Genomic DNA, 114,115 nt, shown 5'->3' with positions numbered 1-114,115 from the left:
CATGTGCTCGACGCCGACCCGCGCCGCGTCAAACGCGTCCGCATCGTGCAGAGCCCGAAGGGCGAGCGGCAGCGCCGCCGCGCGGCGCGCACCGAGCAGGCCTGACATCGTCGCATCATGCCGGTCGACGATCCGTTCAAGCACGCCGTCCTCGGTTCCGGCGTCTTCTATCAAGATCCGCGCGCGGCTTTGGCCTGGCTCCAGGCAGCGTTCGGCTTCGAGCCTAGCATGATGGTGAGCGACGCCGACGGACGGCTGGTCCATGCCGAAATGCGGTTCGGCGACGGCTATATCATCGTCGATTCAGAATGGGCCGCGCACATCGCCAGCCCCGCCTCGGTCGGCGGCAAGAACACCCAGTCGGTCTATATCCGTCTCAAGGACGACATCGACGTCCATTGCGAAAAAGCGCGCGCGGCCGGTGCTGAAATCGTCGAGGAGCCCGCCGATCATTTCTACGGCGAGCGGCAATACCGCGCCCGCGATCCCGAAGGTCATATCTGGACCTTCACCCAGACCTTGCGTGTGGTATCACGAGAAGAAGCCGAGCGGCTGAGCGGTCTGAGGATCGAGGGTTGGCATCGATAGCGCGACCGTGAACTAGGCTGCGATCATCCGTGTTTGGAGCAGGCGGCGCGGCCTGTTAAATCTCTGGCTGCCTGATTCGTGCGACTTGGGAAGCTATATGAAGCGCTTTGCCGGCCGGATTATTCTGCTATGGGGGTGGCGGCGGGCGCTGGTGGCGTTTGCCGCCGGAGCGCTGGCCGTCCTCGCTCAGGCGCCCTACGATTTCTTCGCCGTCTGCTTCGTCTCGTTTCCGGTGCTTGTCTGGCTGCTCGACGGCGCCACCGCTGAAGCCTCCGACGGCTGGCTGCGCCGCCTTCGGCCGGCCTTCGCCATCGGCTGGTGGTTCGGCTTCGGCTATTTCCTCGCCGGTCTGTGGTGGATCGGACAAGCACTTCTGGTCGAGGCCGACAGCTTTGCCTGGGCCTTGCCCTTCGCCGTGGTCGGCATCCCCTTGGCGCTCGCCTTCTTCTATGGCTTTGCCACGGTCGTGGCGCGGCTCTTCTGGAGCAGCGACATCGGCCGCATCGCCGCACTCGCCTTCGGCTTCGGCCTCGCCGAATGGCTGCGCGACTTCCTCTTCACCGGCTTTCCGTGGAACGCCGTCGGCTACGCCGCGATGCCGGTGCCGCTCCTGATGCAGAGCGTTTCGGTGACCGGCATGATCGGCATGAACGCGCTCGCGGTCTTCGTCTTTTCGCTTCCCGCGCTTGTTGCCGCGCGCCGGCATCTGAGACTAGGCCTTGCCCTGTTGGTCATCCTTGTCGCGGCCCATGTCGGCTTCGGCTATTTCAGGCTTGCAAGGCCGGCCGAGCCGGCCACCCGCTCGATCGACGTCCGCATCGTCCAGCCCGCCGTCGACCTCAGCGAGAAATGGGATGCCTCGGTGCGCGACCGCATCTTCGCCACGCTGATGGGGATATCGGGAAAGGCGCCGGAGCAGGGCCACGCCAAGCCGCAACTGATCCTGTGGCCGGAAACATCCGTGCCGTTCCTGTTCACGGAGCGTCCCGACGCGCTGACGGCGCTGGGCGACATGCTGGGCGACGGGCAGATGCTGATTGCCGGCGTCGTGCGCGAGGAGGGCGGCGCAGGGAACGCCGGCAGCCGTTATTACAATTCCGTGGTGGCGATCAACGACAAGGGCGAGATCGTCGATGCCGTCGACAAGGTGCATCTGGTGCCGTTCGGCGAATATCTGCCTTTTGCCGGTCTGTTCGAGCGTTTCGGTATAGGCCAGCTCGTCGCCGGGCCGATGAACTTCGCCGCCGGCAACGAGCGGCACCCAATCGCGGTGCCGAACGGCCTCAGCGCGGTTCCCTTCATCTGCTACGAGGTCATCTTTCCCGACCTTGTCGCGGTTGACGCCGCGTCATCTGAACTTATTGTGAACGTCACCAACGACGCCTGGTTTGGCGACACGCCAGGCCCGTACCAGCACTTCAGGCAGGCGCAGATTCGCGCGGTAGAGAACGGATTGCCTTTGTTGCGCGCGGCCAACAACGGCATCTCCGCCGTCGTCGATTCGCGTGGGCGCATTGTCGATGCCCTGGCGGTCGACGCGCGCGGCGCCATCGATGCGCATGTGCCGGTTTCCGGGCGCGTCCTGCTGTCCGCCGATCAGCGGCGCATTAACGGATTGCTGATCATGTTGCTGTTTGCCCTGATCGCCGTCACATTGAACGTAAGGCAGCGGCTACGGGTGAATTGACAGTCGGCACATTAGAAACTCATACTGTAACGCCTAAAATTTTCTCGAAGTCGGCTGGAGGGGACTGTTGGGGCAGGTGGCTCCGGCTTCGTTTGGGCGGGAAAAATAGAAAAAAGCCGGAAAAATTCGGCGAGGAAAAAATGACAGAAGAAAACAAGAAGAAGCCGAATCCGATCGATATTCATGTCGGGAGTCGCATTCGGCTGCGTCGCAATATGCTTGGAATGAGCCAGGAAAAGCTTGGTGAAAATCTCGGCATCACGTTTCAACAGATCCAGAAGTACGAAAAGGGGACGAACAGGGTCGGCGCCAGCCGTCTGCAGGCGATAGCCTCCATCCTGAGCGTGCCCGTCGCCTTCTTCTTCGAGGATGCTCCGGGTCAGGAGGCCGGGGCCGGCAATCGGGGATTCGCCGAGGATGCCTCGATGGCGTTCGCCATCGAATTCTGCGGCAGTCCGGAGGGACTTCAACTCAATCGTGCCTTCGTCAAGATTCCCGACGTCAAGGTGCGGCGCAGGATCATCGATCTTGTGAAGTCCCTTTCGCCGGACGAAGCCGAGTAATTCCGGGCTCATGCCTCCGGCGGCAGCCCTGCCGGTGGCACAAGCCGCTTGTGCCGACATTCATGCCAGATCCGACGCGCCGCTTGACGAGGGGCGCCCGGCACCGCTAACACGTGGCGCGCCAAAATCGGCAGACTGCCGATCTTTTCAAGAGGGGACACCCGTGACGCGGCAGAATTATCTCTTCACTTCGGAATCCGTCTCCGAGGGCCATCCCGACAAAGTCTGTGACCGTATCTCCGACGAGATCGTCGATCTCGTCTATCGCGAAGCCAGGAAGACGGGCATGGACCCGTGGAAGGTGCGCGTCGCCTGCGAGACGCTGGCCACCACCAACCGCGTCATCATCGCCGGCGAGGTCAGGGTTCCCGAAACGCTCCTGAAGAAGGACAAGGCCGGCGACATCCTCATGGATGCGGCGGGCCACCCGGTCGTCAATCCGGCAAAGTTCAAGTCTGTTGCCCGCAAGGCGATCCGCGAGATCGGCTACGAGCAGGCGGGCTTCCACTGGAAGACGGCCAAGATCGAGGTGCTGCTGCACGGCCAGTCGCCGGATATCGGCCAGGGCGTCGACAATGCCGCCGACCGCCAGGGCGAGGAAGGTGCCGGCGACCAGGGCATTATGTTCGGCTACGCCTGCCGAGAGACGCCGGACCTGATGCCGGCGCCGATCTACTACAGCCACAAGATCCTCGAATTGCTTGCCGCCGCGCGCCATGAAGGCAATGGCGAGGCCGGCAAGCTCGGCCCGGATGCCAAGAGCCAGGTCACCGTGCGCTATGCCAACGGCAAGGCGGCGGAAGTGACGCAGATCGTGCTTTCCACCCAGCATCTCGATTCGAGCTGGGATTCCAAGAAGGTCCGCAAGGTCGTCGAGCCTTACATCCGCGAGGCGCTTGGCGACCTCAAGATCGCCGACGACTGCAACTGGTACATCAACCCGACCGGCAAGTTCGTGATCGGCGGGCCCGACGGCGATGCCGGCCTCACCGGCCGCAAGATCATCGTCGATACCTATGGCGGCGCGGCGCCCCATGGCGGTGGCGCTTTCTCCGGCAAGGACACCACCAAGGTCGACCGTTCGGCTGCCTATGCGGCGCGCTATCTCGCCAAGAATGTGGTGGCGGCCAGGCTCGCCGACCGCTGCACCATCCAGCTCTCCTACGCCATCGGCGTCGCCCAGCCGCTGTCGGTCTATGTCGACCTGCACGGCACCGGCAAGGTCGAGGAGGCAAAACTTGAGCAGGCGCTGCGCCAGGTGATGGACCTGTCGCCGTCTGGCATCCGCCGTCATCTCGACCTCAACAGGCCGATCTACGCGAAAACCTCGTCCTATGGCCATTTCGGCCGCAAGGCCGGCCGAGACGGTTCCTTCTCTTGGGAGAAGACCGACCTCGCCAAGGCCCTCAAGGACGCGGTTGCCGACGCGATTGCCGCCTGACGGCGTCGCCAAGCCCATCCATGGAGCCAAACGACAGGCCGAGCCGCGCGACCGAAGGATTTTTCGGCCGCCGGCACGGCAAGGCCATTCGCCCGCAGCAGGCCGCGGCGCTTGAACGCGGCCTGCGCGCCTACCGGATCGACCTGACGGCGGAGGCGCCCGCGGACCTTGGAACGCTGTTCAAGGCGCAGGTTTCAGCCTTTCAGCTCGAGATCGGCTTCGGCGGCGGCGAGCATCTCCTGCATCGCGCGACAGAGGCTCCGGCGACCGGCTTCATCGGCGTCGAGCCATTCGTCAACGGCATGGCCAAGATGATGGCGGCACTCGACAAGCGTCCGCTCGCCAATCTGAGAGTCTATGACGACGATGCTACGCGCCTGCTCGACTGGCTGCCGCCGGCCTCGCTCGACGGCATCGACCTCCTTTATCCGGATCCCTGGCCGAAGAAGAAGCACTGGAAGCGCCGCTTCGTCGGCCCGGTCAATCTCGACCGGTTCGCGCGGGTGCTGAAGGTGGGCGGCAGATTCCGCTTCGCCTCCGACATCGACAGCTATGTGAACTGGACGCTGCTTGCCTGCCGCGCCCAAGGCGGCTTCGCCTGGCAGGCGAGCGAGGCGGCCGACTGGCACCAGCCCTATGCGGGCTGGCCCGGCACGCGCTACGAGGCCAAGGCCCTCCGCGAGGGACGGCGGCCTGCCTATCTGACCTTTATCCGGACGTAGGTTGAGGCCGGAGCTTGAGGCCCGCATGGCTTGAAGCGCGTCGCGCTATCTAAAGCGTTGGCCGGTCCGATGCCGCCTATATGACGTGGATGCATGGAATTCACGAACCAAACTGGTTCCATCACATTCAAAGTGAACCAGAATGGAGACAGACCATGACCGCCTTCACTGTACGCCTTCCCGACGAGACGGTGGCCAAACTCGACCACCTGGCTGAGAAAGTCGATCGCTCCCGCTCTTATGTCGCAGCTCAGGCGATAGAGGATTATGTCGCCAGGGAGGAATGGCAGCTTGCTGAAATCGAGGCCGGCGTGAGCGAAGCCGATCGAGGTGAGTTTGCGAGCGAGAAGGAATTGGCCGAGGTCATCGCGAAGTACGTTAAGTCAGGCCTCGGGCGATGAAGCGTATCCGGTGGACCCAGCGCGCTTTGCGGCGACTCGATCAGATCGGTGCTTATATCGAAAAGGAAAATCCTGGAGCAGCAGCGCGAGTCGTTGCCCGAATTGTCTCCTCGGCCGATAGTCTCGCCGAACAACCCGCTATGGGGCGAGTTGGCCGCATAAAAGGCACGCGAGAGAGCTGATATTCCATACATAATTCCCTACCGGTGGTCAGCGGCGAGATCGAGATACTTACGGTGATGCACGCAGCCCAGCAATGGCCGCGCCAGCTATAGGCACCGCCAAGCTCCTTGCCTGCAGGCTTGAAACGCCGGCCGGGATCGTCTATATCAACCTCAAATTCTTGGTCGGTATGACGAAGAGTGGGTCCACCCGGTCCCGCTCTTTTTTATTACCTGCCGGGCGGAGCGACAAAGCGAAGGGATCCGATGACCGCAACGGCAAGCGAAGCCGACGACCGTATCATCCGCGAAAGCGGTATCGATGCGCGCATTGCGCTGATCGTGCAGCCGATGCTCAAGGCCATCGGCTTCCGCCTCGTGCGGGTGCAGCTGACCGGCCAGAACGGGCTGACGCTGCAGATCATGGCCGAACGCGAGGACGGCACCATGACCGTCGAGGATTGCGAAGAGGTCAGCCGCGCGGTGTCGCCGGCGCTCGATGTCGAAGATCCGATCGAAAAGGCGTATCATCTCGAAGTGTCGTCGCCGGGCATCGACCGGCCGCTGGTGCGCAAATCGGATTTCGCCACCTGGACCGGTCATCTGGTCAAGCTCGAGACATCGGTCCTCGTCGCCGACCGCAAGCGCTTCAAGGGCAAGATCGCCGAGGCGGACGCCGACGGCATACTGCTTGAGCGCGACAAGGCGGCCTATGGCGAAGAGCCGGCGGTACGCGTGCCTTATGATGCGATCGCCGAGGCGCGGCTCGTGCTGACCGACGATCTCATTCGCGAGGCCCTGTCGAAGGACAACAGGGCCCGCAAGGAAGCAAAGAAACGCCGGGGCGAAGCGGAAGACGCCGCCGCCGGCGAAGGAAACGAAACCAAATAGGAAAGTTGATTGCGCTTTCGGGCCGTTTTGCCCGGAGCGAAGTCGGGAGAAAGACAATGGTTGTAAGCGCCAACAGGCTCGAACTGCTGCAGATCGCCGACGCGGTCGCGCGTGAAAAGTCGATCGACAAGCAGATCGTCATCGCCGCCATGGCCGACGCGATCCAGAAGGCCGCGCGTTCGCGTTACGGTCAGGAAACCAACATCCGCGCCGACATCAACCCCAATACGGGCGAGATGAAGCTGCAGCGCCTCATGGAAGTGGTCGAGAAGGTCGAGGATTACGCGACGCAGATCGCGCTTTCCACGGCGCGCGAGCGCAACCCCGATGCCCAGCTCGGCGATTTCATCGCCGAACAGCTGCCGCCGATGGATTTCGGCCGCATCGCCGCCCAGTCGGCCAAGCAGGTCATCGTCCAGAAGGTGCGCGAGGCCGAGCGCGACCGTCAGTACGACGAATACAAGGACCGTATCGGCGAGATCGTCAACGGCACCGTCAAGCGCGTCGAATACGGCAACGTCATCGTCGACCTCGGCCGTGGCGAGGCGATCATCCGCCGCGACGAGCTGATCCCGCGCGAGAACTACAAATATGGCGACCGCGTCCGCGCCTATGTCTACGACGTGCGCCGTGAGCAGCGCGGCCCTCAGATCTTCCTGTCGCGCACCCATCCGCAGTTCATGGCCAAGCTCTTCACCATGGAAGTGCCGGAAATCTACGACGGGATCATCGAGATCAAGTCGGTCGCCCGCGATCCGGGTTCGCGCGCCAAGATCGCCGTCATCTCGCGCGATTCCTCGATCGATCCGGTCGGCGCCTGCGTCGGCATGCGCGGCAGCCGCGTCCAGGCGGTGGTCGGCGAATTGCAGGGCGAGAAAATCGACATCATTCCGTGGTCGCCTTCGGCCGCCTCGTTCATCGTCAACGCGCTGCAGCCGGCGGAAGTCGCCAAGGTGGTGCTGGACGAGGATGCCGAGCGCATCGAGGTGGTGGTGCCGGACGACCAGCTGTCGCTGGCCATCGGCCGCCGCGGCCAGAACGTGCGTCTTGCCTCGCAGCTCACTGGCTGGGACATCGACATCCTGACCGAACAGGAAGAGAGCGAGCGCCGCCAGAAGGAATTCGTCGAGCGTTCGGCCCTCTTCATGGAAGCCCTCGATGTCGACGAGATGGTCGGCCAGGTGCTTGCTTCGGAAGGCTTCACCAGCGTCGAGGAAGTCGCCTATGTCGACTCGGGCGAGATCTCTTCGATCGACGGCTTCGACGAGGATACCGCGTCGGAAATCCAGTCGCGCGCCCGCGAATATCTGGAGAAGATCGAGGCCGAGCACGATGAGAAGCGCAAGGCGCTCGGCGTCAAGGACGAGCTGCGCGAGATTCCCGGCATCACCACGGCCATGATGGTGACGCTCGGCGAGGACGGCGTGAAGACGATCGAGGACTTCGCCGGCTACGCGGCCGATGACCTGATCGGCTGGAAGGAGCGCAAGGACGGCGAGACCAAGGTCTATCCCGGCGTGCTTGCCGATCACGGCGTCTCGCGCGCCGATGCCGAGCAGATGGTGCTGGCCGCTCGCAAGAAAGCCGGCTGGATTACCGAGGAGGAACTGACCGCTGAGGAAGCCGCGGCCGGCGAAACCGTCGGTGCGTGAGGTGAACGCGCATCGCAAAGCCCGTGGACGAGATGAACGATCGCACCTGCATCGTCACGCGCAGGCAGGCCGAAGCGGATGAACTGATCCGCTTTGTCGTCGGCCCGGATTCGGTCGTCGTTCCGGACATCAAGAGAAATCTGCCTGGCCGCGGTTGCTGGGTCACCGCTGATCGCCTACATATCGACAAGGCAGCGGCGAAGAACCTGTTTGCCCGCGCCTTCAAGGCGCAGGTCACCGTTCCCGCCGGTCTCGGCGACATGGTCGACGGGCTGCTTTCCAGATCCGCCCTGGGCATGTTGGGTCTTGCTCGCAAGGCCGGAGCGGTCGTTCTAGGCGCCGCCAAGGTGGAGGCTGCGGTGCGCGACGGGCAGGCGCTTCTCGTGCTGCACGCGACCGAGGCCTCTAACGACGGTGTGCGCAAGATCAGTCAGGCGCGGCGGGCAACCGTTCATCTCGGCGGCCCCGCCATCCCTGCCTACAAACTTTTCCCCGAAGCCGAGTTGAGCTTGGCATTGGGGGGTACAAATGTGATACATGCTGCCGTCCTCGCGCAGGATGCGGGTAAGGCGGTTCAGAAGCGCATGGTTGCGCTCGACCGTTATCGGGGCGGAACCCCGGACGATTTGGCAATGCTTGCGGCCGTTGCTGACGAAGATGATGCCGCAGAGGATATGGAATGAGCGATACGAAATCGGGCGACGACAAGACGTTGAGCGTTACTCCGAAGAAGACCTTGACGCTGAAGCGCCCTGGCCTCGAGCAGGGCACCGTGCGCCAGAATTTCTCGCACGGCCGCACCAAGTCGGTCGTGGTCGAGACCAAGAAGCGCAAGTTCTCGCTGCACGGCGACAAGCCGGAGCCGGTGGCGCCGTCCGTCTTCACGCCGAAGGTCGCAGCTCCGGCCGCACCCGCCGTGCAGGAAGCGCCGAAGGCGCTGCCCCCGCAGCCGGAACGCTCCGGCATGGTGCTGAACGAATTGTCGCGTGGCGAGATGGAAGCGCGCCGCAGGGCGCTCGAAGGCTCCAAGGCCCGTGAGATCGAGGACCGCCAGCGCGCCCAGGAAGAGGCCAAGCGCCGCGCCGAGGAAGAAGAGCGCCGCAAGCGCGAGCGTGAGGAATCCGCACGCCGTCAGGCCGAGGAAGAGGCCCGCCTCCAGGCTGAGGCCGAGTCGCGCCGTCGTGCCGAGGAAGAGGCCCGCCGCCGTGCCCCGGTGGCCGCCGATGTCGCCACGGCCGACGACGACGAGGAGGTCAAGCCGAGGCGTGCCGGCGGTGGCGGTGGTGCCGGTGCGCCGGCCCGACGCCTCGCCACGCCCGAAGTGGCGCGTCCGGCCAAGCCCACCAAGGGCGAGGAGGACCGCCGCCGCGGCAAGCTGACGCTGAATTCGGCGCTTTCCGACGAGGAAGCGCGCGGCCGCTCGCTGTCGTCGATGCGCCGCCGCCAGGAAAAGTTCAAGCGCGCGATGCACAACGAGCCGCGCGAGAAAGTGATGCGCGAAGTGATCCTGCCGGAAACCATCACCATCCAGGAGCTGGCGCAGCGCATGTCCGAGCGCGCCGTGGACGTGGTCAAGTTCTTCATGAAGCAGGGCCAGATGATGAAGCCGGGCGACGTGATCGACGCCGACACGGCTGAGCTGGTCGCTTCCGAATTCGGCCATACGGTCCGCCGCGTTGCCGAATCCGACATCGAGGAAGGCCTGTTCAACATCGCCGACCGTCCGGAAGACCTGGTGTCGCGTCCGCCTGTCGTGACCATCATGGGCCATGTCGACCACGGCAAGACCTCGCTGCTCGATGCAATCCGCAACGCCAATGTCGTCTCCGGCGAGGCCGGCGGCATCACCCAGCACATCGGCGCCTACCAGGTCGAGAAGAACGGTCAGAAGATCACCTTCATCGACACGCCTGGCCACGCCGCCTTCACGGCCATGCGCGCCCGCGGCGCCCAGGTCACCGACATCGCCGTGCTGGTGGTGGCGGCCGACGACAGCGTGATGCCGCAGACGATCGAATCGATCAACCACGCCAAGGCAGCCGGTGTGCCGATCATCGTGGCGATCAACAAGATCGACAAGCGCGACGCCGATCCGCAGAAGGTGCGGGCGGAACTCTTGCGCCATGAAGTGTTCGTCGAATCGATGGGCGGCGAGGTGCTGGACGTCGAAGTGTCGGCGACCAAGGGCACCAACATCGACAAGCTACTCGAGGCGATCCTGCTGCAGGCCGAAATCCTCGACCTCAAGGCCAATCCGGACCGTACCGCCGAAGGCGCGGTCATCGAGGCCAAGCTCGACAGGGGTCGCGGTCCGGTCGCCACGGTTCTGGTGCAGACCGGCACGCTGATGCCCGGCGACATCCTCGTCGCCGGCAACGAATGGGGCCGTGTCCGCGCGCTCGTCAACGATCGCAGCGAACATGTGCCCGAAGCGCCGCCGGCAATGCCGGTCGAGGTGCTCGGCCTCCAGGGCACGCCGCAGGCGGGCGACCGCTTCGCCGTCGTCAACAACGAGGCGCGTGCGCGTGAGATCACCGAGTACCGCCAGCGCCTGGCGCGCGAGAAGGCGGTGGCCAAGCATGCCGGCCAGCGCGGCTCGCTCGAGCAGATGATGTCGCAGTTGCAGACGAGCGGGCTGAAGGAATTCCCGCTGGTCATCAAGGGCGACGTGCAGGGCTCGATCGAGGCGATCAATGCCGCGCTCGAAAAGCTCGGCAACGACGAGGTGCGCGCCCGCATCGTCCATTCGGGCGCCGGCGGCATCACCGAAACCGACGTCTCGCTCGCCGAGACCTCGGGGGCGGCGATCATCGGCTTCAACGTCCGCGCCAATGCGCAGGCGCGCACGGCCGCGGCCGCCGCGGGCATCGAGATCCGCTACTATTCGATCATCTACAATCTCGTCGATGACGTGAAGGCGGCGCTTTCCGGCATGCTCTCGCCGGAGCGGCGCGAGACCTTCATCGGCAATGCCGAGATCCTCGAGATCTTCGACATCTCGAAGGTCGGCAAGATCGCCGGCTGCCGTGTCACCGAAGGCAAGGTCGAGCGTGGCGCGGGCGTGCGCCTGATCCGCGACAACGTCGTTGTCCACGAAGGCACGCTGAAGACGCTCAAGCGCTTCAAGGACGAGGTCTCGGAAGTGCCGGGCGGCCAGGAATGCGGCATGGCCTTCCAGAACTACGAAGATATGCGTGTCGGCGACGTCATCGAGTGCTTCCGCGTCGAGATGGTGAGCAGGACGCTCTAAATTCGGATATACTTGCCGGGATGACCGGGCGGCGGCCGAAAGGCTGCCGCTCGAAATCCTTATTTTGTATTTGAGACATGTGGCGCGGTCCCATCCCGCGCTTCACGATTTCAGGACTGAAGAAAATGCCCCGTTCGACAACATCAGGCCCCTCCCAGCGCATGCTGCGCGTCGGCGAGCAAGTGCGCCATGCGCTGTCCGAAACGCTGCAGCGCGGCGAGATCATCGATCCGGTGATCGAGAACACCGTCGTCTCGGTGTCCGAGGTGCGCATGTCGCCCGATCTCAAGATCGCCACCGCTTTCGTTTCGCCGCTTGGCGTCGGCGACGCCGACGCCGTGGTCGGTGCGCTCAACAAGCACGCCAGATTCGTCCGCGGCCGCATCACAGGCGCGCTCAGGCAGATGAAGTACATGCCGGAGCTCCGCTTCCGGCTCGATACTTCCTTCGACAATTTCGCCAGGATCAACGAGTTGCTGAAATCGCCCGAAGTTGCGCGCGATCTCGGCCCCGATGACCGGAACGGCGACGAGAACAAAGACGACAAGGACGAGGAATAAGTGGCGCGTCGCGGCAAGAAGAAGGGCCGGCCGGTTTCCGGCTGGGTGGTGCTGGACAAGCCGGTCGGCATGGGCTCGACCGAGGCTGTCTCCAAGATCAAATGGCTGTTCCAGGCGGAGAAGGCCGGCCATGCCGGCACGCTCGATCCGTTGGCATCCGGCATGCTGCCCATCGCGCTCGGCGAGGCGACCAAGACCGTGCTTTACGTGCAGGACGGCGCCAAGATCTACCGCTTCACCGTCGCCTGGGGCGAGGAACGCTCGACCGACGACCTCGAAGGCCCGGTGACGAACAGCTCCGACCGGCGCCCGGCCGAGGCCGAGGTGAGGGCGCTGCTGCCAAAATACACCGGCATCATCATGCAGACGCCGCCGCAATTCTCGGCCATCAAGATCGCCGGCGAGCGTGCCTACGACCTCGCTCGCGACGGCGAGACGGTCGACATCCCCGCCCGCGAGATCGAGATCGGACGCCTCGATCTCGTCGAGCACAGCGGCGAGCGCAGCGTCTTCGAGGTCGAATGCGGCAAGGGCACCTATGTGCGCTCACTGGCGCGCGACATGGGCCGCGATCTCGGCTGCTTCGGCCACATCGCCGAGCTGCGCCGCGTCGAGGTCGAGCCGTTCACGGCGGACGATTTCGTCACCGTCGCCGAGCTCGAAGCGGCCCGCTTCGGCGGGAACGGCGAGAATTCGGATGAGGCCGAGGCGCCGGTCGATTTCAGCGCCATCGACGCGCTGCTGGTCGATACCGCCGTTGCGCTCGACTGCTTGCCGCAGGTGGCGGTCAGCGACGACGCTGCGACCAGGATCCGCCTCGGCAACCCCGTCATCATTCGCGGCCGCGATGCGCCGGTCGAGGCCGAGGAGGCGTGCGCCACCGCGCGCGGCAAGCTCATTGCCATCGGCGCCATCGAGCAGGGCATGTTCAAGCCCAAACGGGTCTTTGCCGGGTAACGGCGCTCGGATAGTTTCGGTCGCTGCGATTCCAGGAAAAGTGTGTAACGGTCTTCCATCCGGAATTGCGTGAAAACAGATGGTTAGAGCAGTTCGGGACCGCTGAACTGCTCTTACGTTTGCGCCGGAGAAACCCATGGCAAAGGGTGATAGCGTCGGGAAACGCGCGCCGCTGAAGATCCGCCGGCCGCCGGTTGGTGCTTCGCCCGGCACGCTGATCGCCGATCCGGCGGCGCGGCGCAGCGAGCTCAGGCTGACGCTGATCTCGCCCGAAAAATTCAAGACCATCGACAATGCCAGCATCGACGAGCTCAACACCCATTACGACCGCTGGCCGGTCGTCTGGCTGGACTGCACGGGGCTTGCCAACATCCAGCTGATCGAGGAGATCGGGCGGATCTTCAACCTGCACCCGCTGGCGCTGGAGGATGTCGTCAACAGCGGCCAGCGGCCGAAGGTGGATTTCTTCGAGGATCACGCCTTCGTCGTCATGCGCATGATCGACGATGTCACCGCCCATCGCTACGAGCAGATTGCCGTATTCTTCGGCAGGAATTTCGTCGTCACATTCCAGGAGCGCGAGGGCGACCCGTTCGATCCCGTGCGCAAGCGCATCGCGGCGGCCATGCCCAACCGCCTGCGCTCGCGCGGCGCCGACTATCTCGCCTACGCGCTGATCGATGCCATCGCCGACAGCTATTTCCCGCCGATCGAGGCGGCGAGCGAACTGGTCGACGGCATCGAGGACCAGATGCTCAACACGCCGCACAAGCATCAGATGCGGCAGCTGCACGAGTTGCGGCGCGCCGCCAACGTGCTGAAAGGCGCGCTGTGGCCGATGCGCGATACGCTGGCGACGCTGATCCGCAACGATGTGACCTTCGTGAAGGCCGAGACCAAGATCTTCTTCAACGACACGCTCGACCATTCGCTGCGGCTGATCGAGCTGGTCGAGAACCAGCGCGACATGCTGACCGGACTGATCGAGATGCATCTGTCGCTGACCCAGGCGCGCACCAACGACGTCATTTCCTATCTGACGATCGTCTCGGTGATCTTCATGCCGCTCACTTTTCTGGTCGGCGTCTGGGGCATGAACTTCGAGCCGGAAAGCTCGCCCTGGAACATGCCTGAGCTGAAAACCTATTACGGCTATCCGGCGGCCCTGTTGTTCATGGCAATTATTGCCGTCGGACTGATCGCTTTCTTCAAATGGAAGAAGTGGCTATAGCCTCCCGCAAACCTTTGTTTTGGCGGCAGGACCTGCGACAAGCCGGCTTGACATTTGGGCTGGTGTTTTGCCGGGAATTGCACTATATGCGCCGCAGCTTCGCGCCTTGACGCGTTGCTTGCACCGGCCCCCGCTGGACGACATCCCGGCCGTGGGCGTCCCGTTTCCTCGAACAGATAAGGAAAAACACGATGTCGATTACTGCCGAGCGCAAGAAGGAATTGATGGCCGAATTCGCGACCGCCAAGGGCGATACCGGTTCCCCGGAAGTCCAGGTTGCCATCCTTTCCGAGCGCATCAAGAACCTGACGGAGCACTTCAAGGACCACAAGAAGGACAACCATTCCCGCCGTGGTCTGCTTGCTCTCGTTTCCCAGCGCCGCAGCCTGCTTGATTACCTCAAGCGCAAGGACGACGCGCGCTACCAGACGCTAATCGACAAGCTCGGTCTGCGTCGCTGACGAATTGACCGGCGGGCTCTCTCCGGAGGGCCCGCCGGTCGCGCATTGGCGCATCGGATGGTCCGGTGCCCCGGTGCCGAAGAAGGAAATTTGAATTCGCGCGCGGCGCCTTCCGGAAACAGGGTTTCCGGCGTCATGCGCAAGGCCGGCCGAGCGGTCGGCCAGACCCGGTTCCGGAAGTGCAGAGGGCCATTCGGAACCGCCCATGGACGGTCATGGGGCAGGATTGCAGGATGCTCGCTCGGCAGTATGCCGGACCTGCCGAGCTTCCCGTTGTCTTGCCCGTGGCTGCCCGAAGGAAGCCAGGAAGGGATGCCCGCGACCGTGGAGACGGCGCGGTCCTTTCCGCATATGAAGGACAAGAAATGTTCAATCATCACAAAGTGGAAATCGAGTGGGGCGGCCGTCCGCTCATCCTGGAAACCGGCAAGATTGCCCGCCAGGCTGACGGCGCGGTGCTCGCCACCTACGGCGAGACCGTGGTTCTCGCCACCGTCGTTTCGATGAAGGAGCCGAAGCCCGGCCTCGATTTCTTCCCGCTCACCGTCAACTACCAGGAAAAGACCTATGCCGCCGGCAAGATCCCGGGCGGCTATTTCAAGCGCGAGGGCCGTCCGAGCGAGAAGGAAACCCTGGTTTCCCGCCTGATCGACCGCCCGATCCGCCCGCTTTTCGCCGACGGCTACAAGAACGACACGCAGATCGTCGTCACCGTCGTCCAGCACGATCTTGAAAACGATCCGGACATCCTGTCGATCGTCGCCACCTCGGCCGCGCTGACGCTCTCCGGCGTGCCGTTCATGGGCCCGATCGGCGCCGCCCGCGTCGGCTACATCAACGGCGAATATGTGCTCAACCCGCATATCGACGAGATGGAGGAATCCAAGCTCGACCTCGTCGTCGCCGGCACCGCCGACGCCGTGCTGATGGTCGAATCCGAGGCCAAGGAGCTCAGCGAGGACCTGATGCTCGGCGCCGTCATGTTCGGCCACAAGAGCTTCCAGCCGGTGATCGACGCGATCATCAAGCTGGCCGAGGTCGCCGCCAAGGATCCGCGCGACTTCACCGCGCCGGATTATTCCGAGCTCGAAGGCGAGATGCTGAAGATCGTCGGCGACGAGCTTCGCGAAGCCTACAAGATCACCGAGAAGCAGGCCCGCTATGCCGCTGTCGACGCCGTCAAGGCGAAGGTCAAGGCCGCATTCGCACCGGCCGAAGGCGAGGAGCCGAAATATTCCTCCGAGCAGATCGCAACCGTCTTCAAGGAACTCCAGGCCAAGGTCGTGCGCTGGAACATCCTCGACACCGGCTCGCGCATCGACGGCCGTGACCTCAAGACCGTGCGCAAGATCATCTCCGAGGTCGGTGTGCTGCCGCGCACCCATGGCTCGGCGCTGTTTACCCGCGGGGAGACGCAGGCTCTGGTCGTGGCCACGCTCGGCACCGGCGAGGATGAGCAGTTCGTCGATTCGCTCACCGGTATGTACAAGGAGAAGTTCCTTCTCCACTACAACTTCCCGCCCTATTCGGTTGGTGAAACCGGCCGCATGGGCTCGCCGGGCCGCCGCGAAATCGGCCACGGCAAGCTTGCCTGGCGCGCGATCCACCCGATGCTGCCTTCGGCGGACCAGTTCCCCTACACGCTGCGCGTCGTCTCGGAGATCACCGAGTCCAACGGCTCGTCCTCGATGGCGACCGTCTGCGGTACTTCGCTGGCGCTGATGGATGCCGGCGTGCCGATCGCCAAGCCGGTGGCCGGCATCGCCATGGGCCTGATCAAGGAAGGCGAGCGCTTCGCGGTGCTCTCCGACATCCTCGGCGACGAGGACCATCTCGGCGACATGGACTTCAAGGTCGCCGGCACCGCCAACGGCGTCACCTCGCTGCAGATGGACATCAAGATCGATGGCATCACCGAGGAGATCATGGGCATCGCGCTCGGCCAGGCCAAGGAAGGCCGCCTGCACATCCTCGGCGAGATGGCGCACGCCATCTCTTCTTCGCGCGCCGAGCTCGGCGAGTTCGCCCCGCGCATCGAGGTCATGCACATCCCGACCGACAAGATCCGCGACGTGATCGGCTCCGGCGGCAAGGTGATCCGCGAGATCGTCGAGAAGACCGGCGCCAAGATCAACATCGAGGACGACGGCACGGTCAAGATCGCTTCGTCCAACGCCAAGGAGATCGAGGCGGCGCGCAAGTGGATCCATACCATCGTTGCCGAGCCGGAAGTCGGCGAGATCTACGAGGGCACCGTCGTCAAGACGGCCGACTTCGGCGCCTTCGTCAACTTCTTCGGCCCACGCGACGGTCTCGTGCACATCTCGCAGCTCGCCAATGAGCGCGTCGCCAAGACCTCGGACGTCGTCAAGGAAGGCGACAAGGTCTGGGTCAAGCTGATGGGCTTCGACGAGCGCGGCAAGGTTCGCCTGTCGATGAAGGTCGTCGACCAGGCGACCGGCAAGGAGATCGTCCAGGAGAAGAAGAAGCCGGAAGGCGAGGAAGACGCCGCCTGATTGGCCTGATCGGATAGCTGAAACGGGCGCGCCGCGAGGTCGCGCCCGTTTTTGTTTGGAGAGTTATGCGAATGGCCGCGGAGCCGCTGAAAACGCTGTTTCATCCGTTCGAGGCCGAGGCGCTGCCTTTGCAGCGAAAGAACGCCCGCGTCCTGTTCCTGGGCGCTGAGCCTGGTTTCCATTTGCCCGGCGGCTTCGATGCGGCGCTGCATCTCGTGCAAGGCTTTCGGCCGCATTTTCGCGCCCTGCAGGCAGCCGGCAACACCGTCACGCCTAGGGCGGAAGGTTCAGGCTATGACGCAGCCCTCGTGCTTGCCGGCCGGCATCGCGGCCAGAACGAGCTGCGCATCGCCGAAGCCCTTGAGCGTACCCTGCCGGGCGGGTTGATCGTCGTTGCCGGCGGCAAGGACGACGGCATCGACAGCCTCCGCAAACGGATTAACGCGCTGGTGCCGCTCGAGGCCAGCCTGCCGAAACATCACGGCGTCGCCTTCTGGTTCCGCCGGGCCGGCGCCGAGGCAGGGCAGGCGCTTCGTGCTGCCAATCCCGATCTGGTCGTCGAAGGTCGCTTCCGCACCGCGCCGGGCATGTTTTCGTTCGACCGGATCGATACCGGCTCCAAGCTGCTCGCCGCGAACCTGCCCAATGATCTCAGTGGCAACGTCGCCGATTTCTGCGCCGGCTGGGGCTATCTGGCGGCGGAAGTGGCGGTGCGCTCGACGAGGCTCTCCGGCCTCGATCTCTACGAAGCCGATTTCGAAGCCCTGGAGGCGGCCAGGCTCAATGTCCGTGCCCCCATGGAGCCGCGCTTCTTCTGGACGGACCTGCTGACCGAGACGGTCGAGAGGCGCTACGACGCGATCGTCATGAACCCGCCCTTTCATAGCGGCCGGGCGGCGGAGCCCGGTATCGGCGCCGGCATCATCCGTGTCGCGTCGAAGGCGCTGAAGCCCGGAGGGCGGCTGTTCATGGTCGCCAATCGGCAGCTGCCTTACGAACAGGTGCTGGCGGCTGCCTTTTCCAGCCATGCCGAGATAGCCCGCGACGGCATGTTCAAGGTGCTTTCGGCTCGTCGCTGAGGCGATTATTGCAGGCTGACGAGGCGTGCCGGCTCGCGCGTGGCGTGGACTGGGCTTGCCTGGCCGAGCTCGATCTTGAGCGGCGCCGGCCGGCCGAACAGATAGCCTTGCACCACTTCGCAGCCGGCCGCTCGGAGCAGCGTTGCCTGGCTCTCGGTCTCGACGCCTTCGGCGATGATGCCAACGCCGAGCGCCCGCGACAGGCCGACGATCGTGGACACCACCGCGCCCGAGCTGGAATCGGTATCGATACGGCTGACAAAGGAGCGGTCGATCTTGAGCTTGCCGAACGAGAAATCGATCAGATAGCTCAGATTGGAATAGCCGGTGCCGAAATCGTCGACAGCCACCGAGATGCCCATGTCGGCGAGCTGCCGCAGTATGACGGCCGCGCGATTACGGTCCTGCATCATCGCCGTCTCGGTGACTTCGAGCTCCAGCCGCGACGGCTTGATGCCGGTCGATGCCATGGCCTCGCGCACGATGCCGACGAAGTCCTTGGTCATGAACTGGACCGGCGAGATGTTGACGGCGACGAAGCAATCCTCCGGCAGATATTGGGCGTCGCTGCAGGCCTTGCGCAGCACCCATTCGCCGATCGGATTGATCATGCCGGTTTCCTCGGCGATCGGAATGAATTCCATCGGCGCGATCATACCGCGTTCCGGGTGCTTCCAGCGGATCAATGCCTCGTAACCGATCACGCGGCCGCTCGGCAGATCGAATTGCGGCTGGTAGTGGAGATGGAAGTCGCCGCGGTCGAAGGCGGTTTTCAGCTCGGATTCGATCCATTGCCGGTAGTCCGCCACCCGTCCCATATCGGCATGGAAGACCGACCAGTTGCCGATGCCGCTTGCGCGCGCATTCTGCAGCGCCAGATTCGAGCGGCGCATGACGAGCACCGGGTCGACGCCGTCCTTCGGCATCGCCACGATGCCGACCGACATACTGACGGACTGCAGGTGCGTCTGGAGCTGGTAGGGCTCCGTCATCTGGTTGATCAGCGTTTCGAGGAACCGTTCAAGCGATCCCCGGATCTCGCGGTCCGGCAGGAGCACGGCGAATTCGCCGGCGCCGATGCGCCCGATCACCGCATCCTGCGGCATGCTCTCCCTCAGCCTTCTGGTGAAGGCGCGGATCAGCTCGTCGCCATGGCTGTAGCCAATGGCGTCGTTGATCTGCTTGAAGCGGTCGATGTCTATATCGATCAGGTAGACCGGTTCGCCGGTCTCGACCGTTTCCGCTGCAGCCGCGGCGACCTTTCCGACAATCGCCTGGCGCGACAGCGCGCCGGTCAGCTTGTCGAAATGCGTTTCCTTGAAGACGTAGTCGGCCGATTCATCGACGCCCGCGAAGAAGGAGAGCGCGGCGCCACCGGCTGAAAGGGCGCAGAGCGCGGCGACGACACCCCCTACCGTTTCCGCCGGCAAGCCGCCCAGACCGCCGCCGAGACCGAGCTGGAGGCCCCAGAGTCCGAGGATAAAACTGCCCATGCCCGAGCTGGCGACGGTGATCAGCCGGAACAGCGGTGTTCGCTTCGGGTTGCTGACTGCACGCATGCAAGGTCCCTGTACTACAGGACCTCCTAGCGGAAATCTCCTTAAAATGGGTTTCCGCCGATGCGCTCAATTTTACTGGAAAGAGCTTTTTCGTTAGCGAATTATTCGCGGCCGCCGTCGTTCTGCTTCAGCTCATCGAGCGTCGGCATGGAGACGATGTGGTAGCCGCTATCGACATAGTGGATCTCGCCGGTGACCCCCGAAGACAGATCGGAGAGCAGGTAGAGCGCCGAGCCACCGACCTCGTCGATGGTCACCGTGCGCCGCAGCGGCGAATTGCGCTGCTGATAGGAAAACATATGGCGTGCGTCGGAAACGCCGGAGCCGGCGAGCGTCCGCACCGGACCTGCCGAGATGCCGTTCACCCGGATGCCGCGCGGGCCGTAGTCGTTGGCGAGATAGCGCACGCTGGCCTCTAGCCCGGCCTTGGCGACACCCATGACATTGTAGTTCGGCATGACACGCACCGACCCGGCATAGGTCAGGGTGATCATCGAGCCGCCATTCGTCATCAGCGCGGCGGCATTGCGGGCGACCTCGGTGAAGGAATAGCAGGAGATCACCATGGTGCGGACGAAGTTGTCGCGGCTGGTGTCGGCGTAGAGGCCCTTGAGCTCGTTCTTGTCGGAAAAGCCGATGGCGTGGACCACGAAATCCAGTCCGCCCCAGGCCTCGCGGAGTGTTTCGAAGGTGGCGGTGACAGAGGCGCTGTCCTCGACGTCGCACGGCACGACCAGCGAGGCGCCAAGCTTCTCGGCAAGCGGCTTGACCCGCCGGCCGAAGGCATCGCCCTGGTAGGTGAAGGCCAGTTCCGCTCCATGCTCGGACAATTTTTTGGCGATGCCCCAGGCGATCGAATGATCGTTGGCAACCCCCATGACAAGCCCGCGCTTGCCCTTCATCAGCCCGTCCATGTCCGGCAATCCTTATGCGGAAAAGCGCTGGAAAATCAGCGTTGCGTTGGTGCCACCGAAGCCGAAGGAATTGGACAAAACGGTGTCGATCCTGGCGTTGTCGATGCGCTTGCGCACGATCGGCATGCCCTCGAACTCCGGATCGAGCTCCTCGATATGGGCGCTCTCGCCGATGAAGCCGCCCTGCATCATCAGGATCGAGTAGATTGATTCCTGGACACCGGCGGCGCCCAGCGAATGGCCGGTGAGGGACTTCGTCGAGGTGATGAACGGCATCTTGTCGCCGAACACCTCGCGGATGGCACCCATTTCCTTGGAATCGCCGACCGGCGTCGAAGTGCCGTGGGTGTTGATGTAGTCGACCGGCGAAGACACTGTGGCAAGCGCCTGCCGCATGCAGCGCACCGCGCCTTCTCCCGAAGGAGCGACCATGTCGTAGCCGTCGGAGGTCGCGCCGTAGCCGACGATCTCGGCATAGATCTTGGCGCCGCGCGCCTTGGCGTGCTCCAGCTCCTCCAGCACCAGCACGCCCGCGCCGCCGGCGATGACGAAGCCGTCGCGGTTCACGTCATAGGCGCGGGAAGCGGTCGATGCCTTGTCATTGAATTTCGACGACATGGCGCCCATGGCATCGAACAGGTCCGACATCGTCCAGTCGAGATCCTCATGGCCGCCGGCAAACATCATATCCTGCTTACCCCACTGGATCAGCTCGTAGGCGTTGCCGATGCAATGCGCCGAGGTCGAGCAGGCCGACGAGATCGAGTAGTTGACGCCGTGGATCTTGAACCAGGTGGCCAAAGTGGCCGAAGCCGTCGACGACATCGCCTTCGGCACGGCGAACGGGCCGATGCGCTTCGGGCTGCCGTTCTTGAGCGTGGTTTCGGCGGCTTCGACGATGGTCCTGGTCGACGGCCCGCCGGAGCCCATGACAATGCCGGTCCGCTCATTGGTGATGTCGCTTTCGCCGAGGCCGGCATCCGCGATCGCCTGATCCATGGCGACATGGTTCCAGGCAGCGCCCTGGCTCAGGAAGCGCATGGCGCGGCGGTCGATCATCGGCGACGGGTCGAGCGTCGGCGCACCCCACACCTGGCAGCGGAAGCCGTGCTCGGCGAAGGAATTGGAAAAGCTGATGCCGGACTTGGCATCGTAAAGCGAGGCCTGCACTTCATTGGCGTTGTTGCCGATCGACGACACAATGCCGAGGCCTGTCACTACGACACGTCTCATTCGCAACTCCTTCCGGCGTATTCCGGCGGAAACCTAGTCGGTTTTCGCCTTCGATCATACGCAAAATAAACTACTGCGGCGTCCTTGCGCATCTGTCGGACACGGAGCCGTGGCGAAAAACGATCAGGCGGCCGACTGCTTGGACAGGCCGACTTTCAGATCCGTTGCCGCGTATATGGGTTCGCCGTCCGCCTTGAGCCAGCCATCGGCGATGCCGAGCACAAGGCGGCCGCGCATCACGCGCTTGAAGTCGACGCCGTATTCGACCTTCTTGACCGACGGCGTCACCATGCCTTTGAACTTCACCTCACCGGTCGACAGCGCCATGCCCTTGCCCGGCTCGCCGAGCCAGCCGAGGTAGAAGCCGGTCAACTGCCACATGGCGTCGAGGCCGAGGCAGCCCGGCATGATCGGGTTGCCGATGAAATGACAGGCGAAGAACCATAGATCCGGCTTGATGTCGAATTCGGCGCGGATGAAGCCCTTGTCGAAGGCGCCGCCGGTCTCGCGGATCTCGGTGATCCGGTCGAACATCAGCATCGGCGGATAGGGCAGCTGGGCGTTTCCGGGTCCGAACAGCTCGCCGCGGGCGCAGGCAAGCAGTTCCTCGTAATCGTAGCTGGACTTTTGACCCGCCATTAACTCCGTCCCCGTTCTCGTTCCGGGCGGCAGGGCGCCCATGTCCTTGGTTTCCTAACACACTCTGTTTGCGCCCGGAAACCGGCGTTTGCGCTTAACCCGTGCGCCTGCCTGGGTCAATGCGCGCTATTGATCGCATTTGGGCGACAGAATATATGTCGGGAGGTGTCCAGTTTTTGGCATTGACGTCTTTTTGCCGCTCTGGACCTGTTTAGGGGGCTGAGCCACGAGCTTCGACGGGATAGATGGATTCGGGCTGCCGGAAGGAAAATGTTGCTGTGGACAAGCGGGTTCGCGAAGCCGGCCTGAGGCCGACGCGTCAGCGCATCGCGCTGGCCGATCTGCTTTTCGCCAAGGGCGACCGGCATCTCTCGGCCGAGGAGCTGCACGAAGAGGCGATTGCCGCCGGCGTGCCGGTTTCGCTGGCGACCGTCTACAATGCGCTGCATCAGTTCACCCAGGCCGGCCTGCTGCGCATCCTCGCGGTCGAAGGGTCGAAGACCTATTTCGACACCAACACCTCCGATCATCACCACTTCTACGTCGAGGGCGAGAACCGCATCTTCGATATCGCCAGCGGCCCGGTGAGCGTCTCCAACCTGCCGGAGCCCCCGGAAGGCATGGAAATCGCCAACGTCGACATCGTGGTGAGGCTGCGCCCGAAGCGCCGCGGCTGATCCGCCCGCGATGAGACCTGTCGATCTGGCAGTCCGGCTTGAATGGGGCGCAGCCGCGGTGGCGGCCATGCTCTTTTACAAGATGATCGGCATCTCCTGGTGGCTGTTTGCGCTGCTCATCCTGGCGCCGGACCTGTCGATGCTCGGATACCTCGCCGGCCCGCGGATCGGTGCGGTGGCCTACAACGCCCTGCACATCCTGATAGCCCCGATCGCGCTTGCGCTTGTAGGCATCCTGTTTGCCGGTCCGGTCACGACAGCGGTGGCGCTGATCTGGATCGCCCACATAGCCATCGACCGCTCCCTAGGCTACGGTCTGAAACTGCCCACAGGTTTTCAGGACACGCATCTCGGTCGCATCGGACGCGACCGGGCCAGGATCAATTCTTGAACTTTTCGCCGGGATAGGCGCCCCAGACCTGGGACTGGGCCATCCAGCCGGTATGGCCCTCGAAGGTCATTTCGCACCACTGGCCGTCGCATTTCTTGATCGAGCCTATCACTCCTGGCTCGACGATGGCGACGACGCCCGCATCCTTGTCGGGCTCGTCGAGCAGATTGATTCGGCCGCCCTTGCCGCGCTGCCAGGGCGCGACGATTGCCGTGCGGCGGCCCGAAAGCAGCGACTGGTTGATCCAGCCCTCTGATCCGTCGGCATCGCGCACGCGGCGCCAGGTGTCGAATTCCTGGATCACTTCCATCGGCAGCCCGGCCTTCATGTACATCCAGTTGACCGAATAATTGGCGCCGGGGCCGACGCGCGCGTTGACCCGGGCCGGTTTAAGGCTGACGAAACGCGGCAGCGGTAGCCCGCTCGGCCCGAGCGTCACCGTTTGTGCGGGCGCTGCCGCGCTCTGCGCGGATGCCTGTGGCACGCAAAGCAAAGCGCCGAGGACGGCTGCGCTGAAAGCCAGGCGAAGCGACGCGAAACCAGACACCTTCATTCCTTTCGGCGCCGGTCCGTCGGGATGAGCGCCCCTTTTTCTTTGTCTTCGGCGGCACTGCTTGTTACAGGAGTGGGCTGATGCCGCGACTGGCTATAAGTTTCGCCTGTCTTGGTTAAAGAGGTCTCAACGAGATCGGTTTCGAGGAAGCTTCGGGGATACAATGGCAGGCAAAAAACGGCCCCTCGTCGTCATCACGCGCAAGCTGCCCGATCCGGTCGAGACACGCATGCGCGAGCTGTTCGATGCGCGTCTCAACGTCGAGGACCGGCCGATGACCCAGCCTGAGCTGGTCGCGGCGGTCAAGGAAGCCGACGTTCTCGTCCCGACCATCACCGACCATATCGATGCCGCGCTGATCGCCCAGGCCGGCGAGAACCTGAAGCTGATCGCCAATTTCGGCAATGGCGTCGACAAGATCGACGTCGCGGCGGCGGCCAAGAAGGGAATCACCGTCACCAACACGCCGAATGTGCTCACCGAAGACACCGCCGACATGACCATGGCGCTGATGCTTGCCGTGCCGCGGCGGCTCACCGAAGGCGCCAATGTGCTCACCGGCGAGAAGAAATGGGCCGGCTGGTCGCCGACCTGGATGCTCGGCCGCCGCATCTGGGGCAAGCGGCTCGGCATCGTCGGCATGGGCCGCATCGGCACGGCGGTCGCCAGGCGTGCCAAGGCGTTTGGCCTCTCCATCCACTACCACAATCGCCATCGCGTGCTGCCGGCGGTCGAGGACGAGCTGGAAGCGACCTACTGGGAAAGCCTCGACCAGATGCTCGCCCGCATGGACATCATCTCGGTCAACTGCCCGTCGACGCCGGCGACCTTCCATCTCTTGTCCGCCCGGCGCCTGGCGCTGATGCAGCCCACGGCTTACATCGTCAACACCGCGCGCGGCGACATCATCGATGAGGAATCGCTGGTCAAGCTGATCCAGGACGGCAAGATCGCCGGCGCCGGCCTCGACGTCTACGAGCATGAGCCGGCGCTGAACAGCAAGCTGTTGCGGCTCGCCCACAAGGGCAAGGTCGTTCTTCTGCCCCATATGGGCTCGGCCACGCTCGAAGGCCGCATCGACATGGGCGAGAAGGTGATCATCAACATTCGCGCCTTCTTCGACGGCCACCGCCCGCCGGACCGCGTGCTGCCGCTCAGGACCTGACGCATGTCGCCCAAAAGTGTCCAGCGGTTTTGGGAAAACGACATGCGTGAATACAAAGACTTAAAGCGGTTGATCAGGCGGCGACGGTAAGAGTGCCGTCTTCGGCGACGTTCACGCTGGTTCCGCGATAGCTGTCGAACGCGCCGCGCCCAAGCCGCACCGCCACCGGCGTCTCCCAGCCCATTTCCCGGGCGACGATCAGCCCGAGCAGCAGGATGGCGTCCGGTTCGTGCAACACGAGTGCGGCCGGCGCGCGGCCGTTGTGGACCAGCTCCATCAGCACGGCCGAAGCCGATGACGAGCCGATCGTGCCCGGCAGGAACAGCACGCGGCCGGAAATCGCCTCGCCATGCTGCGGATGGCGCACGTCGGCGATGCGGCCGCTCTGAGGGTCGACGCCGCCCCAGAAGCTGATCGGCGCCGTCAGCACCAGCGCTTCGCCTTTACCGGCCTTGCCCGGCACCAGGATTTCGGCGGCGGCGCTCATGCGGCGATATCCGTGAAGCGCGGCTTGCCGGCGACCGCGCTTTCGACGCAGTCGGCGAGCGAGGCGTAGAGCACCGCATAGCCGGTGTTGCCGGGGGCGTAATGCGCGAATTTGCCCGAATTGGTCATCAGCACGCCGCCTGCCAGCTCCGGCATGATCGGCGTCACCACCACGCAGGTGTCGGCGACGATGACGACGCCGCTTGCTTCGAGCCGCTTCCGCCGCCCGTCCTGTTCCAGCAAGCCAAGCACATGACGGCCGGTGCAGGCATAGATCGGCACGGCAAGCCGTCTTCCGGCGATCAGCCGCTCCAGCATGTCGAATTCGGCTGAGGACAGATGCGGGCTGCCGATCGCCACCGCATCGATCGTCTCGGCCGTTGCGGCGGTCGACAGGTCGGCGCGCGCCTTCGCCACCATCTGCGGCGTGACACGGACCACCGCCCCCGGTCCCGGCTCCGCCAGGATAGTTTCGACCTCGGAAGCCTCGGGCGTCACTCCGGCAATGTGGAAGAGCCCGACCGCGCCGGACGATGCCGCCGCAGCGCCGAAGGCCTTCAGCGCGTCCTCGCCAGGATAATTGGTAATGCCCGTGACCACACCGACCGCATCGCCGACCTCGCGGCCATAGAGGCTGCCCAGCACCGGCCAGGCGATCTCGGAAGCGAGGAAGGAAGGCGAAAGGCCGGAGACGTCGAATATCAGCCGCGCTCTGCGGTTCTCCGGGCGATGCAGGCCATAATCCGGCGCCCGGCCGGTGATGGCGCAGGCAATGTCGAGGAAATCGCCATAACGGTTCGTGCGCGCGCCCAGCACCGAATTGCAGAACACCACGGCATTGGATTCGCCCCAGGCGACATCGCTGCCCTTCGCTGGTCTGTGCCCGGCCTGATAGGGCGCGCAGGTCCAGCTCTGCTCGCAGCCGAGCTCGCGATAGGCCTCCATCATCCGCCGCGCCATGCCGCGCTGCGGCTCCTCCAGGCGGATGCGCGAGCAGCCCATCAGGTCGAGCGCTCCGACATTGAGCGTCGCGCGCACCGTGACTCTGGCGCCGCCCTCGACCAGCCGCTCGGCGAACAGCGTGCCGGAATCGCCGTGATAGAGCGCGCCGTCGATATGCGCCGAGGCGATTGGGATAAGCCGCGGAGCACCGAGCAGCCGCGCACTCTCGGCGACGATGCGCATTGCCATGGCGGCGCCGTCGCTGCCGGCGGCGATCGCTTGTTCTTGCGGGCTGAGCACGAGGCTCAAGACAGCACCTTGCGCATGGTGATCGAGGTCGGCCGGTCGTAACCCTCATGCGCCGTGCGCCCTGCCTCGCGAAAGCCGAGCCGGGCGAAGGCGGCATGGTTCGCTGTCAGCTCGATGCGCGTCTGCAGCTCGATGGCCTGCTTGCCGCGCCGGCGAGCAAGATCCTCGACGGCCTGCATCAGCCGCCCGCCTATGCCCCGACCCTGAAGGCCGGGCTCGACGGCAAGCTTGCCGACATAGAAATCCCTCTCCCTCTCCAGCGCGAAGATGCAGCCGACGATCGGGCCGTTCTCCACTGCCAGGAACCCCGTCTCCTGCCCCGCCTTGCGCCTGAGGCTTTCCGGTGTCAGCAGATGCGCCGAGGACGGCGGGTCGATGACGCCGTCCATATAGGCGAAGGCGCGCAGGATCAGCGCCAGCAATTCGTCCCATTGCGCGAAGTCCGGCGGAAGTTCGGTGACAAGGGTTGTTGCCAACTGGTCCATCGGTTCAGACTGCCTTGTAGCGGACGGTGTCGAAGCGGGCGGTGAGTCCGTCATAAAGCAGCAGCCGGCCGACCAGCGGCTCGCCGATGCCGGCGATCAGCTTGATCGTCTCCATCGCCTCCAGCGTGCCGATGACGCCCGTCAGCGCGCCGACGATGCCGGCAACGGCGCAGGACGGCACCAGCCCTTCGGGCGGCGCTTCCGGGAAAAGGTCGCGGTAGCTTGGATTGCGCTTGCCGTCGGCGCCGGTCTCATATGGCTTCAGCACCGTCACCGAGCCGTCGAAGCGGCCGACGGCTGCGGTGACCAGAGGCTTCTTTTCCTGGGCGCATGCATCGGCCAGCGCATAGCGTGTCGCGAAATTGTCGGAGCCGTCGACGATGACATCGTAGCCAGCGACGAGGGCAGGGGCGTTTTGCGCCGTCAGCCGTAGGCGATGCAGTTCAACCGCGACATTGGGGTTGATGCGCATGATCGCCGCCGAGGCGCTGTCGGTCTTTGCCATGCCGATCGTGTCGCTGCCATGGATCACCTGCCGCTGCAGGTTGGACAGCGAGACATCGTCGTCGTCGACGATGCCGAGCGTGCCGACGCCGGCGGCAGCAAGATATTCCAGCACCGGAGCGCCGAGCCCGCCGGCGCCGATCACCAGCACCCGCGCCCGCTTCAGCTTCTGCTGGCCGGCGCCGCCGATTTCGGGCAGCACGATGTGGCGGGCATAGCGTTCGAGCTCTTCGTCGTTGAGGGCGGCATTCGTCATGGGCGGACCTTATAGCTGGTGCAGAGCCTTGTCATGTACGGGCAAGGCAAAGCCTTGTCCCGCAGGAAAGTACGGGCAAGGCGAAGCCTTGTCCCGAAGGGCAGGCGCTGGCGCCCGTTGCCTCCTTCAAGTGTTTAGCCGGTTGGTCCGACGCTCCCGTGGTCGACCGTCAGGAACTGGGCGCGTCCGGCTAGGCTGGAAAACAGCGCCGCATCGGTGCCGGTCATGAAGGCCTGGCAGTTCAGTTCCTCGAGGATGGAGAACAGCGCCGCGCGCCGTCCGCTGTCCAGGTGCGCGGCGATCTCGTCGAGCAGCAGGATCGGCGTCAGCCCCGACATCTCGCCGGTCAGCCTCGCATGCGACAGCACGATGCCGACCAGAAGCGCCTTCTGCTCGCCGGTCGAGCAGAGTTCGGCCGGCATCGACTTCGGCCGGTGGCGGACCACGAGGTCCGACCGGTGCGGACCATCCAGCGTGCGGCCCGCGGCGCGGTCGCGCTCGCGGCCATCGGCAAGTGCCGCGCGGAACCGCTCCTCGACATCGACCGCCGGCGTGACGGCGATCTCGCTCTCCAATTCGCCGGAGAGGCTGATGTCGGCCTGCGGGAACGGGCCGCTGCCGGGCAACCTGTCGATCATGGCGGCGAGCAGGCGCACCAGTTCCGCCCGCGCCGCGGCGATCGCCACTCCGGTTTCGGCCATTTGGGTCTCGATCGCATCGAACCAGCCGCTGTCTCGCGAGCCTTCCGTAAGCAAACGGTTACGGCCGCGCATCGCCTTTTCATAATCCAGCGCCCGCTGCCCATGGCCGGGGTCGATCGCCAGCACAAGCCGGTCGAGAAAGCGGCGGCGGTCGGCGGCCGGTCCTGGAAACAGCCCGTCCATTGCCGGCGTCAGCCAGACAACCCTCAGCCATTCCAGCATATCCTCGGCCGACTTCGCCGGCGCGCCGTTGATGCGCACGCGTCTGCCGCCTTCTCCCGCACCGTCGCCGCCGGAGATGCCGGTGCCGATTTCGACCTGGCCTTCCGGCCCCTCGATCCGGGCATGCAAGGCAAAGCCGCCATCGCCGCCCTCGCGCGCCACGTCGGCATAGGGTGCGCGGCGCAGCCCGCGTCCCGGCGTCAGCAGCGAGATGGCTTCAAGCAGATTGGTCTTGCCGGCGCCATTGTCGCCTGACAGCACCACGGCACCAGGTTGGAGCTCAAGCAAAAGCCCCGCATAGTTGCGGAAATTGGTAAGTGTTAACTTACTTATATAGCTTTGCTGCCGAAGCTGTTTGCTATCCTCGGTCACGGCGACATGTGAGGCCCGCTAGAGCAATTCCAGGAAAAGTGCATAGCGGTTTTCCGTCCGGAATTGCGTCAACAAAGAGACAAAGCCTACACCCGCATCGGCATCAGTACGTAGAGCGCGGTCTCGTCGGCCATGTCGTGGATGAGCGTCGGCGATCCGGCATCCGCCAGCATGAACTTCGCCTCCGAGCCGGTGAGCTGGGCCGCGACATCGAGCAGATATTTGGCGTTGAAGCCGATCTCGATCGGGTCGGACGAGTAGTCGGCCGCCAGCTCCTCGGTGGCGCTGCCTGAATCCGGATTGTTGACGGCGAGCGTGAGCTGGCCGTCATTGATCGACATTTTCACCGCCCGGCCGCGCTCGGACGAAATCGTCGAGACGCGGTCGACGGCGGCGGCGAAGCTCTGGCGGTCGATGATCAGCTTCTTGTCGTTGCCGGTCGGGATCACCCGCTGATAGTCGGGGAAGGTGCCGTCGATCAGCTTCGAGGTCAGGATGACACTGCCGATGGTGAAGCGGATCTTAGTGTCGGACAGTTCGGTGGTCACCGCCACGTCCGGGTCGTCGACCAGCTTTTGCAGCTCACTCACCGTCTTGCGCGGAATGATGATGCCCGGCATGCCTTCGGAGCCTGCCGGCGCGTCGATCTCGGCGCGCGCCAGGCGGTGCCCGTCGGTGGCGACCGAGCGCAGTTTCAGCTTGCCGCCTACTTCCACCGTGTGCAGGAAAATGCCGTTGAGATAGTAGCGCGTCTCTTCAGTTGAGATCGCGAACTGGGTCTTCTCGATCAGTCCTTTGAGCGCCACCGAGTCGAGCCGGAAGATGTGTGAGAACGAACCGGCCGAAAGCTCCGGGAAATCGGACTGCGGCAGGCACTGCAGGCGGAAGCTGGAGCGGCCCGACGTGACCGTCATCGCATTGCCGTCCTCGTCGGTCTTCAGCATCACCTCGGCGCCGTCGGCGAGCTTGCGCACGATGTCGTAGAGCAGATGTGCCGGGACCGTCGTGGCGCCGCCGCGCTCGACCTTGGCGGGCGTGGCCTCCGTCACTTCGAGGTCGAGGTCGGTCGCTTTCATCTCGAGGCTGCCGCCTTCAGCGCTGAGCAGCACATTCGACAGGATCGGTATAGTGTTGCGCCGCTCCACCACGCGGTGAACGTGGTTGAGGGACTTCAGGAGGTTGGACCGTTCCAGGATAACACGCATGACGAAACAGGCTCGCTTCAATGAATGAGCGGGTCACCGGGGAGCGGCATCCCGCGTAGCTCCGAAAAGCTCAGAATCTGTGTAAGCTGACAGTAAAAAGCCTGCAAGCGCAAGCCCGTGGCACCGGTTCCGGCCGGTTGCGCGGGCTTTCTGGGGATAAAGCCGGCGAAGCGCCCGGCCCGGTATACACGACCCGGAAAACCAAGACTTAAAGCGCGTCGCTCGAATCCGTTCCGACGCGACGCGCTTTGGCGTTGCCGGATTGCTCAGGCCTGCTCGTTGATCAGCCTCCTGAGCAGCTCGAGTTCCTGCGCCAGCGTGTTGTCGGCACCGGAAAGGTCCTCGATCTTGCGCACGGCGTGCAGCACCGTCGTGTGGTCGCGGCCGCCGAAACGCCGCCCGATTTCCGGCAGCGAGCGCGGCGTCATCACCTTCGACAGATACATCGCCACCTGCCGCGGCTTGACGATGGTGCGCGTGCGCCGATTGGAGAGCAGCTCCGTCTTCGATACGTTGTAGTGGCGCGCCACGATGCGCTGGATGTCCTCGATGCGCACTCGCTTCGGCTCGCCCGAGCGGTAGATGTGGCCGAGGATCTCATCGATGCGGTCGATGGTGATCTGCGGCTCGAAGGACTGGCGGAACAGAAGCTGGTTGAAGGCGCCTTCGAGTTCGCGCCCGCTGCCCGTCACCGTGCGGGCGACGTGATCGAGGATCTCGTCTGAGATCTCGAGCGAGGCATCGTCGATCTTGGCGGTGGCAAGGCGCAGCTTCAGCATGCCGAGGCGCATGGCGAAGTCCGGCGCCGACATTTCGAGCGCCACGCCGCCATTGAGGCGCGAGCGCACGCGCGGCTCCAGCGATTCCAATTCCGACGGCGGCCTGTCGGCGGCCACCACCACCTGCTTGGCGCTGTCGAGCAGCATGTTGATCAGGTGGCAGAACTCATGCTGGATCGACTTGCCCTGCAGGAATTGCATGTCGTCGATGATCAGCAGGTCGATGTCGCGCAGCTGCTCCTTGAGGGTGAGCGCATTGTTGTCGCGGATCGCAGTGGCGAAGCGCCACATGAAATATTCCGCCGTCAGATAGACGACGCGTGACTTCGGATTGTGGCGCAGCGATTCCGCCGCGATCGCCTGCAAAAGATGCGTCTTGCCCAGCCCGACGGTCGCGTGAAGGAAGAGCGGGTTGAAGCGCACCGCGCTCGACTGCGATTCCGCCACCGCCTTGGCCGCCGCGAAGGCCACCCGGTTCGAGGGCCCTTCGATGAAGGAGGCGAAAGTGTAGCGCGGGTCGAGCGGCGACCCCAGCACATTGTGCCGGAATTCGGTCTCCACCGGCGCGCCCTGGCGAGGCGCGGGCGTACGTTCCACGCGGGCGGCGCTCGCGGTGCCGGCGGAGAGCGCGGTCTGCGTCTGCTTGGTCATCTTGCGCGCCGGCGCGATCTCCGGCTCGACATTGTTGCGGCCTTGGCGCGTCGCGGTCCGCACGACGATCTCGATCTTGAGAAGATCGGGATCCTCATGCCTCCACAGTTCGGCGATAAGATCGAGATAGTGGCCGTTGATCCACGAGCGCAGGAAGGCCGTGGGCACCGAGATACGAACAATGCCGCGCGAAGCCTCGGCAACCTTCATGCGGCCGAACCAGCTCGAATAGACCTCGGCTCCCAGACGCGCCTTCAGCTGGGCCTTGACCCGCTCGAACTTCTGTTCAGCGACGCTGGATGCCGTCATATCGTCCCCTCCGACGAAAGTTGTAGGGAATGGGAGTTCGCTCGCTATCTCCCGTTCGATGCCGCTCTGCATGTTCGCGTTCCTTGTCTTCTCGTACCCTTTTTTCGCCGGGAGTGCGCCTCCTGCACCCTGGGTCCAGCGACGTTTTTCGCTGCGCCTCCATCGCCGCCGCCGGCGATATCGTAGCAACGATGCGCAAGGGACCAATGCCGGCTCTCGCAAGCCGGCTTGAACACGTCAGGGCAATACAACATCCTCCGGCGAAAACGCCGGCGCGACGTTGACCTGCTATGTTACAATTACGCCAGTCCCCTACCCACCGAAGAGACAAACCAAGCCACGCGCGGAATTGCTCCACGTCATGAATTCCGCCACTTTTTGCTGGCCGATTCAGGCTGGGTCAAGGGCGAGTGCCCGTCCCTTCGATGGATGGACATTACCGAAATCGCTGTGGATAGGGCAAGGCCACGTCTAACCGATTTTTAACGAATCTGGTTAGCGGAGACGTGTTCGAAGTGGGTATCGCCGGTGCGTGTTTTGACAAAGCCATTGTGATTCAAACCCTTTTCCGGCGAATATGAAAAAGGCCGCCCGTTACGAAATTTTCTGAAATAATTCTCTTGACAGCTACTTGTCCCCCGCCGCTCCCCGGCGAGTTGAACAAGCTGTGGATGACCGTCTGTAAGCTTTTGAAAAGTATACGGAATTTGTGGCAGGCTAATTTAAGACATTGCCCGCATCCGGTAGGCGCCGATATCAGCGGTTATGTATATGCCGGCAAAACATTCGCAACTTTGAAATCCGGTCCGGGCATCGTTATCCGGGCGTTCTTTTTAAGTACTTGCCGGCAAACGAAAAAACCCGGCCTGTGCGGCCGGGTTCAAAGATAACGGTTCCAAATGGAAGTCGGTCAGGCCGACAGCACCTTGACCCGCTGGGCGAGGCGCGAGACCTTGCGGGACGCCGTGTTCTTGTGAATGACGCCCTTGGTGGCAGCGCGCATCAATTCCGGCTCCGCGACCTTGAAGGCTTCCAGCGCCGCGGCCTTGTCTCCGGCGGCAAGCGCCTCTTCGACCTTGCGGACATAGGTGCGGACGCGCGACCGGCGGTTCTTGTTGATCGCCGCGCGGCGGGCGATCTTGCGCGTTGCCTTTTTGGCCGAAGACGTATTGGCCATGATGCCTCTCTTCTGATCTGGTGGGCGCCAGCGGGGTGCCGCAGGGCGCAAAAAACAAACGGGCAGCCACAAGGCCGCCTCGGTTGGTGCGGCTTATAGTTCAGCTTTTCCGGCGCGTCAACGCTGCTTCGCGGTGTTTTTGCCGGCGTCACTCCTTTCCGCGCGACGCGCTTCAGCGGTTAGCGAAGTTCGGCTTCCGCTTCTCGACGAAGGCGGCCATGCCTTCCTTCTGGTCGTCGAGCGCGAACAGCGAATGAAACAGGCGGCGCTCGAAGCGCAGCCCTTCGGCAAGCGTCGTCTCATAAGAGCGGTTGACTGCTTCCTTGGTCATCATCACCGACGGCAGTGAAAACTCGGCGATCTTCGCCGCCGCCTTCAGCGCTTCCTCGACCAGTTCGCCGGCCGGCACCACCCGCGACACCAGTCCGCAGCGCTCGGCCTCGGCGGCGTCCATCATCCGTCCTGTCAGGCACATGTCCATCGCTTTCGACTTGCCGACGAAACGGGTCAGCCGCTGCGATCCGCCCATGCCCGGCATGACGCCGAGCGTAATTTCGGGTTGGCCGAATCTGGCATTGTCGGCAGCGATGATGAAATCGCACATCATGGCGAGCTCGCAGCCGCCGCCGAGCGCGTAGCCGGCCACCGCCGCGATGATGGGCTTGCGTGCGCGGGTGAATTCTTCCCAGCCGACGAAGAAGTCCTGTGTGTAGGCGTCCACAAAGGAAACGGCCTGCATTTCCTTGATGTCGGCGCCGGCCGCGAAGGCTTTTTCAGAGCCTGTGAGAACCATTGCGCCGATGTTGTTGTCGGCGCCGAATTCATTCACCGCCGCCACGATCTCGGCCAGCACTTGCGAATTCAGTGCATTGAGCGCCTTCGGCCGGTTCAGCGTGATCAGCCCGACCTTGCCACGCGTCTCCACGAGAATGGTTTCATAGGTCATGGCATCGTCTCCTCGCTTCGATTGACGAGACCGGTCTAGCTCACCGCTGACAGGTCCGGCAATAGAAGGTCGAGCGGCCGCTTTGCACGATGCGCTTGATATGGCCGCTGCAGCCCGGTTTCGGGCAGGGCTCTCCCTCGCGGTCGTAGACCGCGAAGGAATGCTGGAAATAGCCAAGCGACCCGTCCGCCTGGACATAGTCGCGCAACGAGGATCCGCCTGCGGCGATCGCATCGGCGATGACCGAGCGGATCGCCTCGGCCAGGCGTTCGCATTGCTCTTTTGTCTTCTTGCCGGAACCGGCGAGCGTGCCTGCTGCGCGCAGCGGCGACAGGCCGGCGCGCCAAAGCGCCTCCGACACATATATATTGCCGAGCCCGGCGATCACCCGCTGGTCGAGCAGGGCAGCCTTGAGCGGCGACCTGCGGCCTTCGAGCAGAGAGGCGAGCAGCGGACCGTCAAGCGCATTGCCGGTAGGCTCGATGCCGAGCCCCGCCAGCATCGGATGTGTGTCCGGCGCCCCTTCGGCAAACAGCATGAAGCCGAAACGGCGCGGGTCGTTGAAGATGACGCGCGACCGCTCGCCCTTCGGCGAGTGAACATCGAAGACGACATGGTCGTGCGCGCCGTTCTTCGAGCGCTCGTGATGGAAGCTGCCGGGGATGTCGCCGCTCCCGGCGGTTTCGATCCGGAACGATCCCGACATGCCGAGATGACAGATCAGCACCGGGCCGTCCTCGATATGCATTGTCAGATATTTGGCGCGCCGGCCAAGCGCCGTCACGATCTTGCCGGTCAGCCGCTCCGAAAAGCGCTCGGGAAAGGGAAAGCGAAGGTCGGGCCTGCGCGCCTCGACCTTGACCAGCCGCGCTCCCTCCAGAACCGGCTGCAGTCCGCGCCGGACGGTTTCGACTTCAGGCAGTTCGGGCATGGCCGCCTATCGTTGCGAGGAAGGATGTCCCGTGACGGCCGGGCGCCAGGCCAAGATGATCCGCGACGGTTTCGCCGATGTCGGCGAAGGTCGGCCTCAGCCCGATGCCGCCGCCCTCCAGCCCCGGCGCGATGCCGATCACCGGGACGCGTTCGCGCGTATGGTCGGTGCCGCGCCAGGTCGGATCATTGCCGTGGTCGGCTGTGAGGATGAGCAGGTCGCCCGGCCTGATGCGCGACAGCGCCTCCGGCAGCCGGCGGTCGAAGGCCTCGAGCGCTCCGGCATAGCCGGCGACGTCACGCCGGTGGCCGAAGTCGGTGTCGAAATCGACGAAATTGGCAAAGATCAGATCGCCGTCGCCGGTGTCGTTCATGGCGCCGAGCGCCTTGTCGAACATCGCCATGTTGCCGCCTGCCTTGCGCACTTCCGAGATGCCGCGATGGGCGAAGATATCGCCGATCTTGCCGACGGCGATGACCTTGCTGCCGCGCTCCGTAAGCCGGTCGAGGAGGGTCGGCTCCGGCGGCGGCACGGCATAGTCGCGGCGGTTGTGCGTGCGCTGGAAGCTGGCCGGCGTCTCGCCTATGAAGGGCCGCGCGATCACCCGCCCGATCTTGAGCGGATCGACCAGCCGGCGCACCGTCAGGCAGAGCTCGTACAGTCTTTCCAGGCCGAAATGCGTCTCGTGCGCGGCGATCTGCAGCACGGAATCGACCGATGTATAGCAGATCGGCTTGCCGGTGCGGATGTGCTCCTCGCCGAAGCGCTCGATGATCCCGGTTCCGGGCGCATGGCAATTGCCGAGGATGCCAGGCACCTTGCCTTCGCGGATGATCGCCTCGGTCAGCTCGGCCGGGAAGGCCGGCACGGTATCGGGAAAATAACCCCAGTCGAAACGCACCGGCAGGCCGGCGATTTCCCAGTGGCCAGACGGCGTGTCCTTGCCGCTCGAGACCTCCTGGGCGGCGCCATGGAAGGACGAGGCAAGCAACGGCATGTCGACGTCGAGCTTCAGCCCGGTCGCCGTCCGTGCCGCCCGCGCAAGCCCGAGCGACACCATATTGGGCACCGCGAGCGGTCCCTGACGCAAGCCTTGACGATCCGCGCGGCCCTCGGCGCAGGCCCGTGCGATATGCCCGAACGTGTCGGCGCCGGCATCGCCGTAGCGCTCGGCGTCGGCCGCTCCGCCGATGCCGAAGGAATCGAGAACGAACAGGAAAGCCCGCGCCATAGGGTGCCATCGTTGCCAGTCTGAGCAGCCAGACATAAGGTTCCCCGGCGGCGTTGGCAAATCGGAAACCAAACCGCACACGGCTTGGCGCCATAGTCCGGCGATCGGGCGCGGCGTCGGCGGGAGTGCGGCAAGGATGGGCAAGAGCGCAAGATCTGCGACAGGCCGGGCTTTGAGGGCGTGCGCGGCCGCTCTCGCGATGTTTTCTGCCGCCTCGCCGGCGCGCGCCGACTGGCGCGACGACATCGGCACGTTTCGCATAGGCATCCTCGCCGAACCCGGAGACGCCAATACCGTTCCCGGCCTGGCGCGCCTGACGGATGCTTACACGAACGCGCTCGGCATGAAGGTGGAGTTCGTGGTTGCCCGCGACTATGCGGCGCTGATCGAGGCGCAGGCGAGCGGCCGCGTCCAGTATGCGGTCTATTCGGCGCTCGCCTATGCCGCTGCCTCCGAGCGCTGCGGCTGTGTCGAGCCTCTGGTGGCGCCTGTCGATGCCGATGGGGCCGTCGGCATCCGTTCCGTGCTGGTGACGCGCGACGGCAAGGTGCCGGACCTCGCGTCCATGGCCGCGCATCGGATCGCGATCGCGCCCGCCGACAATGTCGGCGGTTCGCTGCTGCCGCTGACCGGGCTCGCCGGCGAAGGCGTGAAGATCGCGCAAGATTCACCTTTCCTGGCGCGCGCCCCTTCGGCCACCGCGGCCGAGGCGATGCTCGGCCACGGCGAAGCCGATGGCCTGTTCGGCTGGGACCCCGTTGGCGCCGATGGCCAGCCCACCGATACCGGCGGTACGATCATGCGGCTCGAGGCCGCCGGCATGCCTAAGACATCGCTTCGGGTGTTATGGACCTCGAGTCCGCTGCGATATGGCCCTCATGCGGTTCGCAGCGATCTCGATGCCGAAGCCAAGCGCCGGCTGACTGTTTTCCTGACCAATCTCAAGTCGCTGACGCCGGACGTCTACGACCTTCTGGAATCGAGGCATTCCGGTGGGTTCGAGCTCGCCGTAGCCAAAGACTACGTGACGGCCCTGGCCGTCGTGCGATGGCAATCGGCCGGCAAGGAATAGCTTTCAGCAGTCGCTGCAAGGGACCGTGGGGCCGCGGCGAGGCCTCAAATAATAGGTTTCGCCCATCGATATGTTGTTGAAGGCCGAGGTCAATCCAAGCGTCTTCGAATTGTCGGCCGACCAGGCGATGATCGGCTTATAGGCGAGATCGCTTTCCACCCGGACGAGGAAAGTGCCGCGGATATTCAGCGTCGACGGCACGGTGGTGGTGCTGCCCGTCGCCGCGTCGGCGCTGTAGGTGGTGCCCACAAGCTTGCGCGACCAGGCCACCTGCACCTTGGGCGTTGTCTCGTCGGTGATCTGGATCCCGGTAATGATGATCGACGGCGCGGAGCGGTTGTAGGGCTGCAGCGTCGAAGTACCGATCTTCATGATCGCATCGAGATCGGCTTTCTTGACCGTCGTCTGCTGTGTGACGAGATCCGCCACCATGCTGCCGATGCGGCTGACCTTCTTGCTGGTCTCGATTGCCTGCGAGGCTTCCATCGTGATGAAATACAGGATGAGGAGCACCGGCACGATGAACGCGAACTCGATTGCCGCGACGCCGCGACGGTCGCTGCAAAACCGCTTTGCCCCCGCCACAATGGCCGAAAATCCCCGGTGTGCCCCCGCACGATACATATCTTACCCCCAACGCCGCCGTGGTCTCAGCCGGCTGCAATCTCAGTCGTCGAATGGTTCGTTCTGCCAGGTCACCGATGCGAAATGCAGCGTCTTGCTGTCGTTCAGATTGGCCATCTGCTTGGCCAGGAAATCGGTCATCACCGGCCATTTGTAGAAGACCCGCAGCATGTTCTTCGATTCCGCCAGGCCGGGAGATACTCCGAACGTCGTCGAGTTCGTGCCTTGCGTCAGCACGATGTCGCCGTTCACGATCTTGAAGCCGGCCGTGGCGGCGTCGGCAAAGGTCGGATATTCGCGCAGGTCCACCAGCAGGTTGTCGGAGCAGTTGCTCGTGACGATGATCGACATCTTCGTGCAGATCAGCTGCTTGATCGAGTCTTGCGTGACATCTGCCTTCTTGAGCTGCCCGGTCCTGAGCTGGCGCGCGACATCGTCGGTGATGTTGGCCATCACTTCCTGGCCGGCGAATGAGATGCAGCTTTCAAGGATGGCGAAGACGAGCAGCGCGAACGGCATGGCCAGCAGCGCGAATTCCATGGCGGTGCTGCCGCGCTTGTCGCTGAAAAAGCCATGCCGGGGCTTTGCCCTGCTCTTGATGCCGTTCCCGGGTGCCGGATCCCTGCTCATGTCCCGTTCCTGCCGATCCCTTGCAATGTCGGCGCCGATATAGCCAAAACCCCATTGAGGTCCGGTTTGGATGAGCGTTAAATTCGCCGGGTGACCTTTAACCTGCCATTAACGTCGCCAAGCGTTGCCGGTGGCAGCCTCAGTGGCTGATGTTCATTTCGGCTTCGGAAGTTTTCTCGGCCTCGCTCTTGTACGAGCTTTCGCAATAGGGCGTGCATGACATGGTCTGAACTTCGGCGCGCCTGTAGATGCGCACCGAAGACGCGGCTTGCCGGACGACCGTCACCTGCTCGTCGATGATCGGGCTGCCGTCCGAGTCAAGCACGACCAGGTTGGTGACGCCGAACCCCTTGCCGGTGAGAACGACCGTCGAGGCATCCTGCACGGAGGCGTCGGCGATTGCCGGATTGCCGACGACGATCGTGTCGGCGGGGCGCGACAGTTTCACGATCTTCGCCTGGTTCATGGTAACCTCGATGCCCGCGCCGGCCTTGGCTGGCACGACGAAAGCGGCGACTGCCAGCAGCACGGCGGCTGGAAATGGCGATCTCGACAAGGTCATTGAGGCGCTCCGGGCGGACTGTTCAACGGAACATGAACGAGATTGGTGAACCAACGGTTAAGCGCGGGCTGGCCGCGATAAGGATTGGCCCGCTCCAGGGCTATGCCCCGCGGCATGCGCTGTTTTAGTAATATAGCGGGTACGCCGGATCTCCGCCTTTTTTCCTCACCGCCGCTCCGCTTTTCGAAGCTTAGGCCACGGTTAACCACGCAACGGGTTCGGCTCCGGAAAGGAATCGGTAAGGGTATTTATTAAGCCGATTGAAAGGGCTTCTCCCTAGATTCTGGGCATCCGATCAACCGCGAAGAGAAGTTGACGGAAGTGCTGTAACACGTGGAGTAGGAGCTCTCGAATGTCTAATCTCATCGCACGTTTCGTAAAGGACGAATCCGGCGCGACTGCCATCGAGTACGGTCTGATCGCCGCTCTCATCGCGCTCGCCATCATGGTCGGCGCCAGCCAGCTCGGTGGCGCCCTGAACGCCAAGTTCGTCGCCATCGCCGGCGCCGTTAACACTGGCACGGCTCCGTGATAGACTGAAAACATCATTGTCTAGGAAAGAGGGCCGCCCTTTGGCGGCCCTTCTTACATGATGCGGGCGATTAGGAGTGGTCCCGTCTCATCAATCGTTAATCGGATATGCCTAGGGTGCAGGCCGAGAGTTTTCCACGGGCGCCGCGTCGATGCTTGAAGCTGTGATCTTCGTCGTCTTTCCTTTCTGCATGCTGTTCGCCGCGATCTCGGACACGCTTTCGATGACCATCGCCAACCGGGTGCCGGTGCTGCTCCTGGCGACGTTTGCTCTGGTAGCTCCGTTGACCGGAATGGACTGGGCGACCTATGGCTGGCATTTCGCGGCCGGTGCCATGGTGCTGGCGGTGACGTTCGGTCTGTTTGCGCTCGGCGGCATGGGCGGGGGCGATGCCAAGCTTCTGGCGGCAACGGCCGTCTGGATGGGGCTGAACATCAACCTCGTCGCCTATCTGGTGACCTCGACATTGATCGGTGGTCTGCTGACGATTGCCATTCTGGTCTACCGGAAATCGCCGCTTGCGGCTTATACCGGTCACAACCGCTTCCTGCGCCATTTCGCCGACGAGCGGGTAGGTGTTCCTTATGGCGTCGCGCTTGGGCTCGGCGGGCTCATCACCTTTCCGGATTCGCCTCTGATGCTCTGGGCATTGGACAGGCTCACCGCCTAGCAGGTTTCTTCAACGAAAAGCGGATTCCCCGAGGCGGCATGGCCGCCTTTTTCGTTAACGGCAAGCGGTTCCTTCCAATTTGAGTAAACCTTAAATTAATCACGATCGTAAGCATTACATTAACCTTGTTTTGACGATTGCAGCTGCAAAGTCCGGCCTGGCGAGGTGGTTTGCCTTGAGGCGAAGGGTTCGGACGAAATGCCAGCATCCCGATTGATTATTCTGGGCGTGGCGGTGGCAGCGGCGGGTGGCGCGGGTTATGTCGCGAAGAACATGGTCACGGCGCCGCCAGCCCAGGTCGCGGCCGACGCGCCCAAGGAGCCGGCGATAGCGCTACAGGACGTGCTGGTCCTGTCCGGCGATGTTGCGATGGGCAGCCAGCTCGGCAACAACATCAGCTGGGAGCAGTGGCCGTCTAACGGCGTCAACGCCAATTTCATCACCCGTGCCGCCGAGCCCGACGCGGTGGAAAAGCTCAAAGGCTCGGTGGCGCGCGTGGCCATGTATACCGGGGAGCCGCTGCGGCGCTCCAAGCTGGTCGGCGAAGGGCAGAGCTTCATGTCGTCGATCCTGCCGACCGGCATGCGCGCCGTGGCGACGGCGATATCGGCTGACACGTCGGCCGGCGGCTTCATCCTGCCCAATGATTTCGTCGACGTCATCATGACCCGCCGCGGAGACACCGGCAACGGCGGCAGCGGCTTCAACACCGAGACCATCCTCAAGAACATCCGCGTCCTGGCTATCGACCAGACCATCCAGGAGGACGAGCAGGGCAAGAAGACCAGGGTCGGCCAGACCGCGACGCTGGAGCTGACGCCGCAGCAGGCGGAGATCATCACCGTGGCGCAGCAGATGGCGGACCGCCTGACGCTGGCGCTACGCCCGATCACGGACACGAACGAGAAGAACCTGGGCGAGGCCGACTATCTCGTGAACGGCAACGGCCGGCGCGGCACGGTGCGATTGATCAAGTCGGGCGAAGTTTCCGAAGTGGGAGCAAGGAAATGAGGCTAAACGGTAAACTGCCCGCCATGGCGGCAGCGGCAATCGGCCTGTTCCTGCTCAGCACCAACGCGCCCGGCCTTGTCGAAGCGAACGCCGCGAACCGGGCGGCTGGCGTGACGGCCTCGGTCGCCACGCAGCGCGTCAAGCTCGGTCTGAACAAGTCGGTGGTCATCGACTTGCCGAACGACGCCTACGACATCCTGGTCGCCAATCCCGCGGTCGCCGATGCGGTTACGCGCACGGCGCGCCGCATCTATCTGTTCGGCAAGGCGGTCGGCGAGACCAACATCTTCGTCTTCGGCCCCAACGGCGAACAGATCGCCAGCCTCGACCTGGCAGTGGAACGCGACGTGGCGGGCCTGGAAGACTATCTCAAGCGCTTCCTTCCGACATCGGAGATCAAGGTCGAGCTGCTGAACGACAACGTGATCCTCACCGGCAATGTGGACACGCCGCTCGACGCCAAGCGCGCCGTCGACCTCGCGACCATCTTCGTCTCGGGCGGTGAAGCCACGACCGGCCAATATTCGCAGACCGCCGCCGGCGGATCGGTCAATGGCGGCGTCGACATCAACAACCCCGACCAGGAGCGCCGGGTCTCCAAGATCGTCAATCTCTTGCAGATCATCGGCGACGATCAGGTGACACTGAAGGTGACGGTCGCCGAAGTCAGCCGCTCGGTGATGAAGCAGCTCGGCGTCAACATGATCGGCAGCGGCGGCAGCAACGGTATTTCCTGGGGCGCGATCAGCGACAATTTCACCGGCCTCGGCAAGCAGCTGTCCAATTCAGGCTTCAATGTCGGGACCTCCTCGATCCAGGCCTATATCAATGCCATGGAATCGGCCGGCGTCATGAAGACGCTGGCGGAGCCCACGCTCACCGCTGTGTCCGGCGAGAAGGCGACCTTCAAGGTCGGCGGCGAATACAACATGGTGACGGGCGTCTCCTCCAACGTCTCCAATGACAACCAGACTGGTCTGAAGACCTTCTCGGTCGAAAAGATCGAATACGGCATCGGGCTCGAGTTCCAACCGGTTGTGCTCTCACCCGGCCGCATCAGCCTGAAAGTCAGGACCGCCGTCTCCGAGCCGACGACCGAGGGCTCGGCGTCCTTCTCTAGCGGCGTCACGAGCCCCGGGATGAACGCTTTGTCGTTACGCAAGCGCCTGGCCGATACGACGGTGGAACTGCCTTCCGGTGGTTCGATGATGATCGCAGGCCTCGTGCGTGACGACGTCAGGCAGGCTGTCAACGGATTGCCCGGGCTCACCAAGATACCCGTGCTCGGCGCGCTCTTCCGCAGTCGCGATTTCGTGCGCAATGAGAGCGAGCTCGTCATCATCATCACGCCCTATCTGGCACGGCCGGTGGCGCGCAACGACCTGGCCAAGCCGGACGACAATTTCAACCCGCCGAGCGACGGCGCCGGCATGTTCCTTGGCCGCGTCAATCGCGTCTACGGCACCATGCAGACCGACAGGCCGCCGGGCCGCTATCACGGCGTCGTCGGCTTCATCTACAAGTGAACGGGAAAGCGGACATGTCTCAGTCAGCATCGAAGGCCATGACGATCGCGGCGACCGGATCGGGTCGTGAAGGCATCCGTCGGTCCGCTCCGGCCCTGGCGATCGCGCTTGCGACGTCACTCGCCGGCTGCTCCAGTTGGCACCGTGATAGTGTCACCGTGGGCGCAATCCCGGACGACTACCGCACAACCCATCCGATCGTCATTGCCGAGAAGAACCAGAAGATCGACCTTCCGGTCGGCGCCGGCGATCGCGGCATGACGGGAGCGCAGCGCGACACGCTGCTCGGCTTCCTCGACGGTTACGACAAGAGCGCCGCGCCGACGCTGACCATCGCGGCTCCGGTCGGATCCGCCAACCAGCTTGCCGCCCAGGCGGCCAGCCGCGATTTTGCCAGACTTGCCATGGCTGCCGGCGTGAAGCGCAACCGGATCGTCATGACATCCTACGAGTCTGCCATTCCGGAGGCCTCGGCGCCGGTGCGCGTGGCCTTTGTCGCGGTGAGGGCCCAGACCGACAAATGCGGGCGGTGGCCCGAGGATCTGGTGCAGACATCGGAAAACCGGCACTACGCCGATTTCGGCTGCTCCTATCAGAACAACCTTGCGGCGCAGGTGGCCAATCCCAACGACCTGCTCGGACCGCGCAAGCAGTCCGACATCGACGCCGAGAACCGCGGCGCGGTGATCGACAAGTACCGAGCAAGGGGTATCTCCGACGAGTTCCTTGGCAATTCGGAAGTGACGTACTGAGCCGCGCCAGACGGCGGAAAGAGCATGACGATGAGCAATCTTGCCTACGACACGCCCGAGGACATCGGCGACGCCTCCCAGCAGGACATTGCCGCCATGCAGGCGCTGCGCCCGGTGCCGCGCATCTCGATCCAGGCCTTTTGCGAGACCGAGGGTGTCGCCAATCCCATCGAGCGCGCCGGCGAGGATCGCCGCATGGCCAAGGCCCATCTCAAGGTCCATATGGGTGGCATCGCCACCGCGATCGAATTCTACCAGTCGGCGCCGACGCCCAACCTGATCCTGCTGGAATCGCGCAGCGAGCCGAAACAGCTACTCGAGCAACTTACGCACCTGGCGGAATATTGCGATCCGTCCTCGAAGGTGGTGGTCATCGGCCATTACAACGATGTCGGGCTTTATCGCGAGCTCATCCGCTCCGGCATTTCCGAATATGTCATCGCGCCAGTGTCGATGACCGACATCGTCAGCGTCGTGTCGTCGATCTTTGTCGATCCCGAATCCGATCCGATCGGTCGCTCCATCGCCTTCATCGGCGCCAAGGGCGGCGTCGGCTCCTCGACCATCGCTCACAACGTCGCCTGGGCGATGTCGTCGCTGTTCAAGTCCGAAGTCGTCGTCGCCGATCTCGATCTCGCCTTCGGCACCGCCAACATCAACTTCGACCAGGATCCGGCGCAAGGCATCGCCGAGGCGGTGTTTTCGCCCGAGCGCGTCGACGAAGTCTACCTCGACCGCCTGCTTGCGCAGTGCGCCGAGCATCTCTCGCTGCTCGCCGCACCCTCCACGCTCGAACGCGTCTACGATTTCGACCCCGACGCCTTCTCGCAGGTCATCGAAACGGCGCAGCGCAGCGCGCCTCTGCTTGTGCTCGACGTCCCTCACCTCTGGAGCGGGTGGACGAAGAGCACGCTGATCAAGGCCGATGAGATCGTCATCACCGCAACGCCCGAACTCGCTAATCTGCGCAACACCAAGAACATGGTGGACATGCTGAAGCGCCTGCGGCCCAACGATCCGCCGCCGAAGCTCATCATCAACCAGGCGGGGGTGCCGAAACGGCCGGAGATCGCAGCCTCGGACTTTTCCGAGCCGCTCGGCATCACACCCATGGCGGTGATCAATTTCGAGCCGCTGCTGTTCGGCAATGCGGCCAACAACGGCCGCATGCTTGGCGAGATGGACACCAAGAGCCCGGTCGTCGCCACCATCAACGAGATCGCCCATGTGCTGACCGGGCGCAGCGAAATCAAGGCAAAGAAGAAGGCAGGCCTGAGCTCCATCCTCGGCAAGCTTTCGCGCAACAAGAAGTGACGCTTATCGAGCGGCATCGGATAGTCGATCATGTTTGGTAGAAGAGGCATCGACGACGGCAACCGGGCACCGCCCGAATTCCGTCCGCCAGCACCCGCTCCGGCTGCTCCCGGCGCCACCGGGACGATAGCGCCTGAGCGGCCGGCCGCGCCGGCGCCAAGCATGACCGCCGCGCCGCCACTGCGCCGTCCTGTCGAGGCGCCGCCGATGGCGCCGCCCGAACCGCCAAGGAGGGGCCAGCGCGAGCGCAGCGAGACCTACTACGACACCAAGAGCCAGGTGTTTTCCGCGCTGATCGACACGATCGACCTGTCGCAGCTCGCCAAGCTCGATCCCGAAAGCGCACGCGAGGAAATCCGCGACATCGTCAACGACATCATCGCGATCAAGAACTTCGCGATGTCGATTTCCGAGCAGGAGGAATTGCTCGAGGACATCTGCAACGACGTTTTGGGCTACGGGCCGCTGGAGCCGCTGCTCGCGCGAGACGATATCGCCGACATCATGGTCAACGGCTCCAAGAACGTCTACATCGAGGTCAACGGCAAAGTCGAACAGACCAGCATCCGCTTTCGCGACAACCAGCAGCTTCTCAACATTTGCCAGCGCATCGTCAGCCAGGTCGGCCGCCGCGTCGATGAATCGAGCCCGATCTGCGACGCGCGTCTTCCCGACGGCTCGCGCGTCAACGTGATCGCGCCGCCGCTTTCGCTCGACGGCACCGCGCTCACCATCCGCAAGTTCAAGAAGGACAAACTGACGCTCGACCAGCTGGTCAAGTTCGGCGCCATCTCGCCGCAAGGCGCGGAAATCCTCAAGATCATCGGCCGCGTCCGCTGCAATGTCGTGATCTCGGGCGGTACCGGCTCGGGCAAGACGACGCTGCTCAACTGCCTGACCAACTACATCGATCGCGAGGAGCGCGTCATCACCTGCGAGGACTCGGCCGAGCTGCAGCTGCAACAGCCGCACGTGGTCCGCCTCGAAACCAGGCCGCCCAATCTCGAGGGCGAAGGCGAGGTGACCATGCGCGACCTGGTCAAGAACTGCCTGCGCATGCGGCCTGAGCGGATCATCGTCGGCGAGGTGCGCGGACCGGAAGTGTTCGACCTCCTGCAGGCGATGAACACTGGCCACGACGGCTCGATGGGCACGATCCACTCCAACAGCCCGCGCGAGTGCCTGAACCGTATCGAATCGATGATCGCCATGGGCGGCTACACTCTGCCGCAGAAGACAGTGCGCGAAATCGTCGTCGGCTCGGTCGACGTGATCATCCAGGCCGCCCGCCTGCGCGACGGCTCGCGCCGCATCACCCACATCACCGAGGTGATCGGCATGGAAGGTGACGTCATCATCACCCAGGATATCGTCCTCTACAATATCAAGGGCGAAGACGCGAACGGCCGTCTGATCGGCGAGCATGTCTCAACCGGTATCGGCCGACCGCATTTCTGGGATCGTGCCCGCTACTACGGCGAGGAGCAGCGTCTCGCCAATGCGCTCGAGGCTATGGAGAAACGCGCTGACTAGAGCAATTCCGGGAAAAGTGCGTAGCGGTTTTCCGTCCGGAATTGCGTAAAAACAAATACTTAGAGCGGGTCAGCGATTTTATAAAAAGCTGAACCGCGCTAGTGCATCTGGAGGTGTAAGGGCCCCGGTCGATGTTTGGAATTGATACCACGGTTTTGGCCTTCGTCGTGCTTGCCGGCCTCAGCGCCGGCGCAATGGCCTATGCTTTCCTGTTCAGGCGCATCGACAACGAAAGACAGGCCGGCAAGCGGCTTGAGACGATCAAGACGGCCGAGACCGACCGGTCGGTGGTGAAGGCTTCGCGCGACCGGGCCGCGGAAGCGGTCAAGCGGCGAAAAACCCTTCAGGATTCGCTCAAGCAGCTCGACGAAAAACAGAAATCCAACGATCGCAACCTCAAGAAACCGCCGCTGAAGGCGCAGATTCGCCAGGCCGGCATGACGGTTTCCATCGAGCGCTTCTACATTTACTCGGTGATCTGCGGCGTCGTGGTCACGATCCTCGCCTATCTCGCGGGAGCGCCCCTGCTGATCCTGCCCGGCGCGCTGCTCGCCGGAGCCTTCGGCCTGCCGCGCTGGTTCGTGTCGTTCCGCCGCGCGCGCCGGGTGAAGGCTTTCCTGGAAGAATTCCCGAACGCCCTCGACATCATCGTGCGCGCGGTCAAGTCCGGCCTGCCGCTGAACGATGCGATCCGCCTGATCGCCAATGAATCTCCCGAGCCCGTCCGCTCCGAGTTTCGCCGCATCGTCGATTCCCAGCAGATGGGCCTGTCGATCCCGGACGCCACGCTGCGCATGACCGAGACCATGCCGTGCACCGAGGCAGGCTTCTTCGGCATCGTCATTCAGATCCAGTCGCAGGCCGGCGGCAATCTCTCCGAGGCGCTGGGCAACCTGTCGCGCGTGCTGCGCGACCGCAAGAAGATGAAGGCCAAGGTTCAGGCGCTGTCGATGGAAGCGAAGGCGTCCGCCGTCATCATCGGCGCCTTGCCCTTCGTCGTCGCCTTTCTCGTCTATCTTACCAGCCCGACCTACATCATGCCGCTGTTCACCACGAGCGTCGGCAATCTGATCCTCGGCTGTTCCGGCGTCTGGATGTCGATCGGCATCCTGGTGATGCGCAAGATGATGAATTTCGAAGTGTAGGGGCCAGGCTCCAATGACAGACCAGGTCGTCAAGACCCTTACCGATCCGTCCTTCCTGATCGCGCTGCTGGTCGGCATCGCGGTTTTTGCAACCGTCTTCACGCTCATGCCGGCGCTTGGCGGCAATCAGCTCAAGGCGCGCATGAAAAGTGTGGCGCTCGAGCGCGACGAACTGCGCGCCAAGCAGCGTGCGCGCCTCGCCAACGAAGCCGACCGCCGCCGCAAGGGCCTGCGCGAGGAGCAGTCGATCGGCATGCGCAACATCGTCGACCGGCTGGATCTGAGGCGCGCGCTGGCCGACGAAGGCACGCTGCAGAAGCTCAAGGTGGCGGGTTTCCGCGGCCAGAATCCGCTGACGCGCTTTCTGTTCTTTCGCCTGATCCTGCCCTTCGTCGGATTTGCGCTGGCCGCGGTCTATCTGTTCGTTCTGGGCGGTCTGGCGCAGCAGCCGCCTCTTATCAAGCTGTTCGTCTGCATTGTCGTCGCCTATGGCGGCTTCTATGCGCCGATCCTCTATGTCAACAACCGCGCGACCAAGCGCAAGCAGTCGATCCAGCTGGCGTGGCCGGACGCGCTCGACCTGATGCTGATCTGCGTCGAATCCGGCATGTCGGTGGAAGCGGCGCTTCGCAAGGTCGCCGACGAGATCGGCGCGCAGTCGGTGGCGCTCGCAGAGGAGTTCGTGCTCACCAACGCCGAGCTTTCCTATCTGCAGGACCGCAAGGTCGCCTATGAGAACCTGGCAGGCCGCACGGGCCTGGAATCGGTGAAGGCCGTATCCCAGGCCCTGGTTCAGGCGGAGCGCTACGGCACGCCGGTGGCGCATGCGTTGCGCGTGCTGGCCTCGGAAAGCCGCGACATGCGCATGAACGCGGCCGAGAAGAAGGCTGCCGCACTTCCGCCGAAGCTGACCGTGCCGATGATCCTGTTCTTCCTGCCGGTCCTGTTCGCCATCATCCTGGGGCCGGCCGGCATCCAGGTCAGCCAGCGCGGCGTCTTCGGCGACCAGCACAGTTCCAGCAGCCAGTAGGATGGAGCAATTCCAGGAAAAGTGCGCAGCGGCTTTCCGTCCGGAATTGCGTGAAAACAAATATTGAGAGCGGGTCGGCGATTCTATCAAAGCTGAACCGCTCTAAGTTGGGGTCATGACAAAAGCCGCGTGGCGGCTGCCGCGCGGCTTTTCCTTGTCTGGCATGGTTTTGGCCGTCGCGCGGCCGCGCCGTTCGTCTAGTTCGTCGCGACCTTCGCCTTGCCCTTGTCCTGGTCCTTGAGCTGGCTCCAGGCATTCTGCTGCGCAAGCATCTGGCGCAGATAGGCGATGTTGGCCTGCGCCTGCTCAGGCGAAAGCTCCTGCGAAGCAATCTTCTCGGCCTCGTCGAAGCGGCCCTGCAGACCCACGACCAGCGCCAGGTTCTGCCGCACGCGGCTGTCTGCGTTCGGCTGCTGCGCGGCCGAGCGCATATAGGTTTCCGCCGTGCGCAGGTCCCCTTCGAGTACATACGACATGCCGAGATTGGAGAGGATGGAAGGTTCGTTCGGCTTGAGCTCGAGCGCCTTGCGATAGTCCTGGCGCGCTTCGTCGCGCTGACCCATCTGATCCAGGATGGCGGCTTCCGCCGAGACCAGCCGCCAGTCCGGGTATTCCGGCGTCTGCGCGCGGCGCACGGCATCGAGCGCCGGCTCGAACTGTCCGTTGGCGGCAAGCGCCTTGCCATAGGCGGCGAGCACGTCGCGGTCCTTGGGGTAGGCGATCGCGAGCTTGCGCATCACGGCAAGCGACTGGTCGGCGTCGCCATCCATCTGCAGCGCCGCGGCGAAATTCGTCGCTATCCGCTTGTCGTTTGGGTTCTTGGCGTAGGAATCACCGAGCCTTGTCGTTGCTGTATGCAATTCACTGGCAGACATCGTCTCCAGCGGCCTGTTGTCGGAGCGGGAAATGGAGCCCGTCGTGAATTTGCTGGTGCTGCCGCAGCCCGCCACACTGGCCGCCAGAGCTGCCATGAATGCCGTGGTGATCAGACGCTTGCTCGTGAAGGTCAACGCTTTGATCGGCACCGCGCCGTCTCCATTCCTGTGCGGCCATTAAGCTGGCCGTCTTCCCTCCCACAGAAATATTCTGTTAACCCTAACGGATCGTTAAGAAGCGCCGAACTCGCTGTGCCCGGCCGGAGACCATCGAATGCCCGTCGAAATCGTTGACCAGAAACCGGAAGCCGCCTTGCCAGTTTATCTGGTGGGAAAGGACGGCCTCGACGGCACGGGCCTTCCGCCTCCCGCAATCGCCTGGGCACGGGCCAACGGCTTTTCCGGCGAGGCAGGCCGCACGCTGATCCTGCCAGGCGAGGGTGGCGCGCTCGCCGGCGCGCTTTTCGGCACCGGCGACGGCGAGAGCCAGCTGGCCGTCGGTGCCTTGGCGAGGTCGTTGCCGGAAGGCGATTGGCATTTTGCCCAGGACTTGCCTGCCCCCGATCTTGCGGCGCTGGCGCTTGTGCTGGGCGGCTACGTCTTCACCCGCTATGGCAAGAAACCTGGCAAGGCGTTGCGCTTCGCGCTGCCGGCAGGGGCCGATGGCGCACATGTGCGCCGCATCGCCGAGGGCGTGTTCCTGGCGCGCGACCTTGTCAACACGCCGACCAGCGATATGGGGCCGGGTGACCTGGAGGAGGCCGCGCAGGCATTGGCCGCCGCGCACGGCGCCGACATCTCCGTCGTCAAGGGCGACGACCTCCTGGTGCGGAATTTCCCGATGATCCACGCCGTTGGCCGCGCCTCGACCGGCGCGCCGCGCCTGATCGACATGACATGGGGACAGGGCGATGCGCCGAAGGTGACGCTGGTCGGCAAGGGCGTCTGCTTCGACACCGGCGGCCTCGACATCAAGCCGTCGTCGGGCATGCTGTTGATGAAGAAGGACATGGGCGGCGCCGCCAACGTGCTCGGTCTCGCCTCGATGATCATGGCAGCGAAACTGAATGTCCGGTTGCGCGTCCTGATCCCCGCGGTCGAGAATTCGATCGCCGGCAACGCCTTCCGGCCGGGCGACGTGCTGAGAAGCCGCAAGGGCATCACGGTCGAGATCGGCAACACCGACGCGGAAGGCCGGCTGGTCCTGGCCGACGCGCTGGCGCTTGCCGATGAGGAGCAGCCGGCCTTGCTGATCGACATGGCGACGCTGACGGGTGCGGCCAGGGTGGCGCTTGGCCCCGACCTGCCGCCCTTCTACACGGGCGACGAGGCTCTGGCGGCCGACCTTGCGGCGGCTTCGCTCGCCACCGAGGACCCGTTGTGGCGCATGCCCTTGTGGCGTCCCTACGAGGCAAAACTTTCCTCGAAGATCGCCGACGTCAACAATGTCACGACGGACGGCTTCGCCGGATCGGTCACCGCGGCTCTTTTCCTCAAGCGCTTCGTCGAAAAGACGCCCAACTGGGCGCATCTCGACATCTTCGCCTGGAACCCAAGCGATCGCCCATATGGCCTTACCGGCGGCGAGGCGCAGGGCATTCGCGCGCTGGAGCGGATCATTTCGCAGCGCTTCGGGTGAGATTTGGCCAAAAACTGGCAAAAGGCGCGGCGGACTGAAACGGAAGCGAAACAATTTGCCGTCATGCTCGCGGCATGTCGATCTCGATGCGCCCGAGCCAGGCCTTGCGACTGTGGCAGCAGGTGATGCTGTCGCAGGTGCGCGATGGCGAGCCCGATCTCACCATGCGCCAGACGGCGATCCTGCTCACCATCTACCTCGATCCGCCGCCGCACACGGTGCGCGGGCTGGCAGCCAGGCTCAATGTCACCAAGCCGGTCATCACCCGCGCGCTCGACACGATGGGCGCGCTGAAGCTGGTGTCGCGCCACCGCGACGAACTCGACAAGCGCAATGTGCTGATCAGGCGCACGGTCGAAGGCGCGCTCTTTGTCGAGCGCTTCGGCGATGGTATCGTCGCCAGGGCGCATGAACTGCCCATCTAGAGCATGATCCCGAACCGAAGGACCGCGTCAGCGAAAAGTGGGAACCGGTTTTCGGATAAGATCATGCTCCAACAAAGAATTAGATACTCGATTTGACTGGATTGCCGATTTGACTGCCAGGGATGCCCGCTTTCACGCCTTTCGTTCCGACCTTGCCGATGCCAGGCTGAAAGGCGAGGTCGCTGCCGACCGTTTTGTGCCCGGCCGCCCGGCGCGGATCACGGCTTCCGTCGCCGACCTGCGCAAGGCGCCGCGCCCCGATGCCGGGATCAACACACAGGCCCTGTTCGGCGATGACGTGCTCGTCTTCGAGGATGCGGAAGGCTGGGCCTGGGTGCAGTCCGAGCGCGACGGCTATGTCGGCTATGTCGCCGACAACGTGCTTGGCGCACGTGAGCACGCGCCGACCCACATCGTCTGCGTGCCGCGCACCTTCCTCTATCCTGGCCCCGACCTGCGCTTTCCGATTAGCGGACAATTGTCGATGGGCTCGACGGTGACGGTGACGGGCTCCGCCGAAACGCGCGGCACGCATTACGCGTTGCTGCCTTCCGGCCAGGCGGTGATCGCCCGCCATCTGCGGCCGATTACCGAGCTGGCTCAGGACTATGTCACGGTCGCCGAAAGCTTCCTTGGCACGCCTTATCTCTGGGGTGGCGTCTCCGGTTTCGGCATAGACTGCTCCGGCCTCGTGCAGCTGGCTATGCGCATGACGGGCAAGGATGTGCTGCGCGATTCCGACATGCAGGCGGCGTCGATCGGCGCGCCGTTCGAACCGGGCCCTGAGTTTTCCGGACTCCAGCGCGGCGACCTCGTGTTCTGGAAAGGCCATGTCGCGATCATGACCGACGCGAAAGAGATGATCCACGCCAACGGCCACACCATGCTGGTCTCGCGCGAGGGGCTGAAGGAGGCGGTCGAGCGCATCAGCTACCTCTATGGCGGCCCGACGGGGTTTCGGAGGCCGTAGCGCCCTTACCTCTCCCCTTGTGGGAGAGGTCGGATTGCCCCGATTTGCCCGGTTGGCAATCCGGGTGAGGGGTAAGCAGCGCCAAGCTGGAACACCCCTCATCCGTCTCGGCGCTGCGCGAGGCGACCTTCTCCCACAACAAGGGGAGAAGGGAAATGGTGCATGATCCCCTTTTGTTCCGATTTTTCTTGGCGATTGCTTGCCGTCGCGCTACCTCTTGCGCGTGACTGAGCAGCCGCGCCTTGCCGAACAAAATGCCGCCGTTCTCCTGCCCGAGCCATTCGTCAAATGGTTCGCCGCAAAAGGCTGGTCGCCACGCGTCCACCAACTCGAGCTGCTGGCGAAGGCTCAAGGTAGACAATCGGTGCTGCTGATCGCGCCGACCGGCGCCGGCAAGACGCTGGCCGGCTTCCTGCCGTCGCTTACCGAGCTCGCCAGACGGCCGCGCCGTAAGCCCGGTGAAGCGCATCGCGGCATCCATACGCTCTACATCTCGCCGCTCAAGGCTTTAGCCGTCGATATCGAGCGCAATCTCGGCAAGCCGGTCGAGGAGATCGGCCTGCCGGTCGCCATCGAGACCCGCACCGGCGACACGCCCTCGCACAAGCGCCAGCGGCAGAAGCTGGTGCCACCCGACATCCTACTCACCACGCCCGAGCAGCTGGCCTTGCTGATCGCCTCAAACGACGCGAAGCGTTTCTTCGAGGATCTGCGCTATGTCGTGCTCGACGAATTGCATTCGCTCGTCACCTCGAAGCGCGGGCACCTGCTGGCGCTTGGCTTGGCGCGGCTGCGCGCCTTTGTCCCCGAACTGCAAACCATGGGCCTGTCGGCGACGGTGGCCGAGCCCGACGAACTGCGGCGCTGGCTGGTGGCGCAGAATCCACCCGGCGACATGGCCGGGCTGATCACGGTCGCCGGCGGTGCCAAGCCCGACATCTCCATCCTCGACTCGCGCGAGCGCGTCCCGTGGTCCGGCCATTCGGCCCGCTACGCCATTCCGGAGATCTACGAGGCGATCAGAAAGCACCGCACGACGCTCCTCTTCGTCAACACGCGCAGCCAGGCCGAGCTGCTTTTCCAGGAGCTTTGGCGGGCGAACGAGGATTCTCTTCCCATTGCGTTGCACCACGGCTCGCTCGATGTCGGCCAACGCCGGCGCGTCGAGAAGGCGATGGCCGACAATGCGCTGCGCGCCATCGTCGCCACCTCTACCCTCGATCTCGGCATCGACTGGGGCGATGTCGACCTGGTCGTGCATGTCGGGGCGCCGAAGGGCGCCAGCCGCCTGGCGCAGCGCATCGGCCGCGCCAACCACCGCATGGACGAGCCGTCGAAGGCGATGCTGATCCCGGCCAACCGCTTCGAGGTGCTGGAATGCCGCGCGGCACTCGACGCCAACTATCTTGGCGCGCAGGACACGCCGCCGCTGGTCAAGGGCGCGCTCGACGTGCTGTCGCAGCACGTGCTGGGCGTTGCCTGCGGCGGGCCGTTCGATGCCGATCTCCTGTTCGAGGAGGTGCGAAGCGCTGCCCCTTATGCGGCGCTGGAGCGCGAAACCTTTGACCGCGTCATCGACTTCGTCGCCACCGGCGGCTACGCGCTGAAGAACTACGAGCGCTATGCCCGCATCCGCCAGACCAAGGACGGGCTGTGGCGCGTCTCGCACCCGAGCGTCGCGCAGCAGTACCGGCTCAACGTCGGCACTATCGTCGAGATGCCGGAGCTCAATGTCCGCTATGTGCGGCAGGCACGCGGCATGGCTGGCCGCGGCGGGCCGGTGCTCGGCAAGATAGAGGAGTATTTCGCCGAGACGCTGCGCCCCGGCGACAACTTCCTCTTTGCAGGCAAGGTGCTGCGCTTCGAAGGCATACGCGAGAACGAGTGCGTCGTCTCCAACGGCGCCGGCGCCAACATCATCGTGCCGTCCTATGCCGGCGGCAAGTTCCCGCTGTCGACCTATCTCGCCGAGCAAGTGCGCGGCATGTTGGCCGACAGCGACCGCTGGCGGACCTTGCCGGAGCAGGTCGCCGACTGGCTGCGGCTTCAGAAGGAGAAGTCGGTGCTGCCGAAGCGCGGCGACCTTCTGGTCGAGACCTTTCCGCGCGGCAACCGTCATTACATGGTCGCCTATCCCTTCGAGGGCCGGCTGGCGCACCAGACGCTCGGCATGCTGCTCACGCGCCGGTTGGAACGTGCCCATGCCAGGCCGCTCGGCTTCGTCGCCACCGATTACTCGCTGGCGGTGTGGGCGCTGGACGACATGGCGGCGCTGTTCAAGGCCAAGAAGCCGTCGCTTGGCCAGCTCTTCGACGAGGATATGCTGGGCGACGATCTGGAGGCGTGGCTCAACGACAGCTGGATGCTGAAGCGGACCTTCCGCACCTGCGCCGTCATCGCCGGGCTGATCGAGAAGCGCTATCCCGGCCAGGAAAAGAGCGGCCGCCAGGTGACGGTCTCGGCCGACCTGATCTACGATGTGCTGCGCAGCCATGAGCCCGACCACATCCTGCTGCAGGCGACCCGCACCGATGCCTCGGCCGGACTGCTCGATGTCAGCAGACTTGGGGAGATGCTCTCGCGTGTGCGCGGTCGAATCGTGCATAAGCATCTCGACCAGATTTCGCCGCTGGCGGTGCCGGTGATGCTGGAGATCGGCAAGGAATCGGTCAACGGCGGCGCCAACGACACGCTTCTGATGGAAGCCGCCGACCTGGTCGAAGAGGCGATGGGCCGGGGTTAACGGGCTGGAAGCAATTCCAGGAAAAGTGTGCAGCGGTTTTCCGTCTGGAATTGCGTAAAACAGACTGGCAGCAAGTCCAGGAAAAGTGTGTAGCGGTTTTCCATCCGGAATTGCGTAAAACAGATAAGTACGGAGAGGGGATGAATTTTTCGCTGTCGCGCGCAACACTGATAGCCGAGGCCGATCTGATCGGCATCGCTGGCGAGCGCGCGGTATGCGACCGGCGCGGTGTGCTCTATTTCCCCGATCTGCGGCTGCTCGCGGTCTCCGACCTGCATCTCGAAAAAGGCTCTTCCTTCGCCAGGCGCGGCGCGCTGATCCCGCCCTACGACACCGGAGCCACTTTGCTCCGGTTGCAGGCCGTCATCGCCGATTATCAACCTCAAATCGTCGTCAGCCTGGGTGATTCTTTTCACGACGGCGGCGGCGCCGAACGCATGCATCTAAGCTTCCGTGAGCGGCTGGAGGCGATGATGGCCGGCCGCGACTGGTTCTGGGTCGCCGGCAACCACGATCCTGAGGCGCCCGCCGATCTGCCCGGCGAGACGGTGAAGGAACTCGCCATCGGCTCGCTGGTGTTCCGCCATGAGCCTTCGAAGCTGCGGGTCGAGGGCGAGATCGCCGGCCATCTCCATCCATGCGCGCGCATCGTGCAGCGTGGCCGCTCGGTCAGGCGGCGCTGCTTTGCCGGCGACGGCGGCCGCATGATCATGCCGGCCTTCGGTGCCTATACCGGCTCGCTCAACGTACTCGATCGCGCCTATGCCGGCCTGTTCCGGCTGGAAACGCTGATGGCCTATATGCTGGGCGCCGAGCGCATCTTTGCGATCTCCGGCTCGATGCTGCGGCCTGGCTGAGGCGCTACTCCCTCCCATAGTAAAGCGTGACCGTGTGCTTCGCATCGGCGAAGAACAGCCAGCGCTCGAGCAGCATGCCTGCAAGCTGGGAAAAGGCCGCTAGCGTCGACGCAATAGCCGCGAGGGGCCACTGCAAGACGAACGCTACCAGCAGCAAGACAGCCGGCGCGGCGAAGGCCAGCAGCTGCGTTATCCGCCGCAGTTTCGCGCTGTGCTTGCGTGCGATGCGAAAACCCATCTCCTTGAGCAGGTAATTCTCTTCCGTATGCGGCCATTCGATCGACCGTATCGTGCCGCCGGCAAGACCCGTCGCCGTGTTCGCGGTGGTCGGGATGTCCAGCCGGTCGTTGTAGCGCCAGATCGCGAGCTTCCAGCCCCAGCCGGCTAGCGTGGCAAGCAGCGCGCAGGTCGACACCGCCGCCGAACCGACGGCGAAACCCTGGAGAAGGGCGTTGAGCAGCACGCCGCCTGTCATGCCCGCGAAGATGAGATAGGCCGGCAAAGTATAGGGGCTGTGCCACTGCGCGATCGGCTTCAGCGAGGCGTAGATCATGCCCGTCGCGTAGACGGTTGCGACCGCGCCGGCCGCCGCTAGAAGGCCAGCACCCGCAACCCAGCCGCCGCTTCGGCCGAAGAACACCCAGCCGATGCCGAACAGCCCGGCCGGGATAAAGGTCGCGACCGACGCCACACCTTCGCGCGATAGCCAGGAACTGCGCCATTGCGAGAAGGCGCGCCAGGCACGCTCAGGCCGGCCCAGATGGCCGGTCGAGGAGAGCAGGCCGGCCGCGATCAGACCGAGCGCCAGCATCATGCCGACAAGGCCCAGCCAGAAATCGGGCTGGATGAAACCCAGCCCACCGAGCACGCCGAGCAGCGCCAGCAGGCCGTAGCCGGCCCCGGTGGCAGTAGTGAAGAAGAGAACGGAAAAGGCGGGATGCATGCTGCTAGCTCGAAAGCATGCTGTCGATCCAGCCGAGGAAGCCACCTTCGGCCCGGATCGGCTCCAACGCCGGCGCGTCGACCTTGGCGGCGCGGCCGCTTTGGGCGCGCGGCGGTAGGTATTTGTTGGTCGGCTTGTAGCCAAGCTCCGGCATCAGGTCGACGCCGCCGCGCGCTTCCACCAGTTGCGAGATCGCCGAAGTGGGGTCGCCGAGATCGCCGAAGTGCCGGGCGCTGGTCGGGCAGGCGGCGACGCAGGCCGGCACCCTATCCTCCGCCGCCAGATTGTCGTTGTAGATGCGGTCGACGCAGAGCGTGCATTTCTTCATCACGCCGACATCCGTATCGAACTCGCGCGCGCCGTAAGGGCAGGCCCAGCTGCACAGCTTGCAGCCGATGCATTTATCCTCGTCGACCAGCACGATGCCGTCCGAGGCGCGCTTGTAGGAGGCGCCGGTCGGGCAGACGGTGACGCAGGCCGGCTGCTCGCAGTGGAGACAAGAGCGCGGGAAGTTTACGGTCCGGCCGCCCATTTCGGTCGTGTGCTCATAAGCGTGCACGCGGTTGAACCAGACGCCGTCGACATGCCCGCCATAGGGGTCGGTGTCGGTCAGCGGCGCCATATGGCCGCCGGTGTTCCATTCCTTGCAGGCGGTGACGCAGGCCTGGCAGCCGACGCAGGTGTCGAGGTCGATGACCAGGCCGAGCTTCTTCTCGGTTTGGGCGGGAAGGCAGGTCATTCGGCGGCCTCCCTTTTCATGCGGAATGCGGCGCCGTAGCGAAGCATATCCGGTGACCGCTCGACATTTGGCGGCTGGGCAAAACGCTCGAACTGCGGCTCGGTGAAGCCTGCCTCTTCCGGCGCGCATTTGACGATGCGCACGCGCACGTCGAACCATGCCGCTTGTCCGGTGACGGGATCGGAGTTCGAGTAGCGCTTGCCGTTGGCGCCGGCCGCGGTCTGGTCGCCGATGATGTGGTTGAGCAGGAAGCCGCGATTGCTCTCTGCCGCGTCGTCCTTCAGGCCCCAGCTGCCGCGCCGCTTGCCGATGGCGTTCCAGGTCCAGACCGTCTCCGGGTTCACGTCGTCGATGAGCTTGATCTGGCCTTTCACCCGGCCGTTGATGCTTTCGATCCAAACCCAGTCGTCGTCCGCGAGGCCAAGCTTACCAGCCGTTTCCCGATGCACGAACAGCCGGTTCTGGCTGGTGATCTGCCTCAGCCATGCATTCTGTGACCCCCAGGAATGGTACATGTGCATCGGCCGCTGCGTCAGCGCATGCAGCGGATATTTTTGCAGATCGACGGCCTCGTCCTCGAAGGGCGCGTACCAGAAGGGCAGCGGGTCCATATAGGCCTCGATGCGGCCGCGCTCGGCCTCCGGCGGCTGCAGCTGTCCATGGCCGCGTGCGGCGAGGCGAAAGCGCTGCACCGGCTCGGAATAAAGCTGGAAGACGATTGGCTCAGCCTTCGGGATAAAGCCCATCGCCACTGCGAACTCGAGATAGGCGCGGTTGCCCATCTTGTAGTAGCGCTGATCGGCGGCGAACTCATGGTGCCAGAAGCCGCCATTGTCGATGTAGCGCCGCAGCTGGTCCGGATTGACCTCGCCCCTGCCGATCGAGCCGCCGTTCCTGCCGCGCCAGCCGGCGAGCGGGCCGATGCCCGGCGTGCGCTCGTGGTTGACGATGTAGTCGGCATAGTCGCGGTACGTCGCCGAGCCGTCGTCGTTGACGAAGCCGGGCAGGCCGAGCCGTGCGCCGAGTTCGATCAGCACCGACTGGAACGGCCGCACATCGCGGTCTGGCTGCACGACGGGATGGCGGATGGCGTCGGCCGGCCCGTCAGCGTGGCTGATCGGCCGGTCGAGCAGGCTGATGCAGTCATGCCGCTCGAGATAGGTGGTGTCGGGCAGCACCAAATCGGCGAATGGCACTGTCTCGGAATAATAGGCGTCGGAATAGATGATGAAGGGGATCTTGTACGCGCCCGACGGGTCCTTGTCGGTCAGCATGGTGATGGTCTCGACCGTGTTCATGGACGAGTTCCAGGCCATGTTCGACATGTACATCATCAGCGTGTCGATCGGGTAAGGATCGCCGGCCCAGGCATTGCGGATGACGCTGTGCATCAGCCCATGCGCGGCCAAAGGCGCTTCCCAGGAATAGGCCTTGTCGATGCGGGCCGGCCGGCCGGCCTCGTCGACGAGCAGGTCGCCGGGCCCTGAGACGAAGCCGAGCGGCATGCCTTCCAGAGGCGTCATAGGCTGCAAGTTCTTGCCGGCGGGCTTCGGTCCCGGCGGCGCGCAACGCGGATAGGGCGGCTTGAAGCGGAAGCCGCCGGGCACGTCCACGGTGCCAAGCAGCACCTGCAGCAGATGGATGGCGCGGCAGGTATGGAAACCGTTGGAATGGGCAGAGATGCCACGCATGGCGTGCATCGAGACAGGCCGGCCCTTGATCGTCTTGTGACGGCGACCGGCCCAATCTGTCCAGGCGACCGGCAATTCGATCGTCTGCTCGAAGGCGACATGCGCCAGTTCCGCCGCGATCCGGCGGATCGTATCTGCGGCGACACCGCAGCGCTCTGCCACCGCATCGGGTGAATAGCTGTCGTCCAGGTACCGGTCGGCGATCAGCTGGAACACCGGCATGCAGCGGCGGCCATTGACCATATAGCTGCCCGTCAGCGCCGGCTTTGCTTCGGGGTCGGCTGCGTTGACAGCGGCTTTCGCCACCCTGTCCCAAGCCAGCAGGTTGCCGGCATCATTGCGCACGAACAGTCCGTCATCGGCGGACCCGGGCTCCTGCATGACCAACACCGGCGCGTTCGTATAGCGCAGCAGATAATCGAGATCGACGCGGCCGGCCTTGAGCAGCTCATGGATGAGGGCGAGCACGAACAGGCCGTCCGTGCCCGGACGGATGCCGATCCAGTCGTCGGCAATCGCATTGTAGCCGGTGCGGCACGGGTTGATCGAAACCACCTTGGCGCCGCGTGCCTTGAGCTTGCCCAACCCGATCTTGATCGGGTTGGAATCATGATCCTCGGCGACGCCGAACAGCATGAAGTACTTCGTGTTGTCCCAATCAGGCTCGCCGAACTCCCAGAACGAGCCGCCGATCGTGTAGAGGCCGCCGGCCGCCATGTTGACCGAGCAGAAGCCGCCATGGGCGGCGAAGTTCGGCGTGCCGAACCGGCTCGCCCACCAGCCGGTCAGCGATTGCGACTGGTCGCGTCCGGTGAAGAAGGCGAGCTTTTTCGGGTCGGTACGGCGGATCGCCGACAGCCGCTCGGTGGCGAGGGCAAGCGCTTCCTCCCACTCGATCTCGCGGAACTCGCCGGAGCCGCGCGGCCCGGTGCGCTTCAGCGGCTTCTTCAGCCGCGCCGGGCTGTAGTGCTGCATGATCCCGGCGCTGCCCTTGCCGCAGATCACACCCCGGTTCACCGGGTGGTCTCTGTTGCCGTTGATGTAGCGCACCTTGCCGTCTTTGATGTGGACGTCGATGCCGCAGCGGCAGGCGCACATGTAGCAGGTGGTCTTGGCGATGCGGTCGGAAACGCTTGGCGAGGTGTCGACGCCGTCGCCCTCGTCAGGCGCTTGGCTATCGGCCAGCGGCCGCTGCGAGGGTGCGGAATTGGCGCCGCGCGGCGCGCCTCTGCTCATGATCCGCGAGCGCTCGTGCCGCTCGCTGCCTTGGCCTTCGTCTTCGGCCCTGGCCCGCGCATGTAGTGGAGCTCGGGATGGTAGCGCTCGCCGGCAAGCTGCCGCTTCAGCCGGCGTCCCCAATGCGCGAAAATGGATTTGAAGCGCCCGATCATTTCCAATCTCGGCGGCAGAGCAGTCAATTTTTTCCAACTTCCGGCAAAAACTTAGAACAAAGCTATTGATCTGTCTAACAAGCGGCTCTTGTAATTCCGATCGATTTTGCTTCTTAGTTGGCCATGACCCTCGATCAGCTGCGCATATTCGTCGCCGTCGCCGAGCACGGCCACATGACCAAGGCGGCCGAGCTGCTCGGCATCTCGCAGTCCGCCGCCTCGGCCGCCATCCGCGCGCTCGAGAGCCAGCATGGCGTGCGCCTGTTCAACCGGGTCGGGCGCAACATCGAGCTGGCGCAGACCGGCCACCGCTTCCTGCCAGAGGCCAAGGCGGTCCTGGAGCGCGCCGCTGCTGCCCACAATGTGCTGGAGCATGTCTCGCAGACCGTCACCGGCAGCCTGTCGATATCGGCGAGCCAGACCATCGCCAGCTATTGGCTGCCGCGCCGTCTGGCCTCCTTCCACGAAGCCTATCCGGCGGTGCGCCTCAGCGTCACCATCGGCAACACACGGCAGGTGGAAACCAATGTGCTGGACGGCCGGGCCGATTTCGGGCTGGTCGAGGGCCGCACCGAGTCCGACATCCTGCGGCGCGCCGCGGTCGACGAGGATCGCATGATGCTGGTGGTGGCGCGTTCGCATCCCGAGATTCCGACGACATTGGCGGGAAACCTCGACATCCGGGCACTGCGGTGGATCATCAGGGAAGGCGGGTCGGGCACGCGCGAGGCGCTGGAGGATTTTGCGCGTAGCGAAGGGGTTTCGCCGGCGGAACTGCAGATATTCCTCGTCCTGCCTAGCAACGAGGCGGTGCGTCAGGCCGTGGAGGCCGGTGCCGGCGCCACCATCATCTCCGAGCTCGTCGTCGCGCGTTCCCTGGCGGAAGGCAGCCTCAGGTCCGTGCCGGTCGATCTGCCGAAGCGCGATTTCGCCATGATCACCCACCGCGACCGCCAGGCGAGCCTCGCCCAGATGGCGCTCAAGGCGCATCTCACAGGGAAGGCGGACGCGTCGTCAACGGACAAGGGCTGAGAAGTCGCCTCACGCGAATTTGCGCCGCGCATCGAGCGCCAGGCCGAGCCCGACCGAGCCGAACATGTCGCCTTCGATGACGGAGGCCTGCGGCACCAGTGAGAGGATCCGACGCTTTGCCAGCGGGATCGCCGTCGAACCGCCGGTGAGGAACACCGCGGTGATGGCGGAAGCGGGAACGCCGGCGTCGGCGATCGTCTGCTTGACCGTCGCGGTCACCCGGTCGATGTCGCCGCCGATCGTCTCCTCCAAACCCGCGCGTGTGATCGCGGCGGCGAAGCGTGCGCCGGTCAGCGATACTTTCACCTCGGCCGCAGACTTGTCGGTCAGTGCGATCTTGGCCCGCTCGACCAAGCCTGCCATCGCATGTCCATAGCGATGCTCGACGATGTGGATGAAGCGGTCGACCAGGTCGGCGCGCTCGGCCTCGAAGCGGATCTGCTTCAGATCCGACATCGCCTTGGTGGTGTAGATGAGGTTGATGCGCTGCCAGGTCGCCAGGTCGATGAAATAGCTCGCCGGCAGATTGCGCTTGCCGTCCTTGGTCGGCGTCAGATAGCCGAGCTCGGGCATGACATGGGCAATACTGAGCAGCCGGTCGAAATCCGTGCCGCCGATGTGGATGCCGCGGTTGGCGAGGATGTCGCCCTTGCGGTCGTCCGCACGGGCGCGCTCCGGCGAGACGCGCACGACCGAGAAGTCGGAGGTGCCGCCGCCCATGTCGACGATCAGCGCCAGCTCTTCCCGCGCGACGGTCTGTTCGTAGTCGAGCGCCGCGGCGATCGGCTCGAACTGGAAGGCGATATGCTCGAAGCCTTGCGCGCGCGCCGCCTTCTCGAGCTCGCCCTGAGCTTTCGCATCCGCCTCGGTATCGTCGTCGACGAACTGCACGGGACGGCCGAGCACGACGCGTTCGACCGGGCCGCTGGCATCCTCTTCCAGCCGCTTCTTCAAATGGCTGATGAAAAACCCGATGATGTCGGTGAAGCCGATCAGGCGCGCCTTGATGCGCGTCTTCTCATTAGCGAGCGAGCTGCCGAGCACGCTTTTCAGCGAACGCATCAGCCGACCCTCGACGCTGTCGGCGTAGTCGGCGATTGCGCGGCGGCCGAAATAGGTGTGGCCGTCCTCGAAGTTGAAGAAGACGGCGCTTGGCAAGGTGGGCTGCTCGCCTTCCAGCGCGACCAGTCGCGCCCGGCCGTTGCGGATCACGCCCACGGTGGAATTGGACGTGCCGAAATCGATGCCGCCGAATGCTGGTTGCATCGCAGCCTCCCGTCATTGCTTCGCGGCGAGGAACCGAGGGCGTCGGCAACGCGCCGTCGCCCGGATGGCCGGATTGTCTTGCCGAATCGCGAATTGGTTGTGCGTTGGTTGCCCGTCGGGCGGGAGGCGGCGGTCTACCGCAAGATTGCGGAGAGGGAAACCCTTTTTGACCCTAATCCTTGCGGAAGACGATGCGCCCGAGCCAGCCGGTGAGCATGGCGAGCGACACGGCGAACACGCCGTAGAGGAACGAATAGTCGTGCGCGACGCGGAAGACCGACTGCTCGAAGCCGGACTTGCGGATTTCGAGCTGGGCGGAGCTTTCCTTGACGAACATGCCGCTCTTGAACAGGAAGGCGCGCGCCTTGTGGGTGCCGACCGGAATGTTGGGCGCGAGCCGCACGGTGGCGCGGAACAGGCTCTGCGACAGGAACTGCACGCCGCCGACATTCTCGCTGTAGAGGCCGGTTGCCGTCTTGCGCTCGCGCAACGCCGCGGTGAACTCCTGGATGGTCGTTGGGCTGTCGGTCTCGTCGGCGGGCTTCATGTAGAGGTTCTGCGCGCCGAGCGAGAGCTGCTTGTACTTGGTCGGATCGGCAATGTCCTGCAAAGGCCGCGTCGTGGCGACCGAATAGGACACCGGTACGTTCTCGAACGTCTCCGATTCCAGGTTGATCCAGACGCCGAGCACCCTGTCCTTGCGGCGCACGACCACCGGTCGCGGCGGCCCTTCGAGCACGACCACGACATCGTAGCGTCCCTGCCGCGAGACCAGCGGATCGGGATTTTCCAGCGATCCGAAGATGGTGAGGTCGGCGCCCGAGAAGCCGGCGGTGATCGAGATGGCATCGGTCGACAGGCCGATCTGGATGCCCTCGGCGGCCGGCGGCGTCTGCGCCGTCGCCGACGAAAGCGCGAAGAGCAGCGAAAGCGAAACGGTGGCTGCGAACGCTCTCAATCCCGCCATCAGCTCAGGCCCGCGGCGGAGAGCGAGTAAGGATTGGGCGGGGTCGCGAACAGGTCGATGGCAAGGCGGATGGCGACAGCCAGCACCAGCAGCGCCAAAAGCGCCCGCAGCTGCTCGCCGCGCAGCCTCTGGCCGGCCCTGGCGCCATACTGCGCTCCGGCAACGCCGCCGGCCATCAGCAGGAAGGCGAGGATCACGTCGACCGTCTGGTTGGTCGTTGCATGCACCAGCGTCGTGTAGGCCGAGGTGAAGATGATCTGGAACAGCGAGGTGCCGATAACGACATTGGTCGGCACCTTGAGCAGGTAGATCAGCGCCGGCACCATGATGAAGCCGCCGCCGACGCCCATGATCGACGACAGGAAGCCGATGGCCGCGCCTAGCCCAAGCACCGGGATGACGCTGACGAACAGTTTCGAGGCGCGGAAGCGCATCTTGAACGGCAGCCGGTGGATCCAGTTGTGCTGGCCGGACTTCTTCAAGACGGGTGCGGCGCCGCTGCGCGTGGCGCGCAGCGCATTCACGCTCTCGACCAGCATCAGCCCGCCGACGGTGCCGAGCAGCGCGACGTAGAGCAGCGAGATGAACAGGTCCAGCTGGCCGAGCCGGCGCAACAGCGCAAAGACATAGATGCCGGCGGTCGAGCCGACGATGCCGCCGGCGAGCAGCACGCCGCCGAGCTTGAAGTCGAGCGTGCCGCGCTTCATGTGCGAAAGCGCGCCGGAGAACGAGGAGGCGATGACCTGGTTGGCTCCGGTGGCGACCGCGATCGCCGGCGGGATGTTGTAGAAGATCAGGAGCGGCGTGATGAGAAAGCCGCCGCCGACGCCGAACATGCCCGACAGGAAACCCACCGCCGCGCCCATCGCCAGCAGGACGAAGACGTTGACGGAAATTTCCGCGATCGGGAGATAGATGCCCACCCGTCAGTCTCGATCAAGTTTGCCTGTCGGCGAATACTGCCATTGCGGCAGTCTCGCACCGAAAAGCCAATTTTTTCTTGCGGCGACGCGGTGGCGGGGTCAAAACCCCGCCACCGCGCCGAAACAAAAACCATCTCAATCAGTTAACAGGCAAATCTGTGGCAGGCCGTCGCGGAAGCGACGCGCCTGCCGTTATTTGTGCGCAAGCAGCGCCTTGACGAGCGGTCCGTCGATCTCGCCGGTCGGCTTCATCTTGTTGTCGGTCTGGAAGGCCATGATGGCGTTCTTGGTCTTGTCGCCCATCACGCCGTCGGTGCCGCCGGCATCATAGCCGTTCTTGTTGAGGATGAGCTGGATGTTCTTCACCGCCTTCTTCATGTCGATGCCGGCGGTGGTCTGGGGCGTGCTGTCCCGCCAGGATTCCGGAATATCGGCCGAGTTGGCGGCCGCATTGAGCGGCTTTGCCTTCCACAGTTCCGTGGCGGCGCGGGCGCGCTCGAGCTGCTCGGGCCTCAGCGCATTGGCGATCTCGTCGCGCTTGGCCGCGGCATCCTTGTCGCCGGTCTTGGCGACGAGGGCGAACCATTTGTAGGACTCCTCCAGGTTCTGCTTCATCCCGACGCCCTTGGCCGAAAGGATGCCGAGATTGAACTGGCTGTCCTTGACGCCGAGGTCGGCCGCCTCCTGGAACCAGTGCGCCGCCGATTCATTGTCGGTGACCCCATCTGCCGCCATGGCGAACAGCACTGCCAGATTGTGCATGGCGCTGGCGTTGCCCTGCTCGGCAGCGAGCTGATAGTAGGTTTTGGCCTTCTTGATGTCGCGCGCGACGCCAATGCCCTTCTCGTAAAAATTGCCGATGCGGTATTCGGCGGGCGCGAAGCCCAGTGCTGCTGACTTCTCATACCATTTGGCGGCCGTCGCCATGTCTTCCTTGACGCCGCGCGATTCCGCGTAGCGCGAGCCGATCTCGAACAGCGCTTTCGCATCGCCGCTCGCAGCCGCGTCGCGCAGCGCCACCGGGCCGATTTCGGTCGGGATATCGATCTTGGCCGCCGACGTCGCAGGCTGGTTGTTGGCCGGCGTCACCGTGCCGGTCGTTTCCGTACCTGTGCCGGCCGGCGTCGTGGCCGAAGAAATGCCGGCTGCCGGGGTGCTGGTCGCCGCAGTACCGGCCGCCGATGCGCCGGCCATAGGCTGCGCATCCGCATCGGTGTCAGTGGCCGGTGCGTTCGCGGCTTGGGTGATCGGCTCGGACGGCGTCGCAGAAGCCAGCGGTACCGGCCCGGGCAGGGCCGGTGCGGCAAGAGCCGCTGGAGCAGGCGCCGGTTCGACGGGCGCTGCTGCGGGAAGCTCGGGGCCGGATGGCTGAGCGGCGGCCCGCGGCGCCGGATCGTCCTTGGAGGGCTCGGCCTGCCTAACGATACGGGTCGGTGCGTCTTCGGCCTTCGCGGCATCCGTACCGGCCTTCGGCGCGCCGGCGGTATTGAGCGACGCAGTGGCGATCGGCTGTGCGGAGACGACCGGCGCGGCGTCGTTGCTGGCTACCGGGGCCGGGTCCGCGAAGAAGGCCTTGCCGAGCTGCAGGCCGGCGAGCGCCATCATGATCGCAGCGGCTGCCATCAGGATCGGCTTGCGCCGCGCCTTGAGCAGGTCGCCGATCCTGAGCGCCTTCACCGGGCCGGTCATCGTCGACTGCCGCTTCAGCGCGTCGGCTTCCGCGGCGGCGGCCTGCGCCGCGCGGCGGGCGGCCGCAATGAAATCGGATTTGGCGGCATCGGTCTCGCTGCGCCTGGCCGGCTGGGTGCCGCGCTCGTCGCGTACACGCTTCATGATGGCGTTGAGGTCCGGCGCGCCGGAGCCGGGCTCCAGCGGCCGGTTGGCGGCCTTCGGATCCAGCGGTTCGTCGATGTCGACCGCCGGAACGTCGCCGGCCGGCGACGATCCGGCAAGCGGCGGCGCGTCCGCGTCCTTCTTGCCCTTGAAGGCGCGCGCCAGCCCGCTGAACATCGACTTCTTGCGGCCGGCTTTCTCGTTCTTCTCGCCGATCGCATCCGAGCCGAGCGCGGCCATGGCCGCAGCTGCCGCGGCCTCGGCGGGCGTGCGCGGACCAACTTCGCTCCGGGTGACAGGCTCGCTCCGCGTGCCCGGTTCGTTGCGCAAGATTGAGGCGGCGCGCGGGTCGAGATCGGCGATGTCTCCGGCCAGCGGCAGCGGCTGATCGATATCCATCGACGGTGCGTCCTGCACCGCGATCTTGCCGGCGCGGGCGGCGCGCTTGCCGGGCTGCGGGTCTATGAGTTCGCTGACCGCTTCGCTCGGCTCGGCCTCCAGGGAACCGAGCCGGTCGACGATCTTGAGCAGAGTGTCATGGATCGCCTCGAAGGTCCGCGAGTTGCGCTCGTCGGAACGGCGGGTGAGCGCTTCGAGCGTCTTCAGGTCCTGTGCGAGGCCGCTCACGGCGGCTGCGTTGGAAGCAGCCGTGCTTGAGCTCGACTCGGCCAGCGACCTGACGGCGTTCTCCGCCGCCTCGCGCGCGACGCTCAGGATGGAATCGCGTGTGCCGGCCAGCGACTTCTCGATCTCGTTAAGGCGCGGGCTGATGTCCTCGAATTCGGGCAGCGGCGCGCTCGGCTTAGAAAGATGCGCCGAAAGGGCGGTCACTTGCGACTCCAGGCTGCGGATCAGCGCGGGATCGATGCCGGCGACCTGCGCGGCCGACGACTCCAGCCGGCTGGAAATGTCTTCGAGCCGGCTTTCCAGGCCGCGGATCGCCAGTTCGTTGGCGGGATCGGGCGTGCGCGTCTCGATGCGCTTGGCAAGCGCGGTGAAGCGCGCGTCAATCGCGTCCATGATGCCGGCGCTGTCGTCCTGCTGCATGCGCTGGTCGAGCCTGTCGGCGACTTCGTCTAGCCGCCGCTCGAGGTCGCGGAACAGCATGTTGCCCTGCTCGATGGCATCGCCCTGGCGGCGCTCCAGCAGCGTGGACAGCGCGTCGAAGCGCTGCTCCAGGCCTTGGAAGATGTGGTCGGCGTCGGGCATCGCCGGCGCCCGGTCGATCTTGTCGGTGATCAAAGCGATCTGCCTGCCGAGACGCTCCATCGCCTGTTCCGGTAGGTTGGCGCGCCCGGCGAGCTCGTCCACCCGGCTGGACAGAAGGTTGAGGCGGTCGATGACCTCGGCGCCGGGGCGCGCTTGCGCGACCTCCTCGATCTGCTGCGCCAGCGAGGCGATCCGCTTCTCGATCCGGCCGAAGGTTTCGGGGTCGAAGGCATTGGCCTGGGCCGCCACCGTCGAGGCGACGATGGCGCGCGAGATCTCGTCCAGCCGCTCGTCGATCATGGCCAGCGTCTCGCCGCCGCGCATCGTCTGCTGGCTGGCGAACCGGTCGACCGCGCCGGCAAGCATGCGCACTTTTTCCTCCAGCGAGGCGAGCGACAGTGACTGCGGCAGGTTGTTGACCGCGCTGCTGATCTGTTCGAGCCGGTCGGTGAGCGCCGAAAGATTGGGGCCTTCGGCGCGCTGGCGCTGGTCGGCGTCGACGCGGTCCTCGAAGGCGCTCCAGCGGCGGTCGAAGTCATCCCAGCGGCGATCGACGGCCCGCACGCTTTCCTCTCGCGCCAGCGTGTCGAGCGCCGCCTTGACCTGCTCCAGCTCCAGCCGCAGCAAGTTGACGCTGCGGTCGTCGCTCTTCTCGGCAAGCGTGTGGATGGCGCCGGAAAGCCGTTCGAACTCGAGCCCGAGCTCGGCACTGCTCTTGTCGGCGGGGGCGCCGTGTTGGCTCGCCGCCTGCATGGCGCGATCGATATCCTTGCGCAGCACATCGAATTCACGCTGCAGGCCGGCGGTCATCTGGTGGCGCAGCTCCTCGCGCAGGCCGCGCAATTCGACCGCGATCTTGCCGACCATCGAGACGCCGTCTTCCTGTCCGCGCACCCTGTCGATGTCTCGGGCGATGGCCTGATAGTTGGGGCCGAAGCCGGAAGCGGCGGGCGCCGGGTTTTGCGGTTCCCGGTTCTGCTCCCCCCGGCTCCGCTCTCGCTGCGTGGAGTAGGGGTCCTCGTACCAGCGCGGCTGCCCGTAAGGCTGCGCGGCGCCGTAGCGTGGTTCGGCGGCCGGCCGGCGCGGGTCGAGGCGTTCGGAGGTGTCGGTGCGGGTCCGTTCCAGCCGCTGCTCCAGCGTTTCGAGTGAGCGGTTCAGCTCCTCCAGCGAGGTGTGCGGCCGGCGTTGCCTGCCGGCATTGAGTGTATCGAGATAGGACCGCTTGCTGTTCATCGATGCGCCCGTGTTCAGAATGACCGGCCATGGCCGGTTTCCCAAAGTCCTGCCGGGAACGAAGGCGCCGCGCGGTTCTGCTGCGGAGGAAGACGGGCTTCCCGGGTTTCACCCACGCTTCGAAAGACCGTGAAAAATTCGCTACAGGATAAACACGGATGACCGACATGCGCACATTTCGCCCAACGTGGTAAACAAGGCGTTAACCACGCTTAAGAAGTCGCGCATAAATCCTGAGCCGCCTGCCCAGAGCCGCATCCGACTGCGGCATAAAGTTCCGTTCCGGAAACGCCCTTGCGTCACAGGGCAGCTATCGGTATAGAATTGACGTAAACGTAAAAGGTGCGAAGTCGTGCCTCTTGCGATTGATTTGTTGAAACCACGACTGGAAGCACGCCCCCGCTTCCACTCAGGCGACGCTTGGTCCGGACCGCGGCGCCATCAGGGGAAAGCCAGTGACCATGAAACTTGTTTCGCCCGGCGAAGCCGCGGCCAATAGCAATGACATACCGGCCGAGACCGGCGAGGAATTCGTCCGCATCGGCGAGATGGCCAAGAAATACGGCGTGACCCTGCGCACGCTGCGTTTCTATGAGGACAAGGGTCTCCTCAATCCGAAGCGCGACGGCTCGACCCGTCTTTACACGCGCCGCGACAAGGCCCGGCTGAAGCTGATCCTGCTCGGCCGCAAGGTTGGGTTCTCGCTGCGCGACGTGAAGCAGATGATGGATCTCTACGATCCGACCGGCTCCAACACCAAGCAGTTGCGGCTGGCGCTCGACAAGTCGGAGAAGCAGCTTGCTCGCCTGCAGAAGCAGCGGGCGCTGATCGAGGATGCCATCAACGAACTGAGCAATTCGATGACGATCGTCCGCAAGATGCTCAGCGAGCGGGCCGCGCCGCAGGCAAGCGCCGCAGGCTAATCGCGCTTCACCAATACCGAGCCTTGAAGGGAGCCGCGTGGCCATGCCCGCGGCTCTCTCCTTTTTCGCGAACACGCGCCTGTTCACCAAAATTTTTCCGGGCTGCGACAAGATTGACGTTTACGCAAACGTCAATTTTTGCTATCCGGGCGTCGACATTGGTACGGCCTTCTCGCTCGCCTGGATCGGGAACTGCTGGCCGGCCAGGACCGCAAGGGTGGAGGAAGGCATGACGATCTACAGGGCGCCGGTCCAGGACACGCTGTTCGTGCTCAACGACGTGTTCGGCTATCAGCGCTATTCCAATCTTCCCGGCTTTTCCGACGCGACGCCCGACGTGGTCGAGGCGATCCTCGCCGAAGGCGCGAAGCTTGCCGAGAACGTCATGCATCCGCTGAACCGGGCCGGCGACATGGAAGGCTGCGTGCGCCATGACGACGGCTCGGTGACGACGCCCAAGGGCTTCAAGGACGCCTTCGACCAGTATCGCGAGGGCGGCTGGATGGGCCTCGCGGCACCCGCCGAGTTCGGCGGCCAGGGACTGCCGTACGCGGTGCACCAGGCGGTTTCCGAATACATGGTTTCGGCCAACATGGCGCTGATGATGTATGCCGGCCTGACGCAGGGTGCGATCGCGGCCATAATCACCCATGGCACGGCCGGGCAGAAGGCGACTTGGCTGCCGAGGCTGGTCTCAGGTGTCTGGACCGGCACAATGAACTTGACCGAGCCGCATTGCGGCACCGATCTTGGTCTTCTGCGCACCAAGGCCGTGCCCAACGGCGACGGCACCTACAAGATTTCCGGCCAGAAGATCTTCATCTCCGCCGGCGAGCACGACATGGCGGACAACATCGTCCACCTGGTGCTTGCCCGCGTCGAGGGCGCGCCGGAAGGCGTGAAGGGCATCTCGCTGTTCATCGTGCCGAAGTTCAAGCTCGATGCCTCGGGCAATGTCGGCGAGCGCAACGCGCTCTCCTGCGGCTCGATCGAGGAGAAGATGGGCATCCATGGCAACTCGACCTGCGTCATGAACTATGACGAGGCCGAGGGCACCCTGCTCGGTGAGTTGAACGGTGGCCTGAAAGCCATGTTCACGATGATGAACGAGGCCCGCTTGGGCGTCGGCCTGCAAGGGCTTTCGGTCTCCGAAATCGCCTATCAGAACGCCGTCTCCTACGCCAAGGATCGCCTCCAGGGCCGTTCGCTCTCCGGCGTCAAGGCGCCGGACAAGAAAGCCGACCCGATCATCGTCCATCCCGACATCCGCCGCTCGCTGATGACCATGAAGGCATTCAACGAGGGCGGCCGCGCGCTGGCGCTGTGGACGGCGATCAAGTCGGACGTCGCGCACCGCTCCGGTGACGACAAGGACCGTCGCGCGGCCGACGACTACACCGGGCTGATGACGCCGGTGGTCAAGGGTGTGCTGACCGACAAGGGCTTCGACCACGCGGTGATGGCGCAGCAGGTATTTGGCGGGCACGGCTACATCGAAGAGCATGGCATGAGCCAGTTCGTGCGCGATGCCCGCATCGCCATGATCTATGAGGGCGCCAACGGCATCCAGGCGCTCGACCTCGTCGGCCGCAAGCTGGCGCAGAATGGCGGCCGCGCCGTGCAGGCCTTCTTCAAGGAGGTCGGCGAGTTCTGCGAGGAGAACCGCGCCGACGAGAAGATGGCGCCCTTTACCAAGGCGCTGAAGAAGGGCCTCAACGACCTGCAGGCGGCCACCATGTGGCTGGTGCAGAACGCCATGGCCAAGCCCGACAATGCGGGCGCCGCCTCGACCGACTACATGCATCTCTTCGGCCTGGTCGCGCTGGGCTACATGTGGGGTCAGATGGCCAAATCCGCTCAGACCAAGCTGGCGGAGGGCGCCAACGGCGCTACGTCCTTCTACGACAGCAAGCTGGTGACGGCACGCTTCTTCATGGAGCGGATCATGCCGGAAACGGCGACGCGTCTCGCCCGCATCTCCAGTGGCGCGGATACGCTAATGGCGCTGCCGGCGGAAGCGTTCTAGGTTTGGCGGGCCGGCGGAGCCGGCTCACAATTGTCGGAACGCGGAGGAAATCGTGGCGACAAATCCAGCCGAAGTTCTTGGCCTTCCGAAGCCCGCCTGGGCGGCGGACGAGGTCGGCATGCTCTACGACATGGCGACCCGCTTCATGGCGGAGGAGATCGCGCCGCGCTATGACGAGTTCGAGAAGAACGAGATTTTCGACCGCGAGAGCTGGCTGAAGGCGGGAGCAGCCGGCCTGCTCTGCGCCTCGATGCCGGAAAAATATGGCGGCTCCGGCGGCACCTTCGCGCATGAGAGCGCCATCATCGAGGCGATCGGCCATGTCGGCGTCGACGGCTTCGGCATCGGCCTGCACAATTCGATCGTCGCCCCTTACATCCTGCATTACGGTTCCGAGGAGCAGAAACAGAAGTGGCTGCCGAAACTGGCGACTGGCGAACTGATAGGCGCCATCGCCATGACCGAGCCCGGCGCCGGCTCCGACCTGCAGGGAGTCAAGACCCGGGCCGAGAAGGACGGCAATCACTATAAGATCAACGGCTCCAAGACCTTCATCACCAATGGCCAGCTCGCCAACCTGATCATTGTCGTCACCAAGACCGACCCGGACAAGGGCGCCAAGGGCACCTCGCTGATCGTCGTCGAGACCGACGAGGTCGAAGGTTTCGAGCGCGGCCGCAACCTCGACAAGATAGGGCTGAAGGCCAACGACACCTCCGAGCTGTTCTTCAACGACGTGCGTGTGCCGACCTCGAACCTGCTCGGCCACGAAGAGGGCAAGGGCTTCGTCCAGCTGATGCAGCAATTGCCGCAGGAGCGGCTGCAGATCGGCACCGGCGCCATTGCCATGATCGAGCGGGCGCTGGCGATCACCATCGACTATGTCAAGGAACGCAAGGCTTTCGGCAAGGCGATCATCGACTTCCAGAACACCCAGTTCAAGCTGGCCGAGCTGAAGACCGAGGCCACGATTGGCCGCGTCTTCTACAATGACTGCGTCGCCCGCCACATCGCCGGCGGCCTCGACCCGGTCACCGCCTCGATGGCCAAGTATTGGCTCTCCGACCTGCAGGGCAAGGTCGTCGACGAATGCCTTCAACTGCATGGCGGCTATGGCTACATGAACGAATATCCGATCGCCCGCATGTACCGCGACGCCCGTGTCCAGCGCATCTACGGCGGCACCAACGAGATTATGAAATTGCTGATCGGGCGCTCTCTCTGAGCGCGGCGGCCGGCAAACCCACAGGAGCACGAAAATGGCCGAAGCTTACGTCTATGACGCCGTGCGCACGCCGCGCGGCAGGGGCAAGAAGGATGGCTCGCTGCACGAGGTGCCGGCGGTGCGGCTCGCGGCAAAGACGCTTGAGGCGCTGCGCGACCGCAACGAGCTCGACACCGGCACTGTCGACGACATCATCTTTGGCTGCGTCGATCCCGTCGGCGAGGCGGGCTCCGTCATTCCGCGCGCCGCCGCCTTCGAGGCCGGCTACGACACCAAGGCGCCCGGCATGCAGATTTCGCGCTTCTGCGCTTCGGGCCTGGACGCCATCAATTTCGGCGCCGCCAAGATCGCGCAAGGCGCGGACGAGATCGTGATTGCCGGCGGCGTCGAATCCATGTCGCGCGTCGGCATGGGCATGTCCGGCGGTTCCTGGTTCATGGACCCGTCCGTCGGCCTGCCGGGCTGGTTCGTGCCGCAGGGCATTTCGGCCGACCTCATCGCCACCAAATACGGCTTCAGCCGCGACGACGTCGACGCCTATGCGGTCGAGAGCCAGAAGCGCGCCGCCAAGGCCTGGGAAGAGGGCCGCTTCAAGAAGTCGGTGATCCCGATCAAGGATCAGAACGGCCTCACCATCCTCGACCGTGACGAGCACATGCGGCCCTCGACCGACATGCAGTCGCTCGCCTCGCTCAACCCGTCCTTCGTCATGCCGGGCGAGATGGGCGGCTTCGATGCGGTCGCCGTTCAAAAGCATCCGGAAGTCGAGGAAGTGAACCACGTCCACCACGCCGGCAACTCGTCCGGCATCGTCGATGGCGCCGCCGCAGTCCTGCTCGGCTCGAAGAAGGCCGGCAAGGCGATGGGCCTGAAGCCCCGCGCCCGCATCCGCGCTTTCGCCAATATCGGCTCCGAGCCGGTACTGATGCTGACCGGTCCGGTCGACGTCACCGAGAAGCTCCTGAAGCGCGCCAAGATGAAGCTGTCGGACATCGACCTGTTCGAGCTCAACGAGGCCTTCGCTTCCGTTGTGCTGCGCTACATGCAGGCCTTCGACATTCCGCACGACCAAATCAACGTCAATGGCGGCGCGATCGCCATGGGCCATCCGCTCGGCGCCACCGGCGCCATGATCCTGGGCACGGTGCTGGACGAGCTGGAGCGCCGCGACTTGAACACCGCGCTGGTCACGCTCTGCATTGGCGCCGGCATGGGCACCGCCACCATCATCGAACGCGTCTGACGGGGAGAGAAAAGATGAGCTACACCAATTTCACCCTGGACGTCGACGCCGACGGCATCGCGCTGGTCACCTGGGACATGCCGGTCCGCTCGATGAATGTCTTCACCGAAGAGGCGATGCGCGAGCTCAACGCCATCGTCGACCATGTGGCGAGCGACGCCGCCATCAAGGGTGCGGTGATCACCTCCGGCAAGGATACGTTCTCCGGCGGCGCCGACATCACGATGCTGCAGAAGATGCTCACCACCTTCGCCGTCGAAAAGGAGAAGGATCTCGAGAAGGCAACCAAGGCGCTGTTCGACAACGCCGGCTATATGACCGGCCTGTTCCGAAAGCTGGAGACTTGCGGCAAGCCCTGGGTGTCGGCGATCAACGGCACCTGCATGGGCGGCGCCTTCGAGATGTCGCTCGCCTGCCATGGCCGCGTCGCCGCCGATTCCGACAAGGTGAAGATGGCGCTTCCCGAGGTGAAGATCGGCATCTTCCCGGGCGCCGGCGGCACCCAGCGCGTGCCGCGGCTGACCGACCAGCAGCAGGCGCTGCAGATGCTGACCTCCGGCCAGAACCTTTCGCCGCAAAAGGCGAAGTCGATGGGCCTGATCCATGAGATCGCCGAGCCGAAGAAGCTCATCGAGACCGCCAAGACGATGATCAAAAACGGCCTGAAGCCGATAGCACCGTGGGACGAGAAAGGCTTCAAGCTGCCCGGCGGCCCGATCTATTCGGCGGCCGGCGCCAATCTCTGGCCGCCGGCCATCGCCATCCTGCGCCGCGAGACCTACGGCAACTATCCGGCTGCCGCCGCGATCCTGAAATGTGTCTACGAGGGCCTGCTGGTGCCCTTCGACACCGCGCTCAGGATCGAGCAGCGCTATTTCACCGAGATCATGCAGACCAAGGAAGCGGCGGCGATGATCCGCTCGCTCTTCGTGTCGCTGCAGGAGTTGAACAAGGGCGCGCGCCGCCCGGCCGGCGTGCCGGACACCAAGTTCAAGAAGATCGGCATCCTCGGCGCCGGCTTCATGGGCGCCGGCATCGCCTATGTCACGGCCAAGGCCGGCATTCCGGTGGTGCTGCTCGACCGCGATATGGAGTCGGCCGAGAAGGGCAAAGCGCATTCCGACAGCCTGATGGGCGATCAGGTGAAGAAGGGCCGCGCCAAACCGGAAGAGAAGGACAAGCTGCTCTCGCTGATCACGCCGACGGCGGACTACGCCGATCTTGCCGGCTGCGACCTCGTCGTCGAGGCCGTGTTCGAGGATTCAGCCGTCAAGAAGCTCGCCACCGAAAAGGCGGAAGCGGTGCTGAAGTCCTCGGCGATCTTTGCCTCCAACACTTCGACCATCCCGATCACCTCGCTGGCCAAGAACTCTGCGCGGCCGAAGAATTTTGTCGGCATCCACTTCTTCTCGCCGGTCGACAAGATGATGCTGGTCGAGATCATCCTCGGCAAGAAGACCGGCGACAAGGCGCTCGCCGTTGCGATCGATTTCGTCCGCGCCATCAAGAAGACGCCGATCGTCGTCAACGACACGCGCGGCTTCTACGTCAATCGCTGCGTGCTGCGTTATATGTCGGAAGCCTACAAGATGCTGATCGAAGGCGTCCCGGCGGCGATGATCGAGAACGCCGCCAAGGCCGCCGGCATGCCCGTCGGCCCGCTGGCGCTGACCGATGAGACGGCAATCGACCTTGCCCAGAAGATCATGAAGCAGACCATCAAGGATCTCGGCGAGAAGGCTGTTGACCCGAAGCAGATGGCGCTGATCAACACCATGGTCGACACCCATGGCCGCTTCGGCCGCAAGAACGGCAAGGGCTTTTACGACTATCCCGCCAAGCCGGCGAAGAAGAAGCTGTGGCCGGGTCTCAAGGATCTCTATCCGCAGCTCAAGCCGGAGAAGGTCGACTATGAGGAGCTGAAAGAGCGCCTGCTGGTCACCATCGCGCTCGAGGCGGTGCGGGTCATGGAAGAGGGCATCGTCACCGATCCGCGCGAGGCCGATGTCGGCTCGATCCTCGCCTTCGGCTTCGCTCCCTTCACCGGCGGTGCGCTCTCCTACATCGACGGCATCGGCGCCAAGCGTTTCGTCAAGATCGCCAAGGGCCTGCACAAGAAATACGGGGCCGAGTTCAAGGCGCCTAAGCTTTTGCTCGACATGGCCGAGAAGGGCGAGACCTTCTACCAGCGCTTCGACCCCTACCAGAAGGGCGAGGTGAGGAAGGCGGCCTGACGAACATGCGCAAGAGTGTTACAGCGTCCTTTGCGCGTCCAATGGGACGCGCGGCGTTGTAATGTATGTCTGGGGGCGCCTGGCGCGCATGATGGCCACGGCGCGAAGCCGTGGCCCTTACAGGGTCGGCGATCAGAGTCGGCTCGCCTTTCGCTGCCTGCCGACCGACATCGATTTCAACAGCCATCTCAACAATGCGCGCTACATGATGCTGGCCGACCTCGGCCGCATCGACGTCTTCCTGCGCGTCGGCCTCGTCGCCCTGGCGCGTAAGAATGGCTGGGCGCCGATGATCGGCGGGCTGCAAGTGGCCTATGTACGCGAGATCAGGCTGTGGCGCCGCTTCGAGGTCGTGTCGTCGATCGAGACCTGGGAAGGCACATCGGTGATCGGCAAGCACCGCTTCGTCCTCGAAAATGGCGAGACGGCCGCCCTGATCCTGACTACCGGCGGCGTCTATGACCGCCGCGGTCGCCGTTTCCTCGAGATCGACGAGGTCGTGGCGGCGCTCGGCCGTTCCGCGCAGCCGCGCCCACCGACCGAGGCCGAGCACGCATTCATCGCCTCGCACCGGAATTTGCGAGAACTTGCCAAAAAGCCCTGATTGTTAGCGATACGCCGCTTCGCCGGTGGACAATCACGTGGTCGCGCGCTAGACAGGCTGAGGCATTTTTTCCTGTTTCGAAGGAGCGCGGACTTGCTCTCACACGACCGCGTCTGGGCCGCAATCGACGCTCTTGCCGAGCGCTATTCGTTGTCGGCCTCCGGCCTCGCCAGGCGCGCCGGCCTCGATTCGACAGCCTTCAACAAATCGAAGCGCCAATCCTCCGACGGCCGCCCGCGCTGGCCTTCGACCGAGTCGCTGGCCAAGATCATCGAGGCGACCGGCGCCTCGTTGGAGGAATTCACCGGCCTGGTCGAAGGTCGCGGCTCTGTCGCGCCGCAGCCGCGCACCGCCGTGCCGCTGCTTGGCTTTGCCCAGGCCGGGGCCGGCGGCTTCTTCGACGATGCCGGCTATCCGTCGGGACAGGGTTGGGATCTGGTGGAGCTTCCGACGCGGGCGGCAGAAACGTCCTATGCGCTGAAAGTGCAGGGCGATTCCATGCTGCCGCTCTACCGCAATGGCGATGTGCTGATCGTCGAGCCGGGCGCGCCGACGCGCAAGGGCGACCGCGTCGTCGTCAAGACCACCGCCGGCGAGGTCATGGCCAAGGTGCTCGACCGGCAGTCGGCGAAGTCGATCGTGCTTGTCTCGCTCAATCCCGCTCACCCGGACCGCGACATCCCGATGCGCGATGTCGAATGGGTGGCGCGGATCGTCTGGGCGAGCCAATAGGCCCGGGCCGGTGCGGATCCTCCATCTTGCCCTCGCGCTTGCGGCGGTGCCGGCAATGGCGGCGCTAGTCGTCGCTGGAGGTCGTTCGCTGAAGGGCGGTGAAAGCGTCGTCGCGGTCGACCGGATCGATCTCGCCGACACGCTTGCGGTGCAAGACAGCGACGCGCCGTCCGGGGAGCCGGCGACCTCCGCCATTCTGGCGCCTGCCGCTCCGCAGCCGCCGGTGGTGCATTCGCGGGCGATCGACCCCGACGTGGTGGCGCCGCCTGACCTGCCGGCTGAAGTGTTGGAGCGGGTCGAGCCGCGCGCGCCGCTCAGCGATCTGGCGCTGGCCGGTCCGCCCAAGCCGCCCAAATCTAAGATGCCGGATGGCGGGGACGGCACCAAGCTGTTCCAGCCCATCGCCACCGCCGCCGGCCTGATCAAGGCCAAGGACTACTCTATCGCCGTCTCGGGTATCGAGATCGTTAAAGAGAGCGAGACCTGCAGCGATGAGGGCAAGCCCTGGGACTGCGGTGTTCGCGCCAGGACGGCATTCCGCGCTTTCCTGCGTGGCCGGACCCTGGTCTGCGCGGTGCCGCCGCAAGGCGGGCAGGCTGCCATCGCGGCCAAGTGCTGGGTCGGCAACAAGGATGTCGGCGAGTGGCTGGCGGAAAACGGCTGGGCCCGCGCCGCGCAAGGCGGCCCTTATGTCGAGGCGGGCGAGAAGGCCCGCGCGGCGAAGAAAGGCATTTTCGGCGCGGCTCCGAACCTCGGCGGCCTGCCGGCATTGCCGGCCGCCACCGGCCCGGCGCCCGCCGCGCCGAGTTCCATCCTGCCGGCGGAAGACAGCGCCGTTACGCCGCCAGCTGACCGGCCAGCGCCCGCCCAATGAGCGCGCGCGTCTCGGCGATGCCGTAAAGCGCGGCGAAGGAGCCGAAGCGCGGCCCGCGTTCCTGCCCGATCAGCACCTGGTAGATCATCTGGAAGAAGGCGACCGAAACGCCCGGCCCGCCTTCCGGGCTTTGCTTGGAATGGTCCTGATAGCGCTCGATCCGCCGCGCGACGTTGAGCGCCGCGTTCTGGATCGCCTCGCCGTCCGCGCCTTGCGGCAGCGCGCCGAGCGCTTCCGAGAGCTTGGCCAGCGCCTCGCGCTCCACATCGTCGGCGGCGCGATAGACCTTGGTCGGCTTCACGAAGTCGTCGAAGTAGCGGATGGCATAGCCGGTCAGCCGGTCGAGCTCCGGATGCGTCTTGGGCGTCACGCCGGACGCGTGGCGCGAGATGAAGCCCCACAGCACCGCTTTGTCATGCGCGTTGGAGGCGCTCACCAGATTGAGCAGCAGCGCGAAGGGCACCGGCAGGTCGATCGCCGGCGGATTGCCGTCATGCATGTGCCAGACTGGGTTGCCGAGCCGCTCCTTCCATTCCTGGCGCGGATAGGCAGACAGGAAGGCGTAGTATTCGTCCACCGCCTTCGGGATGACGTCGAAATAGAGCTTCTTGGCCTGCCGCGGCCGCTGGTACATGTAGAGGCCGAGGCTCTCGGTCGGCGCATAGGTCAGCCACTCGTCGATGGTGAGGCCGTTGCCCTTGGACTTCGAAATCTTCTGGCCGTTCTCATCCAGGAACAGCTCGTAGACGAAGTGCTCCGGAGCGCGTCCGCCGAGGATGTTGCAGATGCGGTCGTAGATCACCGCATTGGTCTGGTGGTCCTTGCCGAACATCTCGAAATCGACGCCCAGCGCTGCCCAGCGCATGCCGAAATCCGGCTTCCACTGCAGCTTCACATGGCCGCCGGTGACCGGCAACGTTGTCTCGGTGCCTTCGTCGTCGAAGGTGATGGTGCCGGCCTTGGCGTCGACATGCTTCATCGGCACGTAGAGCACGCGGCCGCTCTTCGGCGAGATCGGCAGGAACGGGCTGTAGGTCGCCTGACGCTCCTCGCCGAGCGTCGGCAGCATCACCGCCATGATCTGGTCATAGCGCTCGGCCGCACGCAGCAGCACTTCGTCGAAGCGGCCGGACTTGTAATATTGGGTCGCGCTGGCGAACTCGTAGTCGAAGCCGAACGTGTCGAGGAAGCGGCAGAGCATCGCGTTGTTGTGGTCGGCAAAGCTCGCATAGTCGCCGCCGAACGGATTGGGCACCGAGGTCAGCGGCTTGTGCAGATAGGGCTCGAGCGCCGCGCGATCCGGCACATTGTCGGGGATCTTGCGCATGCCGTCCATGTCATCGGAGAAGCAGAGCAGCTTGGTCTTGACCTTGTCCTGCGTCAGCACCCGGAAGGCGTGCCGCACCATCGTGGTGCGCGCCACCTCGCCGAAGGTGCCGATATGCGGCAGGCCGGACGGGCCGTAGCCCGTTTCGAACAGGACGGTGTCGGGGAAGTCCTTGTTCTTGTAGCGGGCGATGATCTTCTTGGCTTCCTCGAACGGCCACGCCTTGCTTTCGGCGGCGGCCGCGAGCATCTCGGGATTGAGATCGATAATGTTTGATCCCGTCATGTCACTTTCCAGGTCATGTGCCGGCTAGGTCATGTATCGGCTTGGGCGGCACGGGAAGATTTTCAATCGGTCTCCTAGGCGCGACTGGCCGGAGCGTCAACGTTTTGCGGCGGTTTTCCTTGCGGCGCCACGACGTCACTCCTACGTTGGGGCGCCGATATCGGTGCATGTCGCCAAAAAATTACGCAGCGGTTTTTGGCAAGACGACATGCACGTTTCAAGGAGTTTTGAATGCCCTCGCTGACGCCGCACGAAGCCCTGATCTACCTGATGGTCATCACCTCGGCCTCCGATCGCGACATGACCGATGTCGAGCTTGCACGGATCGGCGACGTCATCCGCTCCTGGCCGGTATTCATCGATTTCAACCAGGACAGGTTGGTTGCGGTCGCTCAGGAGTGCCAGAAGGCGCTGAACGGCAAGGACGGGCTGGAGGGTGTGCTCACCCGCGTCGCCGGCGCACTGCCGGAGCGGCTGCGCGACACGGCTTACGCGGCTGCTTTCGAGGTCGCGGCCGTCGATCTCGAAATGCGCATCGAGGAGGTGAGGGTGCTGCAGCTCATCCGCCTCAAGCTCGACCTCGACACGCTGACCGTCGCCGCGATCGCCCGTGCGGCCAAGGCGCGCCTGCGCACGCTGACGTAAGCCGATGATTGTAATGCGATGCGCCCCGCCACCTGGAAATATGCGTTGTATCTAGCGACGGCCATCTTCCTGGGTAGCGTCCTATACAATTCCTTGTTAGATGACAGGTTTGTTGGGTACCCGAAGAGCCCTGACCCTAGCTCAGGGAGAGTTGTTCCCTATCACGTAAAGGGTGTGTATGTTTATGTAACGGCTGAACAAAGTCAGTTTGTTTACTGGCTTCGGATCGCAGAGGTCGGTTCAGGGGTTTTGTTTTTCGCAGGATGTTTTTTTATCCAAAGATCGTCCAAGGCAAGTGAATTGGGACTGGCCAGTTAATCGATGACCGGCCAACGGCGACCTAGAAAAAACTCACCGGAAAATAGCGCAAATAGAACTCGGCGAAGGTGCCCTTGATCGAGATTTCCTGCAGCGCGTAGTCGAAGGCCGCCGCCAGCGCCGGGTCGCCCGCCCTGGTGGCGATCGCCATCCCCGAGCCCAGATACTCCGGCGCGAGATACGGCCCGCCGGCAAAGCGGCAGCATCCGGCCGCATCGGAGCCGCCCAGCCAGAAGGCGAAGCGCATGCCGTCTCCGAAGGCGGCGTCGATCTTGCCGGCCTTGAGGTCGGCGTAGAGGTCCTCCGGCTTGTCGAAGGGCACGACCTGCACGGTGCTGAAATAGTCGCGCAGCATCTTCTCATGCGCCGAGCCGGCAACGACCCCGACCCGCTTGCTGCGCAGCTTGTCGAGGATCGGCTCGGTGAAGGCCTTGTCCCTCGGCATGATGAAGCGCGCCGGGAATTGCAGGTAGGAACGCGAGAATGCGTATTTCTGGCGGCTTTCCGGTGTCGCCGCGATGCCGGCGATGATCGCCTCGCCTTCGCCCTTCTGCAGCGCGTCGTCGAGCTCGTTCCAGGGCAGCGCCTGGATCTGGCATTTCTCGGCGATGCCGAGTTCCGCGCAGATCGCCCGCGCGAGATCGATGTGGAAACCCGACAGCCGGCCGGCGCCGTCGAGGAAGTTGAAGGGCGGGAAATCGGTGGTGGTGAGGAATCTCAGTCGCGGCAGGGCCGAAAGATCGGGCTTGGGCAGCCGCTCCTTGGCGTCCCACAGCAGCGGCACCTGCGGTTCCGCGGCCTGAGTCGCGCCGGCAAACGGCAACACACCGATCAGCGCCGATATCAGGGCCAGAAATATCCACCGGAATGTCACGATAAGGCTCCGCCCGGTCATGTTCTCGGCTTTTCGTATGAAAACAGCGCAAGCACAATTGTTTTTGATTTCAAACGAGCGAATTAGGCGTATGGTTTAGCACATCTGCAAGTGGTAGCGCGCGCCGGCAACGAGGGAGGTCACCGGCGTCATGAAGAAGCTTGCGATACGGGGTTGATGGCGAAGGGTGGTTCGGGCATCTACCGTCTTTGACGAAAGCAGAAAGCAACATGGGGTAGATGTTGCGATGAGCATGTTCGACAGAACTTTGGAATACATAGACCAGTTGCAGCACGCCAATTCGGCGGCGGCGGTGTGCGAGCGGTTGCTCGCCGTCACCTCGAATTTCGGGCTGACGGCGCTGATGGCCGGGACCGTGCCGCAGCCCGGCACGCCCCGCGGCCAGCAGAAGGATCATGTGCTGCTTTGCGACTGGCCGGGCGAGTGGCTGGAGCGCTACGTGGCGCGCAACTATGTCGACCATGATCCGGTCGTCAGCCACATGAAGCAATTGCAGGCCCCGTTCCAGTGGCGGGAGGCTTCCCAGAACATCGTCATCGACAAGAGCAGCGACGAGGTCATGGGCGATGCCCGCGAGTTCAAGCTGCGCGACGGCCTCGCCTTCCCGTTGGTCACGCTCGACGGCCAGATCGTCATGGTTTCGTTGGGCGGCGAGTCCGTCGATCTGTCCGAGACCGAATTCGGGATGGTCTCGCTGGTGTCCACCTATGCCGTCGGCCGCGCCATGCAGCTTCATACGATGGCCGGCAAGGTTATCGATCACATAGAATTGACGCCGCGTGAGCGCGAATGCCTGCAATGGGCGGCCGTCGGCAAGTCCGAGTGGGAAATCTCGCAAATTCTGGGCATCTCGGAGCACACCTCCGAGAAACACCTCCTTAACGCAAAAAGCAAGCTCGGTGCCGCCAATCGGGTGCAAGCCGTCGCGGAGGCGATTAGACGCGGCTATATTAGCTAGGTCGGCGGTGCCGGCCTAGAAATTCCTGGCTGCGCGATTGCGCAATATTTTCGGGAAAGCCAGCCGTATCTCCTCCCAAGAGACACGGCTAACTCTTTGTTAACCAAAAGCAATCTGGGCGCCACCGGTCGGATACAAGCCGTCGCGGAGGCGATTAGACGTGTCTATATTAGCTAGGTCGGCCGTGCCGGCCTAGAAATTCTTGCCTACGCGATCGCGTAATATTTTCGGGGAAGCCCGGCCGTATCTTCCTCTTAAGCCTAGGAGACGGCTAATGCTTTTTTCCCTTACAACCCAGGAATTGATGGAGCGCCCCGACCTTTGGGAAGCGGTCCATCGCCTGCGCTACAAGATCTTCGTCGAGGAGATGGGGTGGACCGATCTCGATCGCCCGGACGGCCTCGAGATCGACCAGTTCGACCATGAGGAGGCCGAACATCACCTCGTCATCCGCAATGGCGAGCTCGCCGGCTACCAGCGCATGCTGCCGACGACGCGGGCGCATCTTCTGACCGACGTGCTGTCGGATCTTTACGAAGGGACACCCCCGTCGGGACCGCAGGTCTGGGAGCTTACCCGCTATGCGGTGGCGCCGGGCTTTCGCGACGGAAAGCGCGGCGTGTCGACGGTCGGCACCGAGCTGATCGCCGGCTTTGTCGAATGGGGCCTCAAACGCAATGTCAACCAGGTCATCATCGAGTTCGAACCGATGTGGGTGCTGCGGGCGCTGCAGCTGCACTTCCTGGCGACGCCGCTCGGCTACCAGCGCACCTACGGCAACCAGCAGGTTGTGGCGACGCTGCTCACCTTCACCGAGCATACGCTGCAGGTGGTGCGCCAGCGCCGCAACCACTTCGTGCCGGTGATGATGAGGGGCTACCCCGGCCAGCTCGGCCTCAGGCAGGCTTCGTGATGGAGGTTGTCATGGGCTTCCATCCCGAACCAGAACTGCGCGGCCACACGCTGGTCGTCACGGTGTCCTCGCATGACGGTCGGCCGGTGCTGGACAGGCACGCCTATGCGAGCCTCGCCAGGACCTTCCACGAGGCCGTCGTCAATGACGAGGTCCGCGTGGTCGTGCTGCGCGGCCTCGCCGGCTGCTTCTGCCTTGGCGGTGACTTCTCGGAGTTCCTCGACGCCACCAAGCACCAGCAGCTTATCGCCGCCGTCACCGACATGTTCCGCATGCTTGCGACCTTCCCCAAGCCGGTCCTTGCCTGTGTGGACGGGGATGCCGTCGGTGTCGGCTGCACCATCCTGTTCCATTGCGACATGGTGATCGCTTCCAAGGGGAGCACGTTCAGGGTGCCATTCGTCGATTTCGGCCTCGTGCCGGATGCGGCGACCAGCATCCTGGCGCCCCAGAAGCTCGGCTATGCCGGCGCCTTCCGCTTCTTCTGCCTGGGCGATACGCTCGGCGTCGAGGACGCCAAGGCGCTCGGCCTGGTCGGCGAGATCGTCGAAGGGAGCGCCGAGGAGACGGCCCTGGCACGGGCAAGGCAGCTCGCCAAGAAGCCGGTTGCCGCGCTGCTGCAGACACGCGATCTGCTCAAGGGTGATACGGCTGTTTTGTGCGACCGCATCGACCATGAGATATCGTTGTTCCAGCAGGCGCTCCAGGACGACGCCACGCTGAAGCGGCTGCAGCGGATCGCCCGCCTGGCCGCCTAGATCTCCGCATAAAAGTCTCAGCGTCGCGCACCCGAACGGTGTGCGACGCTGTAACGTTGAGACGCCGGGCCGGGGCACCGGGGATCGCTACTTCTCCAGGAACGATGGCCCTTCGCCGATGATCTTCTTGTCTTCCTTGCCCACGGCATCGAGGTCGCGACCGTCATAAGGCAGCGACAACAGGATCCGCTGCATGACGGCGAGTCGCGCGCGGCGCTTGTCGTTGGCGCGCACGACGATCCAGGGCGCGAACTCCTTGTGAGTGCGCTCGAGCATGAGGTCTCGTGCCTTGGTGTAGTCGTCCCATTTGCTGATGCCGGCGATGTCGATGGGCGAGAACTTCCAGTTTTTCAGCGGTGACCAGCGGCGGTCGTGGAACCGTTCAAGCTGCGTTTCCCGGCCGATGTTCAGCCAGAATTTGAAGAAGTGGATTCCCTCGTTGCAGATCATGCGCTCGAAATGCGGCGTCTCGTCGAGGAATTTCTCGTGCTGCTCCGGCGTGCAGAACCCCATGACCGGCTCGACGCCGGCGCGGTTGTACCAGGAGCGGTCGAAGGTGACGAACTCGCCGGAGGTCGGGAAATGGTCGACATAGCGTTGATAATACCATTGCCCGAGCTCCGGCGGAGTCGGCTTGATCAGCGCCACATTGCGCGCCGTGCGCGGGTTCATGTACTGCCGCAGCACGAAGATCGTGCCGCCCTTGCCGGCCGCGTCGCGCCCCTCGAACAGCGCCATCACCCGCTTGCCGGTCGCCTGCAGCCAGGCCTGCGCCTTGACCAGTTCGATCTGCAGGCGCTCGAGCTCCTTGTCGTAGTCTTCGCTGTTCATCTTCTTGTCGTAAGGATAGCCGCCGGCGCTCAGCTTGTTGGCCTCGATCCAGTCCGGAAGCACCGGGTTGTCGATGTCGAACTCGCGTTCCTTGCCGCCGATCCTGATCTTGATCGGTCCTGCGGCAGGCGCCGCTTCGGCTTCTTCCTTGGCTTTTTTCATCGAGACGAACCTTTCCAGCTTGCGGACTCATGCTATGGGAGCCTCTACGGCGTCGCGTCCGTCTGGACGGGAGCGGCGTCGTAGCGTGTTGATTTTGCGCATGAACATTCCGGAAAATCGATTCCGATTTTTCCGGGGTCATGCGCCGGTCCGGTTGGGCGAACTTTTGCCCGCGGAGGGATACGGGGCAGCGCATGGTCGATACAGGCGCAGAGCGGAGAGGCGCGAGGCAAGCCATCGCCGCCCGGCTGCGGCGCAGCCGCCGGCTGCTGGCCGCGGCGATCTTTGCGGTCCTCGCCGTCTATGCTTTCGGCGGCCTCTCGATCTATGTGCCGCTGCTGGCCCTGGCCGCGCTGGTCGCGGCGGCTGCGCTGCCGGCCGATGTCGAACGGCACTCCGGCAACGAGGCGGCGGCGATCGAGGCCAGCGGGCTGCAACGGCTCTCCGGCGAGTATCTTGCCGCGGCCGTTGCCGATCCGCTGATCATCTTCGACCGGACAGCCACCATGGTCCACGCCAATGCGGCCGCTTTCGCCGCCTTCGGCGGGCTGGCGCCCGGTATGTCGCTGTCGCTCAAATTCCGTGCGCCGGAAATGCAGGCCCTGCTTGACGGCATCGTCTCGGGAGCGGTGGCCGCCGACGTGGTCGACTATACCGAGAAGCTGCCGGTCGAGCGGACATACCGGGTGAGCGCGTCCTCGGTCGGCCATGCCACCGAGCTGTATGTGCTGGTCTTCAAGGATCAGAGCGAGGCGCGCCGCATCGACCGCATGCGCGCCGACTTCATCGCCAATGCCAGCCATGAGCTGCGCACGCCGCTCGCCTCGATCGCCGGCTTCATCGAGACATTGCGCGGGCCTGCCCGCAACGACGCGGCGGCGCGCGACCACTTCCTGCAGATCATGCAGAACCAGACCGGCCGCATGGCGCGGCTGATCGACGACCTGTTGTCGCTGTCGCGGCTGGAGATGAAGCCCTATCTGCGGCCAGGGACCGAGATCGATCTCCGATTCACCATAGACAGCGTCATTGACTCGCTCGCGCCGCTGGCCAGCGAGAACGGCGTCGTCATCGAGCGGGACTTCATCGATGGCCCGATTTCCGTACCCGGCGACCGCGACGAGCTCTTCCAGGTTTTCGAGAACCTCCTGGAGAATGCCTGCAAATACGGCCAATCAGGCGGGCGCGTTACCGTGTCGATCGCCCGCGCCGAGGATGGTCAGGACCCGGGCATCGACGTCACCATAAGGGACTATGGCCCAGGCATTGCCGAGGAACACATCCCCCGCATCACGGAGCGATTCTACCGCGTCGATGTGGAAAACAGCCGGACCCAGAAAGGCACCGGTCTTGGCCTTTCGATCGTCAAGCATATATTGACTCGTCATAATGCTAGACTGTCGATCAAGTCGGAAGTCGGCAAGGGCGCGGCGTTCACGGTTCATTTGCCGGCTCGCTGATTCCGTATTGGTTTCCAACCGGCATTTTCTTCTTTCTGTCATCGGGTTCGCGTATCAGCGATAGATTGAGGGAACGCACCAGCCGGCAGAAACCGGGAAGGCATATCCATGCAATCCGTCCACATGATCAGTGCCTATGACGAAGAACTGAAATTCCTGTCGAAGCGCATCGCTGCGATGGGCGGGCATGCCGAGCGCATGGTTGAGCAGGCGGTCGCGGCCCTCGTCAACGCCGATCCGGGCCTCGCCCAAAAGGTCATCCAGGATGATCTCGTCCTCGACGAGGGGCAGCGCGAGATCGACGACAAGGCGATCGTCATCATCGCCAGGCGCCAGCCGATGGCGACGGATCTGCGCGAGATCGTCGGCGCCATCCGCATCTCGGCCGATATCGAACGCGTCGGGGATCTCGGCAAGAATGTCGCCAAGCGCGTCGCGGCGGTCATCGACGGCCGGCAGCCGAACAGCCTGTTCCGCGGCCTCGAGGCGCTGGCCGATCTGGCGCTGACGCAGCTCAAGGAAGTGCTCGATGTCTATGCCTCGCGCTCGGTCGAGAAGATCGGCTTCGTGCGCGACCGCGACGACCAGATCGACGCCATGTACACCTCGCTGTTCCGCGAGCTTTTGACCTACATGATGGAAGATCCGCGCAACATCACGCCCTGCACGCATCTGCTGTTCTGCGCCAAGAACATCGAGCGGATCGGCGACCACGCCACCAACATCGCCGAAACCATCTACTACATCGTCACCGGCGACCAGATGCCGGCCGAACGGCCGAAGAGCGACAAGACCGACCAGGTGGTGGCGCCGGGGACGGTGCCGGCTAAGTGAACGGGCGGCCTCTCGAACAGCTTTGTGATTTAGGCTAAGCTCCTCCAGGTGCAGCGATTTTGTCAGTCGCTGTCTCGGGAGGTTTGCGATGGAACAAGTTCGAAACCTGACCCTGGCCCCCCAGCCGACACCCGGCATCATTGCCTCCAGCGTCTATTCCGCCGGCAAGCGCGTCGCCGACATCGCGATCGAAGATGCCGGGCTATGGGCGTCAAGGCCCGGCCATGTCGTCTGGATCGGCCTGCTCGAGCCGGACCGCAACCTGTTGCTCAGGGTGCAGGCGCAGTTTCACCTGCATGATCTCGCGATCGAGGACGCCGAGCATCCGCATCAGCGGCCGAAGATCGAGCAATATGGCGACGCCTTGTTCATCGTTGCCCGCACCGCCCAGCTGATCGAAGGCCGCGTCACCTTCGGCGAGACGCATCTCTTCGTCGGCACCGGCTATATCGTCAGCGTCAGGCACGGTCCGTCGACCTCCTACGCCCCGGTACGCCAGCATTGGGAAAGCTGCCCGACTTCGTTGGCCAAGGGCGAGGATTTCGTCCTCTATGCCATTCTCGATTTCATCGTCGACAATTACATGCCGGTGCTCGAGCAGATCGAGGACGAGGTCGAGGCGATCGAGGACAAGGTGCTGCTGAAGCCGATGAGCGGTGGCGACATCGAGCGGCTCTACATGCTGCGCCGCGATCTGCTCAGGCTGCGCAACGCGGCGCTGCCGCTGGTCGAGGTCTGCCGGCGGCTGACCAGCGCCGAGCTCCCGCAGATCCATGCCGCCATGCATCCGCTGTTCCGCGACGTGACCGACCATATCCGTACCGTGCAGGAAAAGATCGACAGCCTGCGCGAAGTCCTGGCCTTCGCCTTCGAGGCCAGTCTGCTGGTCGGCCAGAGCCAGGAAACGGCAATCTCCAAGAAGCTGGCCTCATGGGCCGCAATTCTCGCCGTGCCAACCGCATTGGCCGGCATCTACGGCATGAACTTCGACAACATGCCGGAGCTGAAGACGGCGTACGGTTACCCAATTGTACTGCTGGCTATCGCGCTCATCTGCTCGATCCTGTACTGGCGGTTCAGGAAGAACGGGTGGCTGTGAAAAAAGCGAATAGCAAATAGGGAGTAGCCAATAGGGACAAGAGAAGCTTGCGCCGCACTCAGATGCCAGCACCCTGCTATTCGCTATTCGCTATTCGCTATTCGCTATTCGCCATCGCTCAGCGGCTTCTGCGCCGTTCCGCCGCCGGCTGGAACGCCACCCGGGCGTGATATTTGCAGTATGGTCCGGTCTCGGCGGCGTCGTTGCCGCAGAAGCTGAACTCTTCCGACAGCGGATCGCCGTTCGGCCACTTGCAGGTGCGCTCGGTCAGCTCGACGAGCTGCAGGTTGCGCGAGATCGGCACGACAACGTTCTCGACCGGGCGGATGTAGTGGCGCGCCACCGGCTCCGCGTCGAACTGCACCTGCAGCGCGGTCGCGCCGATGGAGGCCGTCACATGACGTGTCGTGCTTGCGGCGCGAGCCACCGATTTCTGCATCGAGGCCCCTTGCGTCGCCTTCTTCTGCCGCGCCGGCGCCGCGGTCGCGCGGCCGCGGCCCGAGAGTTTCAGGCGATGCACCTTGCCGATGACGGCGTTGCGGCTCACCCCGCCGAGCTGTGCTGCGATCTGGCTGGCGCTGAGGCCCTCCGACCACAATTTCCTGAGAAGTTCGACCCGCTCGTCAGTCCAGTTCATGAGACCGCGCTCCTGCTGAGGCGTACGGCAGTCAGAATCCTTTCCCGCCCCGGCTCCCGCCGGGCAAACAACACCACATCTACCGGGTGATTAGATCCGCCGCACGAAATCTAGTTATTTCTCGACTACAATTACCTCATGCGCTGACTCGGTGACAAGAGTCCCCAGGGCAACACGATTCGGTTTTTTCGGTTTTCCCCAACTTGCCTGACCACTTATGGGCCGGCGTGCCGTCGGGGCGTTGCTGCACGCTTCTGCGCGACGTTTTCGTTGACTTCATGGCCGAAAAACATGATAAGCCGCAAAGGCCGCCGCATTGGCGGCTTTTTTGATTTCCGGTTCCGGAGACGCATATAATGAGCGGTTCGGCGCTTTACGAGACCTTTGCTCGCGCACCCCTGGCTTTCGATCGGGGCGAGGGGACCTGGCTGGTCACCGACAATGGCGAGCGATATCTCGATTTCGCCGGCGGCATCGCCGTGAACTCGCTGGGCCACAGCCATCCGCATCTGGTCGCGGCGCTCACCGAGCAGGCCGGCAAGCTGTGGCATGTCTCCAACCTTTACGAGATTCCGGAGCAGCGCCGGCTGGGCGAGCGGCTGGTCGAGGCGACCTTTGCCGACAAGGTGTTCTTCACCAATTCCGGCGCCGAGGCGCTGGAATGCGCCATCAAGACGGCGCGGCGCTACCATTTCGTCAAGGGCCATCCTGAGCGTTTCCGCATCATCACCTTCGAGGGCGCCTTCCACGGCCGCACGCTGGCGACGATCGCCGCCGGCGGCCAGTACAAATATCTCGAAGGCTTCGGTCCCAAGGTCGAGGGCTTCGACCAGGTCGCCTTCGACGATATCGACGCCGCCGAAAAGGCGATCAAGCCGGAGACTGCGGCCATCCTGATCGAGCCGGTGCAGGGCGAGGGCGGCATCCGCCCGGTGCCGACGCAGTCGCTGAAGCGCCTTCGGCAGCTCTGCGACCAGCACGGCCTGCTTCTGATCTTCGACGAGGTCCAGTGCGGCATCGGCCGCACCGGCAAGCTGTTCGCGCATGAATGGGCCGGCGTGACGCCCGACCTGATGGCGATCGCCAAGGGCATAGGCGGCGGCTTCCCGATGGGCGCCTGCCTCGCCACCGACGAGGCCGCGACCGGCATGACGGCGGGCGTGCACGGCACCACCTTCGGCGGCAATCCTCTGGCGATGGCGGTGGGCAATGCCGTGCTCGACGTGGTGCTGGCCGACGGCTTCCTCGAGGACGTACAGCGCAAAGCGCTGCTCCTGAAGCAGGGCCTTGCGTCGGTCGCCGACGAATATCCCGACGTCATCGAAGGTATCAGGGGAACCGGCCTGATGCTTGGGTTGAAATGCGCCATGCCCAACGCCAAGGTGAACATGGCGCTGCGCGATCAGCACCTGCTCGCCGTGCCGGCCGGCGACAATGTCATCCGCCTCCTGCCGCCGCTCACTGTCACCGACGCCGAGATCGGCGAGGCGCTGGATCGCATTCGCGCCGGCGCCAAGGGCCTGACCGACGCCATTGCCGCCGAAGCCGCGAAGTAATTCTGGAATTTGCCGATGAGCGTTCGTCATTTCACCGACCTGTCCGCCGTTTCCGCAGGCGACCTGCGCATCATGCTGGACGACGCGGTGGCGCGAAAAACCAGGCTCAAGGCCGGCGAGCGTTCGAAGCCGCTCGAAGGCAAGGTGCTGGCGATGATCTTCGACAAGCCTTCGACGCGCACGCGCGTTTCCTTCGATGTCGGCATGCGCCAGCTCGGCGGCGAGACCATCATGCTGACCGGCACCGAGATGCAGCTCGGCCGTTCCGAGACCATCGCCGATACCGCCAAGGTGCTGTCGCGCTATGTCGACGCCATCATGATCCGCACCACCTCGCATGACCGGCTGCTGGAGCTCACCGAAAACGCGACCGTGCCGGTCATCAACGGCTTGACCGACGACACCCATCCCTGCCAGCTGATGGCCGACATCATGACCTTTGAGGAGCATCGCGGTCCGGTGGCCGGCAAGACCTTCGCCTGGACCGGCGACGGCAACAATGTGCTGCACTCGCTGCTTGAAGCCTCGGCGCGCTTCCGCTTCAATCTCAACGTCGCGGTGCCGGAGGGCAGCGAGCCGTTCGAGAAATATGTCGACTGGGCAAAGACCAATGGCGGCAAGGTCAAATTCGCCCGCTCGGCAGAGGAGGCCGTCGACCAGGCCGATTGCGTCGTCACCGACAGCTGGGTGTCGATGGGCCAGGAGCATCGCGCCCGCGGCCACAACGTCTTCCTGCCCTACCAGGTCAACGCCGCTCTGATGGCCAGGGCGAAGCCCGACGCGCTGTTCATGCATTGCCTGCCGGCGCATCGCGGCGAGGAGGTCACCGACGAGGTCATCGACGGGCCGCATTCGGTGGTGTTCGACGAGGCCGAGAACCGGCTGCATGCCCAGAAGGCTGTGCTGGCCTGGTGCCTGGGCGCTTGATCGGGGCTGACTTGACCGGGCCCAACTTGATCTGGGCCAACTTGATCCGGGACTATGTGATGCCTATTTGCGGGCCATCACGCAAATCGAACGCGCTTCGACCCATGCCGCCTGGAAAGCGGGATGGACGCGCCCCGGAGTTTTGTCATGCTGGAAACCCGTCTAATGGCTGAGCATCAACCCAAACTCGGTGAATTCGGCTTCGCCGGCGACGACCATGTCGTGCCTTACGAGGTGGCGCCGCTGGATGTGCGCGGCCGCACGGTGCAGCTCGGGCTGATGCTCGACGCCATCCTCAGCCGCCACGACTATCCCGAACCGGTCGCGCGCCTGCTGGCGGAGGCCTGCGTGCTGACGGTGCTCCTCGGCACGTCGCTGAAGTTCGAGGGCAAGTTCATCCTGCAGACCCGCACCGACGGACCGGTCGACATGCTGGTGGCCGATTTCACCACGCCGAATGCGCTGCGCGCCTATGCGCGCTTCGACGCCGGCCGGTTGCAGGCGCTGATTGCCTCAGGCGAGACCTCGCAGGAGAAGCTGCTCGGCACCGGCGTTCTGGCGCTGACCATCGATCAGGGTGCGCACACGCAGCGTTACCAGGGCATCGTCCAACTCGACGGCACATCGCTTGAGGAAGCCGCGCGCATCTATTTCCGGCAGTCGGAGCAGATTCCGACCGATATCAGGATGTCGGTCGCCAAGCTGGTGACGCCGGCTCCCGGCGGCGCCCGCGAGCAATGGCGCGCCGGCGGCATCCTTGCGCAGTTCCTGCCGCAGGCGCCGGAGCGCATGCGCGTGCCCGACATTTCGGGCGGCGACGGCGATCCGCGAGAGGTGACGCACGAGCCGGCCGACAATTCCTGGCAGGAGCTGCTGGCGCTGCTCGGCACCATCGAGCCGACCGAGCTGATCGATCCGACGGTGGGCGCCGAGCGGCTGCTCTACCGGTTGTTCCACGAGCATGGCGTGCGCGTCTTCCGTGGCGTGCCCGTCGCCGACCAATGCTCCTGCTCGCGCCAGAAGATCCGCGGCATCCTCGAAGGCTTTTCGGCCGAGGAGATCGAGCAAAGCACCGAGGATGGCGGCATCCGCGTCGCCTGTGAGTTCTGCTCGACGCAGTACGACTTCGATCCGGCGGAGTTTGCGGCAGAGTGAGATCGTCCTTCTCCCCATTTTACGGGGAGAAGGTGCCCGAAGGGCGGAAGAGGGGCGGCGCCAATTTCTGGTGATGGCCGCACATCCAGCGATCTTCGATCCTAATTCACCGTCCGTCTTGTCCCCGGCATGTCGAGGGAGAAGGCCGGGATGGCGACGTCGAACGTCTCGCCGCGTCCGTTGCGCATCGTGTAGTGGCCAACCATGATGCCGGACGGCGTCGAGAGCGGGCATCCTGACGTGTACTGGTAGCTGTCGCCGGGGTTGAGTTCCGGCTGGTCGCCGACGACGCCGGCGCCGCGCACTTCCTCGACGCGGCCGCGCCCGTCGGTGATGTGCCAGTAGCGCGACAGAAGCTGCACGAACTCGTCCGACCGGTTGTCGATCGTCACCTGATAGCCCCACACATAGCGGTTCTCGGACGGATCGGAACGATCCTCCAGGTAGAACGGCCTGACCTGCACTTCGATGTTGCGCGTGACGGCGCGATACATGGGCCTCTCCGGTTTGCCGGCTTAGGGAACATTTACCGCGCTTCGCGGTTGTTAGACGAAGCGCCGTCCATCCTGCCAGCTTCCAGCGCAGTTGTCGAAAAACAATGTCATTTAAGTGACACATGACAATGTTGGTGTGCACAAACCATGCGGGCGACTCGGGCGCTCTGTCGACTGATGAGACGGCCGCGGGCGGCCCTTCCGGAGTGACCAGAACTCGATGGAACTGACCTTTGCAGCCGCCTTTGCTTCGTCAGCCCTTCTTCTTTCCAATTTTGCCAGCATCCTGCTCGCCTCGTCGCGATTGAAGCCCAGGCGCCTCATTCCCCCGCCCCGAGGCAAGCAGCCGCCGGTCTCGATCATCGTGCCGTCGCGCGGCGTTGAGCCGTTCGCCGAGGAAACGCTCGAGCGCGCCTTCTCGCTCGACTGGCCGCGCTATGAGCTGATCTTCTGCGTCGCCCAGCCGGAAGACCCCGTGGTCAAGTTGATCGATGCCGCAATCGCGCGCTTCCCAAACGTTGCGGCGCGGCTCTTGATCGGCGAGGACAGGATCAGCGCCAATCCCAAGCTCAACAACTGCGTCAAGGGATGGCAGGCGGCACGGCACGACTGGGTGGTCCTTGCCGATTCCAACGTGCTGATGCCCAAGGACTATGTCCAACATCTGATGGCGGCCTGGCGGCCGGAAACAGGCCTCGTCTGCTCGACGCCGATCGGCTCGCGGCCGGACGGCTTCTGGGCCGAAGTCGAGTGTGCCTTCCTCAACACTCTGCAGGCGCGCTGGCAATATGCCGGCGAAGCGCTGGGGCTTGGCTTCGCCCAAGGCAAGAGCATGCTGTGGAACAAGCCGATGCTCGATGAAAATGGCAGCATCCACGCGCTTGCTGCCGAGATCGCAGAGGATGCGGCGGCGACCAAGCTGGTCAACAGCCTGGGGCTGCGTGTCAATCTCGTTGCCTCGCCCTTCGAGCAGCCGCTCGGCCAGCGCACGCTTGCCGAAATCTGGTCGCGCCAGGCGCGTTGGGCGCGGCTGCGCCGCGTCACCTTTCCTCTTTTTTTTGCGCCCGAGATCCTGACCGGCGTGGTCGTGCCGCTGATCTTCGCGCTGATCGCGGCAAAAAGCGCCGGCGTCAGCCTCCCCACCACGGCGCTCGGCGTGCTGGCGATCGCCTATGTGCCGGAATGCCTGCTCGCCTGGTCCAAGGGCTGGTACCTGTCGCTGCGCAGCGTCACCGCGATGATCGTGCGCGACGTAATGCTTCCCGTCATCTGGGCGCGCGGCTGGCTCGGCGGCGCGGTCGAATGGCGCGGCAACGCCATGACCATCCCCACCAAGGCAATGACCGAGCTGGAGGAGAGCATCTGAGCGCTCCAAAGGGACGCGAGCGCCCCGTCTGTCGTCAGCGACCGAGCTCGAGCCGCATGACTATATCTTGGTCATAGTTGCCAAAGCCGCGCCCAAATATGTTGACGCCGCCGGGATGCTTCGCCTTAGCGTCGATGCCGATCCTCATCCGGATCGAGCGATGCTCGGTGATGCCGAGGTCGTTCATCGTGACGTCGGAGATTCTGACGCCGTCGATGAAAGATCCCGACTGGCCGATCCGCCAGCTCTTCAACTTGCCATATTGTGAGCCCGCCAGCTTCCACCAGCTGGGCGTATAGACACCGCGCTTGTCGCCATAGTCGCCCGGCGACGTCCAGGTGCCGACCGCAACGTCGTTTACCCAAAGCGTGAGGTCGGAAGGCCAGTCCATATTGGTGCCGGGCACCTCCGACGAGAGCTCCATCGAGAACTCGATCGACTCTATCCGGGCATTGAGCAACTTGGCGTTGTTCGGAAATTTGTACTCGACGCTGCCCATTCCGAACCAGATGAGCGCCGCCTGGACGCGCGCAGGATCGAGGAAGGAATCAGGGACGTCCAGGAGGCCGATCACGCCATCGGTCGAGCAGAGACCGCAAGGCGGACTGACCTCGACGGATGTGAACAGGCCGAGCGGCATCGCGACTTCGATGATCTTCGCGTCGCGTTGAAGTTCCTCTTCCGCCTCGAACCGCACGATGATCTCATCGAAGCGGGCCGAACAGATCTTTTGATGGCCCTTCCTGGCCTTAACGGCCTCAGTCGCGATCAGGCCTGCTTCCTCGAGTGTCTGTACGTTGATGGCGACCGTCGATTGCGGCAGCTCCAGCCGGCGGGTGATGTCGTTGACGTTGAGCGGGCCTTCGCTGCGCAGGAGCTTTAGGATGCGTATGCGGATCGGTGACGCCAGTCCCTTCAAGATCTCGATGTCGTCCTCCGGATCGATGGTGAGGAAGTTGGGTTTCATAGACGACGGCGACCTGAGCGGGAAAGGAGGCAGTGTTTATATCATAATTTCTGATAGTCAAACGGATGGTCAGCCTTTGATGCCGGCCGAGAGCGTTATCGCCTGGGTCACGCGGCGCTGGAAAATCAGATAGGCCAGCGCAACGGGAAGTCCTGCCAGCACGGCGCCGGCCAGCTCGCGCGCATACTGGACACCGAAGGCGGAGTGCACCTGCGTGACGCCGACCGTGATGTTCATCGTCTCTTCGGAACTCTGCGCCAGGAACGGCCAGAGGAAAGCATTCCATGCGCCGATGAAGGTGATGATGGCCAATGCCGTGGTCACCCCCCAGTTCATAGGCAGGTAAATCTTGAACAGAAGCTGGAAATCGTTGGCGCCGTCCATGATCGCCGCCTCACGGAAGTCGCGCGGGATCGAATCGAAGAACTGCTTGTAGACGATGACGACGACCGGAACGATGAGCTGGGGAAGGATGATGCCGAGCCAGGTGTTGAGGGTGCCGAAATTCGACATCAGCACGAAGTGGGTGACTATCAGCGCCTGGATGGGCACCATGAAGCTCGCCATGATCGTCAGATAGAGCAAACGGCGGCCCGGGAAGCGCAATTGCGATATTGCATAACCGCAGGTGGCAGCCGTGAAGATGACGATTATGGTGACCGCTGCGGAGGTTACCAGCGAATTCAGGTACCAAAGTCCGATCTTCGTGTTCAGGAGAACGTAGGTGTAGGCCTCGAGGGTGAAGGTCTCGGGCCACAAGCGGACTCCGGGTTGAACGACCTCGTATTCCGGCTTGAGCGTGGTCACCGCGGCCCAATAGAGCGGAAAGGCCCAGATGATCGCGAATGCGAACGTCGCCAGCGTTAGAAGCAGTCCCGCGATGTCGAAGGCTCGTAGCTTGCGATGCCGGCCTTCGGCGCCGACGGTTGGCAGTTTGATGCGGCTGCTTTCGACACTCATCACTCGGCGCCCCTGGCGCGCAGTACCTGGTATTGCAGTACCGAGAGCGCGGCGATCAGCACGAACAGGGCAGTGGCAATCGTTGCGGCATAACCGCCATGATTACGCTGGAAGGCCTCGCGGTAGATGTACTGCACCAACACCATTGTCGGCTCGGAACGGCCGCCGACCGAAAACAGATAGACCTGATCGAATATCTTGAGCTGCAGGATGAGCTGGATCGTCGCCACGAGCGCCGTGACGGGCCAGATCAGCGGCCAGGTGATCTTCCAGAACAGCTGCCAGCGATTGGCGCCATCCATAGCCGCGGCGTCGTATATTTCCGGAGATATGTTTCTCAACCCTGCTATGAAGAGCAACACATTGAAGCCGTTGGTCCACCAGATCGTGATCAGCCCTACCATGGGAAGGAACCACGGGATCGTGCGGAAGACAGGCACGCGCTCGCCGTAGAAGAACTCGATCGGGTACTGCGCAATCCCGAACTGAAGGTCGAGGATCCAGCGCCACATCAGGAAGACCACCGAGACCGGCAGGATGTAGGGCAGAAAAAAGGCGGCAAGGACGACGCTTTGCGTCCATCCCTTCAGTCGGTCCACCATCAGCGCGATGAGGAGCCCGATCGCCACGTTCGGCACCACCGTGAGCACGACGAAATAGCCGGTGTTCCAGACTGCCGTCTTGAACAGCCTGTCGCCGAAGAGCCGAACATAGTTCTTGAAGTAGACCCAATCTCCCGCGCCGATCAGCGGCGCGTTCGTGAAGGAGAGCTCGAGCATCTTCAGGGTCGGATATATGAAGAGCACCAAGTAGATGAGCAGGAAGGGCGCAATCAGAATGAAAGCGCTGCGGCGTTCGGCGCGTCTGGTGCTTGCTAGCATCGCACCGGGTCTCCTGTTCGATCCAATCCGTCTCCGAAGGCCGTCCGCCGACAACCTGAGCCGTCGGCGGACTCCTCGGGAGGTTTACTCGGTCTGACCGTCCAGATCGTCGCGCATTTGCTCCATCGCGCCCTGCGGATCGAGCTCGCCGTTGATCGCCGGCATCAGGAAGTTTCCTGCCGCATCATAGACCGGCGAGGCTACACCGGCGAGCTTGGAGCTCGGATCGAACACCGCCGTTTTCGCAAGCGTCGAATAGGTGGCGTTCGGTTGCATCTTCTTGAAATCGTCGCTCGAAGTGACCGGTGAAAAGGCGGGGATGTGCCCCGCGGTTGCCCAGAACAGCGAATGCTCGTTCATCCATTTCACGACCTCCAGCACTGCCTTCAACTTCTCCGGCGAGATCTCCTTGCCTTTGCGATTCGGGATCGCGAAGGAGTGCGAGTCGGCCCAGGTTGCCGGCTGGTCGAAGAAAGTCGGAAGCTGGACAGCTCCCCACTCGAAGCCGAGCTTGTTCTGCTTGGCCAGGTCGGTGAAGGTGGGCACTTCCCAGACACCGTTGATGTGCATGGCGGCCTTGCCCGACGTGAAGAGCGCAATCGAGGCCGGATAGTCGGTCGACTTCGGCGCCAGCCCGTCGGCGACCCATTTGGCGACGACGCTCGTGGCCTTGACTGCCTTGTCGAGATTGTCACCTTCCAGAAACTTACCGTTGTCGGAGAGGAACTTGCCGCTCTGCTGACTAAACAGCGAGTAGAAGATGCGCCACTGCGAGTCGCCGGCAGCGCTGTGGATGGAGACGCCATATTCCGAGCCCCCGGCCTTCAGTTTCTCGAGAGCCGCGTGGAAATTGTCGACGCCGTCCAGGCCCTTCGGCAGGCCGTCTTGGCTGAGGAGACCGGCTGCGGCGAGCTTGTCTTTGTTGTAATAGAGAACGACAGAATGGATATCGAAAGGAATGGCGTATTGCTTGCCGTCCACCTGGGCTGCTTTCCAGTTGGCGGGCGCATAGTTGTCGGCTGAGAAGCCGGCGGCCTTCAACTCCTCGGGGGTGATTTCGCGCAGCGTCCCCGTAGCGACGCCGAGCGGCAGACGCGACAGGTGGTAGGTCATGAGATCCGGCCCCTCGCCGACGGCGGCCGAGGTCTGGACCTTCGTGTAGAACGGCACGCCCCATTCAAGCGTCGTCGCCTGGATCTCTATCGAATCCGCGTGTTCCTTGTTGAACTGATCGATCAGCGACTTCATGCGCACGCCGTCGCCGCCGCTCAGGAAATCCCACCAGACGACCGTCTCCTTCGCTTGCGCGCCGGCAGCGAATGCGATCAGTGCCGCCGTGGCCAGCGCCTTCTTCAGAATTCTCCTCATCATGATCCTCCCTTTTGGCAATCTTTCGCTTGCTTCGAGAAGTCGCCGCAGCGCTCGAATTCCTCCAGACGGTTTGGCAGCGGCAACCGATCCTGCGTGCCGTGCCCACTGTTGTTGCATCAAGACCGACAGGGCGGAGTCCGGACGCTCCTCACGCCCGCTACTCCTCGCGGCATGGCACAACAACGTAGATCGAGATTCTGTCTAGTTCCCTGACCTCAACGATACCTTTGGCTTATAGGACGGTCAACCAATCTTATGGTATGTATCATATTCTATGGTACATACCGCTTGCGCTCTCCCAACCGAGGTCTCAGACGCTCACGCGCACCAGATGATAGGACCTCGGCGGCAAGTTCCCTTTGACCCGCCCGTCAATGACCGAAATCCCATCGCCGATGCGGGGAGAGACGTGGTCCGGGTTGGCGACCGTGTTCGTGGCCTTGAGGTCGGGATGGGCAATCAACACGTGCTCGGCTATGCCCTTCGGCGCGAAACCGGCCATATCGATGTCGATAGCCAAAGCCTCGTCCGGATGGCGGTTGACCATGAAGAACGCCACGGTCCCACCGTCCCGGCTCCGCACTGCGGCAACGTCGAGATAGGGAACATCATCCGCCACCCTGGCATCGTAGGTTGGCACGTCCACGGCCACGTTCAAGGCGTCGCCGCGGCCGTAGAGGGAGGCGTAGTAATAGGGATAGTAGATGGTCTGCTTCCAGACCGGCCCGCCGGTTTGCGTCATGATGGGCGCGATCACGTTCACGAGCTGCGCGATGCAGGCGATCCTCACACGGTCCGACCGGCGGATGAATGTATTGAGCGCGCAGCCGACAAGCAGGACGTCCTCGAAATTATAGGCGTCCTCCAATAGACTGGGCGCCTTGGCCCAATTGACCCCGTCGCCGTCGCTGACGCCTTTCTTTCGGGTGTGATACCAGACGTTCCACTCGTCGAAGGAGATGTAGACGTTGTGCTTGGAGCGCTTCTTCGCCTTCACGTAGTCGATCACGCCGCCGATCGTCTGGATGTAGCGGTCGACCGGAACGGACTTGGCGAGGAAGTTCAGGTAGTCATCGTCCCAGTTGTCCCAGTATTGATGCAGCGAGATGTAGTCTACATTCTCGTAGGCGAGCTCGAGGACCTCGGCCTCCCAGGCGGGGTAGGTGGGCATGTTATGGTTGGAGGAGCCGCAGGCGACGAGCTCGAGGGTCGGGTCGAAGACCTTCATGGCGCGACCGACCTCGTTTGCGACGCGACCATATTCATGGGCCGTGCGATGGTTCATTTGCCACGGCCCGTCCATCTCGTTGCCGAGGCACCAGATCCGAACGTTGTGCGGCTCGGCCGAGCCGTTCTTCCTGCGCAGGTCGCTCCAGTAGCTGCCCCCCGGATGGTTGCAGTATTCGAGCATGGCGAGCGCCTCGGTGAATCCCTTCGAGCCGAGATTGACCGCAAGCATGGGCTCGGTCCCGGCCTTGCGGCACCAACGAATGAACTCATCCGTCCCCATCTCGTTGGTCTCGGTCGTCTTCCAGGCGTAGTCGAGCCGTACGGGCCGCTCATTCTTCGGTCCGATTCCATCCAGCCAGTCGTAGTTGGAAACGAAATTGCCGCCGGGGTAGCGAACCAGCGGCGCCTTCAGGCCGCGCACCAGTTCCAGCACATCGTCGCGGAACCCGTCCTCGTCGGCCGTCGCGTGGCCCGGCTCGTAGATGCCGCCATAGACGGCGCGTCCAAGATGCTCCAGAAAGGCGCTGTAGATGCGATCGTCGATCGTCCCGATCTTGAAATCCCGGTGGACCGCTATACGCGCCTTCATGTCCGTCGCCTACCCTCTATATCATTGAAATTGATATGTACCATGGCATTTGAACATTGGCTGCGGCCAGTGTCAATCGCAGCTTAAGGCGACTTTTGGGGTTTGGAGGTGCGTTCGCTCCGAGCTGTCGAAACGCTGCCCGCAGCATCGTGTCAGACCCGGGAAGTTGCCGGTCTGATCGCCACTATCTGGCGGCCCTCAGCGCCTGTTCGACGTCGTTGAGCAGATCGTCTGTATCCTCCAGGCCGACGGAGAGCCTGAGCGTGCCCGGACCGATGCCGAGCTCGGCGCGCGCCTCGTCGCTGAGATTCTTGTGCGTCGTCGTCGCCGGATGGGTGATCAGGCTCTTGGCGTCGCCGAGATTGTTGGAGATCAGCACGATGTCGAGCGCGTTCTGGAAGGCGAAGGCCGCCTGCTTGCCGCCCTTGACGTCGAGGCAGATCAGCGTCGAGCCGCCCGACATCTGTTTCTTGACGATGTCGGCCTGCGGGTGGTCGGCCCGGCCCGGATAGATCACGCGCGCGATTTCCGGCCGGCCAGCCAGGAAATCGGCGATCTTGCCGGCGCTCTCGGTCTGCTGGCGCACACGCAGCGGCAGCGTCTCCAGGCCCTTGAGCAGCGTCCAGGCGTTGAAGGGCGACAGGCTCGGGCCGGTGTGGCGGAAATAGTCGTGCAGGTTCTCGTCGATCCACTTCTTGTCCGACAGGATGACGCCGCCCAGACAACGGCCCTGTCCGTCGATGTGCTTGGTCGCCGAGTAGACGACGACATGGGCGCCGAGCTGCAAGGGCTTCTGCTGCAGCGGGGTGGCAAAGACATTGTCCACGACCACGCGCGCGCCGATCGAATTGGCTAAAGCGGCGACTGCGGCGATGTCGACCACTTCTAGGGTCGGGTTGGTCGGGCTTTCCAGGAAGAACAGCTTAGTGTTCGGCCTGACCGCCTTTTCCCAATTGGCGATGTCGGTGCCGTCGACCAGCGTCGCCTCGATGCCGTAGCGCGGCGCCAGCGTCTCGACCACCCAGCGGCAGGAGCCGAACAGCGCCCGCGCCGCCACGATATGGTCGCCTGCCTTGACGCTGCAGAGCAGCGCCGCGCTGACCGCCGCCATGCCGGAAGCGGTGGCGCGCGCATCTTCCGCGCCTTCCAGCGCGCACATGCGCTTCTCGAACATGTCAACCGTCGGATTGGCATAGCGCGAATAGATGAAGCCCGGCTCCTCTCCCTTGAAGCGGGCTTCCGCCGCCTGGGCCGTCTCATAGACGTAGCCCTGGGTGAGATACATCGCCTCGGCGGTCTCGCCGAAGCCGGAACGCAGCGTCCCGCCATGCACGAGTGCAGTCTGAGGCTTCCAGTTACGCGTCTTGCTCATCGCCCTAGTCCAACCCTAAGAACCGTCCAAACACAAAAAAACCGGCCGCGATGTCGCAACCGGTCCATACGGCCTTGCAGCCCAACGGTCCTTTAGCGACTTGTTTAACGTGGCTGCAAGCCGACCGGCCAAATCACCACGGGATAAAGCCCCTTTAGACCCGCGCCGCGCTTGCGTCAATTGCCGGCTTGATTAAGAGGTTTGTACCAGGCAGGAACCGCAGACCGTTTGCGGTTTTGCGGCAGGAGCTTGCAAAAGAACCACGCGCTTGCCCGGCCTTCGATCGGAGCCAGACCTTGCGGCAGACAGGCATTCTTCCGGATCAGGACATCGCGGCGCTGTTTCAGTCCGGCGCGCTGAAAACGCCGCGCGCGCTCGACACCAACCAGATCCAGCCGGCCAGCCTCGACCTCAGGCTGGGCGACACAGCCTTCCGCGTGCGCGCCTCCTTCCTGCCCGGTCCCGATCACCTGGTGGCCGACAAGCTCGACCGGCTGAAGCTGCATGAGTTCAGCCTCGCCGAGGGCGCCGTTCTGGAGACGGGCTGCGTCTACATCGTGCCGCTGCTCGAAAGCCTGGCGCTGCCGGCGCAAGTGTCCGCTTCGGCCAATCCGAAGAGCTCGACCGGGCGGCTGGACATTTTCACCCGCGTCATGACTGACCGCGGCCATGAGTTCGACAAGATAGCCGCCGGTTATCACGGCCCGCTCTATCTCGAGGTCAGCCCGCGCACCTTCCCGATCGTCGTGCGCGCCGGCTCGCGCCTGTCGCAGATCCGCTTCCGCATCGGCAATGCGGTGCTGTCAGAGAACGAATTGCGCGACCTCCACCGCGCCGAGATGCTGGTCGCTACCGAGCCGCCCAACATTTCCGGCGGCGGCATCGCGCTCTCCATCGATCTCGACGGCGACAAGGACGGCCTTGTCGGCTATCGCGGCAAGCACCACACCGGCCTTGTCGATGTCGACAAGCGCGCCGCCCAGGATGTCGTCGACTTCTGGGAGCCGCTCTACAAGAGCGGCGCCGGCGAGCTGGTGCTTGATCCGGACGAGTTCTACATCCTGGTCAGCCGTGAGGCGGTGCATGTGCCGCCGCTTTATGCCGCCGAGATGACGCCCTTCGATCCGCTGGTCGGCGAGTTCCGCGTCCACTATGCCGGCTTCTTCGATCCGGGGTTCGGCCATTCCGCCACCGGCGGCAGCGGCAGCCGCGCGGTGCTTGAAGTGCGCAGCCATGAGGTGCCGTTCATCCTCGACCACGGCCAGATCGTCGGACGCCTCGTCTACGAGCATATGCTGAAGCGGCCGCAGGCGCTCTACGGCACCGATCTCGGCTCGAACTACCAGGCGCAGGGGCTGAAGCTCTCCAAGCATTTCAGAGCAGCGCGCTGATTTTTCCGTCGGCGATCCGGGATAGAGCCTCGTCAGCCGCCAAATATGCGCTGCTTCGCGGTGCCGAGACACGCGTTGAAATAGCCGATGAACAGCAGTTCGCGGCCTGCCAATCGCTTCTTGCCCCAAGAAGCAACCGGCTTTTCCGCATCGAGCGAGGTCTTTGATTCCTTCAAGGGGAACAATAGTTTGCCCACGCAAAGAAGGACGTGCGCTCGGGCAGAGTCGATGCCACAGGATTTGGCTCGCTCACTCAGCTTGTCTGCGCGAAGCTCCGACGTCCGCCGGTCGGCTCCGCTCATCAGAAAGGCAGCCTGTTCGCCTGAATATCCTGCTGCCAGGAGCCGGTTTGCCAGCAGCTCGCGGGCTTCCCGAAAGGATTTGGCGCTGCATTGCGTCGCGGCATGGACCACCGACGCCGAGAGTGCGAGCGAGAGCGCAAGTCCCACAGACACAACAAAGGACCGCAGGTAGCTCATTGCCCGAGCCCGCCGTCCGAAGTTTGTGCCTTTCTCCTTGTTCACAGCGCCTTGACCGCCACCTTCACCGGCTTTTCGATCTCGAGCGGGTTGCGCAGCGGCAGCCCAAAGTCCTTGGCTTCGATCTCGAACACGTCGCCCGCTTCCGTCCTGACGCCGTCCGCGAAGGACAGCGTCGCGGTGCCGAACATGTGCACATGCACGTCGCCCGGTTGGCGGAAGGCCGAATATTTGAAATGGTGATGCTCGAGATTGGCGATGGTGTGCGACATGTTCGCCTCGCCCGACAGGAATGGCTTTTCCCACAGCACCTTGCCGCCGCGCCAGATGCGCGATGAGCCCCTGATGTCGGCGGGGAGCTCCCCGATCAGGATCTCCGGCCCGAACGAGGCATTGCGCAGCTTGGAATGCGCGAGGAACAGGTAGTTCACCCGCTCCGTCACGTGATCGGAAAACTCGTTGGAGAGCGTGAAGCCGACGCGAAATGGCGCGCCGTCGTCGCCAATGACATAGATGCCGGCGATCTCCGGCTCCTCGCCTGCGTCCTGCGCGAAGGCGGGCGACATCAGCGCAGCACCCGGGGCCACCGCCATGGTGCCGTTGCCCTTGTAGAACCATTCCGGCTGCACGCCGATCTGGCCCTTCGGCGGCTTGCCGCCTTCCAGTCCCATACGGAACATCTTCATGGAATCGGTGAGCTGCTCTTCGCCGTCGCTGAGCTTCTTGTGCATGGAATCGCGCGTCGCGGCGGAGCCGAGATGCGTAAGGCCGGTGCCGGTGAGGTGGAGATGCGCCGGATCGGGATGGTTGATCGGCGAGACCAAGCGTCCCTTCTTGTAGGCGGCGTCGAGATCGACCGTCTCGCCATAGCCCTTGCGCTCGATCAGCGCTTCCAGGCCGGTGCCGGTGCGCGCCGCCTCCATCGCCAGCGAATAGACGCTGCGCGCGCCGTTGATGATCCGGGTCTTGCCGCCGCTGCGGGCAACGACGCGGATCGTCTCGGCGTCGTCGAGGATCTGGGAAATCAGCATGGTGAACCCTCTCTTTTGCCTTGGCCCGGCTGCCGATGGACAAACCCTGACCGGCGCGGCCCGGAACCGATCCGCGCCACAGTTGAAAATCTTCCTCCGGATTGCGCTCGCGAGCCCGGTCCTTCAGGGGACTTCTTGGCGTCGGCGGGTTGTTGCCGGCAGCTTCGCGATCTGGACCCGTATGCCTCCTGCTTTCCTCGTCTGCGGCGGTTAAGCCTTGTTCTTGTTGTAGACGTCGAAGATCACGGCGCCGAGCAGCACCAGGCCTTTGACCACCTGCTGCCAGTCGACATTGACGCCCATGATCGACATGCCGTTGTTCATCACTCCCATGATGAAGCCGCCGACCACGGCGCCGATCACCTGTCCGACGCCACCCATCGCCGAGGCACCGCCGATGAAGACTGCCGCGATCACGTCGAGCTCGCTGCCGAGACCGGCGGCCGGCACGGCCTGGCCGAGGCGCGCGGCGATGATCAGGCCGCCGAGCGCCGACAGCACGCCCATGTTGATGAAGACCAGCAGCGTCAGCCTTTCGGTGTTGATGCCCGAAAGCTGTGCCGCCTTGGCGTTGCCGCCCATGGCATAGATGCGGCGGCCGATGGTCATGCGTTTGGTGACAAAGACAAACAGCGAGATCAGCACGCCCATGACCAGAAGCACGACCGGCAGGCCCTTGTAGCTCGCGAACTGGAAGACCAAGAACAGCGCCAGCGCGCTGCCCACAACCGTCTTGACGACGAACAGCGGGAAAGGCTCGGCCTCATAGCCGTGCCGCTCGCGCTTGCGCCGGGCTCTCAGCCCGAAATAGGCATAGGCGAGCACCGCGACCACGCCCAGCACCACCGTCGTCATATGCAGCGTAAGCCCGCTGCCGACGATGGTCTTGCCGGCGGCGTTCACCGTCGGCGGGATCAGCGTCAATGGGCCGATCACATCCGGGATGAAGCCGGAGCTCAGCGCCTTGAAGCTGTCCGGAAGCGGGCCGACCGAGGAGCCGCCGCCAAGCAGCGCCTGGCAGATGCCGCGGAAGATCAGCATGCCCGCCAGCGTCACGATGAAGCTCGGTATCCGGTGATAGGCGATCCAGTAGCCCTGCGCCGCGCCGATCAGCGCGCCAACGATCAGGCAGACGATCGAGACCACCAGCGGATTGCTGAATATCCCGAGCGGCCAGATCACCATCATCATCGCGGCCAGGGCCCCGATGAAGCCGGCGACGGAGCCCACGCTGAGGTCGATGTAGCCGGCGACGATCACCAGCAGCATGCCGAGCGCCATCACGATGATGAACGAGTTCTGCTGCACCAGGTTGCTGAGGTTCACCGGTTTGAACAGCGTTCCCGACGTGGTGTACTGGAAGAACAGCATGATGACGATCAGCGCGATGATCAGGCCGTATTCGCGCAAATTCGTCGTCAGGGCCGACACCGCGATGCGCGGCCCATGCTTGACGTCTTCGGCGACGCCGCTTTGCGGTGCGGGGGCGCTGTCTGTGCTCATGATGCTTTTTTTCCTTCTCCCCGGACGATGGCGCGCATGATTTTTTCCTGGCTGGCTTCGCTTGCCGGCATTTCGCCGACCATGCGCCCTTCGTTCATGACGTAGATGCGGTCGGTAATGCCGAGCAATTCCGGCATTTCCGACGAGATGACGATGATCGCCTTCCCTTCGGCGGCGAGGCGGGCGATGATCGTGTAGATTTCGTACTTGGCGCCAACGTCAATGCCGCGCGTCGGCTCGTCGAGGATCAGCACTTCCGGATCGGCGAACAGCCACTTCGACAGCACCACCTTCTGCTGGTTGCCGCCCGAGAGGTTGCCGGTCAGCTGATAGACGCTGGAGGCGCGGATGTTGGTCTTCTTGCGATAGTCGTTGGCCACGCTCATCTCGCGCATGTCGTCGATGACGCCATGGCGCGAAACCCCGGACAGGTTGGCCAATGTCACATTGTGCTTGATGTGGTCGATGAGGTTGAGCCCGAAGGTTTTGCGGTCTTCGGTGACATAGGCAATGCCGCTTGCCACCGCCTTGCTCACCGACGAGAGGTCGATCGGCTTGCCGTGGAGCGACACCTCCCCGGTGATGTGCCGGCCATAGGAACGGCCGAACAGGCTCATCGCGAATTCCGTGCGGCCTGCGCCCATCAGCCCGGCGATGCCGACCACTTCGCCCTTGCGCGCATTGAGGTTGATGTTCTTGATCACCTGCCGCTCGGCGTGGATCGGGTGATAGACCGACCAGTTCTTCACTTCCAGGATCACGTCGCCGATCTGCGGCTCGCGCGGCGGATAGCGGTCGTCGAGCGAGCGGCCGACCATGGAGGTGATGATACGGTCCTCGCTGATATCCTTCCTCGGCAAGGTTTCGATGGTGCGTCCGTCGCGGATGACGGTGACTTTGTCGGCGACCCGGTTCACCTCGTTGAGTTTGTGCGAGATCAGGATCGAGGTCATGCCCTGCCGCTTGAACTCGAGCAGGAGGTCGAGCAGCGCCTGGCTGTCCTTTTCGCTGAGCGAGGCGGTCGGCTCGTCGAGGATCAGCAATTTCACTTCCTTGCTGAGCGCCTTGGCGATCTCGACCAGCTGCTGCTTGCCGACGCCGATATTGGTGATCAGCGTCTTGGGGTCTTCCTTGAGGCCGACCTTCTGGAGCAGGGCGCTGGTGCGCTTCTCGTTGGCGTTCCAGTCGATGACGCCGTAGGTGGCGTGCTCGTTGCCGAGGAAGATGTTTTCCGCGATCGACAGCATTGGCACCAGGGCAAGCTCTTGGTGGATGATGACGATGCCGATATGCTCGCTGTCGTGGATGCCCTTGAAGTGGCATTCCTGGCCGCGAAAGACGATTTCGCCCTCATAGGTGCCGGACGGGTAGACCCCCGACAGCACCTTCATGAGCGTCGATTTGCCGGCGCCGTTCTCGCCGACGATGGCGTGGATCTCACCTTCCTCGACGCTAAGGTTGACGTTCGACAGCGCCTTGACGCCGGGAAACGTCTTGGTGATGTCACGCATCTCCAAAATCGTCGAGGTCATCAGGAATTGAGCTCCCTAGAAGTCGGCAAAAGAGGCCGGTCAGACAATACCGGGGCCGCTCTTGAACGAAAAGGGGTCCTGCGTGCGCAGGACCCCTCGCTTTGCTTGCTGGATTACTTCAGCTCGTCGGCCTTGATGTAGCCGGAGTCGACTACCTGTGCCTGGTAGTTCGACTTGTCGACCTCATGCGGCGTCAAAAGGATCGAGGGAACGACCTTGACGTCGTTGTTGTAGGTCTTGGTGTCGAGGCCGTCAGGCTTGCCGCCGGAAAGCACCTTGTCGACCAGCTGCACGGTGGACTTGGCCAGTTCGCGGGTGTCCTTGAACACCGTCGAATACTGCTCGCCCGAGATGATCAGCTTGACCGAGGCGGTTTCGGCGTCCTGACCGGTCACGATCGGCCAGGGCTGTGCGTCCGTGCCGTAACCGACAGCGCGCAGCGAGGCGGTGATGCCGCGCGACAGGCCGTCATAAGGCGACAGAACGCCATCGACGCGGCTGCCGTCCGAGTAGTTGGCCGAGAGCAGGTTGTCCATGCGGGCCTGGGCGGTGGCAGCGAGCCAGCGCAGCGTGCCGACCTTGTCCATGCCCATCTGGCCGGACTTGATCTTGATCGAGCCGTTGTCGATCAACGGCTGCAGGACAGACATCGCGCCGTTGTAGAAGAAGAAGGCGTTGTTGTCGTCGGGCGAGCCGCCGAACAGCTCGACGTTCCACGGCTTGGTGTTCGGGAAGCGGTCCTTGAGGCCCTTGACCAGGGAATTCGCCTGGATGACGCCGACGCCGAAATTGTCGAAGGTGGTGTAGTAGTCGACATTCGGGGTCTTCTTGATCAGGCGGTCATAGGCGATGGTGACCACGCCGGCATCGTTGGCCTTCTGCAGCGCATCGGCCATGGTGGTGCCGTCGATCGAAGCGATGATCAGCGCCTTCGGGCCCTTGGTGATTTCGTTTTCCAACTGGCTGAGCTGGTTCGGGATGTCGTCCTGCGCGTATTGCAGGTCGACCGTGTAGCCGAGGGCCTCGAGCTGGGACTTGACGGCGTCGCCGTCGTTGATCCAGCGCTGCGAGGTCTTGGTCGGCATCAGCACGCCGACGAGGCCTTTGTCGGCTGCGTGTGCCGAGTAGGTCATGGCAGCGACGCCAAGGGCCGCGACGGCGGCCAGTGTCTTGATGATCTTCACATTACTCTCCCTGGTTGATGGACGCGACACCTCGGGGCTTCGCGGGCCGCGCAGTCGAGCAGGAGCGCGGTCGCGCTTCTGTCGGCTTTATCGATCTCCGGTATCCTCCCAATCGGTCCCGCGACGCTTTTCAATCGATACGATTTCGCTCGTTGCCGATCTCTGCGCCTCGGAACGCGCGAAGGGTGGGTTCCTTTGACATAACTGTCAAATGCGATCTTTGGTGGTTGCTATACCGGAGCTGGTATAGTTTAAGGCGGAACAAAAACTGGTGGAGCGGCTCGAAAATCATGGCGGCGTTGCGCGATCACGAAGCGATTTCAGTAAGTTACGAGAAGCTGCCGGGAGAAGGAAAGACGCTCCTACGCAGCGGCTTGAGCCTGCGCCATATGCGTATGATCACCGCCCTCGACGATCACGGACGGGTGAGCGCCGCCGCCCAGGTCATGAACATCTCCCAACCGGCCGCCTCGCGCATGATCGCCGAGATGGAGGCGGTGCTCGACGTGAAGTTGTGTGAGCGCCTGCCGCGCGGCATCACCCTTACCCCTTACGGTCAGGCGCTCGCCAGGCGCGCCCGCTCGATCCTGCTCGAGATGCGCGAAGCCGACCGCGAGATTTCGGAGCTCAAGGCCGGCAAGGGCGGTTCGGTGTTCCTCGGTGCGGTGACGGCACCGGCGATCGAATTGGCTGTGCCGGCGATTCGCGAGATACGGCGCATCTACCCGCGCATCGAGATCACCATGCAGGTCGAGACGTCGAACGTGCTCGCCCGCGAGCTGATCGCGTCGCGCCACGATTTCATCATCGCCCGCATCCCCGACGATCTCAATCCGCGGCTGTTCGAATCGCGCGTCATCGGCATCGAGAAGGCCTGCCTGATCGTGCGTCGCGGCCATCCGCTTGCCAGCGGCCGGACGGTCGGTCTGGAGGAGACGGCGGCCTATGACTGGGTCTTCCAGTCCGGCGGCTCGCCGCTGCGCCAGGCGATGGAAAGCAATTTCCTCAATCGCAACATCCCGCTCCCCGACCGCATCCTCAACACCTCTTCGCTGCTGCTGACGCTGGTGATGGTGGCGCAATCCGAGGCCATTGCCCCCGTTTCGGTGCAGGTGGCCAGGTTCATCCAGAGCGCCGACGGGCTGGCGGGAGCGATCGACGTCGTGCACACAGAGTTCGACATCGAGGTGAGGCCCTACAGCCTGATCACGGTCAAGAACCGCGTGCTCTCGCCCGCCGCCAAGATGCTGCACGACTTCATCTTACGTGAAGTGGGGTGATGGAACGACAATGGCACCCGCACGTTCAAACCGATCGGCAGCGCGCTGGAGCTTGTTTTCCGGGTGAGGGACGAGCCGCCGATGCTCAATAGCTCGGGAGGTTTCGATGGAACGTCGGTTGTTTCTAACTGGAATGCTTGGCGTTGCGGGGGCGGCGGCACTTGCGGGCCTCGCCGGACCGGGCAAGGCGGTTGCAGGCATCCCCAAGGGCAACGGAATTCTCGATGAATTGGATAAGCCGGATCCGGCCATCTACGAGGAGGATGAGCAGGCCGATCTGCTGCAGCCGGTTCAGTACTATTATCGCCGCCGTCGCTACTACCGCGATCGGTACTACTACCGCCGTCGCCGCCGCCGGCGGGTTTGGAGAAGGGTCTGCCGCCGCTACTGGCGTTATGGCTGGCGTCACGTCCGCTGCTGGCGGCGCCGCGTCTGGGTCACTTTCTGGCTCTAACTGTTAGTTTTACGCAATTCCAGGGAAAGCCTTTGCGGACTTTCCCTGGAATTGCTCCAATTTAGCCCCGCGCCGAATTCTTGCCGGTCAGGATGCGCTCCCAGGCCAGGGCGTCGGCGACGATCTGGTCGAGATCGTCGCGCTGCGGCGTCCAGCCGAACTCTTTGCGGGCAAGCTCGGAATTGGCGACCACGGCGGCGGCATCGCCGGGCCGTCGGTCGCCCATCCTGACATCGAAATCATGGCCGAAGGCACGGCGCACGCTCTCGATCACTTCCAGCACCGAATAACCGTGGCTGTAGCCGCAATTGGCGACGAGGCTGGTGCCGCCCTCGCGCAGCCGCTGGAGCGCAAGCCGGTGCGCCGCCGCGAGATCGCTGACATGGATGTAGTCGCGGATGCAGGTGCCATCCGGCGTCGGGTAGTCCTTGCCGAAGACCTGCATGAACGGCCGCTTGCCAAGCGCGGTCTCGCAGGCGACCTTAATCAGATGCGTAGCGCCGGGCGTCGATTGTCCGGTGCGGCCCCTGGGATCGGCGCCGGCAACGTTGAAGTAGCGCAGCGCCGTGTAGCGGATGTCGTGCGCGATGGCAGCATCGCGCAGCATCCATTCGCTCATCAGCTTGGAGAGGCCGTAGGGCGATTCAGGCGCCAGCCGCGCGTCCTCGCGCACCGGCTCCAGCCCGGCGCCACCATAGACGGCGGCGGTGGAGGAGAAGATGAAATGCGGCACGCCCTCACGCACGGCGGTCTCGATCAGCGTGCGCGTCTTGCAGGTATTGTTCTCGTAGTAGCCGAGCGGGTCGGCGACCGATTCCGGCACCACGATCGATCCGGCGAAGTGGATGATGGCGTCGACCTTGTTTTCCCGGATGATCCGGCCGACCAGCTCGCGGTCGGCGACATCGCCGACGACGAGCTTCGCCTCGGGCGCCACCGCCCATTCGAAGCCGGTGGAAAGCCTGTCGAGCACGACGACGCTTTCGCCGGCGTCGAGAAGCTCCCAGACCATGTGGCTGCCGATATAGCCGGCACCGCCCGTCACCAAAATCGTCATCTTCTACCTCGCTGATCAAGATTTATCGGAAACTGTCTCAACAGCCGCCGTGCTGGAAACCCCGCCCCAAGCCCATTAGCCTCCCTTTTTGTGTTAAGTTCGTAACAGTTCCTCCTGCCTGAGGCATCGTACCGAAACAAAACTGGTTCACACAGCCGGGGAATAGGCCATGATCGGCCGTCGTTAGGAACAGACCCGGGGCGTGGCATTTTGACCGGTTGGGCGCGGTGGACGCGAAATAGGCCAGTGACTATGATCCGGCGCAAAATTGGGAAGCCGACATGAACTACCAGCGGTTCTTCGAAGATGCGATCGACCAGCTCCATGCGGAGCGGCGCTACCGTGTCTTCGCCGACCTCGAGCGCATCGTTGGCAAGTTTCCGCGCGCCATCTGGCGCTCGAACGGCCGCGCCCAGGAA

The 114,115-nt window shown here is 63.9% G+C and carries 103 protein-coding genes, 2 pseudogenes and 1 riboswitch (1 of these 106 cut by a window edge); of the genes and pseudogenes, 60 read left to right on the top strand and 45 right to left on the bottom strand.

The features are described 5' to 3' along the window. From RFN28_RS00525 to RFN28_RS00440, 18 genes and pseudogenes are all read left to right on the top strand, one after another. Window positions 1–105 carry the end of a hemolysin family protein gene (locus RFN28_RS00525; RefSeq protein WP_320285407.1) on the top strand. Its footprint begins 972 nt before the window's first position, so only the last 105 of its 1,077 coding nucleotides appear in the window; the start codon falls outside the window, past its left edge; its stop codon occupies window positions 103–105. A 12-nt stretch (window positions 106–117) separates the two neighbouring features. Next, on the top strand, window positions 118–588 hold the full coding sequence (locus RFN28_RS00520) for a VOC family protein (RefSeq protein ID WP_320285406.1): 471 nt from the start codon (window positions 118–120) through the stop codon (window positions 586–588). A gap of 97 nt (window positions 589–685) precedes the next feature. Continuing rightward, entirely contained in the window at window positions 686–2,275 is a 1,590-nt protein-coding gene (gene lnt, locus RFN28_RS00515) for an apolipoprotein N-acyltransferase (protein WP_320285405.1), read from the top strand. 140 nt (window positions 2,276–2,415) lie between these two features. After that, window positions 2,416–2,838, top strand: a complete 423-nt coding sequence (locus RFN28_RS00510) for a helix-turn-helix domain-containing protein (RefSeq protein ID WP_040973463.1) — start codon at window positions 2,416–2,418, stop codon at window positions 2,836–2,838. A 163-nt stretch (window positions 2,839–3,001) separates the two neighbouring features. After that, entirely contained in the window at window positions 3,002–4,279 is a 1,278-nt protein-coding gene (gene metK, locus RFN28_RS00505; RefSeq protein WP_320285404.1) for a methionine adenosyltransferase, read from the top strand. 20 nt (window positions 4,280–4,299) lie between these two features. After that, window positions 4,300–5,001, top strand: a complete 702-nt coding sequence (gene trmB / locus RFN28_RS00500) for a tRNA (guanine(46)-N(7))-methyltransferase TrmB (protein WP_320285403.1) — start codon at window positions 4,300–4,302, stop codon at window positions 4,999–5,001. 155 nt (window positions 5,002–5,156) lie between these two features. Continuing rightward, entirely contained in the window at window positions 5,157–5,402 is a 246-nt protein-coding gene (locus RFN28_RS00495) for a CopG family ribbon-helix-helix protein (protein WP_320285402.1), read from the top strand. Continuing rightward, window positions 5,399–5,677, top strand: a pseudogene (locus RFN28_RS00490) (type II toxin-antitoxin system RelE/ParE family toxin). Before RFN28_RS00495 ends, RFN28_RS00490 begins: the two are co-directional and overlap by 4 nt. A 153-nt stretch (window positions 5,678–5,830) precedes the next feature. Then, window positions 5,831–6,454, top strand: a complete 624-nt coding sequence (gene rimP, locus RFN28_RS00485; RefSeq protein WP_320285400.1) for a ribosome maturation factor RimP — start codon at window positions 5,831–5,833, stop codon at window positions 6,452–6,454. A 56-nt stretch (window positions 6,455–6,510) separates the two neighbouring features. After that, window positions 6,511–8,106, top strand: coding sequence for a transcription termination factor NusA (nusA, locus tag RFN28_RS00480; RefSeq protein ID WP_320285399.1), 1,596 nt, complete (start codon window positions 6,511–6,513; stop codon window positions 8,104–8,106). A gap of 32 nt (window positions 8,107–8,138) precedes the next feature. Then, window positions 8,139–8,789, top strand: coding sequence for an RNA-binding protein (locus RFN28_RS00475; protein ID WP_320285639.1), 651 nt, complete (start codon window positions 8,139–8,141; stop codon window positions 8,787–8,789). Next, window positions 8,786–11,356, top strand: coding sequence for a translation initiation factor IF-2 (infB, locus tag RFN28_RS00470; RefSeq protein WP_320285398.1), 2,571 nt, complete (start codon window positions 8,786–8,788; stop codon window positions 11,354–11,356). Before RFN28_RS00475 ends, infB begins: the two co-directional genes overlap by 4 nt. 125 nt (window positions 11,357–11,481) lie before the next feature. Then, window positions 11,482–11,916 (top strand): 30S ribosome-binding factor RbfA, encoded by a 435-nt coding sequence (gene rbfA, locus RFN28_RS00465; RefSeq protein ID WP_320285397.1) that lies wholly within the window; start codon window positions 11,482–11,484, stop codon window positions 11,914–11,916. Next, window positions 11,917–12,873, top strand: coding sequence for a tRNA pseudouridine(55) synthase TruB (gene truB, locus RFN28_RS00460; RefSeq protein WP_320285396.1), 957 nt, complete (start codon window positions 11,917–11,919; stop codon window positions 12,871–12,873). It abuts the gene before it with no gap. A gap of 136 nt (window positions 12,874–13,009) precedes the next feature. After that, complete coding sequence (corA, locus tag RFN28_RS00455) at window positions 13,010–14,104, top strand: magnesium/cobalt transporter CorA (RefSeq protein ID WP_320285395.1); 1,095 nt, start codon at window positions 13,010–13,012, stop codon at window positions 14,102–14,104. Between the two features lie 191 nt (window positions 14,105–14,295). After that, window positions 14,296–14,565 carry a 30S ribosomal protein S15 gene (rpsO, locus tag RFN28_RS00450; protein WP_040973454.1) on the top strand — a complete coding sequence of 90 codons (270 nt, stop codon included), beginning with the start codon at window positions 14,296–14,298 and terminating at the stop codon, window positions 14,563–14,565. A 365-nt stretch (window positions 14,566–14,930) separates the two neighbouring features. Continuing rightward, window positions 14,931–17,081 (top strand): polyribonucleotide nucleotidyltransferase, encoded by a 2,151-nt coding sequence (gene pnp, locus RFN28_RS00445; protein WP_320285394.1) that lies wholly within the window; start codon window positions 14,931–14,933, stop codon window positions 17,079–17,081. Between the two features lie 71 nt (window positions 17,082–17,152). Continuing rightward, the gene (locus RFN28_RS00440) at window positions 17,153–18,160 is read left to right on the top strand and encodes a class I SAM-dependent methyltransferase (RefSeq protein ID WP_320285393.1); all 1,008 of its coding nucleotides are present in this window, start codon (window positions 17,153–17,155) and stop codon (window positions 18,158–18,160) included. Window positions 18,161–18,165: 5 nt separating this feature from the next. On the opposite strand, the gene RFN28_RS00435 is transcribed toward RFN28_RS00440, so the two are convergent. From RFN28_RS00435 to fabA, 4 genes are all read right to left on the bottom strand, one after another. Then, window positions 18,166–19,719, bottom strand: a complete 1,554-nt coding sequence (locus tag RFN28_RS00435) for a putative bifunctional diguanylate cyclase/phosphodiesterase (RefSeq protein WP_320285392.1) — start codon at window positions 19,717–19,719, stop codon at window positions 18,166–18,168. 101 nt (window positions 19,720–19,820) lie between these two features. Beyond that, the gene (gene fabI, locus RFN28_RS00430; RefSeq protein WP_320285391.1) at window positions 19,821–20,633 is read right to left on the bottom strand and encodes an enoyl-ACP reductase FabI; all 813 of its coding nucleotides are present in this window, start codon (window positions 20,631–20,633) and stop codon (window positions 19,821–19,823) included. Between the two features lie 12 nt (window positions 20,634–20,645). Next, window positions 20,646–21,866, bottom strand: a complete 1,221-nt coding sequence (gene fabB / locus RFN28_RS00425) for a beta-ketoacyl-ACP synthase I (RefSeq protein ID WP_320285390.1) — start codon at window positions 21,864–21,866, stop codon at window positions 20,646–20,648. 123 nt (window positions 21,867–21,989) lie between these two features. After that, the gene (gene fabA / locus RFN28_RS00420; RefSeq protein WP_040973448.1) at window positions 21,990–22,505 is read right to left on the bottom strand and encodes a 3-hydroxyacyl-[acyl-carrier-protein] dehydratase FabA; all 516 of its coding nucleotides are present in this window, start codon (window positions 22,503–22,505) and stop codon (window positions 21,990–21,992) included. A gap of 245 nt (window positions 22,506–22,750) precedes the next feature. Between fabA and irrA the strand changes: the two genes are divergently transcribed. Then, window positions 22,751–23,182 carry an iron response transcriptional regulator IrrA gene (irrA, locus tag RFN28_RS00415; RefSeq protein ID WP_040973447.1) on the top strand — a complete coding sequence of 144 codons (432 nt, stop codon included), beginning with the start codon at window positions 22,751–22,753 and terminating at the stop codon, window positions 23,180–23,182. Window positions 23,183–23,192: 10 nt separating this feature from the next. Further along, window positions 23,193–23,573: a DUF4260 domain-containing protein gene (locus tag RFN28_RS00410; RefSeq protein ID WP_320285389.1), complete on the top strand. Its 381-nt coding sequence runs from the start codon at window positions 23,193–23,195 to the stop codon at window positions 23,571–23,573. Here RFN28_RS00410 and RFN28_RS00405 read toward each other — a convergent pair. Beyond that, on the bottom strand, window positions 23,563–24,120 hold the full coding sequence (locus RFN28_RS00405; protein WP_320285388.1) for an SH3 domain-containing protein: 558 nt from the start codon (window positions 24,118–24,120) through the stop codon (window positions 23,563–23,565). The two genes, RFN28_RS00410 and RFN28_RS00405, sit on opposite strands and share 11 nt — an antisense overlap. Before the next feature lie 169 nt (window positions 24,121–24,289). On the opposite strand from RFN28_RS00405, the gene RFN28_RS00400 reads away from it, so the two are divergent. Further along, window positions 24,290–25,291: a 2-hydroxyacid dehydrogenase gene (locus RFN28_RS00400; RefSeq protein WP_320285387.1), complete on the top strand. Its 1,002-nt coding sequence runs from the start codon at window positions 24,290–24,292 to the stop codon at window positions 25,289–25,291. 73 nt (window positions 25,292–25,364) lie between these two features. Here the strand turns inward: RFN28_RS00400 and RFN28_RS00395 are convergent, their stop codons facing one another. From RFN28_RS00395 to RFN28_RS00345, 11 genes are all read right to left on the bottom strand, one after another. After that, window positions 25,365–25,778: an aconitase X swivel domain-containing protein gene (locus RFN28_RS00395; protein ID WP_320285386.1), complete on the bottom strand. Its 414-nt coding sequence runs from the start codon at window positions 25,776–25,778 to the stop codon at window positions 25,365–25,367. Beyond that, on the bottom strand, window positions 25,775–27,019 hold the full coding sequence (locus tag RFN28_RS00390) for an aconitase X (RefSeq protein ID WP_320285638.1): 1,245 nt from the start codon (window positions 27,017–27,019) through the stop codon (window positions 25,775–25,777). The genes RFN28_RS00395 and RFN28_RS00390 overlap by 4 nt, the downstream gene beginning before the upstream one ends. A gap of 5 nt (window positions 27,020–27,024) precedes the next feature. Next, window positions 27,025–27,513: a GNAT family N-acetyltransferase gene (locus RFN28_RS00385; RefSeq protein WP_320285385.1), complete on the bottom strand. Its 489-nt coding sequence runs from the start codon at window positions 27,511–27,513 to the stop codon at window positions 27,025–27,027. A 4-nt stretch (window positions 27,514–27,517) separates the two neighbouring features. Then, window positions 27,518–28,273 (bottom strand): molybdopterin-synthase adenylyltransferase MoeB, encoded by a 756-nt coding sequence (locus RFN28_RS00380; RefSeq protein WP_320285384.1) that lies wholly within the window; start codon window positions 28,271–28,273, stop codon window positions 27,518–27,520. Between the two features lie 134 nt (window positions 28,274–28,407). After that, entirely contained in the window at window positions 28,408–29,568 is a 1,161-nt protein-coding gene (gene recF, locus RFN28_RS00375) for a DNA replication/repair protein RecF (protein WP_320285383.1), read from the bottom strand. Between the two features lie 86 nt (window positions 29,569–29,654). Further along, window positions 29,655–30,773 (bottom strand): DNA polymerase III subunit beta, encoded by a 1,119-nt coding sequence (dnaN, locus tag RFN28_RS00370; RefSeq protein WP_320285382.1) that lies wholly within the window; start codon window positions 30,771–30,773, stop codon window positions 29,655–29,657. Window positions 30,774–31,039: 266 nt separating this feature from the next. Then, the gene (dnaA, locus tag RFN28_RS00365) at window positions 31,040–32,512 is read right to left on the bottom strand and encodes a chromosomal replication initiator protein DnaA (RefSeq protein WP_320285381.1); all 1,473 of its coding nucleotides are present in this window, start codon (window positions 32,510–32,512) and stop codon (window positions 31,040–31,042) included. Between the two features lie 910 nt (window positions 32,513–33,422). Continuing rightward, window positions 33,423–33,689 (bottom strand): 30S ribosomal protein S20, encoded by a 267-nt coding sequence (gene rpsT / locus RFN28_RS00360; protein WP_320285380.1) that lies wholly within the window; start codon window positions 33,687–33,689, stop codon window positions 33,423–33,425. A 172-nt stretch (window positions 33,690–33,861) separates the two neighbouring features. Beyond that, complete coding sequence (locus RFN28_RS00355; RefSeq protein ID WP_320285379.1) at window positions 33,862–34,635, bottom strand: enoyl-CoA hydratase; 774 nt, start codon at window positions 34,633–34,635, stop codon at window positions 33,862–33,864. Window positions 34,636–34,675: 40 nt separating this feature from the next. After that, entirely contained in the window at window positions 34,676–35,566 is an 891-nt protein-coding gene (gene mutM, locus RFN28_RS00350) for a bifunctional DNA-formamidopyrimidine glycosylase/DNA-(apurinic or apyrimidinic site) lyase (RefSeq protein ID WP_320285378.1), read from the bottom strand. After that, window positions 35,550–36,797 (bottom strand): phosphopentomutase, encoded by a 1,248-nt coding sequence (locus tag RFN28_RS00345; protein WP_320285377.1) that lies wholly within the window; start codon window positions 36,795–36,797, stop codon window positions 35,550–35,552. The genes mutM and RFN28_RS00345 overlap by 17 nt, the downstream gene beginning before the upstream one ends. A 199-nt stretch (window positions 36,798–36,996) precedes the next feature. Here RFN28_RS00345 and RFN28_RS00340 point away from each other — a divergent pair, with 199 nt between their 5' ends. Beyond that, window positions 36,997–37,869 (top strand): phosphate/phosphite/phosphonate ABC transporter substrate-binding protein, encoded by an 873-nt coding sequence (locus RFN28_RS00340; protein WP_320285376.1) that lies wholly within the window; start codon window positions 36,997–36,999, stop codon window positions 37,867–37,869. 3 nt (window positions 37,870–37,872) lie between these two features. On the opposite strand, the gene RFN28_RS00335 is transcribed toward RFN28_RS00340, so the two are convergent. The 3 genes from RFN28_RS00335 to RFN28_RS00325 all read right to left on the bottom strand — a co-directional run bounded on the left by RFN28_RS00335 (window position 37,873) and on the right by RFN28_RS00325 (window position 39,685). Next, a complete protein-coding gene (locus tag RFN28_RS00335; protein ID WP_320285375.1) occupies window positions 37,873–38,493 on the bottom strand; it encodes a TadE/TadG family type IV pilus assembly protein in 621 nt (206 codons plus the stop codon). A 42-nt stretch (window positions 38,494–38,535) separates the two neighbouring features. Then, entirely contained in the window at window positions 38,536–39,123 is a 588-nt protein-coding gene (locus RFN28_RS00330) for a TadE/TadG family type IV pilus assembly protein (RefSeq protein ID WP_320285374.1), read from the bottom strand. Window positions 39,124–39,262: 139 nt separating this feature from the next. Then, the gene (locus RFN28_RS00325; protein ID WP_320285373.1) at window positions 39,263–39,685 is read right to left on the bottom strand and encodes a pilus assembly protein N-terminal domain-containing protein; all 423 of its coding nucleotides are present in this window, start codon (window positions 39,683–39,685) and stop codon (window positions 39,263–39,265) included. A 352-nt stretch (window positions 39,686–40,037) separates the two neighbouring features. Here RFN28_RS00325 and RFN28_RS00320 point away from each other — a divergent pair, with 352 nt between their 5' ends. The 9 genes from RFN28_RS00320 (at window position 40,038) to RFN28_RS00280 (ending at window position 49,198) form a co-directional block, all read left to right on the top strand. After that, window positions 40,038–40,217, top strand: a complete 180-nt coding sequence (locus RFN28_RS00320) for a Flp family type IVb pilin (protein WP_040973431.1) — start codon at window positions 40,038–40,040, stop codon at window positions 40,215–40,217. Between the two features lie 151 nt (window positions 40,218–40,368). Next, window positions 40,369–40,887 (top strand): A24 family peptidase, encoded by a 519-nt coding sequence (locus RFN28_RS00315; RefSeq protein WP_320285372.1) that lies wholly within the window; start codon window positions 40,369–40,371, stop codon window positions 40,885–40,887. Window positions 40,888–41,085: 198 nt separating this feature from the next. Further along, the gene (cpaB, locus tag RFN28_RS00310; protein ID WP_320285371.1) at window positions 41,086–41,898 is read left to right on the top strand and encodes a Flp pilus assembly protein CpaB; all 813 of its coding nucleotides are present in this window, start codon (window positions 41,086–41,088) and stop codon (window positions 41,896–41,898) included. Next, window positions 41,895–43,424: a type II and III secretion system protein family protein gene (locus tag RFN28_RS00305; protein WP_320285370.1), complete on the top strand. Its 1,530-nt coding sequence runs from the start codon at window positions 41,895–41,897 to the stop codon at window positions 43,422–43,424. The genes cpaB and RFN28_RS00305 overlap by 4 nt, the downstream gene beginning before the upstream one ends. A gap of 14 nt (window positions 43,425–43,438) precedes the next feature. Continuing rightward, window positions 43,439–44,176, top strand: a complete 738-nt coding sequence (locus RFN28_RS00300) for a CpaD family pilus assembly protein (protein WP_320285369.1) — start codon at window positions 43,439–43,441, stop codon at window positions 44,174–44,176. 30 nt (window positions 44,177–44,206) lie between these two features. Further along, the gene (locus RFN28_RS00295; RefSeq protein ID WP_320285637.1) at window positions 44,207–45,490 is read left to right on the top strand and encodes a CpaE/TadZ family protein; all 1,284 of its coding nucleotides are present in this window, start codon (window positions 44,207–44,209) and stop codon (window positions 45,488–45,490) included. Between the two features lie 30 nt (window positions 45,491–45,520). Continuing rightward, on the top strand, window positions 45,521–47,023 hold the full coding sequence (locus RFN28_RS00290) for a TadA family conjugal transfer-associated ATPase (protein ID WP_320285368.1): 1,503 nt from the start codon (window positions 45,521–45,523) through the stop codon (window positions 47,021–47,023). A gap of 131 nt (window positions 47,024–47,154) precedes the next feature. After that, window positions 47,155–48,168: a type II secretion system F family protein gene (locus RFN28_RS00285; protein WP_320285367.1), complete on the top strand. Its 1,014-nt coding sequence runs from the start codon at window positions 47,155–47,157 to the stop codon at window positions 48,166–48,168. Between the two features lie 13 nt (window positions 48,169–48,181). Then, window positions 48,182–49,198 (top strand): type II secretion system F family protein, encoded by a 1,017-nt coding sequence (locus RFN28_RS00280; RefSeq protein WP_320285366.1) that lies wholly within the window; start codon window positions 48,182–48,184, stop codon window positions 49,196–49,198. Window positions 49,199–49,395: 197 nt separating this feature from the next. Here the strand turns inward: RFN28_RS00280 and RFN28_RS00275 are convergent, their stop codons facing one another. Then, entirely contained in the window at window positions 49,396–50,169 is a 774-nt protein-coding gene (locus RFN28_RS00275) for a tetratricopeptide repeat protein (RefSeq protein ID WP_320285636.1), read from the bottom strand. A 178-nt stretch (window positions 50,170–50,347) separates the two neighbouring features. On the opposite strand from RFN28_RS00275, the gene RFN28_RS00270 reads away from it, so the two are divergent. From RFN28_RS00270 to pdeM, 5 genes are all read left to right on the top strand, one after another. Further along, a complete protein-coding gene (locus RFN28_RS00270; RefSeq protein ID WP_320285365.1) occupies window positions 50,348–51,712 on the top strand; it encodes a leucyl aminopeptidase family protein in 1,365 nt (454 codons plus the stop codon). 74 nt (window positions 51,713–51,786) lie between these two features. Next, on the top strand, window positions 51,787–52,137 hold the full coding sequence (locus tag RFN28_RS00265; protein WP_320285364.1) for a MarR family winged helix-turn-helix transcriptional regulator: 351 nt from the start codon (window positions 51,787–51,789) through the stop codon (window positions 52,135–52,137). A 109-nt stretch (window positions 52,138–52,246) separates the two neighbouring features. Continuing rightward, window positions 52,247–53,107 (top strand): C40 family peptidase, encoded by an 861-nt coding sequence (locus RFN28_RS00260; protein ID WP_320285363.1) that lies wholly within the window; start codon window positions 52,247–52,249, stop codon window positions 53,105–53,107. Window positions 53,108–53,330: 223 nt separating this feature from the next. After that, window positions 53,331–55,850 carry a ligase-associated DNA damage response DEXH box helicase gene (locus RFN28_RS00255; RefSeq protein ID WP_320285635.1) on the top strand — a complete coding sequence of 840 codons (2,520 nt, stop codon included), beginning with the start codon at window positions 53,331–53,333 and terminating at the stop codon, window positions 55,848–55,850. A 140-nt stretch (window positions 55,851–55,990) separates the two neighbouring features. Next, window positions 55,991–56,707 carry a ligase-associated DNA damage response endonuclease PdeM gene (gene pdeM, locus RFN28_RS00250; RefSeq protein WP_320285362.1) on the top strand — a complete coding sequence of 239 codons (717 nt, stop codon included), beginning with the start codon at window positions 55,991–55,993 and terminating at the stop codon, window positions 56,705–56,707. Window positions 56,708–56,711: 4 nt separating this feature from the next. Here the strand turns inward: pdeM and RFN28_RS00245 are convergent, their stop codons facing one another. The 4 genes from RFN28_RS00245 to RFN28_RS00230 are packed head-to-tail and all read right to left on the bottom strand — an operon-like array spanning window position 56,712 to window position 61,471. After that, window positions 56,712–57,650, bottom strand: coding sequence for a dimethyl sulfoxide reductase anchor subunit family protein (locus RFN28_RS00245; RefSeq protein ID WP_320285361.1), 939 nt, complete (start codon window positions 57,648–57,650; stop codon window positions 56,712–56,714). A gap of 4 nt (window positions 57,651–57,654) precedes the next feature. Continuing rightward, a complete protein-coding gene (locus RFN28_RS00240; RefSeq protein ID WP_320285360.1) occupies window positions 57,655–58,389 on the bottom strand; it encodes a 4Fe-4S dicluster domain-containing protein in 735 nt (244 codons plus the stop codon). Then, a complete protein-coding gene (locus RFN28_RS00235; RefSeq protein WP_320285359.1) occupies window positions 58,386–61,316 on the bottom strand; it encodes a molybdopterin oxidoreductase family protein in 2,931 nt (976 codons plus the stop codon). Before RFN28_RS00235 ends, RFN28_RS00240 begins: the two co-directional genes overlap by 4 nt. Beyond that, entirely contained in the window at window positions 61,313–61,471 is a 159-nt protein-coding gene (locus tag RFN28_RS00230) for a hypothetical protein (protein ID WP_320285358.1), read from the bottom strand. Before RFN28_RS00230 ends, RFN28_RS00235 begins: the two co-directional genes overlap by 4 nt. Before the next feature lie 123 nt (window positions 61,472–61,594). Here RFN28_RS00230 and RFN28_RS00225 point away from each other — a divergent pair, with 123 nt between their 5' ends. Then, entirely contained in the window at window positions 61,595–62,503 is a 909-nt protein-coding gene (locus RFN28_RS00225; protein ID WP_320285357.1) for a LysR substrate-binding domain-containing protein, read from the top strand. A 9-nt stretch (window positions 62,504–62,512) separates the two neighbouring features. Here RFN28_RS00225 and RFN28_RS00220 read toward each other — a convergent pair whose 3' ends face one another. From RFN28_RS00220 to RFN28_RS00205, 4 genes are all read right to left on the bottom strand, one after another. Then, entirely contained in the window at window positions 62,513–63,769 is a 1,257-nt protein-coding gene (locus RFN28_RS00220; protein ID WP_320285356.1) for an Hsp70 family protein, read from the bottom strand. 172 nt (window positions 63,770–63,941) lie between these two features. After that, window positions 63,942–64,736, bottom strand: a complete 795-nt coding sequence (locus tag RFN28_RS00215) for a TIGR02186 family protein (RefSeq protein WP_320285355.1) — start codon at window positions 64,734–64,736, stop codon at window positions 63,942–63,944. Beyond that, a complete protein-coding gene (locus RFN28_RS00210) occupies window positions 64,736–65,659 on the bottom strand; it encodes a sulfite exporter TauE/SafE family protein (protein WP_320285354.1) in 924 nt (307 codons plus the stop codon). The genes RFN28_RS00215 and RFN28_RS00210 overlap by 1 nt, the downstream gene beginning before the upstream one ends. A gap of 192 nt (window positions 65,660–65,851) precedes the next feature. Beyond that, the gene (locus RFN28_RS00205) at window positions 65,852–69,934 is read right to left on the bottom strand and encodes a peptidoglycan-binding protein (protein ID WP_320285353.1); all 4,083 of its coding nucleotides are present in this window, start codon (window positions 69,932–69,934) and stop codon (window positions 65,852–65,854) included. Between the two features lie 461 nt (window positions 69,935–70,395). Here RFN28_RS00205 and RFN28_RS00200 point away from each other — a divergent pair, with 461 nt between their 5' ends. The 8 genes from RFN28_RS00200 (at window position 70,396) to RFN28_RS00165 (ending at window position 79,795) form a co-directional block, all read left to right on the top strand. Continuing rightward, complete coding sequence (locus RFN28_RS00200; protein WP_320285634.1) at window positions 70,396–70,857, top strand: MerR family transcriptional regulator; 462 nt, start codon at window positions 70,396–70,398, stop codon at window positions 70,855–70,857. A gap of 229 nt (window positions 70,858–71,086) precedes the next feature. Continuing rightward, on the top strand, window positions 71,087–72,883 hold the full coding sequence (locus tag RFN28_RS00195; RefSeq protein WP_320285352.1) for an acyl-CoA dehydrogenase: 1,797 nt from the start codon (window positions 71,087–71,089) through the stop codon (window positions 72,881–72,883). A gap of 52 nt (window positions 72,884–72,935) precedes the next feature. Further along, the gene (locus tag RFN28_RS00190; RefSeq protein ID WP_320285351.1) at window positions 72,936–74,108 is read left to right on the top strand and encodes an acyl-CoA dehydrogenase family protein; all 1,173 of its coding nucleotides are present in this window, start codon (window positions 72,936–72,938) and stop codon (window positions 74,106–74,108) included. Window positions 74,109–74,142: 34 nt separating this feature from the next. Continuing rightward, window positions 74,143–75,351, top strand: coding sequence for an acetyl-CoA C-acetyltransferase (locus RFN28_RS00185; protein ID WP_320285350.1), 1,209 nt, complete (start codon window positions 74,143–74,145; stop codon window positions 75,349–75,351). A gap of 14 nt (window positions 75,352–75,365) precedes the next feature. After that, entirely contained in the window at window positions 75,366–77,585 is a 2,220-nt protein-coding gene (locus RFN28_RS00180) for a 3-hydroxyacyl-CoA dehydrogenase NAD-binding domain-containing protein (RefSeq protein WP_320285349.1), read from the top strand. Between the two features lie 61 nt (window positions 77,586–77,646). Beyond that, window positions 77,647–78,189 carry a thioesterase family protein gene (locus RFN28_RS00175; protein ID WP_320285348.1) on the top strand — a complete coding sequence of 181 codons (543 nt, stop codon included), beginning with the start codon at window positions 77,647–77,649 and terminating at the stop codon, window positions 78,187–78,189. Between the two features lie 93 nt (window positions 78,190–78,282). Further along, window positions 78,283–78,921, top strand: a complete 639-nt coding sequence (locus tag RFN28_RS00170) for a S24 family peptidase (RefSeq protein WP_320285347.1) — start codon at window positions 78,283–78,285, stop codon at window positions 78,919–78,921. Between the two features lie 10 nt (window positions 78,922–78,931). Then, a complete protein-coding gene (locus RFN28_RS00165) occupies window positions 78,932–79,795 on the top strand; it encodes a thermonuclease family protein (protein ID WP_320285346.1) in 864 nt (287 codons plus the stop codon). On the opposite strand, the gene RFN28_RS00160 is transcribed toward RFN28_RS00165, so the two are convergent. Continuing rightward, entirely contained in the window at window positions 79,758–81,407 is a 1,650-nt protein-coding gene (locus RFN28_RS00160) for a lysine--tRNA ligase (RefSeq protein WP_320285345.1), read from the bottom strand. The two genes, RFN28_RS00165 and RFN28_RS00160, sit on opposite strands and share 38 nt — an antisense overlap. A gap of 231 nt (window positions 81,408–81,638) precedes the next feature. Here RFN28_RS00160 and RFN28_RS00155 point away from each other — a divergent pair, with 231 nt between their 5' ends. Next, complete coding sequence (locus tag RFN28_RS00155; protein ID WP_320285344.1) at window positions 81,639–82,052, top strand: tellurite resistance TerB family protein; 414 nt, start codon at window positions 81,639–81,641, stop codon at window positions 82,050–82,052. 340 nt (window positions 82,053–82,392) lie between these two features. On the opposite strand, the gene RFN28_RS00150 is transcribed toward RFN28_RS00155, so the two are convergent. Continuing rightward, complete coding sequence (locus RFN28_RS00150; RefSeq protein ID WP_430676861.1) at window positions 82,393–83,244, bottom strand: ABC transporter substrate-binding protein; 852 nt, start codon at window positions 83,242–83,244, stop codon at window positions 82,393–82,395. A gap of 247 nt (window positions 83,245–83,491) precedes the next feature. Between RFN28_RS00150 and RFN28_RS00145 the strand changes: the two genes are divergently transcribed. The 3 genes from RFN28_RS00145 to RFN28_RS00135 all read left to right on the top strand — a co-directional run bounded on the left by RFN28_RS00145 (window position 83,492) and on the right by RFN28_RS00135 (window position 85,894). Next, the gene (locus tag RFN28_RS00145; RefSeq protein ID WP_320285342.1) at window positions 83,492–84,223 is read left to right on the top strand and encodes a helix-turn-helix transcriptional regulator; all 732 of its coding nucleotides are present in this window, start codon (window positions 83,492–83,494) and stop codon (window positions 84,221–84,223) included. A gap of 274 nt (window positions 84,224–84,497) precedes the next feature. Further along, window positions 84,498–85,136 (top strand): acyl-homoserine-lactone synthase, encoded by a 639-nt coding sequence (locus RFN28_RS00140; protein ID WP_320285341.1) that lies wholly within the window; start codon window positions 84,498–84,500, stop codon window positions 85,134–85,136. 11 nt (window positions 85,137–85,147) lie between these two features. After that, complete coding sequence (locus RFN28_RS00135) at window positions 85,148–85,894, top strand: enoyl-CoA hydratase-related protein (RefSeq protein ID WP_320285340.1); 747 nt, start codon at window positions 85,148–85,150, stop codon at window positions 85,892–85,894. Between the two features lie 87 nt (window positions 85,895–85,981). Here RFN28_RS00135 and ppk2 read toward each other — a convergent pair whose 3' ends face one another. Next, complete coding sequence (gene ppk2, locus RFN28_RS00130) at window positions 85,982–86,887, bottom strand: polyphosphate kinase 2 (protein ID WP_320285339.1); 906 nt, start codon at window positions 86,885–86,887, stop codon at window positions 85,982–85,984. A 194-nt stretch (window positions 86,888–87,081) separates the two neighbouring features. Here ppk2 and RFN28_RS00125 point away from each other — a divergent pair, with 194 nt between their 5' ends. From RFN28_RS00125 to RFN28_RS00115, 3 genes are all read left to right on the top strand, one after another. Beyond that, the gene (locus tag RFN28_RS00125; RefSeq protein WP_320285338.1) at window positions 87,082–88,347 is read left to right on the top strand and encodes an ATP-binding protein; all 1,266 of its coding nucleotides are present in this window, start codon (window positions 87,082–87,084) and stop codon (window positions 88,345–88,347) included. 108 nt (window positions 88,348–88,455) lie between these two features. Then, window positions 88,456–89,181: a phosphate signaling complex protein PhoU gene (phoU, locus tag RFN28_RS00120; protein WP_320285337.1), complete on the top strand. Its 726-nt coding sequence runs from the start codon at window positions 88,456–88,458 to the stop codon at window positions 89,179–89,181. Window positions 89,182–89,269: 88 nt separating this feature from the next. Further along, window positions 89,270–90,280, top strand: a complete 1,011-nt coding sequence (locus tag RFN28_RS00115) for a magnesium and cobalt transport protein CorA (protein ID WP_320285336.1) — start codon at window positions 89,270–89,272, stop codon at window positions 90,278–90,280. A gap of 118 nt (window positions 90,281–90,398) precedes the next feature. Here RFN28_RS00115 and RFN28_RS00110 read toward each other — a convergent pair whose 3' ends face one another. Further along, window positions 90,399–90,917 (bottom strand): GcrA family cell cycle regulator, encoded by a 519-nt coding sequence (locus RFN28_RS00110; protein WP_320285335.1) that lies wholly within the window; start codon window positions 90,915–90,917, stop codon window positions 90,399–90,401. Between the two features lie 356 nt (window positions 90,918–91,273). Between RFN28_RS00110 and RFN28_RS00105 the strand changes: the two genes are divergently transcribed. The 3 genes from RFN28_RS00105 to RFN28_RS00095 all read left to right on the top strand — a co-directional run bounded on the left by RFN28_RS00105 (window position 91,274) and on the right by RFN28_RS00095 (window position 94,555). After that, entirely contained in the window at window positions 91,274–92,473 is a 1,200-nt protein-coding gene (locus tag RFN28_RS00105) for an aspartate aminotransferase family protein (protein WP_320285334.1), read from the top strand. A 15-nt stretch (window positions 92,474–92,488) separates the two neighbouring features. Further along, window positions 92,489–93,400, top strand: a complete 912-nt coding sequence (gene argF / locus RFN28_RS00100; RefSeq protein ID WP_320285333.1) for an ornithine carbamoyltransferase — start codon at window positions 92,489–92,491, stop codon at window positions 93,398–93,400. A 123-nt stretch (window positions 93,401–93,523) separates the two neighbouring features. Beyond that, window positions 93,524–94,555 carry an Hsp33 family molecular chaperone gene (locus RFN28_RS00095; RefSeq protein ID WP_320285332.1) on the top strand — a complete coding sequence of 344 codons (1,032 nt, stop codon included), beginning with the start codon at window positions 93,524–93,526 and terminating at the stop codon, window positions 94,553–94,555. Window positions 94,556–94,656: 101 nt separating this feature from the next. Here the strand turns inward: RFN28_RS00095 and apaG are convergent, their stop codons facing one another. Beyond that, window positions 94,657–95,049 (bottom strand): Co2+/Mg2+ efflux facilitator ApaG/CorD, encoded by a 393-nt coding sequence (apaG, locus tag RFN28_RS00090; RefSeq protein WP_124996092.1) that lies wholly within the window; start codon window positions 95,047–95,049, stop codon window positions 94,657–94,659. Between the two features lie 220 nt (window positions 95,050–95,269). Between apaG and RFN28_RS00085 the strand changes: the two genes are divergently transcribed. Further along, on the top strand, window positions 95,270–96,415 hold the full coding sequence (locus RFN28_RS00085; RefSeq protein ID WP_320285331.1) for a ceramide glucosyltransferase: 1,146 nt from the start codon (window positions 95,270–95,272) through the stop codon (window positions 96,413–96,415). Between the two features lie 34 nt (window positions 96,416–96,449). Here RFN28_RS00085 and RFN28_RS00080 read toward each other — a convergent pair whose 3' ends face one another. From RFN28_RS00080 to RFN28_RS00055, 6 genes are all read right to left on the bottom strand, one after another. Next, window positions 96,450–97,382: an ArsR/SmtB family transcription factor gene (locus RFN28_RS00080; protein ID WP_320285330.1), complete on the bottom strand. Its 933-nt coding sequence runs from the start codon at window positions 97,380–97,382 to the stop codon at window positions 96,450–96,452. Between the two features lie 69 nt (window positions 97,383–97,451). Beyond that, complete coding sequence (locus RFN28_RS00075; protein ID WP_320285329.1) at window positions 97,452–98,342, bottom strand: carbohydrate ABC transporter permease; 891 nt, start codon at window positions 98,340–98,342, stop codon at window positions 97,452–97,454. Further along, window positions 98,342–99,223: a carbohydrate ABC transporter permease gene (locus RFN28_RS00070; protein WP_320285328.1), complete on the bottom strand. Its 882-nt coding sequence runs from the start codon at window positions 99,221–99,223 to the stop codon at window positions 98,342–98,344. The genes RFN28_RS00075 and RFN28_RS00070 overlap by 1 nt, the downstream gene beginning before the upstream one ends. A gap of 84 nt (window positions 99,224–99,307) precedes the next feature. Continuing rightward, window positions 99,308–100,591, bottom strand: coding sequence for an extracellular solute-binding protein (locus RFN28_RS00065; RefSeq protein ID WP_320285633.1), 1,284 nt, complete (start codon window positions 100,589–100,591; stop codon window positions 99,308–99,310). A 313-nt stretch (window positions 100,592–100,904) separates the two neighbouring features. Beyond that, window positions 100,905–102,413: an arabinosylfuranosidase ArfA gene (gene arfA / locus RFN28_RS00060; protein WP_320285327.1), complete on the bottom strand. Its 1,509-nt coding sequence runs from the start codon at window positions 102,411–102,413 to the stop codon at window positions 100,905–100,907. A 184-nt stretch (window positions 102,414–102,597) separates the two neighbouring features. Next, window positions 102,598–103,785 carry an O-succinylhomoserine sulfhydrylase gene (locus tag RFN28_RS00055; RefSeq protein WP_320285326.1) on the bottom strand — a complete coding sequence of 396 codons (1,188 nt, stop codon included), beginning with the start codon at window positions 103,783–103,785 and terminating at the stop codon, window positions 102,598–102,600. Window positions 103,786–103,857: 72 nt separating this feature from the next. Continuing rightward, window positions 103,858–103,935, bottom strand: a riboswitch (SAM riboswitch). A 146-nt stretch (window positions 103,936–104,081) separates the two neighbouring features. On the opposite strand from RFN28_RS00055, the gene RFN28_RS00050 reads away from it, so the two are divergent. Then, window positions 104,082–105,176, top strand: coding sequence for a 2'-deoxycytidine 5'-triphosphate deaminase (locus RFN28_RS00050; protein WP_320285325.1), 1,095 nt, complete (start codon window positions 104,082–104,084; stop codon window positions 105,174–105,176). 32 nt (window positions 105,177–105,208) lie between these two features. On the opposite strand, the gene RFN28_RS00045 is transcribed toward RFN28_RS00050, so the two are convergent. From RFN28_RS00045 to chvE, 5 genes are all read right to left on the bottom strand, one after another. Continuing rightward, on the bottom strand, window positions 105,209–105,655 hold the full coding sequence (locus tag RFN28_RS00045) for a hypothetical protein (protein ID WP_320285324.1): 447 nt from the start codon (window positions 105,653–105,655) through the stop codon (window positions 105,209–105,211). Between the two features lie 41 nt (window positions 105,656–105,696). Beyond that, window positions 105,697–106,686, bottom strand: a complete 990-nt coding sequence (gene araD1, locus RFN28_RS00040; RefSeq protein WP_320285323.1) for an AraD1 family protein — start codon at window positions 106,684–106,686, stop codon at window positions 105,697–105,699. A gap of 210 nt (window positions 106,687–106,896) precedes the next feature. After that, a complete protein-coding gene (gene mmsB, locus RFN28_RS00035; protein ID WP_320285322.1) occupies window positions 106,897–108,189 on the bottom strand; it encodes a multiple monosaccharide ABC transporter permease in 1,293 nt (430 codons plus the stop codon). Next, complete coding sequence (gene mmsA, locus RFN28_RS00030) at window positions 108,186–109,721, bottom strand: multiple monosaccharide ABC transporter ATP-binding protein (RefSeq protein ID WP_320285321.1); 1,536 nt, start codon at window positions 109,719–109,721, stop codon at window positions 108,186–108,188. The genes mmsB and mmsA overlap by 4 nt, the downstream gene beginning before the upstream one ends. Window positions 109,722–109,834: 113 nt before the next feature. Beyond that, entirely contained in the window at window positions 109,835–110,905 is a 1,071-nt protein-coding gene (gene chvE, locus RFN28_RS00025) for a multiple monosaccharide ABC transporter substrate-binding protein (RefSeq protein ID WP_320285320.1), read from the bottom strand. Window positions 110,906–111,195: 290 nt separating this feature from the next. Between chvE and RFN28_RS00020 the strand changes: the two genes are divergently transcribed. Together RFN28_RS00020 and RFN28_RS00015 are read left to right on the top strand one after the other, a co-directional pair. After that, on the top strand, window positions 111,196–112,185 hold the full coding sequence (locus RFN28_RS00020) for a LysR family transcriptional regulator (protein WP_320285319.1): 990 nt from the start codon (window positions 111,196–111,198) through the stop codon (window positions 112,183–112,185). Window positions 112,186–112,291: 106 nt separating this feature from the next. Continuing rightward, a complete protein-coding gene (locus tag RFN28_RS00015; RefSeq protein ID WP_320285318.1) occupies window positions 112,292–112,639 on the top strand; it encodes a protamine-2 (modular protein) in 348 nt (115 codons plus the stop codon). Between the two features lie 61 nt (window positions 112,640–112,700). Here RFN28_RS00015 and galE read toward each other — a convergent pair whose 3' ends face one another. Then, window positions 112,701–113,696 carry a UDP-glucose 4-epimerase GalE gene (gene galE / locus RFN28_RS00010; RefSeq protein ID WP_320285317.1) on the bottom strand — a complete coding sequence of 332 codons (996 nt, stop codon included), beginning with the start codon at window positions 113,694–113,696 and terminating at the stop codon, window positions 112,701–112,703. 281 nt (window positions 113,697–113,977) lie between these two features. On the opposite strand from galE, the pseudogene RFN28_RS00005 reads away from it, so the two are divergent. After that, window positions 113,978–114,115 (top strand): annotated as a pseudogene (locus tag RFN28_RS00005) (5-aminolevulinate synthase); the annotation flags it as partial.

This window comes from Mesorhizobium album (genome assembly GCF_033977205.1).
GTDB classification, from domain to species: domain Bacteria; phylum Pseudomonadota; class Alphaproteobacteria; order Rhizobiales; family Rhizobiaceae; genus Mesorhizobium; species Mesorhizobium album.
The sequence above is the reverse complement of the archived record's forward strand: the minus strand, read 5'-3'. Positions and strand labels throughout refer to the sequence as shown.

Bases quoted from the DNA above. Each gene is read 5' to 3' on its own strand.
- RFN28_RS00520 (WP_320285406.1), top strand. From the start codon at position 118: ATGCCGGTCGACGATCCGTTCAAGCACGCCGTCCTCGGTTCCGGCGTC.
- lnt (WP_320285405.1), top strand. From the start codon at position 686: ATGAAGCGCTTTGCCGGCCGGATTATTCTGCTATGGGGGTGGCGGCGG.
- RFN28_RS00510 (WP_040973463.1), top strand. From the start codon at position 2,416: ATGACAGAAGAAAACAAGAAGAAGCCGAATCCGATCGATATTCATGTC.
- trmB (WP_320285403.1), top strand. From the start codon at position 4,300: ATGGAGCCAAACGACAGGCCGAGCCGCGCGACCGAAGGATTTTTCGGC.
- RFN28_RS00495 (WP_320285402.1), top strand. From the start codon at position 5,157: ATGACCGCCTTCACTGTACGCCTTCCCGACGAGACGGTGGCCAAACTC.
- rimP (WP_320285400.1), top strand. From the start codon at position 5,831: ATGACCGCAACGGCAAGCGAAGCCGACGACCGTATCATCCGCGAAAGC.
- nusA (WP_320285399.1), top strand. From the start codon at position 6,511: ATGGTTGTAAGCGCCAACAGGCTCGAACTGCTGCAGATCGCCGACGCG.
- RFN28_RS00475 (WP_320285639.1), top strand. From the start codon at position 8,139: ATGAACGATCGCACCTGCATCGTCACGCGCAGGCAGGCCGAAGCGGAT.
- infB (WP_320285398.1), top strand. From the start codon at position 8,786: ATGAGCGATACGAAATCGGGCGACGACAAGACGTTGAGCGTTACTCCG.
- rbfA (WP_320285397.1), top strand. From the start codon at position 11,482: ATGCCCCGTTCGACAACATCAGGCCCCTCCCAGCGCATGCTGCGCGTC.
- corA (WP_320285395.1), top strand. From the start codon at position 13,010: ATGGCAAAGGGTGATAGCGTCGGGAAACGCGCGCCGCTGAAGATCCGC.
- rpsO (WP_040973454.1), top strand. From the start codon at position 14,296: ATGTCGATTACTGCCGAGCGCAAGAAGGAATTGATGGCCGAATTCGCG.
- pnp (WP_320285394.1), top strand. From the start codon at position 14,931: ATGTTCAATCATCACAAAGTGGAAATCGAGTGGGGCGGCCGTCCGCTC.
- RFN28_RS00440 (WP_320285393.1), top strand. From the start codon at position 17,153: ATGGCCGCGGAGCCGCTGAAAACGCTGTTTCATCCGTTCGAGGCCGAG.
- RFN28_RS00435 (WP_320285392.1), bottom strand. From the start codon at position 19,719: ATGCGTGCAGTCAGCAACCCGAAGCGAACACCGCTGTTCCGGCTGATC.
- fabI (WP_320285391.1), bottom strand. From the start codon at position 20,633: ATGGACGGGCTGATGAAGGGCAAGCGCGGGCTTGTCATGGGGGTTGCC.
- fabB (WP_320285390.1), bottom strand. From the start codon at position 21,866: ATGAGACGTGTCGTAGTGACAGGCCTCGGCATTGTGTCGTCGATCGGC.
- fabA (WP_040973448.1), bottom strand. From the start codon at position 22,505: ATGGCGGGTCAAAAGTCCAGCTACGATTACGAGGAACTGCTTGCCTGC.
- irrA (WP_040973447.1), top strand. From the start codon at position 22,751: ATGGATTCGGGCTGCCGGAAGGAAAATGTTGCTGTGGACAAGCGGGTT.
- RFN28_RS00410 (WP_320285389.1), top strand. From the start codon at position 23,193: ATGAGACCTGTCGATCTGGCAGTCCGGCTTGAATGGGGCGCAGCCGCG.
- RFN28_RS00400 (WP_320285387.1), top strand. From the start codon at position 24,290: ATGGCAGGCAAAAAACGGCCCCTCGTCGTCATCACGCGCAAGCTGCCC.
- RFN28_RS00395 (WP_320285386.1), bottom strand. From the start codon at position 25,778: ATGAGCGCCGCCGCCGAAATCCTGGTGCCGGGCAAGGCCGGTAAAGGC.
- RFN28_RS00385 (WP_320285385.1), bottom strand. From the start codon at position 27,513: ATGGACCAGTTGGCAACAACCCTTGTCACCGAACTTCCGCCGGACTTC.
- RFN28_RS00380 (WP_320285384.1), bottom strand. From the start codon at position 28,273: ATGACGAATGCCGCCCTCAACGACGAAGAGCTCGAACGCTATGCCCGC.
- dnaN (WP_320285382.1), bottom strand. From the start codon at position 30,773: ATGCGTGTTATCCTGGAACGGTCCAACCTCCTGAAGTCCCTCAACCAC.
- dnaA (WP_320285381.1), bottom strand. From the start codon at position 32,512: ATGACGGCATCCAGCGTCGCTGAACAGAAGTTCGAGCGGGTCAAGGCC.
- rpsT (WP_320285380.1), bottom strand. From the start codon at position 33,689: ATGGCCAATACGTCTTCGGCCAAAAAGGCAACGCGCAAGATCGCCCGC.
- RFN28_RS00355 (WP_320285379.1), bottom strand. From the start codon at position 34,635: ATGACCTATGAAACCATTCTCGTGGAGACGCGTGGCAAGGTCGGGCTG.
- mutM (WP_320285378.1), bottom strand. From the start codon at position 35,566: ATGCCCGAACTGCCTGAAGTCGAAACCGTCCGGCGCGGACTGCAGCCG.
- RFN28_RS00345 (WP_320285377.1), bottom strand. From the start codon at position 36,797: ATGGCGCGGGCTTTCCTGTTCGTTCTCGATTCCTTCGGCATCGGCGGA.
- RFN28_RS00340 (WP_320285376.1), top strand. From the start codon at position 36,997: ATGTTTTCTGCCGCCTCGCCGGCGCGCGCCGACTGGCGCGACGACATC.
- RFN28_RS00335 (WP_320285375.1), bottom strand. From the start codon at position 38,493: ATGTATCGTGCGGGGGCACACCGGGGATTTTCGGCCATTGTGGCGGGG.
- RFN28_RS00330 (WP_320285374.1), bottom strand. From the start codon at position 39,123: ATGAGCAGGGATCCGGCACCCGGGAACGGCATCAAGAGCAGGGCAAAG.
- RFN28_RS00325 (WP_320285373.1), bottom strand. From the start codon at position 39,685: ATGACCTTGTCGAGATCGCCATTTCCAGCCGCCGTGCTGCTGGCAGTC.
- RFN28_RS00320 (WP_040973431.1), top strand. From the start codon at position 40,038: ATGTCTAATCTCATCGCACGTTTCGTAAAGGACGAATCCGGCGCGACT.
- RFN28_RS00315 (WP_320285372.1), top strand. From the start codon at position 40,369: ATGCTTGAAGCTGTGATCTTCGTCGTCTTTCCTTTCTGCATGCTGTTC.
- cpaB (WP_320285371.1), top strand. From the start codon at position 41,086: ATGCCAGCATCCCGATTGATTATTCTGGGCGTGGCGGTGGCAGCGGCG.
- RFN28_RS00305 (WP_320285370.1), top strand. From the start codon at position 41,895: ATGAGGCTAAACGGTAAACTGCCCGCCATGGCGGCAGCGGCAATCGGC.
- RFN28_RS00300 (WP_320285369.1), top strand. From the start codon at position 43,439: ATGTCTCAGTCAGCATCGAAGGCCATGACGATCGCGGCGACCGGATCG.
- RFN28_RS00295 (WP_320285637.1), top strand. From the start codon at position 44,207: ATGAGCAATCTTGCCTACGACACGCCCGAGGACATCGGCGACGCCTCC.
- RFN28_RS00290 (WP_320285368.1), top strand. From the start codon at position 45,521: ATGTTTGGTAGAAGAGGCATCGACGACGGCAACCGGGCACCGCCCGAA.
- RFN28_RS00285 (WP_320285367.1), top strand. From the start codon at position 47,155: ATGTTTGGAATTGATACCACGGTTTTGGCCTTCGTCGTGCTTGCCGGC.
- RFN28_RS00280 (WP_320285366.1), top strand. From the start codon at position 48,182: ATGACAGACCAGGTCGTCAAGACCCTTACCGATCCGTCCTTCCTGATC.
- RFN28_RS00275 (WP_320285636.1), bottom strand. From the start codon at position 50,169: ATGGCAGCTCTGGCGGCCAGTGTGGCGGGCTGCGGCAGCACCAGCAAA.
- RFN28_RS00270 (WP_320285365.1), top strand. From the start codon at position 50,348: ATGCCCGTCGAAATCGTTGACCAGAAACCGGAAGCCGCCTTGCCAGTT.
- RFN28_RS00265 (WP_320285364.1), top strand. From the start codon at position 51,787: ATGTCGATCTCGATGCGCCCGAGCCAGGCCTTGCGACTGTGGCAGCAG.
- pdeM (WP_320285362.1), top strand. From the start codon at position 55,991: ATGAATTTTTCGCTGTCGCGCGCAACACTGATAGCCGAGGCCGATCTG.
- RFN28_RS00245 (WP_320285361.1), bottom strand. From the start codon at position 57,650: ATGCATCCCGCCTTTTCCGTTCTCTTCTTCACTACTGCCACCGGGGCC.
- RFN28_RS00240 (WP_320285360.1), bottom strand. From the start codon at position 58,389: ATGACCTGCCTTCCCGCCCAAACCGAGAAGAAGCTCGGCCTGGTCATC.
- RFN28_RS00235 (WP_320285359.1), bottom strand. From the start codon at position 61,316: ATGAGCAGAGGCGCGCCGCGCGGCGCCAATTCCGCACCCTCGCAGCGG.
- RFN28_RS00230 (WP_320285358.1), bottom strand. From the start codon at position 61,471: ATGATCGGGCGCTTCAAATCCATTTTCGCGCATTGGGGACGCCGGCTG.
- RFN28_RS00225 (WP_320285357.1), top strand. From the start codon at position 61,595: ATGACCCTCGATCAGCTGCGCATATTCGTCGCCGTCGCCGAGCACGGC.
- RFN28_RS00220 (WP_320285356.1), bottom strand. From the start codon at position 63,769: ATGCAACCAGCATTCGGCGGCATCGATTTCGGCACGTCCAATTCCACC.
- RFN28_RS00215 (WP_320285355.1), bottom strand. From the start codon at position 64,736: ATGGCGGGATTGAGAGCGTTCGCAGCCACCGTTTCGCTTTCGCTGCTC.
- RFN28_RS00205 (WP_320285353.1), bottom strand. From the start codon at position 69,934: ATGAACAGCAAGCGGTCCTATCTCGATACACTCAATGCCGGCAGGCAA.
- RFN28_RS00200 (WP_320285634.1), top strand. From the start codon at position 70,396: ATGAAACTTGTTTCGCCCGGCGAAGCCGCGGCCAATAGCAATGACATA.
- RFN28_RS00195 (WP_320285352.1), top strand. From the start codon at position 71,087: ATGACGATCTACAGGGCGCCGGTCCAGGACACGCTGTTCGTGCTCAAC.
- RFN28_RS00185 (WP_320285350.1), top strand. From the start codon at position 74,143: ATGGCCGAAGCTTACGTCTATGACGCCGTGCGCACGCCGCGCGGCAGG.
- RFN28_RS00180 (WP_320285349.1), top strand. From the start codon at position 75,366: ATGAGCTACACCAATTTCACCCTGGACGTCGACGCCGACGGCATCGCG.
- RFN28_RS00175 (WP_320285348.1), top strand. From the start codon at position 77,647: ATGTATGTCTGGGGGCGCCTGGCGCGCATGATGGCCACGGCGCGAAGC.
- RFN28_RS00160 (WP_320285345.1), bottom strand. From the start codon at position 81,407: ATGACGGGATCAAACATTATCGATCTCAATCCCGAGATGCTCGCGGCC.
- RFN28_RS00155 (WP_320285344.1), top strand. From the start codon at position 81,639: ATGCCCTCGCTGACGCCGCACGAAGCCCTGATCTACCTGATGGTCATC.
- RFN28_RS00145 (WP_320285342.1), top strand. From the start codon at position 83,492: ATGAGCATGTTCGACAGAACTTTGGAATACATAGACCAGTTGCAGCAC.
- RFN28_RS00140 (WP_320285341.1), top strand. From the start codon at position 84,498: ATGCTTTTTTCCCTTACAACCCAGGAATTGATGGAGCGCCCCGACCTT.
- RFN28_RS00135 (WP_320285340.1), top strand. From the start codon at position 85,148: ATGGGCTTCCATCCCGAACCAGAACTGCGCGGCCACACGCTGGTCGTC.
- ppk2 (WP_320285339.1), bottom strand. From the start codon at position 86,887: ATGAAAAAAGCCAAGGAAGAAGCCGAAGCGGCGCCTGCCGCAGGACCG.
- RFN28_RS00125 (WP_320285338.1), top strand. From the start codon at position 87,082: ATGGTCGATACAGGCGCAGAGCGGAGAGGCGCGAGGCAAGCCATCGCC.
- phoU (WP_320285337.1), top strand. From the start codon at position 88,456: ATGCAATCCGTCCACATGATCAGTGCCTATGACGAAGAACTGAAATTC.
- RFN28_RS00115 (WP_320285336.1), top strand. From the start codon at position 89,270: ATGGAACAAGTTCGAAACCTGACCCTGGCCCCCCAGCCGACACCCGGC.
- RFN28_RS00110 (WP_320285335.1), bottom strand. From the start codon at position 90,917: ATGAACTGGACTGACGAGCGGGTCGAACTTCTCAGGAAATTGTGGTCG.
- RFN28_RS00105 (WP_320285334.1), top strand. From the start codon at position 91,274: ATGAGCGGTTCGGCGCTTTACGAGACCTTTGCTCGCGCACCCCTGGCT.
- argF (WP_320285333.1), top strand. From the start codon at position 92,489: ATGAGCGTTCGTCATTTCACCGACCTGTCCGCCGTTTCCGCAGGCGAC.
- RFN28_RS00095 (WP_320285332.1), top strand. From the start codon at position 93,524: ATGGACGCGCCCCGGAGTTTTGTCATGCTGGAAACCCGTCTAATGGCT.
- apaG (WP_124996092.1), bottom strand. From the start codon at position 95,049: ATGTATCGCGCCGTCACGCGCAACATCGAAGTGCAGGTCAGGCCGTTC.
- RFN28_RS00085 (WP_320285331.1), top strand. From the start codon at position 95,270: ATGGAACTGACCTTTGCAGCCGCCTTTGCTTCGTCAGCCCTTCTTCTT.
- RFN28_RS00080 (WP_320285330.1), bottom strand. From the start codon at position 97,382: ATGAAACCCAACTTCCTCACCATCGATCCGGAGGACGACATCGAGATC.
- RFN28_RS00075 (WP_320285329.1), bottom strand. From the start codon at position 98,342: ATGAGTGTCGAAAGCAGCCGCATCAAACTGCCAACCGTCGGCGCCGAA.
- RFN28_RS00070 (WP_320285328.1), bottom strand. From the start codon at position 99,223: ATGCTAGCAAGCACCAGACGCGCCGAACGCCGCAGCGCTTTCATTCTG.
- RFN28_RS00065 (WP_320285633.1), bottom strand. From the start codon at position 100,591: ATGAGGAGAATTCTGAAGAAGGCGCTGGCCACGGCGGCACTGATCGCA.
- arfA (WP_320285327.1), bottom strand. From the start codon at position 102,413: ATGAAGGCGCGTATAGCGGTCCACCGGGATTTCAAGATCGGGACGATC.
- RFN28_RS00055 (WP_320285326.1), bottom strand. From the start codon at position 103,785: ATGAGCAAGACGCGTAACTGGAAGCCTCAGACTGCACTCGTGCATGGC.
- RFN28_RS00045 (WP_320285324.1), bottom strand. From the start codon at position 105,655: ATGAGCTACCTGCGGTCCTTTGTTGTGTCTGTGGGACTTGCGCTCTCG.
- araD1 (WP_320285323.1), bottom strand. From the start codon at position 106,686: ATGCTGATTTCCCAGATCCTCGACGACGCCGAGACGATCCGCGTCGTT.
- mmsB (WP_320285322.1), bottom strand. From the start codon at position 108,189: ATGAGCACAGACAGCGCCCCCGCACCGCAAAGCGGCGTCGCCGAAGAC.
- mmsA (WP_320285321.1), bottom strand. From the start codon at position 109,721: ATGACCTCGACGATTTTGGAGATGCGTGACATCACCAAGACGTTTCCC.
- RFN28_RS00020 (WP_320285319.1), top strand. From the start codon at position 111,196: ATGGCGGCGTTGCGCGATCACGAAGCGATTTCAGTAAGTTACGAGAAG.
- RFN28_RS00015 (WP_320285318.1), top strand. From the start codon at position 112,292: ATGGAACGTCGGTTGTTTCTAACTGGAATGCTTGGCGTTGCGGGGGCG.
- galE (WP_320285317.1), bottom strand. From the start codon at position 113,696: ATGACGATTTTGGTGACGGGCGGTGCCGGCTATATCGGCAGCCACATG.